This window comes from SAR202 cluster bacterium, from assembly GCA_016872355.1.
Lineage (GTDB): Bacteria > Chloroflexota > Dehalococcoidia > Lucifugimonadales > VGZY01 > VGZY01.
Genome location: VGZY01000003.1, coordinates 1 through 95,228, shown reverse-complemented (window position 1 = coordinate 95,228; position 95,228 = coordinate 1). Strand labels below are relative to the sequence as shown.

The window sequence follows — 95,228 nt, the reverse complement described above, 5'->3', positions numbered from 1 at the left end:
CAAGACTTGCTTTTGAGACATCGATACCGATAAATGTACTCTGACTGGCCATGATGTCCCTTTCTGTCCCTACCTTGCGGAAGCGAGCTGTCACTAATGACGCTCAGGCAACTGTTCGGGATCTGTAAGGTGATTTGCGCGGCGGCCTCGCTGAAGGACGGTCTCGACAATGTCGGACCAAGGCCTGATCGGCCTGCCGCGCTATCTCACATTTTATACATCAGCCAGTCTCTTTTTATCTTACAAGGGCTCTAAATCTATTCGGTCCGGTGACCCAGGGCGTCGCCCTCAACGCAGAGCCTACGTGGGCTCCACCCTGGGCTAAGTTATCCCGCGCCTTCAGCGCTCCCCAAATCAACTCCGCACCTTGGGCGTCCAGTAACGCCCGGCGATGCCGCGTTCGAGGCACCCTTACGCTATCTCGGGCGGCGAAATTGACAAGAGACGATTAGTTGGAATGAGTGACCAGGTAGACGAGCCGAAATGGGGTTTCCCAATGTAGCCTGCGCGATTCATCGCGCCCGTGTCGCCGACATGCTATCTTGGCGAGCGAGGCAGGCGCGATGAATCGCGCAGGCTACACAAAATAGGACCGGAAGCCAAATGGCTGCCGGTCCTATTTTGTGCGGTCCGAATGGTCCTGAGGCTATGCGGACTTCTGCTCGGCCTTCTCGCGGGTAGGCATGTAGGCGAGGTCGCCGTTGTCCTTCACGAGGCGGACAGGCACCTTGCCGCCGACGGCCTGGGCTTCGACGACGCAGCGGTTGACGCCCTTGAGGGACGGCAGCTCGTACATAACGTCCAGCAGCGTCTTTTCCAGGATGGAGCGCAGGCCGCGAGCGCCGGTGCCCTGCTTGAGCGCCGCCTCGGCGGCCACATCGAGAGCGTCGGGCGTGAACTCCAGCTCCACGTTATCCATCTGGAAGAGGCACTGGTACTGTTTGACGAAGGCGTTCTTGGGCTCCGTGAGCACCTTGATGAGAGCGCGCTTGTCCAGGCTCTTGAGGCCAACCGTTATGGGCAGCCTGCCGATGAGCTCGGGGATAAAGCCGTACTTCAGCAGGTCATCCGCTATGACCATCTCGTACGGGTTGAAGCCGGTGTCTTCCACGCTCGCCCGTGTCGTCCTCGCATTAAAGCCGAGGGACACCCTGTCCCTGGACATGCGGTGGACCACCGTCTCATCAATCCCCTCGAACGCGCCGCCGCACATGAAGAGGATGTTGTCCGTCTTGATCTGCAGGAATTCCTGGTGCGGGTGCTTGCGTCCGCCCTGGGGCGGCACGTTGGCAACACACCCTTCGATGATCTTGAGGAGGGCCTGCTGAACACCTTCGCCGGAAACGTCGCGGGTGATCGAAGGGTTCGGGCTCTTGCGGGCGATCTTGTCTACCTCGTCGATGTAGACGATGCCCTGCTCGGCTCGGGCGATGTCGTAGTCGGCGGCCTGGATCAGGCGGAGAAGGATATTCTCCACGTCCTCGCCCACGTAGCCCGCCTCTGTCAGCGAGGTTGCGTCGGCGATAGCGAAGGGGACGTCGAGAATCTTGGCGAGGGTCTGGGCAAGGAGGGTCTTCCCTGAGCCGGCCGGACCGACCATGAGGATGTTCGACTTCTGGAGCTCCACGTCGTTGGCGGACTTCTGGTTGGACCAGACGCGCTTGTAGTGGTTGTAGACCGCTACGCTCAGGACTTTCTTCGCTTGCTCCTGGCCGACAACGTACTCATCGAGTTTCTGGTAGAGCCTCTTCGGGTTAACACCCTTTGACATGAGGCCCGGTGATTCACGGGGAGGAGCGGGGCTCTCCTCGGTGATAATCTGCCCGCACAGTCCGACACACTCATCGCAGATGAAGACCCTGTCCGGACCCGCTATGAGGCGCTTGACCTGCCCCTGGGCCTTGCCGCAAAACGAGCACTGGTAGTTATTCTGGGCATTTCTTGTCGGAGGCATACCTTTCCTTAACCTGCTGGACTACCCGGACCTAACAGGTCCCGGCCCGATGTTTCGCTTAGTGTAGAACTAAATTCAACTTAGCCGGTATTAACGCTTTGCCTTCCTGGCCGAATCGGATGCCTTGCTGGAAGCGAGGATCTCGTCGATAAGGCCGTACTCCTTTGCCTCTTCCGGGTTCAGGAAGAAGTCGCGGTCGGAGTCGCGCGCGATCTTGTCGTAGGGCTGCCCTGTCTGCTCCACGAAGATGGTGCGAATTGTGTCCTGGAGGCGGAGCGCCTCGCGGGCGTGGATCTCAATGTCGGATGCCTGGCCCTGGACGCCGCCGAGGACCTGGTGCATGTGTATGGTGGAGTTGGGCAGCGCATTGCGCTTGCCCTTGGTGCCGGAGGCGAGGAGCACGGTGGCCATGCTGGCGGCGGTGCCCACGCAGATGGTGGAAACGTCCGGCCGGATAAGGCGCATCGTGTCCAGGATGGCCAGGCCGGCGTAAACGCTGCCGCCCGGGGAGTTGATGTAGAGGTGAATATCGCGCTCCGGGTCCTCGCGGTCCAGGAACAGGAGCTGAGCGATTATTGCGTTGGCCACCTGGTCGTTGATGGGCGTTCCAAGGAATACGATCCGCTCCTTGAGCAGGAGCGAGTAGATGTCGTATGCCCTCTCCCCGCGCGCGCCCGTCTCAACCACCATTGGGATAATGCTCTGTATTTCGTTGTTCAAAAGTCCCCTCCCCAATTCGTTGGTGCCTGTCTCGGTCCTATCAGCGATCTAACTCAGGCGCTACTGCGCGGGCGCAGCGCCGTTCTGGCCCTTTGCTATCTCAATCAGCCGCTTCATCGTCTTGTCCATGCGAAGCGACTCTCGGATCTGGCCCCGGATTCGCTCGGACTTGAGCTGTTTCCTGGTGACCTTGTGGCCGTGCTCGTCCTCAACGTTCTCAAGCTCCGCCAGCTTGGCGTCCAGCTCATCATCCGCTACGTCTATCTTTTCCACGTCCCCAAGCTTCGCCAGCGCGTATGAGCGGGTGAGCTGGTCGGAAGCGTCCTTCTTCATCTCCTCCTGCACCTGCTCCTCGGTCTTGCCCAGGTAGCGCAGGTAGTCGTCGAGCCGGACCTTCATGCGATCGATGAGCTGGTTGCGTCGGTCTACCATATGCTCGACTTCGTGCTCAACTAGTAGCGGGGGCAGCTCAACTCTGGCAAGCTTCACAAGCTCAACCAGGGCGGCCTCCCGGTACTGGGACTCGCTCGCCTTCTTGGCATCGGCCTCGATGCCGGAGCGGATCTCGTCCTTCAGCGCCTGCAGGCCGTCATACTTCTCGCCGATCTCCTTCGCAAAATCGTCGTTCAGCTCGGGGAACTTGCGCTCCTTGACGCCGCTGACACTCACCTTGAAATTGGCTTCCTTGCCCTTGATCTCTGCGTCCGCATAGTCATCGGGGACCTTGAGGACGAAATCCTTCGTCCCACCTATCTCTATGCCCTCAAGCTGCTCGGCGAAGCCGGGGAACGGGACGCCCCTGTCCTTGTCCGCCAGGAACACGGCGTCACGCTCGTTGAGTATCTCGTTAGTCTCCACAGATCCCTGGACGTCCAGCGTCACCATGTCGCCCAGCTTCACCGGGCGCTCGGCCGGCTCCCAGGTGGCGTAGTGCTTTTGCAGCTCGGCCAGCCGCTCGTCAATGTCGGACTCATTGACCTCGGACGGCTTCTCCTCCACCCGGATAGACTCATAGCCGGTGATGTCCACCCCAGGCTCGAGCGGGACCGTGGCCTTTACGGTCACCGGATCAAGGTCCACCACCTCTAGCTTGGGCGTGCCCGAGGCCTCGAGCGACTGGGCGTCGATAGCCTTCTGGGTCATATCGGAGACCATATAGTCGAGGGCTTCATTCAAAAGCCCTTCCTTACCCAGGTACCGTTCGACGATTGAGAGTGGGGCCTTACCCTTGCGAAAGCCCGGAATGTTCAGGCGGTTTACGACTTTCCTGTAACCGGCGTCTATGTATGGGGGTAAATCGGGCTCCTCTAGCTCAATGCTCAAGACCGTCTGCCGGTCTATGACCTCGGACTGGGTAATTTTCAACGCGCTACTCCTAATGACACACTATTTTCATTATAGCATTGTACCTATTGCTGTAAACCAACCAGCCGAGGCGTGGATAAGCCTTTTGAGGGCGCGGCGTAGTCTTCGAAACCTAGTGTGCCATAATGTGTCATGCGGGCGCTTCGCCCGCTCAATTATGCGAACCGGGCGAGGAGGCTCGAGTCTCCTCGCCCGGTCCATCTGAACAGCCTGCCCTACCCCGCGGCGATCTGCGAGGCCACTGGGGTCTTCTCGAATGTCAGCCCCTCGTCGGTGGCGTCTATCCGGACGTTGTCGCCCTTGGCGAACCTGCCAGCCAGTATCGCCTTGGACATCGGGTTCTCAACGTACCGCTGCACCGCTCTCCTGAGCGGCCTGGCGCCGAAGACGGGGTCGAACCCCTCCTTGCCGAGCCACTCCTTGGCCGCGGACGTAAGCCTAACCGTTACCTTGTGCTCCGCCAGCCGCTTCTCCACCTCGCGCACGGCCAGGTCCACGATCTGTTTGATCTGGTCCATGCTCAGCGGCTCGAAGATGATGATCTCGTCTATCCTGTTCAGGAACTCCGGCCGGAACGTGCGCCGCAGCGCGTCCTCTACAGCCACGCGCCTGCGAGCGCCGTCCGCATGCCCATCGCCCCCCAGGAATCCTATCGGCGCGTGGGCCGCCTCGCTCGTCCCCAGGTTGCTGGTCATGACGATCAGTGTGTTCCGGAAGTCCACGGTCCGGCCCTGGCCGTCCGTGAGCCGTCCATCCTCGAGTATCTGGAGGAGGATGTTGAACACGTCGGGGTGCGCTTTCTCTATTTCGTCGAACAGCACCACCCTGAACGGCCTGCGGCGCACGGCCTCGGTAAGCTGGCCGCCCTCGTCGTACCCCACGTAGCCCGGAGGCGCGCCGATGAGCCTGGACACGGCGTGCTTCTCCATGTACTCGGACATGTCTATGCGCACCATGTTCTGCTCGTCATCGAACAGGTACTGGGCCAGCGCGCGCGCCAGCTCCGTTTTGCCCACGCCGGTGGGGCCAAGGAAGATGAAGCTGCCGAGCGGCCTCTTTGGATCGCTCAGTCCAGCCCGCGCGCGGCGCACGGCGTCGGACACAGCGGTTATCGCCGTCTCCTGGCCGATAATGCGCTCGTGCAGGCGCTCCTCCATGTGCAGGAGCTTCTCCGCCTCGCTCTCCAGCAGCCTGTCCACGGGGATGCCTGTCCATGCGGCGATCAGCTTGCCGATGTCTTCGGAGTTGACCGTCATGTCCATCTTCTTGCCGCCGAGAGCCTTCTCTTTCTCTTCCTCGTACTGGCCCTTGAGGCGCGCTCCGTCCACCTTCATCTCAGCGGCCTTCTGGTAGTCGCCGCGCTGGGCCGCCGCCTCCTCTTCGTTCTCGATCTGCTTGATCTTCTTCTCGATCTCCTTGACGCCGTCCGGCAGCGCCTGAAGCTCGATTCGCTTCTTGGATGCCGCCTCGTCGATCAGGTCCACGGCCTTGTCAGGCAGCAGCCTGCCGGTGATGTAGCGCTTGCTCAGGCTCGCCGCGGCATCCAACGCGTCGTCGGTGATTTTGACTTTGTGGTGCGACTCGTAGCGAGGCCGCAGGGCCCTCAGCATCAGGACGGCGGTCTCGACGTCCGGCTCCTCTACCAGTATCGGCTGGAACCGGCGCTCCAGCGCGGCGTCTTTTTCAATGTGCTTGCGGTACTCCGCCTCGGTCGTCGCGCCCAGGCACTGGAGCTCACCGCGGGCCAGCGCCGGTTTCATCATGTTGCTGGCGTCGATCGCCCCTTCGGCCGCTCCTGCGCCCACGACGGTGTGTATCTCATCGATGAAGAGGATGATCTCCCCCTTCGCCTGGCGTATCTCGTCCATGACCGCTTTGAGGCGCTCCTCGAACTCGCCGCGGAACTTGGAGCCCGCCACCATCGCGCCCATGTCGAGCGCCAGCACGCGACGGTGCGCAAGCTCCTCCGGCACGTCGCCGGAGACGATGCGCTGGGCGAGTCCTTCCGCGATCGCGGTCTTGCCCACGCCGGCGCCACCGATGAGCACCGGGTTGTTCTTGGTGCGCCGGATGAGGACCTGCATGACGCGCGCGACCTCGTTATCGCGCCCGATGACCGGGTCCACCTTGCCGCTGCGGGCAAGCTGGGTGAGGTCTATGCTGTACCTTTCGAGGGAGCGATAGCGGTTCTCGGCCCTCTGGTCGGTCACGCGGTGCCCTCCTCTGATCTTCTGAAGGGCCTGGTAGACGCTCTCCAGGGTGATCTTGAACTCCTTCACCACCTTTGCGGTATCGCCCTTTTCCTCCTGGACGATAGCGATGAGCAGGTGCTCCGTGCTGATGAAGTCGTCATTAAGGCGCTTCGCCTCTTCCTTTGCGCGCTCTATTGCCTGAGAAGCCCTGGGCGCAACGTACAGCTGGGACGTCGCGTCTCCGCTGACCTTTGGCGCGGCGTCAAGGAGCTGGCCCATTCGCGCGCGCATTGCGGGAACGGACATGCCGATCTGCTTCAGAATCTCAAAAGGCACGCCCTCTTCCTTTTCCAGGATCGTCATGAGGATGTGCTCAACATCCCACTGGGTGTGCTTGTAGCGCCGGACAATCTCCTGTGACTGGCCGATGATCTCCTGCGCCTGCTCTGTGAAGTCGTCTGGTCTGAGAACCAATTTCCACCTCGTGCGGAGCAATTTGGGTGAGTCAGTTGAAAGTTGTGAATTGGGAGCCGGAGGGGTCACGCAAGAAAGGTGGTCTTACTCCAAGGGTACCACTTGCGCTCAATCCCGGGTCGTAACCCTGTTGCCCAAAAACCTTGAGTTAAAGTGTATCAATTTGTCTCATGCAATATCCAGCGCCGGGATTCATTGAGAGCGAAAAATCACAGAGCACTGTGATGCGCGCCTCTCACTACCGGCGTATCGTAATGTTGAAATGTTGACAAGATACGCACCCTGGGAAGCTCCACAAGCATGCTGTGGTGATGCAGACTTGCCAAAATTGAATCATGGCGCCACTCGCGCCGCCGTTAGGCGCCCGCCTTTCTCGATTGAAAGGCGGGCCAGAAGAAAGGAGTTAGAAATGAGGGGGTACAAGGACAACTTAGCGATTCTCGCTGTCTCACTGTTACTGTTGGCTGGAGCCGTAGCCTGTGACCGCACGCCTGCGTCGCAAACGACGCCGACGCCGGCGCCGACGGCAACAGCGACCGCGCACGTGCCGGGTCAGAGCCAGATACCCGTGCCCCTCGGCGCGCAGCTCACCGGCGCGGACCTGGCGAAGTTCAACGCACTGCCGCAGGAGTACCGCGACGCGCTGTCCGCCGAGGGGGTCGCGGTCGGTTTCGACTTCACGCTCGGCTACCTGCGGCGGCTCCCGGACCAGGTTCAGCCGCCCGAGGCGCTGCTTTCGCCGGAGGCGCTGGCAACGCTGCGCTCGTTCACCCGGGAGGAGCAGTACGTAACGCTGCTCGGCGGGTACCTTTATGCACGCGACTATAGCGAGTACGTGTACCCCGACTCCGAGTTCGACCCTGTCGGTTCAATGGGCGTGTTCGTCACCGCCATCCAGCGGGAGCGCGGCGATAAGGGTGGACATCTGCCGCCGATGGGCCAGGCCCTTTCCTCGAGGGCGATGGCGAAGTTCGACTCGCAGGCGCCGGAGCTCCAGAGGGCGTTCACCCTGCAATGGGAGGACCAGCTCGCCCGAGACCTTTAAATGGAAGACACCATCGCCGAGTTGGAAGCCTCGCTTTTGGCCGCTCCGGCGGCCATGCCGTCGTACGAGGCTGTCGGCATCACCGCAGAACAGCTCACAAGGATCAGGGGCGTTCCCCACGGTGAGGACTTCATCCGGCAGGCTATCGCGGGCAGGATAATGGCCGACGGCAAGTGGGAGGACCGTGAGACGGAGTCACTGCAGTACGATGTCGCACGTTTTGAGACCGAAGAGTCGCGCTCGTTCTTCGCCCAGGGCCTGCGGCAGGAAGGGTTCGAGCAGCCATTCACGTGCTGGAATCCACAGATGCAGGGCACATGGCACGAGTGGCTTCTGCCGCCGGCGATCCGCACGGCGCGGCCACAGCACCTCTTTGCGCGCTGGCCGGACCCCGACCAGGTGCTCTCCCCAGACGCACTCGCGAAACTTGCGCTACTGGGGCCGAAGATGCGCGACGAGCTGACGCGCACCTGGTACGGCACCGGTCCGATTCCCATGACAACTGACCGAGTGGCCTGCCAGGCCTCAAGAATCCAGAAACAGCTTGCTGACCTGTGGCTGCTGGAGCTCCCTCCAATGAACACTCTGCTCACGCCGGAGGGGCTGACGGCTTACAACGGACTTAGCGAATACTATCGGGGCGTGTTTGAAAGGGAAGTATCGCGCTCAATAAGGGAGGGGCGCTTAGCGGTCTCTTCCCACATTACAGGCGGCATCTATTACCCAACCAAAACGACGTTCGCGTACGAAGTGAGTCGGGAGGAGTTCACGAACGCGCTGCGCGAGTACGCCGAACATCAGGTCAAGCAGTGGGCGCTGCATGCGAGATGAGAGGCGCGTTGTAGCCAAAAAACAGGGACGCATTGCAGGAGTTCGACGGCGCATCTACCGTCGGTAGGCCGGATACCCGCCCTGCCCGCGCGGAGTAGCGCCGCCTGATGGGCGGGAGGCTACCTCGGCGATCAGGACGTCCAGGACGAGCTCCTCGTCTACTCCCGTGCTCTTCATCGCCAGGTCCGCCTCTACCAGCGCGCGGTGGATCTCCGCGAGGCGCTCGGCGCTGAAGCGCTCCTGCTGCTCCATCGTCTTCCGTAGCGGGTAGCCAGTGACCCCGAGCCGCTGCGACTGCTCTTCTTGCGAAAGGTTTAGCGGCCTTATGTCCTTGGCCACGATGAGCAGGCGCACCTGCCGCGCGACCATGCTGAGAATTTGATGTGCGGACTGACCGCCTTCGAGCAGGTGATGAACGTTGTTTACCGCCTCGTCTACCCTGCCCTCAAACATACCGTCCACTGCTTTGAATATGTTTCCCGTGTGGGCCCCGGCCACCATCGCCTCCACATCTTCCTGGCGGATGGGGCGGTCCGCGCAGTAGAGCGCAAGCTTGTCCATCTCGGTGGACATCGCCCGGAGGTCCGGCCCCACCGATTCGGCGAGCGTCTCGATGGCGCGAGGCTCGATCTCGGCCCTGAGCTCCCAGGCGCGTGTCTTGATCCACTGGCGCAGCTCGGCCGGCCCCGGCGGGGAGAATGTCTTCACCGTCGCGAGTGGTCGGACAACCTTGAGTAGAGGGTTGGTCGCGGCCAGCTTCCCGTCCACGAAGACCACGTCTGTGGTAGGTGGGAGTCTGGGCAGCAGCTCGGACAGGGCCTTCCACTGGCCAATATCCGGCGCATTCTCCGCCTCGGCTGCGTCTTTGCCCTTGGCCCCCTTGCGCTCGAAGCGCGACAGCAAACCTTGAACGATGACGAGGCGCTTGTCTGCCAGGAAAGGCACCGTGCTCGCCATGGCGGCCAGCATGTCCACGGTGACCTGCGGGCCCTCCAGCACAGTGATGTTGACGTCGCGCACGTCAGGCGCGCCGACGCTCTCCTTGAGGTCGCGAACGGCTGCTTCGATGCTGTAGGAATCCTCACCGTAGAGGAGGTGGACCAAGTGTTTCACCCGCGCGATTTGTAACGGCTATAATAACTTATTAATTGTGGGAGGTGGCGCTGTGTTGTGGACGTTGATTCGCACATTCGGCCTGTGGCGACTGGCGCGCCTGGCGTTCAGGCTGCTGTTCGACAAGCGCGTGCCTGGGGGCGTAAAGCTGATCCTGCCGGCGGTGCTGGCGTACCTTATTTCGCCCATAGACCCCATACCGGACTTCTTGCTCGGCATCGGTCAAGTGGATGACATCCTGGTGACGCTGGGCGCGCTCGCGGCGTTCCTGCTCATGACGCCTCGGGACGTCCTCTTCGACCATATCCGCGGCAGGAAAGCGCGCGGACAGGGGGGCGATTCGGTCATTGAGGGCAAATATCGCGTAGAATAGTACCCGGCGGACCGTTGGCATCATTGAAGAGTCCCGGTGCGGCATGCCGCACCGGGACTCTTTACGCAACACACAGCCGACCCTCTTACCTCAATCTAGACAACTTTTTTTCTCAGGCGGGAATCAATGGAAATCGGAATCGTCGGGCTCCCCAGAAGCGGCAAGACCACAGTATTCAACGCCGTCACGCGCGGCAAGGCGCAGGTCGCCACCTACGGCAGCGCCCAGGCCAAGCCCAACGTCGGCGTCGCAAAGGTGCCCGACGAGCGCCTGGACGTCATGGTCAAGATGTTCAACCCGCGCAAGACCGTTCACGCCGAGGTCAGCTATGTGGACATCCCGGCGCCGCCCGAAGGGTTCGGCAAGACGAAGGGAATCTCCGGCGAGTTCCTGAATTTCCTGCAGCGCACGGACGCGCTCATGGTGGTCACCCGCGGCTTCGAGGACCCCTCGGTGACGCACGTTGCCGACACCGTCGACCCTTTCCGGGACATCGATACGATGATGTTCGAGCTAACCTTCTCGGACCTGGAGATGATCGAGCGCAGGCTCCTGCGCATGGCGGACCGCTTCAAGAGCGCGAAGCAGGCTGAGCGCGACCAGCTTAACAAGGAGAAGGTCCTTATCGAGCGCCTCAAGGAAGGCCTCGAGGCAGGCAAGCCCATCCGCGGCCAGGAAATGACGAAGGACGAGGAGAAGACTATCGAAGGGTTCCGGTTCCTTACCCAGAAGGCCGTCATCGTCGTCCTGAACGCCGGAGAGGAGCAGGCCGGCAAAGTGGCCGAGATGGAACAGAAACTGGCGGAGCACGTCAAGGGCGAGGGAGTCCGCGGCGCGGTGCTGCTCGGCAAGCTGGAGATGGAGCTTGCGCAGATGGACCCGGCGGACGAGGAGGTGTTCCGCAAGGAGATGGGAGTGGGAGAGTCCGGCCTCGGCCGCATGGTGAAGCTGTCCTACGAGGTGATCGGCCTGAACAACTTCCTCACCGTCGGCGAGGACGAGTGCCGCGCCTGGGAGATACCCGCAGGCATCAGCGCGCAGAAGGCGGCCGGACGCATCCATTCAGACATCGAGCGCGGCTTCATCCGGGCGGAGGTAGTGGCCTACAAGGACCTGGTGGAGTGCGGAAGCCTGGTAGAGGCCAAGAAGCGCGGCGTGTTGCGGATGGAAGGCAAGGAGTACATCGTGAAGGACGGGGATATCATCAACTTCCTGTTCAACGTGTAGAGACTCGATCTATTTTCTACCGCTCCAGTAATAAGGCTCTCGGCGGGAGTGTGCGACGGCAAGAATGCGGATTCGGTCTTCACGGGCTCGATTGCCAAGTCAAACTCCTCGCGGGCAAGCTTGTGAAATGTGAAGCTCATTTCTTCAGCCGTGACCGCGCCTGGCTGAACACCTCGTCGGCAGGGACGGCAAGGTCGGGGTTCTTGTCCATTTCAATATCCCGCCTCAATGCCTCGGCCGCCCACAACTGCTCTATTTCGACGTCCGACAGCTCGTCCAGGCTGACAAGCAGGCGCTCAGCCAGCCTTGCGCGAGAGCCCATGTCCAGCTTCAGGAGCTGGGCCTCCAGGTCCTCGATCTTCATGTCCTGGATCACTGGCGCTTGCTTCTTCGACTGGGCTCTAACCATGTCCCTACCTCCGCATCGTCTCTCTTTGCCCGAGTTTAACACTCGGTGTCATTCACCTTCAATCGCTCCGTAGTGTTATCCTTTTCCTATGCCCGCAACCCCTCCAATCGCACTGTACATACACATCCCCTTCTGCGAGACGAAGTGCCCGTACTGCGACTTCAACACCTACGCCAGGATAGAGTCGCTCATGCCTGCATACGTGGCCGCGCTGCAAAAGGAGATAGCTGTCTGGGGCGCGCTTCTCGGCGGGCCGGAGATCGTGACGGTCTTCTTCGGCGGCGGAACGCCCTCGTACCTCCCGGGGGAGGATATCAAGGCGGTCATGGACTCGGTCCGCCGGTCGTTCCCTATCCGCAGCGACGCCGAGGTCACAATCGAGTGCAACCCGGGCGATTTCAACGAGCGCAAGCTGCAGACCTACCTGGAGTCCGGCGTCAACCGGCTCAGCATGGGCGTACAGACGCTGGACGACGGCCTGCTGAAGCTACTCGGCAGGCGCCACTCCGTGGACGGCGCTCTCAAGGCATACCGCATGGCGAAGGACGCCGGTTTCGACAACGCCAGCTTTGATCTCATGTTCGGCCTGCCGTACCAGACCCTGGCGCAATGGGCGAGCACGCTGGAGCAGTCCATAGATATCGCGCCGAAGCATATCTCCATGTACTGCCTGACGCTTGAGGGCGGCACGCCGATGGAGCACCAGGTCAAGACCGGCCTGCTGCCCGAGCCCGACTCGGATCTCGCCGCCGATATGTACCTGATGGCGATGGACCGGATGGAGGGGCGCGGGTACCGCCACTACGAGATTTCCAACTGGTCGTTTCCGGGCTACGAGAGCCGCCACAACCTGGTCTACTGGCGCAACCAGCCCTATCTGGGCGTCGGGCCGGGCGCCCATTCCTACATCGCCGGATGCCGCTTCAACAACATCAAGCCGCCCCGCGAGTATGTGAAGCGGCTTGAATCAGCGGCGGCCCCCTCGTCCTCTGCCGGCGGTCCGGACGCAACGGCCATCGGGAAAGTGGCGGTTGTAGAGAACGTGGAGAAGATCGAGCGGCGGCTGGAGATTGCTGAGACCCTGATGATGGGGCTGCGGCTGGACGTTGGCATAAGCGAAGCAGATTTCAGGGTCCGCTTCGGAAGGAGTCCCCTGGAGGAGTTCCCGGACACCTTCGAGGACCTGCGCCGGCTCGGCCTGGTGGAAGTGGCCGGCGGCGCAGTCCGGCTCACACGACAAGGCAGACCGCTCGGCAACGAAGTCTTCCGCCGATTCTTCGAATAACCCTCCGCAGACCGACTCCAGTCGAACACGCCCCTTACAAATGACCTATTGACTTCACGCCGCCCGTCATCCCAACGAGCTACGCGCCATGTGCGAAGCCCTGAACCCCCGTGCTGTGTATATTGGACTGGTGGGGCGGTCAAACCGCCCTGCTCACTTGCCCGTATCTCTCGCGGCAAGCGTCCACCAGGACAAAAATATGTTGAACGATGTTAGGAGGAGGAGGATGGCGAATATCAATCCGGTCCAGATCCAGAAGTACCTGAAGGGTGTTGATTACCCTTGCTCCAAGGACGATTTGATCGCCCATGCGGAGCAGCAGGGCGCCGACGATTCAGTAATTCAGGCCTTGCAGCAGCTCCAGTCCAACAAGTTCAACAGCGCCAACGAGATCACCGAGGCCCTGACCCGCGCGCAGACGACAGCAGGGGCGCGAATGGGGACCGGGACTATGTCCGGCCAGGGCAGCCAGGGTTCCATGGGCGGCACCCAGGGCACGGAAGGGTCTTTCGGCTCTCAGGGCCAGGGATCCATGGGCTCCCGCGGCACTCAGGGTCACCAGGGGCTGGGGCAGCAGGGCGCCAGCCAGGGCCAGGGCGGAATGACCGGGGGTCGCGCGGGGGCTCGTTCAGCCAGGGCGGACAGGGCGGTCAGAGTGGCTCGCAGGGCCAGCAGAACCGGCAGGGCCAGCAGCAGGGCCAGCAGAACCGCCAGGCTGGTTCCGAGGACGATCAGGACACGTCCCGGAGCCAGTCGGACCGATAGTGTGAGACCGGGTGGCGGGCAGCAAGACTTACCTGCCCTTCCAACTGGTGGACGGCGCTGATGTCTCCCTGACACGCAGCGTTTCGAAGGGCCTGTCCGCCACCTGCTCCGGCAACGATCGCACGGCCTCTTGCGTCCTTCTACCTCACTCAAGCACGCCCCTCGACAGCCCGCAGAATTATCACCAGAATCGCGCCACACGCACACTTGTGCTGCATTTCCGCCCGTAATAGAATTGGGCGGTCGGCGCCCGCCTGGAGCGGGACCGCGGAGGGACTGCCGGTTGAGCACAGGGTCACTAGATGCGGGCCTGGTGGTTGGGCTGCTCATCGGCGGCCTCATCGGCTGGCTGATTTCCAGGATTCAAGAGACCCCTCAGCGCGCAGCGCTGCAATGCAGGCTGGCGGCCGCCGAAGAGCTCGCGCGCCAGTCGAGGCTTGCCGGCGCCGAGTCCAGGGCACAGATGGCAGACACCTTTAAGGCCCTGGCCACCGACGCGCTGCGCGAAAGCAACGAGGCATTCCTCCAGGTCTCCCGGACCGTCCTCGAAAAACACCACGGCATCGCGCAGAACGATCTCGATAAGCGCCGCCTCGCCATCGAAGAGATGCTGAAGCCTCTCGCCTCGGCAACGATAGAGCTTGAGCGTCAGAGGCAAGACGCCTATTCCTCAATCCGTGACCTCGTGAAGAGCCTCTCCACCGGGCAGGACGCCCTTTCCCGAGAGGCTCGCGCCCTTTCACAAGCCCTTCGCACGCCCAACGTGCGCGGCAGGTGGGGCGAGGCGACGCTCAAACGCGTCGCCGAGTTGGCCGGCATGGTGGAGTATTGCGACTTCACGGAACAGGAGTCTAATGACGGCCCGGCCGGGAAGCTCAGGCCAGACATGGTCGTCCACCTTCCGAACAAGAGAAGAGTGGTTGTTGACGCAAAGACGTCTCTCGATGCGTACCTGCGCTCCATCGAAGCGGACACCGACGAGATGCGTGACAACGCTCTCCGCCGCCACGCCCGCCAGGTGGCCGCGCGGGTCGACGAGCTCTCAGCCAAAGCGTACTGGTCTTCCCTCGACTTCACACCGGAGTTCGTTGTCCTATTTCTCCCGGGAGAGCCGTTCCTCGCGGCGGCCCTCCAGCACGACCCCGCCCTCCTGGACAAGGCGCTTGCCAGCAGGGTGGTGCCGGCCACGCCCAGCACTCTCATCGCTCTCCTCCACGCTGTAGCTTACGGCTGGAAGCAGGAGCAGATGGCCGAGAACGCAATGCGGGTTTCCGCAATCGGCAAAGAGCTGTACGAGCGCCTTGCGATATGGACCGCCAATCTCGACAAGGTGGGCAAGTCGCTCGGCCAGGCGGTGCAGGCGTACAACGACAGCGTTGGTGGCCTGGAGCACCGAGTCCTGGTGAGCGCCCGCCGGATGAAGGAGATGGGAATTTCCACGGACAGGGAAATCCCCGTCCTTGAGCCGAAGGACATCCAGCCGAGGCATGTCACGGTGCTGGCGGCCTCAATGGAGGTCTCCTCCCTCGGCGAGGCGCTGGGCATGGCCGAGCCCCTGGACGGCCGCGCACGCGAAGAGGCCCAGCATGTCGCTCGACCTGCATAGCACCGCGCGGCAGATCACGGACATGGCATCGGAGCTCCTGGCGAGGCAGCGGGAGCGGGCCGCGCGCTTCGACAGCGCCGTGGAATCCGCAAAGTCATTCACTATGGAGGCATACCGGGACGCGCTCTCGCGGAACCCAGACCTGTTCCGCAACCTGCCTGTCTTCTCCGAGCCGCCATCCGCCCGGTACGCCGCGCCCCCCGCTCCGGAGGCGTTCACAGTTATCGCCTCGGACGGCTCCAGCATCGATATTGACCGCCACCTCCCGGTCAGGTGTTTCCTGATCAACACCGGGATAGCCCATATCACGTACGGGCCTTCACCGGATGCAGCGCTTTCCAGCAGCGCCCGCCTGTACGCCACGCGGGAAGAGCTTGTCATCCGCGATATCGAAACCGGTCGCGAGCACCCTATCGATTCCACGATCCTCGTTGCCAAGCGCGCCGTAGAAGAGATGACCGCCCTGGTGCAGGCGTCGCGCGCGCTGCCGGACGACACGCCGGCGCTCGCCCTCGTGGACGGGACGCTGTTCGTCCACGGCGTCGTGGGGCAGAGCATACCGGACTTCGTTCCGCGCGAGCTCATAGACAACGGGTTCGCGAAGGCGGTCGAGGAGATGAAAGACCTGGCCGACGGGCGCAACCTGGCCTTGGCCAGCTATATCTCAATGCCGGGCAGCCCCGATGTTGTTCGAACCCTTCGCGCCATGTCTTGCCCATTCGCCTCAAGTGACTCCGAATACAGGTGCAACCTCAGCCCGGGGGCCTCTGGGCCGTGCGAAGGCTGCATGGGCGGCATCGCCGACCGGGACCTATTCGCCGAAATGCTGGCGCCCGGGGAGCGCACGGCCATCTTCCACATGTCCAGCCAGATCATCGACCGCCACTACAGGGGCACAGGCCTGAGCTTCTTCTACCTGAACGCGGGAGAGGAGATCGGTAGAGTGGAGGTGCCGTCCTGGGTTGCCTGCGACCCGGCGCTGGTAGGCCTGGTCCATTCTCTCGTCCTGGACCAGTGCAATCGCGGCATCGGGTATCCCGTGGCGCTGATGGAGGCGCACGAGCAGGCGGTGGTGAACGGCGCAGACCGAACGCTCTTCAGGGAGCTTATCGAGCGCGAGCTCTACAGACAGGGCATGCCGGTGTTCACATCCGAGAAGAACCGGTCCAAGAGGCTGCGCTGGACTTAGGGCAATGGAGGTTGGAATGGACAGCCCGCTGAGAGTGACCGTCTGGAACGAGTACCGTCATGAGCGTAAGGACGGCCCGATCAAGCAGATCTATCCAGACGGCATGCACGCGCCGATCGCTCGCTACCTCGAGAGCAACGGCTGCCGGGTGAGGATAGCCACCCTCGATGATCCGGAGCATGGCCTTTCGCAGGATGTCCTGGACTCAACAGATGTGCTGACTTGGTGGGGCCACAACTTCCACGAGGCCGTGCAGGACCACGTCGTTGATCGCGTGCACAAGCGGGTGCTTTCCGGCATGGGCCTGATCGCCCTTCACTCCAGCCACATGTCAAAGATTTTCAGAAGGCTCATGGGCACAACCGGCCTGCTGCGCTGGCGCAAGGCGGCCGAGCGCGAGCGCCTGTGGACGATAGAGCCCGGGCACCCAATAGCGGATGGCATTGGGGACTACATTGAGCTGCCGGCGAGCGAGATGTACGGCGAGCGTTTTGACATCCCTGCACCGGAAAAGATCATATTCATCTCGTGGTTCCAGGGCGGCGACGTGTTCCGGAGCGGCTGCACATGGGAGCGCGGGCATGGCCGCGTCTTCTACTTCAGCCCAGGCGACGAGTCCTATCCGATCTACCACAACGAGCAGGTACTGCACGTGATACTAAACGCCGCACCCTGGGCCAGGCCCAGAGTGAACAGCCTACCGAAGTTAATCAAGGCAGCCGACCCGCTGGAGAAGATAAGTTGAGGCATCGCTAATGGCCTACAGGATGGTGCAGGTAGGGACCGGGGGCATGGGCCTCTCATGGTGCCGCGGTTTCCTGCCTCCGAACATCAAGGATGGCCTGATAGAGGTTGTCGCCGCCGTGGACATCAACCCTGCCTCGCTTGAAAACGCCCGGCAACACCTGGGCCTGGCCGCCGAGAAGTGTTACACAGACCTCGAGCGCGCACTGGATGAAAACGCCGCTGACTTCTGCACCGTGGTGGTGCCGCCGTCCGTTCACGAGCGCGTGATAGACGCGGCGCTAGCCCATGATATGCACATCCTCTCCGAGAAGCCGATAGCCGACACACTCGTGGCCTCCATCCGCGTTGTTGACAAGGTCCGGCGCTCCGGCAAGAAGATGGGCATCACGATGAACCACCGGTGCGACCAGGATAAGACGACGCTCCGCCAGCAGCTCTGCTCCGGCGACTATGGGCGCCTTGACTACCTGGTGTGGCGATACATCGGGGACTTCCGCCGGTACGGGAGTTGGGGCGGCTTCCGGCACGATATCCCGGACCCGCAGATGGTGGACGCCGCCGTTCACCATCTGGACATCCTGGCCGACCTTGCCGGCGCAAGATGCGATACGATATACGCCCAGACTCGGAACCCGCCGTGGGGCGAGTTCGCGGGGGACTCCCAGTCCCTGGTGATGATGACCTTCGAAAACGGCGTAAGGGCCACCTACGAAGGTGTGAACACGAACGCAGTTGCGCTGAATAACTGGAACCGGGAGTACATCCGCGCGGAGTGCGAGAAGGCCACGCTCGTCCTCGACAGGAGAGACCTCACGCGCTACCGGTACGGAGGAGGTCTGGCCCCAGAGGGCCTCCCGCTTCTCCAGCAGCTGAAGTGGAAGCACACGTGGCTAATTGAAAAATTCGTCCGGTGGCTGGATGGGGGAGATCCGATGGAGACCCGTGTGGAAGACAACCTGCACTCCCTTGCGATGTGCTTCGCCGGCATTGAAAGCAGCCGCACAGGCCGCCCGATCAAGGTGAAGGAATTCCTGGAGGCCGCGAAGCATGACCGCTGAACAGACTGTGAAAACACCCGCCCGGCTCGGCGAAGTGGTCCAGTCTTCCACCGCCCAATTCGTCGCCTCCTGTCACAGGCTCTACGAGGCGCCCGCCCTTGGCACGCTCGTCAAGTGCGGCAACGGCACTATCGTCTACGGTGTCGTCGCGGATGTGCGCACCCAGAGCATAGACCCCGGGCGCAAGCCAATCGCGATGGGCGGGAACGACGAGAGCGAGGAGGCGGTGTACCGTCGCAACCCGCAGATCAGCCGCCTGCTTACCACGGAGTTCACCGCCGTGAGCGCCGGCTACAAGGCGGGTGGCCGCGTGCGGCGTTACCTCCCTCCGCTGCCGCCACGCATCCATTCATTCGTCCTCCAGTGCTCCATGGAAGAGCTTGCGGAGTTCACGGCGTCGATGGACTTCCTCCCGGCCATGCTCTCCGCGCCGGTGGGGCACCCGGACGACATGGTAGCCTCCTTCCTCCGCCTTGCGAGCGAGGCCCATCCCGACCCGGACGCCTTCCTGGTAACGGCCGGCAAAGAGCTTTCACGGCAGCTCAACGGCCAGTGGCAGCGGCTCAACGGCATCCTGAAGAGGCTCTCATCATGACAACGAACGGCAATGCCGCCTTCGACGCGCTGGGCCGCAAACGGCTCGGCATCGTAGTGGCCGGCTCATTGACAGATGGAGTCGATGTGAGGCTGGACGACGACACATCCGTGGAGGATATAAAGGTCGGCACCCTGGTTGCAATCGAGGGGGAGCGACGGCGCTTCTTCGGCCAGATAACGGACGTGCTGCTGGGCACGACAGACCTCGGAATGCAGTCCACGCCGCCGGACGTTTCAAACAGCTTCATCGCCCGCGTCATCGCGGGCACCACAGCCTACGGCGCTATCAAGGTGGAGCCGACCCTGTCCATCGGTGGGGACAGCCGGTCGCTGGCGAACGACGGGCCGCTGCCGGCAAAGACGGTGCCGGCACATTTTTCGAGTGTCTCACCGGCGAGCGACGCCGACATTGAGCTCGTATTCGGCAAGGAGGACGAGCGCCACTTCTGGATCGGCTCGCCGCTGGACATGGAGACGAAGCTCTGCCTCAACGTAGAGGAGCTCGCGAAGCGCAGCAACGGCGTCTTCGGCAAGAGCGGCACGGGCAAAACGTTTCTCACCAGGTTGCTGCTCATCGGCATTCTGCAGCGCAGCAAGGCAGTCAACCTTGTGTTCGACATGCACAGCGAGTACGGGTGGCAGGGAACCAGTGAAAAGAGTAGCTCTGTGAAGGGGCTCAAGCAGCTTTTTGGCTCTAAGGTTGCCGTCTTCACCCTGGATGTTGACAGCTCCAGGCGGCGGTCTTTGTTGCCGGATTACGTGGTCCGCATTGGCTACGACGAGGTTGAGCCGGAGGACATCACCTTGCTGAGGGAAGTTATGGACCTCTCGTCCATCGCTGCTGATGCGGCCTACAACCTGCAGCGGCATTTCGGGAAGGGCAAGTGGCTCAAGTCGTTTCTTGCTCATGGCGGACGAGACTCTATAAAAGAGCTTGCAGATGCCATAGATGTGAATGCCAACTCGCTGGGCGCGCTGCACAACCGCCTCTCCCGCTTCGAGCGCTTCGGCTTCATGGATGACCAGGCGGGCCACGACTCGGTCAACGAAATCATCCGGTACCTGGACCGCGGCATGCACGTGGTGCTTGAGTTCGGGCGCTACGGCAACGACCTGGCAGCCTACATTCTGGTGGCCAACCTCCTTACGCGCCGGATCTACAAGCGATACATGGAGCGCAAGGAGGCCGCGGCTGGCGACAAGGCCAAGGAGCCGCGCCCACTGGTCATCTCAATCGAGGAGGCGCACAAATTCCTTACCAAAGAGCTTGCAGGCCAGACGATTTTCGGCACAATCGCGCGGGAGTTGCGGAAGTACAATGTCACTCTGCTCGTGGTGGACCAGCGCCCAAGCGGTATCGATGACGAGGTGATGAGCCAGCTTGGCACGAAGATCGTATGCCTGCTCGACAGTGAGAAGGACGTCACCGCGGTCCTGGCGGGCGTCTCCGGCAGCAGCAAGCTGCGCGCGGTGCTCTCCCGGCTGGAGTCCAGGCAGCAGGCCCTTGCATTCGGCCACGCCCTGCCGATGCCCGTTGTGGTCCAGACCCGCGAATATGGCACCCCCGAGTTCTACAAGTCCATCGGCCATCGCGACGGCGCGGAGGCACAGGAGAAAAGCGCCAAAGACGTGGAGGACCTGTTCGGCCCTGGAAGTTGAAGGTGATCTGGCACCTGCGATGTCAACAACGAGGGCCCCGATTCCATCGGGGCCCCTACCGAAAAGTGCTGTTAAAGTGTTTCCCGTCCGCCAGTGGCTACACTGCCCTACTTTACCCCGAGCTCTTCCAGGCGCCTGTCGCTTATGCCGAAGTGATGTGCCACCTCGTGCACTACCGTAAGCCGGACCTCTTCCACTATCTCCTTGGGGCCGTCGCAAATTGACTCGATCGACTTCTGGAAGATGGTTATTTTGTCCGGCAGCACCATTCCATAGTCTCGGCGCTCCGTCAGGGGTACGCCTTCGTACAACCCCAGCAGGAAATCGCCGTTGTCGACTGTCCTCCCAGCCAGCATCTCCTTCGTGGGCCAGTCCTCAACGACTATGTCAACATTGTCCAGGTAGGCGGCGAACTTCTCCGGCAGATTGCTCAGGGCCTGGTGCACGAGCCTCTCAAACTGTTTTCGTTCCATACGCCGGGGTATCCAATGGGCTGTCTCGGAGCGGCTCTACGCCACATCCCGTTCTATTCATAATAAGATTTTCATACCGAAAACTCTATGCCCGCTATAATGCTGACATAGTGAACAAACGTCATATCAGCCTGATACGCCCCAACCTGGGGCGCTAATAGCGTAGTTAAATCTTACAAATACCACTTTACACTCTGCACTCCTCATGCAAGTGGGTATATTTACCAATTTCCGAGGAGCTGGCCGAAACAACGCTGGAAAAGCGGGGGGCTTTGTGATAAATTGCACACATGTCTCAAAGCAGCCCAGCGACCACCATCGACGCAGTCCCCCGGGGGCGCTTTAGCCCGGTCAGGGACGGCTTGTTCATCGCCTCCGCGGTCTGTATGGCGGTGCTGCTGTATCTCGTGTTTTTCGTTGTGCCCACAGACGCCAACCTTGGCGTATCCCAACGCATCCTCTACTTCCACGCCCCCGTCGCCATTTTGTCCATGGTCTCGATTGTGGTCGTGGCGGTGGCCAGCGGCGCACACCTGATCACCAGGAGTGCGAAGTGGGACAGCTTCGCGTATGCCTCAGCCGAGATCGGCATCATCCTTGCGTCCCTGACAATCATTGTCGGCGCAATCTGGGCAAAACCGGTCTGGGGCGTATGGTGGACGTGGGACGCCAAGCTCACCCTGACCCTGGTGATGTGGTTCATCTATGCCAGCTACCTCATGCTCCGGGCATACGGGCCCAAGGGCTCCCAGGGGGCCCGGTACGGCGCGGTCCTGGCGCTGATCGGCGCGCTTGACGCGCCGATCATTTACTTCGCGGCGGAGTTATGGCGGACAGCCCACCCGGAGCTGGTAGTCGGCCCTGCCGCAGACTCGGGCGCCATGGACCCGACAATGCGCACGGCGCTGCTAGTGGGGTTCCTGGCCTTCACGGTCCTGTACGTGTACATGTTGATCGAACGCTACGCGCTCAAGCGCACGGAAGCCGGAATCGATGACCTTTACCAGCACATCTCCTAGGAAGTATCGAATGGCTCTCGCGGTCGCCGCGGCCGTGGCCCTGTGCGCATTGGCAACGATCGCGTACGCCGGCGCGGCAAACGCATACCAGGGCGGCGCGTCCGGCGTGGCCTCCAGCGCATTGCCGCAGGAATCCGGCGGCTCAACCCCCGAGGCGAACCTGCCGTACCTGTTCGCGGTGTATGCCACCACCTGGGCGGCGTTCTTCGTTTATATCTTTTTGATGTCCAGAAAGCAGCGCGATATGGAAAAAGAATTGACTGCCCTGCGGGCGGCGCTGCAAGATAAGAATAAGGTCCAGAAGTAGTACCGGTCATAGCTCAGAAGGACAGTGAAATGTCGCAGGCAGAACCCTCAGTCCCACAACAGTTCGCCGAAGTAACGGCACCATCGAACAATGCCCGGCGCATAAAGATCTTCGTCAGCATTGCTGCCATTGCGTCGGCTATGGTCTACTTCGGCTTCATGACCTTCCAGAGCGCCACGGTCTATTACTACACGGTTGACGAGCTGATGGCGCTCACCAATGTGGAGTCCGGAAAAACGGTGAAAGTGGCCGGGAAGCTGGTCCCCGAGACGTTCTCCCGGGATGACGGCTCCACGGTCGCCAGTTTCACGCTTCGAAACGAGAATGGCGAGCGACTGCTGTCCGCCCGCCACAACGGCGTAGTGCCTGACCTGTTCTTCAACGAGCATGCCGAGATCATCCTGGAAGGGACATACACACCGGGCGGTGTGTTCAATAGCACGAATGTAATCGTCAAGTGTCCTTCCAAGTACGTCGCTGCGGCCGGCTGAGGCTACCTGACACTGCAATAGAAACAGGAAGGCCCCCGGCGTACCGGGGGCCTTAACTTTTTTCGAGTTACTGCGGGCCTCTGGCCTGCGCAAGCCGGACCCGCAACCGCGCCAGGGCTGAGGGCGGCATCTTCCTTTGGGAGCGGGAAGCTCCTATGAGGCGGACGGTGTGTCTGAGAGTGTTGAAGAAGGCTGTACATGGGGGGCAAACGTCCAGGTGACTGGAAAGGCGGCCGGTGGTGTTGGGGTCGAGGTCTCCGTCGATGAGGTCGGAAGAGAGGTCGTGCACCTCGGTACAGTTATCTTTGTGCTCTCGCATTTTCCCAGTGCGGGTTACCATAGCGCCTGCAGCCTCCGCGGATCCTCGAATCAGGTGGCAAACAATAATCTAGTCCAACGCCGGGCGGCGGTCAATCATCCGCGCGGGCTAATTCCCCGGTATTGGACAATCGTGCTTCGTCTATTACAATTGGATGCACGACCAGCGCGGAGGATTCCACCACGCGCATCGAAGGGATTCTCGCCATGACATTGGATGCGGAAAAGGGCGGCACGGAAGCCGAGGCGCTGGATTTCGACACGCTGGTTGCCAGGCACTCCGATTTTGTCTACAACGTCGCCTTCCGTATCATGGGCAACCCCGAGGACTCCGAGGACGTTGCCCAGGAGGCCCTGCTTTCTGCGTTCAGGGCGTTTGACAGCTTCCGCGGCCAGTCACGAGTCACCACCTGGGTCTACCGGATCACGATGAACGCCGCGCTCATGAAGCTCCGCAAGACGAAGGCGGCCCGGGCCACTCCGCACACAAGCCTCGACGACGTGGACCTGCCCGACTGGACGCGCGCGCCGGATAAAGAGGGTATCAATTCGGAGCTACGGACCCACATCCAGGAAGCGATAGAAAGCCTAGACCCCGACCTCCGCGCCGCGCTTGTGCTGCGCGACGTTGAGAGTCTTTCGAACACCGAGGCGGCTGAAATCCTGGGCATTTCCGTCGCGGCGCTCAAGTCACGACTTCACAGGGCGCGCGTCCTCGTCCGTGAGTACCTGGCGGGCTACGTCGAGGCGCTGTCAGCCTGACCGGCCGAGCTATTGCACGTCCTTCTTCACAGCGTCCAGCCTTCGCTTCGCCTCCACGTAGACGCTGGGCTCCAGCGGCCCCTTTTTCGCCGTGCGCACATTCTCGCGAAGATGGTCCGGGTTCTGCGTCCCCACGATGATCGTATTCACGTCCGGGTGAGACATCGTGAACCGGAGCATGAAAGCGGTGGGCGTCTCTCCCGGGGCTTCCAGCTCGCCCAGCCCGGCGTCGCTGAAGAGCTTCCACGCATCCTCTTTTCCAAGTCCCGCGCCGGGCGCTCCCTTTGCGACTCCCCCGCGGATCACCGTTCCCATCCCCGCCTTCGCGGCCACGGAAATAGTCCCTTCGGTGGCCCTGTAAAAGGCCGAATAGGGAATTTGGAACTCGTCGAAAACGCCCCACCCTGCAAAGACTTCTATGTTCGGGGTTGTAGTTGACGCGCCGATCCAGCGGACCTTCCCCTGCGCCTTCATCTCGTTGAGAGCGTCCACCAGCCCGCCCTCTTCGCATTGCTGGGGATTGGCGCCGTGTAGCTGCATGACGTCGATGTGGTCAGCGTTCAGACGCTTCAGGCTCCTATGCAGGCCCACAAACAGGTTGTCCCTGGTCCAGAGCTTGGGACCTTCCGGCGTGCAGCCGCACTTGGTAGCAAGCGTGAACTCAGACCTCCTGCGGGACAGGAATCTGCCAATGAACTCTTCGCTCCTGCCATAACAGTCCGCAGTGTCAATGAAGTTGACGCCCTCGTCCAGCAGGGTATTCAGCACCTTCTCCGCGCGCTCTTCAGTCACGGTCCTGCCGCGCGACATATCGCCTCGAAGCTCCATCGCACCGTAGCCCAGCCGCGTAACCTTCACGCCAGTTCGTCCCAGGACCGCTGTCGGTAAAGTGTTTGCCATTGGCCTCCCCTTCAGTCTGCTTATCCGTATTTTTGTACTGCCGATGTGCGGTGTCAACCTCGTCCACATAGCCCTTTGTACCCATCCGAAAAGCGGGGGCCGGTAGCTATAGACCCGCATGTATAATGGAACTACAGGGACCCGAATGGATGCTCCAAACATTCGTACGGGACCCGTCACCACCACCGCCACCGCCCGCACCCCAGGACACTTTCCCACGAAACCCGCCCGGCCAACATTCGAATTTGTGGAGGTAGTGCATGACGCTGTTGACGCCGACTTCAGCCCCCAGGACCACACTGACACACAGCGCCTTCGAGGAGGTCAACGTCTTCTTCGACAAGGCTGCAGAGAGATTGGGAATGGAAGACGGCCTGAGAGAGCTCCCGCGGCAGCCATGGCGGGAGTTAAAGGTCTCTGTGCCGGTCCGAATGGATGACGGCAGGATCGAGGTCTACACTGGGTACCGGGTACAACACAACGGCGCCCGCGGGCCGTATAAAGGCGGAACGCGCTACCACCCCACGGCGGACCTGGACGAGGTGCGCGCTCTCGCGTCGCTCATGACGTGGAAGAACGCAGTGGTCGACATCCCCTTCGGCGGTGCGAAGGGAGGTATCCAGTGCGACCCTCGCACTATGAGCCAGGGCGAACTTAACCGCATGACCCGCCGGTACGTGGCCAACATCGAGCATTTCCTCGGCGTACAGCGGGACATACCCGCGCCGGACCTGGGAACGAACGCCCAGACGATGGCCTGGATGATGGACGCCTACGGCCTGATTCACGGCTACACGCCCGGCATCGTCACCGGAAAGCCGGTGGAGCTTGGCGGCTCCGTGGGACGCGACGCCGCTCCGGGCCGCGGTGCAGTGTACGTGATGGTCGAGGCCGCGAAGGACCTCAAGATCCCTATTGAGGGCGCCCGCGTCGTTGTGCAGGGCTTCGGCCAGGTCGCCATGTGGATCGCGAAGTTGCTGGACGAGATCGGTTGCAAGGTGGTGGCGGTGAGCGACGTCAAAGGCGGCGTGATACGCAACAGCGGGATAGAAATTGAGAAACTGATCATCTACCAGAAGGAGACCGGCTCAGTCGCCGGCTTCAGGGGCGCCGATCCGATAGACAACGAACGAATTCTCGAGGTCAGCTGCGACTACCTCATTCCGGCAGCCATCAACGGCGTTATCCACGAGGGCAATTCGGACCGGATCAAGGCGAAGGACGTGGTGGAGGCTGCCAACCACCCGGTCACCCCCGAGGCGGATCGCGCGCTGAACGAGATGGGCGTGAAGATCCTGCCGGACATCCTGGTCAATGCCGGCGGCGTTGTAGTCTCATACTTCGAATGGACCCAGAACCTCTACCAGCACAAGTGGGAGGAGCAGGAGGTCAACGACGAGTTCCGCAAGATCTTGACCCGCGCCTACAGGGGCGTATGGGAAGTGGCGGAGAGGGAGGGAATCCCCTTCCGGGAGGCGGCGTTCATGATAGGCGTCGGCCGAGTGGCCCACGTCGCGAAGATCCGAGGCTTCATCTAGCCGGTCTGAAACCGCAAATACGATAGGGTCCTCACCGTGTGAGGGCCCTGTTCTTTTGCCCGCCGTAGCTGGTGATATAATTCAACGCGGACGCGATGCCGCTCACAACAGGCCGCGCCGGAGTCCCAGGAAAATGCTCCTGACGATCGACATCGGCAATACTAACGTCACCATAGGCGTCTTTGAGAGGGACGCCTCCGGCGCTTACCCATACGCGCCGAAGGCGACGTGGCGGGTCTCCACCGACCACGACCGCATGCCCGACGAGTACGGCGTGACGCTGATGTCGCTGCTGCCGTTGAAGGGCATCGACCCTCAGGGCATCGGCGCCGCCGCGCTGTGCAGCGTTGTGCCTCCGCTGACTTCGCGATTCGTAGAGATGTGCCGCACCTATTTCAAGGTTGAGCCCCTGATTGTGTCCGCCGGCGTCAAGACGGGCATCAAGGTGCTGTACGACACTCCGCGGGACGTGGGCGCCGACAGGATCGCGGACGCCGCGGCGGCCATCAGGCTGTACGGCGGCCCGTGCATCGTTGTGGACTGCGGCACAACCACCGTCTTCAACGCCATCACAAAGCAGGCGGAATACCTGGGCGGCGCGATCGCGCCGGGCCTTGCGATGTCCGCCGAGACGCTCTTCCACCGGACGTCCCAGCTCCGGCGCGTGGAGCTGGAGCGCCCGCCGGCCGCAATCGGCAAGAACACCGTTCACGCCATCCAGTCCGGCCTGGTGCTTGGCACTGCCGAGCTGATCAAGGGGATGGTTGCCAGGTTCGACAAGGAGCTCGGAGGCGGCTGCAAGGTCATCGCCACCGGCGGCCTCTCCGCCCTGCTCGCCAGGGAATCCGGCGTGTTCCACGATGTGAATATCGACCTGACCCTCGCCGGGCTGCGCATCATCCACGAACTCAATTCGTAGGAGTAGCTCCGTCTGCTCAATTCGTAATTTGTAATTCGTAATTCTCCATCGGCCTTTACCGGAAAGGAAGGGACCGCACATTGACTCACCCGCTACAGAACAAGTCCATCGTTCTCGGTGTCACCGGCAGCATAGCCTGCTACAAGGCTGCTGACCTGGCCAGCAAGCTCGTCCAGGCGGGCGCGCTGGTGGACGTGATTATGACCGAGTCCGCGACCCGCTTCGTTACGCCGCTCACGTTCCACAGTATCACGCACCGGCCGGTAGTGACCGATCTGTTCAACCCCCAGACCGGCACCGTTGAGCACATCGAAATGGCGCGACGCGCGGATATCATCGTCGTGGCGCCTGCCACGGCAAACACGATCGCAAAGCTCGCCCACGGGTTTGCTGACGATGCCCTTGCCGCCACCGTGCTCGCCACCACCGCGCCCGTCCTGCTGTGCCCGGCAATGGACGGCAACATGTACGCCAACGCAGCCACACAGGATAATATCGAGCGGCTGAAGGCGCGCGGGTTCACCTTTGCTGGCCCTGCGTCCGGCCACCTCGCGTCCGGCATGACAGGCGCGGGCCGTCTGGTGGAGACGTCCGAGATCACCGGCTGGATACGCCTCGCTCTCGGCCGCAAAGGCGACCTCGCCGGGCGCAAGGTGGTCGTAAGCGCCGGCGGCACGCAGGAGGCCATCGACCCCGTCCGGTACATCACCAACCGCTCCTCCGGAAAGATGGGATACGCAATCGCCGACGCTGCACGCGACCGCGGCGCGAATGCGGTGCTGGTAGCAGCGCCGACCGCCCTGCCGGACCCCACCGGAATACGGGTGGCCCGAGTGCAGAACGTCCGGGAGATGCAGGCCGCCCTTACGGCCGAGTGCAAGGACGCGGACGCGATAATCATGGCGGCGGCGGTCTCGGACTGGCGGCCCGCGACCAAAGCAGCGCAGAAGGTCAAGAAGGGCGCGGCGGCCACGTGGTCGATAGACCTGGTCAAAAACCCGGATGTGATTGCCGGCCTTGAAGGGTCGCGCCTCATCAAGGTGGGGTTCGCGGCCGAGACGGAGGACCTCGAAGAACACGCAAGGGAAAAGATCGCCTCCAAGGGACTCCACTTCATCGTCGCCAACGATATTACCGCCCACGACGCCGGATTTGCCGTGGACGACAACCGCGTAACGATCATTGACCGCGATGGCGGCGCTGAGCATCTTGAGCTGATGAGCAAATACGAGGTGGGACTTCGCATCCTGGACCGCGTCGCAGCACTCCTCAAGTAGGCCGCTCCCGCCTGGTTGCCCGCCGGCAAATCGGCTTGCCTAATACACGCCACAGTCGTATGGTAAAGATATGGCGAATCATTGATGGTGTGGCAGGCAGGCTACGGCAGGAGGACAACATGGTCGCAGTACAGGATATGCTTCGGCAAGTGTCGGACCGCATCGAGACAAGCTCGTCGGCGCGGGCGATCTTTGGAGAGCCGGTGACCCAGGGCGGCAAGACCGTGATACCGGTGGCCCGGCTCAAGTACACCTACGGCGCCGGCGGCGGGTCCGGGGAAGCGCCGGACATGCGCATGCCCGCGGCGGAGCGCGTCAGCGGCCTCGCGGCCGTCGCGTCGGGCAGTGGTGGTGGTGGCGGCGCAATGGTGAGTGTCGTGCCCGTAGGGTACATCGAGATCACGCCGGAATCCACGCGGTTCGTCTCCGTGGAAGAGAATCAAAAAATGGTTCGAATGGCCTTCTGGGGCGGCATCATAGCCTGGTTTCTGCTGATGCGGCAGGTGGGGAAGGTGGCGAAGCGGCGGCGCTAAGGAAATAAACGCCGAGTGGGAGTTCGCAACCCTTGAAAACTGGCCGGACTAAAATCAGACCATAGGAGTTCCGCGTGCACGCCGCCAAGCAAGTCTCGTTCCCAAGGCGCGGTGATGTGTGGTGGGGCCGCCCTGATCCGGTAGTGGGCAGCAAAATCGGGAAGACCAGGCCCGTGCTGGTCATGTCCAATGATCAGAATAACGAATTCTCAGACACCATCAATGTCCTTCCGATCACTTCAAGTCCTCCCAAACGGCGGTACCACTACGAGGTCATCCTGCCCGAGGGAGTCGCCGGGCTCGAAACCGTAAGCAGAGTAAAGGCTAATATGGTGCGCACCATCGACAAGGCCCGACTGGTCCGCTTCATCGGCGTACTGCCGGGAGACTTCATGCCGGACGTTGAACAGTCCTTGAGAGTGCATTTCGGGATGTATTGACAGTTCAGTGTTTGACGGCGGCGGCATAGCTCCACTAGAATCCCCTTATCAATGTATCTGGATTGGCCAAACATGCGACACAACATTGCAGTCGTAGTACGCAAACGCTGGCTTTAGGACCAACTGAGCCGGACGGCTCGCGTTGGCACTGAGGCCCGAATACACCTGATATTCGGGCCTCAGTCGTTTTATGGCGGCGCATCATCGACGCACGGCGCATACTTGTTTAGAATTGTCTGGTTTTTGAAACCTGTAGAGGACCAAGGAACGACACCCATGACACAGCCCACGCAGCGGCGAGAGATACCCAAGGCATACGACTTCGCTTCGGCGGAGCAGCGCATCTACAAGCTCTGGATGGAGAGCGGCCACTTCACGCCGAAGATCGACTGGTCGAAGAAGCCCTTCGTAATCATCATGCCGCCTCCGAACGTCACAGGCCAGCTCCACATGGGCCACGCCCTCACAATCGCGCTCGAAGACCTCATGACGCGCTGGCACCGCATGAAGGGCGACCCCACTCTCTACCTCCCGGGGACAGACCACGCGGGCATCGCGACGCAGGTGGTCGTGGAGCGGGAGATCAAGAAGGACGGCCTTACCCGCCACGACCTTGGCCGCGAGAAGTTCGTCAAACGGGTCTGGGAGTGGGTGGACCAGTACGGCGGCCGCATCTACGAGCAGACGAAGCGCCTCGCCGCCTCCTGCGACTGGAGCCGCGCGGCCTTCACCCTGGACGAAGGGCCGAGCAAGGCGGTCCGCACCACGTTCGTCAACCTCTACAACAAGGGGCTCATCTACCGCGGCGAGCGCATCGTCAACTGGTGCCCCAAGTGCATGACCGCCCTGTCCGACCTTGAGGTAGAACACAAGGAAGAAGACGGCAAGCTCTACCAGATCCGTTACAAGATGGAGGACGGCAGCGGCGAGATAATCGTCGCAACGACCCGCCCAGAGACGCTGCTGGGAGATACCGCCGTTGCGGTGAACCCCAACGACGAGCGGTTCACGAAGTTCATCGGTAAGAATGCCGTCCTGCCCGTCCTTGGCCGTCTCATTCCGGTCATCGCGGATGAGGCCGTGGACATGGCGTTCGGCACCGGCGGCCTCAAGGTCACACCCGCGCACGACCCCAACGACTTCCTGATAGGCGAGCGCCACAAGCTGCCCATCGTCAATGTCATGAACCTCGACGGGACGATGAACGAGAACGCCGGCCCGTACAGGGGCAAGGACCGCTTCGTCACTCGCAAGGAGATCGTCGAGCAGCTGGAGCGCGAGGAGCTGCTGGTCAAGATCGAGCCGCACAGGCACGCCGTCGGCCATTGCGGCAGATCGGGCGATGTCCTGGAGCCGCTGATCAGCAAGCAGTGGTACATGAGGATGAAGCCGCTCGCGAAGCCGGCCATCGAGGCTGTGCGCGACGGTCGCGTGACTATCGTCCCCGACCGCTTCTCGAAGGTCTACTTCAACTGGATGGATAATATCCAGGACTGGTGCGTCAGCCGCCAGCTCTGGTGGGGCCACCGCATTCCCGTCTGGTACTGCGCGAAGTGCGGCGGGGAGACGGTGTCCGTAACCGACCCCACGATGTGCTCCAAATGCGGCTCCAGCCAGATCGAGCGCGACCCGGACGTGCTGGACACCTGGTTCAGCTCCGCCCTGTGGCCGCACTCGACGCTTGGCTGGCCGGAGAAGACAGACGACCTGAAGTACTTCTACCCATCCACGGTCATGGAGACGGGATGGGACATCCTCTTTTTCTGGGTCGCCCGAATGATGATGATGGGCATCGAGAACGCCGGCGACATCCCGTTCCGGACGATCTACCTGCACGGCCTGGTGCTGGACCCCGAAGGCGCGAAGATGAGCAAGTCAAAGGGCAACGCCCACGACCCGCTGGAGATCATCGACCTTTACGGCGCGGACGCCCTGCGGTTCGCGCTCACGACGGGCAACTCGCCGGGCAACAACATGCGCCTCAACGAGTCGAAGATCGAGTCCAGCCGCAACTTCGCTAACAAGCTCTGGAACGCATCGCGCTACGTCATGACCAACCTGGAGAAGGGCGGCTCGCCGGACAACTGGCAGTGGCCTCCCACGCCGTCGCACCTGGAAGACCGCTGGATCATGAGCCGCCTGAACCGCGTGACCCTGCAGGTCGAGAAGTGCATGGCGGAGTTCCAGTTCGGCGAGGCGCAGCGCGAGCTGTACGACTTCATGTGGAGCGAGTACTGCGACTGGTACCTTGAGATGTCCAAGGTGCGCCTGCGCGCCGGGGACAACGCCCCCCTGCCCTTCCTGGCCTACGTGCTGGAAAAGATTCTCCGCCTGCTCCACCCGTTTATGCCGTTCATCACTGAGGAGGTGTGGCAGAGCGTCGTCACGTACATGCCGCGCAGCTTCGAAAAGCCGGAGCTCCTGATGGTGGCGGAGTACCCGATCGCGGACACGTCGCTTCTCGACGACAGGGCTGAGGCGGAGATCGGGGCGATCATCGACCTTGTCCGCGCGATACGCAACCTCCGGGCAGAGTTCCGCATCCAGCAGACCCAGCCCGTCGAGGCCATTGTGGCCGCGCCGGACCTTCGGCAGGTCATCGAGGCAGAGGCTGACGCGATAAAGACGCTGGCGACATCGGACCCGGTCCGCACGGTCGATGGCGCGGCCCCGTCGACGAAGGACAGCGTAGTCCTTGTCCTGCCGAAGGGCACGGTTACGATACCGCTCGGCGGACTCGTGGACATCGCGAAGGAGATACAGCGCTTGCTGAAGGAGTTGGAGCAACTGGACAAGCTCTCTGCCGGCCTGTCGGCCAGGCTCAATAATCCGGAGTTCACGTCCAAAGCGCCGGAAGATGTGATCGAAAGGGAGCGTGAACGCCTGGCAACGATGGAGGACCGGCGGGCGCGCGTGAAGGAGACGCTGGAGAGGTTGGGGTAACGAGAGGGAAGTCGACTCGGAAAAGCGGGAATGACCAGGACAGTGCCTTATCAATTGCTACCCTGAGCGCCAGCGAAGGGTCTAAGGGCGAGCCTGCAAGTGAGGACCATTATCGCTGGGCCGGTCTTTAGACCCTTCGTCCCGATGGAACCGGGACTCAGGGTGGCAATGCGCCAGCTCGGGGAGGCGACACCGGGGACCCCGCTCACGCCTCCACCGGCACCTGCACCAAGCCACGGACGCGCTTACCTGCGCTTTCCATGCGTGAGAGCATCTCCATTCCCTTGCGCGTGTCGCTGGCGATCTTCGCCTTGTCGCTGTACTTCCAGCGGTACTTGAAGAGCCAGTACGTAAACTCGTTAAGCTCTGAGAATTCGATCTCTTCGCTCTGCGGCGTCCCATTAGCCTCCCTGAACATCTCCAGAAGCTCTTCCTGCGACTTGTGGTAGATCTTCGCGAATGCCTGCTCCGAGTAGTCACGCACGTAGAGAATTCCGTTGCTTATGCACCGCTTCTCCACTTCCATCTCGACGGCCAGTTGCAGGGCCGCCTCGACTGTCACCCCATAGTAGAAGTTCAGGTACCCGCGGTACTTCTCGACGCCCAGCAGGTCCTTGAACTTCTGCGAATCGAACGCCTTGGGGAAGCGGCCGGCAAAGAACAGCTCCTCGGCCTCCCCTGCCGGAACGAGCCCCTCAACCTCGCCTAGAAGCCGCTCTGCAAGTAGAAGGCCGTCGAACGCCTCGCCGCCAATAAAGTAACGGTAATCCCTGCCGTCGATAGTCTCGGATGGAGGGGTCCACAGCGCCATGGCCTCCAGGAGCGCTGAAGGCCAGTCGCGGCCTTCAGACAGAGCCTGCCTGAGGTGAAGTATAGACACTTGAGGTGACGAGGCGTTAAGCAACGCCTCCGCAATTTGCTGTTCAAGCATGTGACCCAACGCCCCTCGCGCGTTGTGATTTGGGTATCTTGAGAAAGCTTTTGAAGTCGTCAACGGGCAAAGTATTCAGAATATCTTTTGCCTCGCACCAGCCGCGCCGCGCAATGCCGATCCCGTAGCGCTGGTTGTCCAGCCTTTCGGTCGTGTGCGCGTCGCTGCTGATAACCATCCTCACGCCGAGATCCCGGCACCGGTAGATATGAGCGTCCTTGATGTCCAGCCTCTCCGGGCTCGCGTTGATCTCCATTGCAGTGCCCGTCTCTGCAGCCGCCCGGAAGATCGCTTCATAGTCGGCATTTAACGGCCTGCGCTCGCCGATGAGCCTCGTGGAAAGGTGGCCAATGACGGTCACATACGGGTTGTGCATCGCGCGGATGACACGGGCCGTGACGGTCTCCGAATCCCGCCCCATCGCGGAATGCACGGAGCCGATTACCCAGTCCAGCTCGGCTAGCACTTCGTCCGGGTAGTCCATGGTCCCATCCGCCCGGATATCCACCTCGGAGCCGCAGAGCACCTTGATGCCGCCTATCTCGGCCTCGAGCCGTCTCAGCTCCGCGATGTGCTCCTTGAGGCGCTCCAGCGTCAGCCCGTTCGCCACTCCCCGGCCCACCGAGTGGTCCGTGATGGCCACGTACTGGTAGCTCCTGGCCTTCGCCGCCCGAATCATCATCTCTGACGAGTCGCGCGGCCATCGCTCCAATTGGTATGGACGTGCAGGTCCCCTTTCAGGTCGCGAAGCTCGACAAGTTGGGGGATGGTCCTGGACCCCGCGGCGTCAAGCTCGATGCTCCCCTGCCTCAGCTCCGGCGGAAGATGCTGGAGCCCCAGCCGGCTGTAGAAATCTTCTTCTGCGGCAAACCGTTGCGCATCACCCGTTTGGGTGTTTGTTACTTCGTGTTCACTGACAGATAGTCCCAGCTTGCCGGCATACTCGCGCAGACGCTCGTTATGATGCTCGCCTCCGGTGAAGTACTGGACCGCTGTCCCGAAGCTACTTTCATCTACGATGCGCAGGTCAACCTGGATTCCTTCACTGAGGACAACTGAAGCCTTCGCATCGCCCTGCTCCGGAATGCCCGTCACGTTCGGCAACTTCACCAGGGCGTCGATCACTTCGCCCGGGTTTGGGGTGGCGCATACGAGATCAATGTTGCCGATCGTTTCCTCGTACCGCCGGAGGCTTCCGGCTATTTCCAGCCGCAGGATGCCCGGGCATTGCGCCTTCAACGCGGCTACGACGCGCTCCGCCGCGGGCATCGCCCGGGCAATCGGGATGCGCGTCTCCTTCACGCTTGTGGAGTGGATCTCCTTGAGAATGTTTTCGGCCTTCTTGACGCCCATCCTCTCCATCGCCGCCACGCGACCGTCAGTCGCCGCCGCCTCCAGCTCCGCCACGGTCGTCACGCCCAGCTCCTTCCACAGCCGCCTCGTCGTCTTTGGGCCAACTCCGGGAACGTGCATTATCTCGAGAATACCTTCCGGGAACTCCGCCTTCAGGTTCTCATAGAAGGGCATTTTACCGGTTGTCACAAGCTGGGTAATCTTCTCTGCGATCGCCTTCCCGATGCCCGGAATTTCCTGGAGGCTCTTCCCGTCGCGCACCATCTGCGCCACCTCGCTCGGCAGGTGGCCGATCGCCCGGGCGACCCGCTGGTACGCGCGCACCTTGAAAAGCTGCTCGTCCTTCATCTCGAGCAGGCCGGCAATATTATCGAATATCTCGGAAATCTCAGCGTTGTTCATTGACCAGCGCTACGCCCCGTGGCACTTCTTGTACTTCATCCCGCTGCCGCAGGGGCATGGGTCGTTCCTGCCGACCTTCGCGACGCCTGAGACCGCCGACGCACCCTTCGCTACCGGCGCAGTGCCCATGACCTTGGCCATTACGCTTTTGCTGTGGTCCTCGGCGGGCACGGCCCTCGGCGCGGTGGCAGGAGACGGCGCGGCGGCCTGCGCAGGCTCCGCCGTCTGTTGCGATGCCGCAGGCTGGGCCGACTGAGGGGCCGGTTGCCTGACCGCCTGGACCGATTGCTGCCGCTGCTGCGGCTGCTCCTGCCGGACCCTGACGTTGAAGATCATATGCACGATGTCGTACTGGATGCGGTCAAGTAGTCCCTGGAACTGCTCATGGCCTTCCTTCTTGTAAGCCACCAGAGGGTCGCGCTGACCGACTGCCTGCAGGCCGATTCCCTGGCGCAGGTTCTCCATTGCAGTCAGGTGCTGGACCCAGTGGTTGTCGATCACGCGGAGCATCAACTCCCGCTCAACTGACCGCAGGACTTCCGGCGTGAGCCTTTCCTCAAGCTCCTCGTACCGCTGCTCCGCCAGGTCAAGAACGAACTCCTCAACCTCTTCGGGGGCCATCTGCCCAACTGCGTCCGGGTCGGAAAGCTCTTCGTCCAGAGGGATCACCGTCTGGAGCTCAGCAATCAGGGCCTCAACGTCCCAGGACTCCTGCGGCACTCCCTTGATATGCCTGTTGATGATTTCCCGGAGCTCCTTCTCAACCAGGTCCTGTATGTTGGCCCTGAGGTCCGACCCGCCGAGGATCTTCTCCCGCTCTCCGTAGATGACGGTGCGGTGCGTGTTCACGATATCGTCGTAGTCCACCAGGTGCTTGCGTATGTCGAAGTGGTGCGCCTCCACCTTGATCTGGGCGTTCTCGACGGACTTCGCCATCAGCTTGTGTTCGATAGGCTGGTCCTCTTCCATGCCCGCCCAGTCCATGACGGCCCGAATCCGGTCGCCACCGAACCGCTTCATCAGATCATCATCGAGCGCGACGAAGAAACGGCTTTCGCCCGGGTCGCCCTGGCGTCCGGCGCGACCTCGGAGCTGATTGTCGATGCGGCGGGCCTCATGCTTTTCAGAGCCTATGATGCAGAGACCGCCCAACTCCACGACCTTCTTGTGGTTGGACTCCCACTGCTCTTTAGGGATATTCAGCATGCCGGGGTTGCCGCCGAGGATGATGTCCGTCCCGCGGCCCGCCATGTTCGTCGCCACCGTCACCGCGCCCGGGCGGCCCGCCTGCGCGACGATCGCCGCCTCGCGCTCGTGCTGCTTGGCGTTGAGCACCTCGTGCGTTATGCCGCGCTTCCGAAGCATATCGCTCAACATCTCCGATTTTGCGATGTCGGTCGTGCCGACAAGGACCGGCTGGCCCTTCTTGCTGCGTTCCTCAATCTCCTTGACGATGTTGTTGTACTTCGCCTTCTGGTCGCGGAAGATGAAGTCCGCATTGTCCTGGCGGACCATTGCCTTGTTGGTAGGCACACTGACCACGTCAAGCTTGTAAATCTTCCAGAACTCCTCAGACTCGGTTGCCGCCGTACCTGTCATACCCGATAACTTCTTGTACAGGCGGAAGTAGTTCTGCAGGGTGATGGTCGCATACGTAATCGTCTCACGCTGGACCGGGACGCCTTCCTTGGCCTCCAGTGCCTGGTGCAGGCCGTCGGAATAGCGCCTGCCAGGCATGAGACGGCCCGTGAACTCGTCCACTATTATGATCTCGCCGTCTTTCACAACGTATTCACGGTCACGCTGAAAGATTGCGTGGGCCTTCAAGGCGTTCTCGGCGAAGTGGACCAGTTTCACGTTTTCGGGCGCGTATAGGTTCTGGACGTTGACCAACTTCTCCAGCCGGTCGATGCCTTCCGGCGTAAGCGAGGCGGTGCGATGCTTCTGGTCTATGGTGTAGTCATCCTCCTCACGCAGGCTCGTGGCGAGCCGGGCAAAGCGGATGTAGTCCTTGGCGGACTCCTCCGCCGGGCCGCTGATGATTAGAGGCGTTCGCGCCTCGTCGACCAGAATGTTGTCCACCTCGTCGACGATGGCGAAAACGAGCGGCCGCTGCACGCGCTGGCGCAGGTCGATGACCATGTTGTCGCGCAGGTAGTCGAAGCCGAACTCGTTGTTGGTGCCGTAGGTTATATCTGCCGCGTACGCGTCCCTTCGCAGCACCGGCCGCAGGTGCTCCGCTCCCTTTGGCCCGCCGTCGGTAGAAGTGTCGTAGAAATAAGAAGACTCATGCTGAAGCACGCCGACGCTCAGGCCCAGGAGATTGTAGATGGCGCCCATCCAGTGCGCGTCGCGCCTGGCCAGATAATCGTTGACTGTAACAACGTGCACACCAGTGCCGGTCAGGGCGTTCAAATAGGCCGGCAACGTGGCCACGAGGGTCTTGCCCTCACCCGTCCTCATCTCGGCGATCTTGCCGTCGTGAAGGGCCATGCCGCCGATAAGCTGGACGTCGAAATGCCGTTGGCCCAGCGTGCGCTTGGCCGCCTCCCTTACGAGAGCGAAGGCCTCCGCCATCAGGTCGTCCAGCGATGCGCCGTCTTTCAAGCCCTGCCTGAGCTCATCAGTCTTCGCACGGAGCTGCTCGTTCGTAAGCGCCTGCATCTCCGGCTCGATCCGGTTAATCTCCGCGACATCCTTCATGTACTCCGCGATGACCTTCTCAGAAGACGCACCGCCAAGGATGTTCTTCAAACCCTTAAACATCAGGTTCACTCTTCCTTAGTTTCTAACTGCACGCTCCCCGCCCTCCACCACCTGAGTATACCAATCCTGATTGACACTCTCCAACAAACGCAGCCACCCATCCGATAACAGATGGGTGGCAGGTTATCACATATTCGGCTTTCAGACTTCCTACCCGCGGCGCGTCGTTCCCTTCCCGTCAAACATGGCACCGACGGAAAGGCCGCTGTGGATGCGGTGTATCGCTTCGCCAAGGAGCGAAGCCACCGAGACCACCTGCAGCTTGTCAAACCGCTTCTCCTGCCCAACGGGCAGGCTGTCCGTCACGATGAACTCTTTGATGTGGCTCGCAGAAAGCTTGTCCGACGACTTTCCTGCCAGCACCGGATGCACAACCGTGCAGTAGATGTCGCCGGCTCCGTGCTGCTTCAGTATCTCGGCCGCCGCGATTACCGACCCGCCGCTGTTGATCACATCGTCCACAATCAACGCGGTCCTGCCTTCAACTTTGCCGATCACATTGGCGGCGGCCACCTTCTCGGAGTTCCCGAGCCGCATCTTCTCAACGATGGCGATTGAGGAGTCCGGCAGGTAGTCTGCCATTTTTCTCGCACGCTTGGCCGCCCCCACGTCCGTCGCGACGACGACGAGGTCCTTGAGCCCCTTCTCGCGTATCTGCTGGGCCAGCAGTGGAATTGCGTCCAACTCGTCCAAGGGGATGTTGAAGAACCCCTGGATTTGCCCGGTGTGCAGGTTCATCGTGAGGATGCGGTTCGCGCCGGCTACCGTGAGGAAGTCCGCCACCAGCCGCGCTGTAATTGCCACCCTGGGCTGGTCCTTTTTGTCCGTCTGACCGTACGCGTAGTACGGGATGACAACCGTTATCCTGCCCGCCGACGCTCGCCTGGCGGCGTCGATCATGATCCAGAGCTCCATAAGATGGTCGTTCACCGGCTTGGAGATCGGCTGGACAATGAAGACATCCTTCTCCCGCACGTTCTCCTTGATCTGCACGAATGTCTCATCATTGCCGAACTTGAACACGTCCGCCGGGCTCAAGGCTATTCCCAGGTAGGCGCAGATGTCCCTGGCAAGGGCGGGGTGAGAGTTGCCGGTAAATACCTTAAGGTCCTCGAATAGGGGCATGACGGTGGGGAGCTCTCCGTATGGAATCTGCGGGCCTACCGGCGAAACCACGCGCCGCAACCCGCAGGCCGTAAGCACTGCGCATTATAGCACAGAGAACCTTGAATGACGGTATTCGTAGCGCGTAAAAAAGAAAGGGCCCCAACCGGCTGGGGCCCTCATTCGAATCGCCCTAATGGGTTACGGAGGCTTTGCTCCCCGCGTTAAGCAGGAACCCCTTCTCCACCAGGTAATCAACCACCCTGAGTGCGTTCTCCTCGGCCGAAAACCGCACAGTATCCAAAGTAAGCTCTGGGCTCTCCGGCGCCTCGTAGGGGTCGTCTATCCCCGTGAAGCCCTTTATCTCCCCCCGGCGGGCCTTGGCGTACATCCCTTTGACGTCCCGTCCTTCGCACACGTCGAGAGAAGTGTCCACGAAGATCTCGACGAAATTCTCAGCGCCGACCATCGCTCGCACGTCGTTCCGGTGCGCCCGGTACGGGCTGACGGCGGCGCATATCACCAGGCCTCCGTGGCGAACTATCTCAGTGGCAACGTAGCCGATGCGCCGGATATTGGTATCGCGGTCCTCTTTTGAGAAGCCGAGACCCTTGGAGAGGTGGGTGCGGACGACATCTCCGTCGAGTTCGGTTACCTGCCGGCCAACCTCCATGAGCCTGGCCGTTACGATCTCTGCGGTGGTGGACTTGCCGGAGCCGCTCAGGCCTGTGAACCACAAGCACACGCCCTGCTTGTGCCTGGGGGGGTATGTGTCCTGCAGGACGACGGCCACCTCGGGCCGGGTGAACCACGCCGGCAGCAGCCGCCCCTTGGCCAGGTAGTCGGTCCTCACCTGCGTCCCGGAGATATTGGCTGTCTTCGTCCCCGGCGCGATCCGGTCCACCTCCTCATACCGGTCTTCATCAGGTATGTACAGCAGCTCCTTGAACGGCACCATCTTCACGCCGATCTCGGATTCGAATTTGGATACCAGCTGATGGGCGTCGTATGGGCCGTAGAAGGGCTTGCCGGAGGAGTCGTTGCCGGGGCCTGCGTGGTCGCGGCCGACGATAAAGTTGTTGGCGCCGTAGTTGCGGCGGATTATCGCGTGCCAGAGCGCCTCGCGAGGGCCTCCCATCCGCATCGCGAGCGGGAGGAGCGAGAGGAGGACGGAGCCGGGTACGTAGTAGTTTTCTGTAAGGGCTTTATAACTACGTACTCGCGTAATATGGTCCACATCCCCGGGTTTCGTCATGCCCACGCTGGGGTGAAGGAGCAGAGCGCCGTTCACCTCGCGCGCCGCTCGCTTGGTAAGCTCTTCGTGGACGCGATGGAGGGGGTTGCGTGTCTGGAACGCCACGACGTTCTGCACGCCGAAGCCTGATATCCGCTCCCTGACCTGGGCGGGTGTGAGGCGCAGCTCCTGGAAGTCGATACGACGAGGGAGCTGGACCACCCGGAGGCGCCCGGAGATGTTAACGCTGCCCCAGCGGGCCATTTCGGCAACGATCGGGTGTTTCGGGTCCGTGGTGCCGTAGACCTTCTGGGCAAGCTCGCTCCGGTCCCATTCGTAGGCCTCTTCGATGGTCATCACCGCCAGGAGGTTGTTCTTGCTATCCCGCAGTGCAATGTCCTGACCGGGAACGATGGCGGGGCCGGGCTCCACCGGCAGAGTTACGGGAATGGGAAAGACGACCCCGCCGGCCAGACGCATCTCGTCCATTACCCTCTGGAGGTCTGCCTTGCCCATGAAACGGTCCAGCGGGGAGAAGCCGCCTGTCGCCAGCAGCTCCAGGTCACAAACCGCCGTGTCCGAAATCTGCACCGAGGGTAGCGTCGCCGCGTGGCGCTTCAGGTCGGCGGCGCCGTCCTCCTTCGCCAGCAGGTCCACGAGGCTTCCGCCGTAGGGCGCAATCAGCTTATTCACAAATTTCGTCGTCAAGTCGTTTTCCTTTCCAGTTTTGTTCGGTGTATTTGCGCGGTCTCACCGCGCTGCGCTCCAACTCATCAACTCACTACTCCCAACTCACAACTCTTAACTCTTGACGTGCAACCCACACTCCTTCGGCTGGTCTGTCTCCCACCACCACCTGCCCGCCCGGGAGTCCTCCCCTGCCCGCACCGGCCGGGTGCAGGGGGCGCAGCCGATGCTGGGATACCCCGCGTCGTAGAGCGCGTTGTACGGGATGCCGTGCTCCCGGATGTAACCCCACACCTGGTCGTTGCTCCAGTCTGCCAGCGGGTTCACCTTGATAATGTCGTCATGGGCCAGGTCGATCTCGATTTTGGGTGTACTGGCGCGCCCCTCGCTCTGTCCCCGGGTGAGACCCGTGACCCAGGCCTGAGAGCCGGCGAGGGCGCGATTGAGAGGGCTGACCTTGCGGAAGTAGCAGCACATCCGTCGCATCTCCACGCTCCTGTAGAAGGCGTTCACCCCGTGCAAGGTCACGAAGCTCGTCAGCTCGGAATGGTCTGGATGGACAACTTCCACCTCAACGCCGTACCGTTCGCGGACGCGGTCTATGAGCTCATAGGTCTCAGGGGGCAGGCGGCCCGTATCGATTGTGAGCACGCGCGCAGTCCTGTCCAGGGAGAGCGCGATGTCCAGGATGACCATCCCCTCCGCCTGGAAGCTGGTGACGAAGGCGGCCTTCCTCCCGTACCGCCCGAGCGTCCATTCGATCACCCGGCGGGCTGTCCAGCCTTCGCTCTCCGTCACCAGCGACGCTATTTCGGCGTCCACTGCACCCCGAGACTTGCTTCCAGATACCTGTTCAGTCATTCGGCTACTCTTTTCTGGGACAAAATAAAAAGCCCCTCGAACACAAAGTGCGCTCGAGGGGCTTGAAAGTTACCGGCTAATAGAAGCTAGATGTGCCTGCCTTGCGACACACGTGGTCCACCAGCCGCTCGATTCCCCCGAGCGGACTCACAACAGGCACACGCACAGGCGTTGTAGTTGTTTGTGGACATTTTCACAATCATTGCCTGACTAGTGTATTGCCAGCCGGCGGCCATTGTCAACGACTTCCGGTCTCTTCAGGAACTCATTACTCTCTACTCACCACTCACTACTTCCAGAACTGGTCCCAGTCCTTCGGGGATATGTGGAACTGGTTGAGGACGTCACGAGGCACTTCCGCCTTTATGCCCGTCTGCATCTCTACCTTCATGACCTGGCGGCGGATAATCATGACCGTGACCTTCCGGTGCTCCACGCTCATGCGGACGGTGCCGTGCTGCTCCGTTCGAGCCGGCTGTCCCTGCGTCGGGTGGGCATCGCGCACGCCGAAGGAAAGGTTGGCGCCGAAAGGCGTTAGGGTAATGGTGAACTGGTCTGTGTAGACATCGAACGTGTCTTTGCGGCCTTCGTCTTGTGAACGCTGAGAGCCGGTCGGCTCGCGCCTTCTCGCTTCATCCGCCATACGATTTTCGCTCCGAGGGAAAGGGTCGCTTTCAGGTTACGTATCGCTTTCGATTCGCCGAGTATAGCGCCCATTCGGCACTGATGCAATGTGGCGGCGGGCAACCCGCCCGGCTACAATGCGAGCTGAGCTATACCGTCCGGTCCGGAGGGGCAAATGGCCGATTTCGACATGTTAATAAGGGCTGAGCGCGTCTTTTGCGCCGCCACAGGCATCGACGGCCCGGGTGAGATAGCCGTTGCCGGGGGCCGCATCGCGACGGCGGGGAAGAAAGTGGGCGGCCGGGCCGGTCGGGTGCTGGAGTTCCCGGACGGCATCGCTGTGCCGGGACTGATAGACCTGCACACGCACCCTGCGCCTGATGATTGGAAATACGGCATCGGACCCGATCGGCTGGTCCTTCCGCGGGGAACGACGACGATCATGTCACAGGGGGACCCCGGCGCCGCCAACTGGAACCGGTACATGGAACACGTTATCCGCCCATCGAAGACGCGGGTTTTGGTCGCGCTGAGTGTGTCAAGAAACGGCGAGGAGCCGCCCGGGTATTGCTTCGAAAATCCGGAAGACCTGGATGTTGAGGCAGCGGTATCGGCCATCAATTCCAACCCCGGGAGTATCTGGGGGGTATCCGTCAACGTTTCCAGCGCCGCGACGGGGAAGGCAGACCCAGGAATGGTAATGGAACACGCGCTGGAAATCGCGGAGAGCACCGGGCGGCCGATCATGTTCGGCAACCGCTGGGAGCCGTACGACTGGCCAATAGCGGAGCAGATGGCCTTGCTCCGGCCCGGCGACGTGATTACATACTGCTTCCACAAAGGGCCGAACAATATCCTGGACGCGAATGGGCGCATACTCAATGCCGTGCGGGATGCGCGGGACCGCGGCGTGCTATTCGACATCGGCCACGGAATGGCCTCCTTCGATTTCGCTGTCGCGGAGGCAGCCATTGCGCAGGGGTTCCTCCCCGACACAATTTCCACCGACCAGTACAAACGGCACACGGGCCTCCGGCCCAGGCACGATCTGCCCCGAACGATCTCGAAGCTCGTAGCCGCAGGCATGGCGCTAGAAGAGGCGCTCACGCGCACCACGCTGCGACCCGCGAAGGTCCTTGGGATGGAAGGAGAGATCGGCGTCCTGGCCCCGGGCGCATGCGCCGATATTGCGGTGCTCCGGTGGAACCATGCCGCGCAGGCGCTGGCCGACGTTTCCGGCGCCGTCCGCCCAGGGCCGGTGCTGGAGGCCGTGGCGACCATTCGAGAGGGTCAGGTCGTGGGGGGTGGATAGAAAACAACTGCGCCCCGACAAGTCGGGGCGCAGTTCAAATCATCAATGTTCGCCGGCCGGGAGACTACTTCTTGGTATTTTCTTTCGGCGGCTGGGCGGCGGGCGCTGCAGGCTTCGCAGCGGACGAAGCGGCGGGCTTGGCGGAAGGCGCGGCGCCGAGCTTCGACTGCTTGTTGATGCCGACCTTCGTGATGCCCGGGAGTTGGAGCTCCTCTGCCCTGTGGCAGCTCACGTAGTGGCCCTTGTCCTTAACCTCGCGCAGCGGCGGGTTTTCCACGCGGCACCGTTCAACGGCGAACTGGCAGCGCGGGTGGAAGTAGCAGCCGGATGGCGGGTTCGCCGGGCTGGCGACCTCGCCCTGAAGGACGAAGCGGGCCTTGCGCAGGCGCGGATCAGGTATAGGCACCGACTGCAGCAGCGCGGACGTGTACGGGTGCAGCGGGTTCTCGAAGAGCATCTCCGTGGGCGCGAGCTCCGCGACCTTGCCGACGTACATGACCGCGACGCGGTCGGAGATGTGGCGGACGATCGAGAGGTCGTGGGCCACGAACAGGTACGTCAGGTGCAGCTGCTGCTGGAGGTCCGAGAGCAGGTTGATGACCTGGGCCTGGACGGATACGTCCAGCGCGGACACAGGCTCGTCGGCGACCACCAGCCTGGGGTTCAGGGCAAGGGCGCGCGCAATACCGATACGCTGGCGCTCGCCGCCGGAGAAGGCGTGCGGGAAGCGGCGCATGTACTCCGGCCGGAGGCCCACGAGCCTCAGCAGCTCCGCTACGCGGTCCCGCCTGGCCTTGGAGCTCTTCTCCCCGTGCACCAGGAGAGGCTCGCCCACGATGTCCAGGAGCGACATGCGCGGGTTAAGCGAAGTGAACGGGTCCTGGAAAATCATCTGCATGTCCTTGCGCAGCTCGCGCAACGGCTCCTTATCGATGGTGGAAACATCCACCACCTCCCCGGTCTCCGTCTTGAACAGAATATCGCCGGAGGAAGGATCGATGGCCCTCATGATACAGCGGGAGGTTGTGGTCTTGCCGCATCCGCTCTCGCCCACCAGGCCGAGGGTCTCGCCCTGCTTGATCTCGAAGCTGACGTCGTCGACGGCCCTGACCGCGCCGACCTGCCTTTTCATGAAGCCCTTCATGATCGGGAAGTACTTCTTGAGACTTCGGACCTCAAGCAGCGAGTCCGGGTGGGACATCGTCAGAGTTTCGTTGGAAGTCTTGGCCTCAACCACGTGTTGTCACCTCTTTGGGCTGTTCCGCCTCTTTCGGCGGGTGATGCAGGAAGCATCGTACCTGCTGGTTGGTGCCCTTGATGGCCTGGAAGGTGGGCACGTGCACGTCGCATACGCCCTGCATGAATGACGGGCACCGCGGCCGGAAGGTGCAACCCGAAGGCCGGTTGAAGGGGTGAGGAATGCTACCCGGAATAGAGGGCAGCTTGCCGTGGCCCCTGGTGTAGATGCTGGGAATCGACCGCAGCAGGCCCTGAGTGTATGGGTGCTGCGGGTTATGGAACACATCGTCCACTGGGCCGGTCTCAACGGCCTTGCCCAGGTACATGACTGCGATCTTGTCCGACATTTCCGCCACCACGCCCAGGTTGTGGGTGATGAGGACGATGCCCATGCCGTTCCGCTGCTGGAGCTGGCGCATCAGGTCTAGAATCTGTGCCTGTGTCGTCACGTCGAGAGCCGTTGTCGGCTCGTCGGCGATGAGCAGCCTGGGCTCGCAGGAGAGGGCCATTGCGATCATCGCGCGCTGGCGAAGACCGCCGGAGAGCTGCCAGGCGTACTCCTTCAGGCGCTGTTCCGCGTTCGGGATGCCGACCATCTTGAGCAGCTCCTTGGAGCGCTCTTCAATCTGCATCTCTGTCAGGTCCGTGTGAAGGCGAATCGCCTCCGCCATCTGGTTGCCGATGGTGTGCAAGGGGCTGAACGATGTCATCGGCTCCTGGAAGATCAGCGCGATTCCCGCGCCGCGGATCCCGCGCATCAGGCGCCCGTTCGGCGCCTCCTTGGAGATGTCCACTATGTCGGAGTCCGGGCCGGGAGACATCTTCCACTCGATAGTGCCGTCCTCGATCTTGCCGGGCTTCTCGACGATGTTCAGAATCGCCCTGCCGACGGTGCTCTTGCCGCACCCGCTCTCGCCCACGACGCCGAGCGTCTCGCCGGGCTTGAGCTCGAAGTTGACGCCGTCCACGGCCTTCACCACGCCCTCATCGGTGGCATAGTGGACCTTCAGGTCTCTGACTCGAATAAGAAAGTCGTTGTTATTCTCGGTCATTATTCCTCCTAGTGATTATTTGCCGTATGGGTCGGACGCGTCGCGGAGACCGTCACCCAGGAAGTTGAAGGCCAGGACGATGATGATTACCGGCAGCGCCACGAACATGAGCCACGGATACAGGGCCACCGTAACCGGGTTCTGCGCCTCGATCAGCATGATGCCGTAGCTGACCGCCGGGGGCCGGAGGCCCAGCCCAAGGAAGCTCAAGCTCGTCTCTCCGATGATCATGCCGGGGATGGACAAGCTTATGGAAGCGATGATGTGGCTGTAGAAGCCCGGCAGCATGTGCCGGAACATTATGCGGCCCTCGGGCGCGCCGGCGATGCGCGCGGCCATTACGTAGTCCTCCTCGCGGAGGGCCAAGAATTTGCCGCGCACGGTGCGCGCCATACCGGTCCAAGCGAATATGGAGAGCACCAGCGTAATACCGAAGTACACTTGCAAGACTGTCCAGTCGCGAGGCACGGCGGCGGACAGGCCCATCCACAGCGGAAGGGTTGGGATACCGCCCTTGATTTCAATGATACGCTGGATGATCGTGTCTACCACGCCGCCGTAGTAGCCGGATATGCCTCCCATCACGATTCCACCGACGAGGCTGATGGCCACGCCGATCATGCCGATGGAGAGCGAAATGCGGTTGGATAGGACAAGGCGGGACCAGCTATCACGCCCGAGCGAGTCGCTGCCGAGCAGGAAGAGCGACGGACGGCTGGGCAGCACCGTGCCGTCAGGCATTGTGGTGTCCTGAGTAAGCACGTTAGGGTCTGAGAACCCAAGAATGTGCTTGTTTGTATTGATGAAGCCAAACATCTTGTATTCGTAGCCGGAAGCAAAGAGGCGGACCGGGTACTTCAGGTTGGGAAGGGTCTGGTACTTCTTCTGGAAAGTCTTGAGGTCACGGTAAGGTCTGAGTCCGTTGACGTGGGGGCTAAAGCTACCATTATCGAAAAAGCGGATGACCTGAGGCCGAAGGTAGTGATACGGCTCGGTGATTCGTCCCGGCTCACCGATTCCGAGGAACTCGGAAAACGGGAAGGCCAGATAGCAAATGCCCAGAATAACTGCCGAGATCATTGCGGCCTTGTGCTTCCTGAAGCGCCACCACATCAGCTTCCACTGAGAAGCAACGTTGTACTCCTCGTGTTGCTGGTCCTGAACGGTGGGGTTGGGTTGCTGCGAGGCCTGGTCTGCCATTAACCGCACTCCTTTAGAGCTGCCAAGAGTCTACAACAAAGGGATCCGCACTACACACGCCGACTTGGGATTGGCCGACCACAAAAGAGGGGCTGGCACCGAGCAGCCCGGGTACTGCGTGCAAGCGTTCACTCTTCGCCGCTCGCAGTATTTCACCATAACTGCTTGAGGGTGTGCTCACCCATTTTAATCGCGAGTACCGTAATCTATTTGCGGCTTCCGTGTCAAGACAACACCCCTCCTGCGGCAAGTGGTGCGCCTAGTCCGGTGAGACGCGAAAACGACGGTACCTTTCGATAGCAGACAATTATATATGGTGCGCTGCTTCAGTCAAGATTATAGTACATGCACTCGAACTTTTCATCAATCCACATCTTCGGCGACGATTACGTATTCGGCTTGTAGGGCCACCTGAACGCAGGTATACTTCAGCCGCTGCCCTCCTTAGTAATAGTCATAATTCCATTGTGAGGTCAATTTCGAATGGCATATCGAGTCGGAATCGTCGGCGGAACATGGATTGCGGCGAGCGCTCCCAAAGCGCCGCCCCCCTACCCTCTCAAGAACCAGATAATAGTCTCTCACGCTTCCTGCCTTGCCCTGAATCCACGGGCGGAAGTTGCGGCCCTGTGTGACCTCAAGCCGGAGCTACTGGAAGATTTCAAAAAGACGTGGGGCGCCAAGTGGCCGAAAGCGAATGTGTACACCTCGTACAAAGAGATGCTCGCGAAGGAGAAGCTGGACGCCCTCACGGTAGTAACCCCGGACAACCTCCACGCCAACATAACGGTAGACGCCGCCAATGCAGGTGTCAGGGCGATCTTTTGCGAGAAGCCAATAGCAACCAGCCTGGAAGACGCGGACCGGATGATCGATGCGTGCCTCAAGAACGGGACACTGCTGGTAGTAGGCCACACACGGCGATGGGCGCCCCTTTACCACAAGGTGCGCGACACTATTCGCGCTGGCAGCATAGGCCAGCTCAGCAGCATCGTCGCGACGCTTGGCGGCCCGAGGGCGATGCTCTTCCGCAACGGTACGCACATGCTCGACGCGGTGAGCTTTTTTGCGGACTCCGAACCGGTGCAGGTCTTTGCCAGGCTGGAGGACGGCTTCGACCATTGGGACAGGTACAAGGGGGACGGTGGGCGGGAGCCGGCGAACGACCCGGGCGTGAGCGGCTTCATTATTTTCAAGAACGGTGTCCGGACCCACTACGCCGGAATGAAAAACACTCTGGCGACGTACACGGTACAGCTAAGCGGCCCAAACGGGCAGATCAATTTTGGACTGGAGGACCGAACGGCGGAGCTTCAGACTGCGGGGCCGGGTCCCGGCGACCTGCTCAGGCTCACACTCAGACCTGACTTCTTCCAGGTCCACGGCCTCGTTGCGGCCTACGAGGAGATGTTCGACATCCTTGAGAAGGGCGGGCAGAGCATCTCCTCCGCCACGGAAGGCAGGAAGGTGCTACAGATCATGCTCGGCTTCCTGAAGTCCCACCAGGAGGGCGGTAGGCTGGTAACTGTGCCAAATTAAGGCCCGGACATAGCCCCTGTCTGAAGATAAAAGAAGGAGGATGTGGTCGGCGGGCAAGCCCGCCGACCACATCCTCCTTCTATATTTGTCGATTGACCTGTGGCCTATCCCAGCTTGGAAAGGAGGGACTCGGAAGAGAACGCGAAAAGCAGCAGCGGTATGATGCTGAATACTGCCACGACAGCCCATGTCCCGTATTCGGCCGTCTTCTTGTCTGCCGAGGTGTTGAACTTGTCTATGACCCACGCGCCTGGCCCGAAGAACGCACCGGCAACGAGGCACGTGTACACAATTTTAAAGCTGTTGAGAATGCCCAGCGTATACCAGTCCGCGGTAGCGAGGTCGATGAACTTGACTACCAGGTTTGGAACGCCGTAAAGGCTGGACAGGAAAAGTACCATGTACTGGCCTATTGGGAGGAAGACGCCTCCGGCCAGAAGGGAGTAAAAGAAGGCGTAAGTGAAGCCGAGGGTGATCCACGCTATCAGGCTGCGCGGCTCACGTTTGCCCTTCCGAAAGACGGGCTTGACGCCGTACATAAGGTAGGCCGCAGGGGCGACCATCAGGAAGCCGGGCAGTGCCCCGCACACACCGAAGAGGAGAGTGTGGCTGAGCGGGAGTCTTTCCGGCACCTGGAAGAACTCGGCCTGTGTGAGGAAGTTAATAAGGAGTGTGACCGCGCCCAGGGCCGCCGCAAATACACCCATGGCAAGGGCGAAACGTAACCTTGGCCAGTCCATTCCGGCCTCTGTTCGTTGCGCCGGGACGGCCTTCGCCTTCGGCTTGCTAACCGTAGCTTCCATTTCGTCTGGCATGACCTTTCTCTGTATTCCTCTCGTCCCTGGGACTTGCCTAAAATGCTCATGCCCGGCAACAGGTCAAACGGAAACGCTCCCTGTGTCGGTCCGGGGAGTCATTTCAAGGCTACAGCAAATCGCAAGAGCAAAGACTGCAATCTGAATAATACCACAGTCGTTTCCTCCTAGCTATCTGTAAACCATTCGATTACTCAACGCAACCCGCCGGAATGTGGGTTGCGTTGACTGCCCCATAGGTAAGTGTTACATTCAGTCTCTAATTCAGACGCCTGATGAGGGCATATGGCGCCGTTGAACCCCAGGTCCCCGAAGTCGCGCATGTCGGAAACCCGCCTTTCTCCAGCGGCTGAGAACTACCTTCTCTCCATACTCCAGCTGGAGGAGCAGGGTGTGCGCGTAACTTCGACTCAACTGGCGGAGCAGCTCAAGCGGCTGCCGGTAGGTGAAGGGCTGGGGACTTCGCTGCCTAGCGTCAGCGGCATGTTGGGCCGGCTATTCCGGGAGGGACTGGTAGAGTCCACTGCGAACAACAAAGATATTGTCCTCACCCCATCCGGGCGCAAGGCGGCGGAGAGCATGGTCCGCAGGCACCGCCTGGCGGAGCGGATGGTGGTGGACCTGCTGGGGCTGGAGATGCACAAGGCCCATGTTGAGGCCCACAGGCTCGAGCACGCCATTTCCCCTGAGCTTGCGCACAAGATAGTCAACCGCCTGGGCAACCCCGGCACATGCCCTTTCGGCCATCCCATACCGGGAAGCGGCTACATCCCTCCGAAAGACTCTTTTCGCCTCAGCGCGGTCAAGCAGGGCCAGAACCTGGTCATTGACCGTGTGCCGGAAGACGACCAGACGCTACTGGAGTACTTCGTCACCAACGGCCTCATCCCCGGCCAGAAATTTACCGTGACCGAAGCCGCCCCGTACCGCGGAGTGATCCGGTTATCGTCCGGAAGCGCCAGTGAAGTGGTTGTGGGGTATGTTGTTGCCGAGCGAATCTGGGTCTGCCTCAACAAGGCCAAGTAGCGAGGGGGCCCCGTGAGCAACGACGCCTCCGCCCCGGCCAGGAAAGTACCCGAAGAGAGCCTGTTCAGGCGGGCGTGGGACCGGTGGCTCAAGATTGCCCATATCCTGGGCACGGTCCAGATGGCGATCATTCTCACGCTTGTGTACTGGTTCTTTATGACATTGCTCTTCCTACCTTTCGGCCTTATTGCCGACCCCCTCAGACTACGGCCCGGCAAGAGCGGATGGGTGCGCCGCGCGCCGGTAGGCGATCCACAGACCTATCTGCGCAGCCAGGGGTAGAAGGCCCGAAATGCGGATCCTGGGCATATCCTGTTACTTCCACGACGCTTCAGCAGCCCTTATTGAAGACGGCGAATTGATAGCTGCGGCGGAGGAAGAGCGCTTCACCCGCAAGAAGCACGACTACAGTTTCCCTCAGAATGCGATCGACTTTTGCCTGCTCCGAGCAGGGGTTGCCGGGAGCGACCTGGACTACGTTGTCTTCTTCGAGAAGCCGTTCATGAAGTTCGAGCGGCTGATCAAGACCGCAATCGCCGGGTATCCGCGCTCTTACTGGATGTTCGTCCAGAGCATGCGGACGTGGATGTTCGACAAGCTCTGGATTGCAGGGCATATCCAGGGTGCCCTGGGGATAGACCGCAATCGCGTGCTCTTCTCCGACCACCACCTATCCCACGCTGCCAGCGCTTACCTGTGCTCTCCGTTCGAGGAAGCGGCCATCCTGACGTTTGACGGGGTTGGGGAATGGGCGACCACGACGATTGGGAGGGCGAGCGGGCCGGCGGTGCAAATAGAGCAGGAGCTCCGTTTCCCGCACTCTCTCGGCCTGCTTTACAGCGCCTTCACGGCATTCCTCGGCTTCGAGGTGAATGAAGGCGAGTACAAGGTTATGGGGATGGCGCCGTACGGCTCGCCTTTATACCTTGACCGGGTGCGGGAAATTGCAAGGCGAGGACCGGACGGTGCGCTGTGGCTGGACCCGCGATACTTCTCTTTCCACCACACGACTCGCAGGCCGTATACCCGCAAGTTCACTCAACTTTTCGGCCCGGCACGAAACCCGGAAGCGCCGTTCTTCACGCGTGACACCGGTTACCCGGCCTATTTCGGAGAGCGACCGCCGGACTACGCGGGGATGCTGGAGCAGAACCAGCGCTACGCGGACATCGCCGCCAGTGTGCAGGCGTTCGTCGAGGAGGCGGTGGTGGACCTGGCGAGCATCGCGCACAGGGAGACGGGCCTGGACACTCTATGCCTTGCCGGCGGGGTTGCGCTGAACTCCGTAGCGAACGCCCGTATCCTGCGTGATTCGCCGATGAAGCGGTTGTACGTGCAGCCTTCGGCAGGCGACGGAGGCGGGTCGCTCGGGGCGGCTCTATACGCGGCGCAGGCCTTTGGGCCTGCAAAGAGGTTCGTGATGGACCACGCGTACTGGGGGGAAGAGTTCGGTGAGGTGGAAGCGGAAGCGGCGCTGCGCAGCGCTGGGGTGGCGTGGCGCAAGGCGGAAAGCGAGGAGAAGCTGCTGGACGATGTGGTCGCTCGCCTTGTCGCCGGCAAGGTGGTGGGCTGGCACCAGGGGCGGGCCGAGTGGGGGCCGCGCGCGCTGGGCAACCGGAGCATCCTGGCGGACCCCCGCAGGGCCGAGATGAAAGACATCGTCAACGCCAAGGTCAAGTTCCGCGAGCCCTTCCGTCCGTTCGCGCCGTCGGTGACCTCGGAGGCGGCAAGGGGGTACTTCAGGCTGCCGGAAGGCGATTGCGGAATGGCGGACCGGTTCATGCTGCTCGTGGTGGATGTGCAAGGCGCGCGCGCAGGGGATGTGCCGGCTGTGAGCCACATGGGCACGGCGCGGGTGCAAACGGTTTACAGGGAAACCAGCCCTCTATATCATGAGCTTATCCGCAGGTTCGGCGAAGTTACGGGAGTGCCGGTTCTGCTGAATACCTCATTCAATGTGCGCGGCGAACCGATCGTGAACTCCCCGGCCGACGCGGTGAGGACCTTCGCGAACAGCGGACTGGACACACTCATAATAGGCCGCTACATCGTGGACAAGTCCTAAACGCATCGACAAGGGTACAGGACGGCAAGGATGTCGGTGATCCGGGACATAGGCGGGAAGCTAGGGATCGCAGGGGAGCTGCTGGCGTTCCTCTGGTCGCGCAAGCTGTGGTGGATGATACCCATGGTATCGGTGCTGCTCGTCTTTGGTATCATCATCGTGGTGGGCAGCGCGACGGGTGTGGGGCCTTTCCTTTATACGCTCTTCTAGGTACCGGCGGCGGCCTTACGAAGGCCGGCCTCGTTGATGTGGCGCAGGATGGCGTCCGCTATGACGGAGTGGCCGTACTGGTTGAGGTGGGTGTCTTCAACCAAGTTGAACCGCTTACCGTTACGCGCGTAGTCTTCCTTGAAGACGGGCTGCATGTCCAGGAAAGGAATGCCCAGCTTGTCCGCCTCCGCCTTCACGTCCCGGACCAGCACCGTCATGGCTGTGGGCGAATCGTCGCCGGAGTATATCTGCCTGCGCTCTCCGTCCATCACCAGCAGCAGCCTGACCCCCTTCCCTCAACTTCCTCCTGTATTTTGCCGAACAGGTATCGCGCTGCGACTATGTTGCGCGGGTCGGTCTTCGGGGCCGTGATGGCCACGGGCACGGTGGTAGTTTCGCGCTCCGGCAGGCGGAGGTCCCTCGCGCCGAGGATGATGTCTTTGACCGCCTGGAAGTCGTTTTTCTCGCGATGGCGGAGGTAGCGCCACGTAGCTGAGGTGGCGGTGATCCCGGCGTACCAGGGGTCGGTATAGGGTTTCGGGGCCACCTCGCCGGTTACCTCGCCTCCATCAATATTGATCTTCATGTAACTGCCGGTGTAAGAGCCCTGGGCCGGGCGGTACGACTCCTGGAGGTCGTTTGGCACCATGAAGATCACGACCAGGTCGGGCTGATAGTCCAGTACCTCCTCGCGCAAAAAGTGCAGGTACTGCGCCAAGGACGCGCCCGAGATTCCCAAGCGGTAGACCTCAGCCTTCGTAGCGCCAAGACGCTGCTCGATCAGCTCCGCCATATTCTCGTCCGGCTCGATGTGCAGCCCCTCAATGTAGGAGTCGCCTATCACGGCGACACGGTACTCGCCTGGCGGCTTCACTTCCACGTAGTCGTCGTGTGACGACATCCAGCCGTCGGCATTCACGTGGTAATGCGCCTTGATCTCGTTCTTAACACGGTCGACGCCGTCCTGGTTGGGGGCGTTTTTGAGCACGCCGTCGGTGAACGCCACTCTTGGCAGGTCCGGGGCGGGGATGATGAAGCGAAGCACGACGAGCCCCAACGAGGCTAGCGCCACAGCGGCGCTCACGACGGCGATAATGGACAGGAGAAGGAGTTTGCGAACGAGGGGAGCTACGACGGAGAGCATCGACATGGTCCCTTCTGACTACTATCCACCAAGTGACAACGTCCACATTCTCGGTCTTTCCAAGCAAACAATCCAGTACGGAGGCTCTGGGAAAAACGGTACGGGGTGCAGAATGTCCATTCTGCACCCCGTGAAATTCAGGCTAGGCAATCGTCGCTCAGTGTTCCAGGACGTAACGGGCCAAAGCCCACCGGTCCGCCTCGGAGAGGAGGTGCTGGAAGTGTGGCATTGGGGAGGTGGTCTGGCGGTCGCGGGAGTAGGCTGCGAAGCCCTGGCGGCCGCCGAACGTAATGAAGGCGTATATGTCGCCGATCGTCGAGTTTTGCGTGATGTCGGCGGTCAGGTCGGACGGGAAGGGTCCGCGGTTCATGGCCAGGCCATCGCCGGTGGCGGAATCTATCGTGCGAATAAGGCCGTTGCCCTTCAGGTCGGCTCCGTGACACACGAGGCAGTTCCGATCATACAGGAATACCGCATGGGCGGCGTCGTACTGGTCCGCCCCGGCCGGTGCGGCCGACATCTCCCTGTACGGCTCGATCGTCTTGAAGGTAATCTCCTTACCTGTCACAGGTACCGAGTCTACCGGCGGGAGAAGCCTGGGTACTTCCTGAGCGCGATACGATGGTGCGAAGTGCATTTCCGAAAAGAGCACGAAGGCGTGCGAGCCGGTCTCAGGAAACACCGGCGATTGAAACTTCGCAAGTCCATGGATCTCGGTATCGCCTGTCTTCGAGTCGTAGCTGCAGGCCATCGCGGCAAACGCCAGACCGGACAACGCCAGTAGCCCGGCAGGGCGTCGGACGGCTGATACTATTCTCCTGGCGCCGAACAGCGAAAATCGCATTACTCTATGCACTCTCCCAACCGCGCTTTACCTCGAGCGCGCCTGCGCGCTTCAGTACGGACTCGGCGTTCGATATCCTCTTCTCATCCGCGGTTACGGTTATGCCGATGTAGCCCTCGGTGATGCGCGTGTCATAGGCGCCCATGAAAAGCCTGGGCAATCTGGACTCGAAGACGATGCCGACGACCGTGAAAAGGATCGCTCCGAGCATCGTGCCTTCGTACATGATGATCGCCATCGCCGGGATGGAGAGAAGCGGCTTGCCGCCCACCACCAGGGGAAAGGCCAGCTGAGTCCCTGCCGTGAGCAGCAGGCCCACGATAAAACCGCAGGACGCGCCGATCAGGGGGAACCTGTACAGCTTGTGCTTCGGTTCGTGCTCGCCGAACGTCCCTTCCGGGTACGGAGTGCCCGTCAGGATCTCGTACTCGTTTTCCTTAAAGCCGGCCGCGTGGACCGCGTCCATCGCGTCGGCGGCGGAATCTTCGTTTGTGAAGAGACCGATTACGCTTCGTAGTGCCACGCCTGCACTCCTTACTCTCGAATTGACGCAGGCACTACTCGCCTGCCGATCTTGATCTCGTCCCTACCGACCATTCCTTCCTTCATGTCGAAGAGAGGAATGAGCGGGAAAATCTTCGTGAACACGAGCAGGCCGAGGGCGACCCACGCAAACGTGGCCATAACCATCAGCAGCTCGATCGGGCTGGGATGGTAAGAGCCCCAGTTAAAGGTCATCTCCTGCCTGCGCATCAGGCCAGGCACGATGATGAGCAAGCGCTCGAGCCACATGCCGATATTCACCAGGATGGTCGTGATGAACATACCCATCAGGCTGCGGCGGACTCTCTTAAAGAGCCAGAGAGGCACCGGTATGAAAAACGCCGTAAGCAGGAACGTGATGAATAGCCAGCTCCACGGCGACTCGAACACCTGCAAATGCCTCATCGCGAGCTCGGGTCGCTCATTGGGGTACAGACCCATGACCCACTCAACGAAGAAGAAGAAGAACCACGTCACCGCAACGACAATCAGCAGCCTGCCGATGGCGTCAAGGTGGTCCGGCTTCAGGTACTTGTCCCACTTCCAGACCCAGACCATCACCACCATGAATGTGGCAACGGCAGACACGCCGGAGTGGATTGCGCCGATGATGAAATACGGCGCGAAGATCGTGCTGTGCCACGCCTCGGGGCCGATCTGGACCGCGAAGTCCCACGACACGATCGAGTGAACGGATACGAATACCGGCAGCACCAGGGCTGAGAGCAGGATGCCCGCCACGGTCTGGAGATTCCACTGGCGGGGCGTGCCGCGCCAGCCCAGCGAAAGGAACGAATAGATCCAGTGGACGGCGCCCTTCGTCTTGTCGCGAATGACCGCCAGGTCAGGAATGAGCGCGATGAAGACGAACAGCGAGCTGGCGGTCAGGTATGTCATAACCGCGCTGGGGTCCCAGATGAACGGCGACCTGGCGTTGATCCAGACGCCGCGGGCAAAGTCATACGGGAACACCCAGAGGTCCGCGCGCCACGGCCGGCCAACGTGCACCAGCGGCGCCGCCATGAGGGCGGACATCAAGGAGAAGACCGTGAGCACCTCTGCCGCGCGGGTCAGCGGGCGGCGCCACTCTGCCTGAGTCAGGCGAAGAATGGCGGACACCATGATACCGGCGTGGCTGATACCGATGAAGAAGACGAAGTTGACCATGTAGACGCCCCACATGACGGGACGGTTCAGGCCAGCTACGCCAACGCCCTTGTTCAACATATAGCCGAACGCGCACGCGCCGATGAGGAAGAGCGTGAGGAAGAAAAGCGTCGCCGGCGGCCACCACTTGGGCGTCTTGAGGACCGAGCTCAGCAGGTCCTCATTTATCTGTTTCTGTGTTAACTGAACGTGCTCTTGCATGTAGACTTCCTACACAGGTATGCGGCCAGAACTCTAATCGGGCTTGCCCAGCACCTGGACCTCGGTCCTGTGGAACTTCTTGTGGATCTGGTACAGCACCAGCTCCTTTTGCTCCCAGATATTGATGACCGGGATGACCCTGGAGACAAGCAGGAAGATGAAGGCGGCGCCGCCGATGCCGCCCACCCAGATAAGGATGTCCGATAGCGCCGGCAGTATCGCGTCCGGGATAGCGTGAAGCTCATGCTTCACCACGGCCGGGTCGCCGATGCCAGGTACTGAGTACGACGCGACGTATACCCTGATCCTGTCCAGCGCCGTGCCTGCCAGCACGCCGATAGCGATCAGCGTCGGACCCAGCACGCTCTTGCGCACCGGGTTCCAGACAAGCACCCAGAGAGGAATCAGGAATACGAGCGCAAACTCAATGTACATGATCGGCAGGTACGGCCCGACGGTGAGCAGCTCCAGCACCGCCTGCTCGGCCGGCTTTGCGCCATACCAGAAGATGATGAAGCTGGAGAACCAGAACCATATCCACAAAAGCGAGAGCGCAAACAGGAGCTTGCCCAGGCCCCAGAACTGGGTCAGGGTAATGTACTCCCGGTAGCCGCCCCACCTGTGCAGGACGTACATCGTCACCAGCACCGTGGCGGCCGCAGCCTGCAGGGCATTCTGTGCCTGCGTGAGCGGGTACAGGGCATCGATCCATCCCGGCACGAGCGTCATCGAAAAGTCGACGCTGATGAAGAAGAAGGTAATTACAAGTGTCATGAAGTAGAACGCGCCGACCACGCCCATGCGGTGCTTCTGGAAGAACCACTGCTGGCTGGTGCCCGACCAGCCGTTGGCCAGGCGAGCGAACATCTTCTGGCGGCTGCCGGTCGAGCGGTCGCGGAGAATAGCCAGGTCCGGCAGGGCCGAGAGCCACAGCAGGGCAAGGCCCAGGGCTACGAGGCTGACAAGCGACAGCGTGGCCATGATGTGAGGCATCGTCGCCGGCATCTGGATGTCGTTGAAGAACCACAGCGACCGCCGGTTATCGTCCAGGCCCGGTAGGACCCACAGGACGGGTATGAACAGGATAAGGGTCAGCACACCAACCGCGCCGTAAATCTCGCCGATACGGGATATCGGGCGGCGCCAGTGCGCCTTGGCCATGCGGGGCGCAATGGCCACCATGGGGGCCGCTCCGGCGGTGCTCATCAGGAAGACAACCAGGCCGACGTGATAACCCCATTTTGACGGGTCACTGAAGCCGTCGACGATCTTCAGAACGACACCGACTATGCCGAGGAGAAGAAGATATCCCCCGACCAGAATGGCCATCTTGAAAGAGCCTCGGCCGTGCTCGTGCTTTTCGACCAGGTCTTTCGTTACTCCGGCCTGAGTCTTGACCACGTGCTGGCCATGGTGGGCCCCGTTATCCGCCCCATTATGCACTGGGCTATGCATGGGTTACTTCCTCGGCGGTCTCGTCGATTTTCTTCAGGTAGACAACATTGGCCACGGTGCCAAGGTGCTCCAGCATCTTGTATCCCCGTCCGCCCTCGTGGAGCTCTTTTTCTGCAAGCTTCGCCATCTTGCCTTCGTGGTCATTCCAGTCGCCGAACACCAGGGCATCCGTCGGGCATGCATTCACGCAGGCCGGCTGCAGCGCGCGCTCGCCGTCTTCTACCGTCGTCCCTTCGCGCTTGGCATCTCGCGTGACGCGCTGGATGCGCTGCACGCAAAAGGTGCACTTTTCCATGATGCCGCGGCTGCGGACTGTAACGTTCGGGTTGAGCTGGTTCTTGAGGCTCTCCGGCCAGCTCGGCTCCCAGAAGTTGAAGAACCTTACATGGTAAGGACAGTTGCTCGCGCAGAATCGCGTGCCTATGCAGCGGTTATAGACCTGTACGTTGATTCCCTGCTCGCTATGGTACGTGGCAAAGACCGGGCATACAGGCTCGCAAGGGGCGTCCGAGCAATGCATGCACAGTACGGGGATGAACCGCGCCTTCACGTTTGGAAACTCGCCCTCCCAGTACCGCTCAACGCGGATCCACTCGATCGCGCGGCGCTGGTTGAAAAGGGGCTCAGTGTTAATGGGAATGTTGTTCTCGGACTGGCAAGCCACTACACAGGCCTGGCAGCCCGTGCACTTGTCCACGTCGATGACCATTCCCCACTTTCGGTCTTTATCCGCCATCTGCTTCTCTCCTGCGGGCGCCCGACATATGTCCCGACGCTATTCCGCATTCAGCTCCAGGGTTTTGGGGCCAGCTCCGGCCTATGTGTCGTGACTGGTGACCTTGATGATCGCCTGGTTCGGATCGATCGAAAGGTCTGGCTTCGTATTCTCGAACTTGGAGAGGCGCTTCCAGTTCCCCGTCTTCTCAATGCGGACCTTCGTAGCGGCCCACGCAAGCGCGCCGGTGTCCTTATCGGCCACCGGGCTCAGGATGGACAGCACGTTCGAGCCCCGGTTCTCCGAGTAGCGCCCGCCAGCCGTATGGCCCTGTCCTATCGGCACGCCAAGGGCGTCCGGCGCCGCTGCAGGGCTCGGCCATGCCAGCGCCTCGATGGAGCCCTGGGGCGACGTGATGCGAATGATATCCCCCTCGCGGATGTCGAGCTCCTCAGCTTTCCTGATGTTGATCTCAACCCACGTGTGCCAGACAGCCGTCGAAACGGGGTCCGGCAGGGCCTGCAGCCATGGTAGGCGCGCGCCGGAGCCATCGCCCAGCGCGTTGGACTCGAAAGGCACCAGATAGAAGTTGTACGAGGCGTCCGCGTTGCCGAAGCTCGGCGCGTCCACAGACGCCGCAATGGCTTTCGGCGCCGGGGCCGCGCCAGTAAAGCGGGACTCCGTGTCCCACCAACCGCCGCGCTGCAGCACGCCATTCCAGAACGCCTCGAACGTCGGCGCTCTCACCGAGCCGCGGCCCGAGTTGAACAGGTTCTGTGCGGCGTCCTGAAGCACGTCTCGATATGTTGTGCCGGGCAGCCCCAGGTCCGCGCCAATTACCTGCGCAAGCGCCCGGAGGGCGTCACCGAAGTTCTTGGTGCCCAGGTGTACGCTGCGGTCCTGGAAGAACGGGCGTACAACAGGCTGCTGGAAGCCGACGACCTGGTAGCCTGGGCCGGGGTTCGGGATATCGGCGCCCCAGTCCTCAAGGCCCTCATTCTCCGGCAGGATGATGTCCGCCATCGCCGCCGTATCGTCGATGTAGCTGGAGAAGGACACAATAAGAGGCACGTTGAAAGACGCCCTCTTGAAGCCGGCGCCGTCAGGCAGGCCGTAAACAGGGTTGGCGCCGCGCACCATCAAGAGCTGCACCTGACCGGCGTTCATCTGACCTGTCAGCGCCTGGAAATCGGCAAAAGATCCGACCGTGGCGGCAACCGGCACGCCGGGCAACGCAGGGGGCGGATTGAAAATCACGCCCCCGGGCTGACCTACGCTGCCGAGCAGGTAGTTCAGAGAAAAGATCGCGACCAGGTTCGCAAACCCGTTGGAGGATGCGCCGGCGGGTCCGCCGCCGATAACCAGCGCGGGCTTGTGTGCCGCCATGTCGTGGGCGATCTTCTTGATAGTCTCGGCAGGCACGCCTGTGGTCGCCGAAACCGCGTCCGGCGCAAACTGGGCCAGGTTCAGAGAGCCTGTGACCGTGGCCGCCGCGCCGGCATCCGCCAGCCCGTCCGCCACCAGCACCTGCGCGATGCTGAGCGCCACCATGCCTTCACGGCCCGGGTTTACGTGCACCCACTGGTCAGCGCTTGCCGCCGTCGAGGAGAGTCGCGGCTCGATCTGGACGAACTTCCCGCGAGTCCTGTCGCCCTGGCGGAACTTGCCGTAGCCGATGTTGTATCGCGTCGGCGATACCCAGGTGCTCAGGAAATCCGCGCCGAAGGAAAGAATGTACTGGGACCGCTCGAGGTCGAAATCGGGCATCCGGTCCTGGTCGAAGACCTGCTTGATAGCCCGGCGAAGGTTCGTCTGCTCAATCGTTTCGAAACCCATGTGACGCGCGCCGGTGGACTGGGCGAAGCGCTGCACCACAAGGCCCATTGGCCCGTTGACCGGGTTGGTCACAAGCACGGCCTGCGACTTGTCCGCCAGCTTGTTGAAGCTATCTGCGATCCTGGCAGTAGCGTCCGACCAGCTTATCTCGTTCCAGCGTCCGGAGCCGCGGTCGCCCGAGCGAACGAGCGGGGCGCTGATCCTGTCCGGGTGGTAGAGGGCCTGCAGGCTGGCCTCGCACCGGGCGCCATGCTTACCGCGATTTAGAGGGTAGTCGACGTTGCCTTCAACCTTCTTGGCGCGTCCCTCAAGGACTCTAACAACGATCCCCTCGTGGGCCGGGCACTGCGTGCAGAGGGTTGCATACCAGTTGTAGAAACCCTCCACCAGGTCCTCGGGCATTTCCACGGAGGACTGGACGAGGAGCTCCTTCTCAGGCACGCCGCAGGCCTGAAAGACCACGGCTGTGGCTGCTGAGCCTCCCATTAATTTAAGAAACTGTCTTCTCGTTACGGCCATGAGTTTATTCAGTCCCTAATAGTGGCAGGTTACGCACTCAGCAGGTGCATAAAGACGATTCGTTATTGGGTCCACGAAGCTGTTGTCCCTGTGGCAGTCTACGCAGTCGGCCATCTTGAGCGACCGGACCTGCTTGACCTTGACCATGCTCGCCACGTCGCCGTGGCAGATGGCGCACGTGCTGGACTGTTCAAAATCGAGAGTCTGCCCCGCCTGGGCATTGGCGTCCATAGCCTGGGCCTGCTCTATCCGCACTTGCCCGGGGGCCGTTGGCGCGCCGTCCACTACGGTCCTCGTCCCGGAGAAGAACTGCACGTGCGGCGAATGCTCGAACTTAACGTGGTCCGGCACCCGGTGTACCCTGACCCAATCGATGGGCAGGCTGTTTGTGTGGTAGTCCCTCAGCTTTTCAATCTCCGGCAGATTGTCGCCGACCGTCTTGTGACACGTCATGCAGAGCCCCTCGGCGGGCACGGAGGCGTTCGGCGCGTAGGCGGCAGTCCTGTGGCAGAAGAGGCAGTCCATACCGAGCGTGTCGGCGTGGGTTGTGTGCGGGAAAGCAATCGGCTGGTCCGGCCCGTCCCTGAAACCGGCAACCGTCGGCGGTATGCCGAACCATGCGGTGACCACCCAGAAGCCCACCGCCGCTGTTACCGCAAAGCAGAATAGAGCGCCAATTCCCAGCACCCCAAACAGGAGTGCCTGCTTGCGCGATGGTTTGCGTAGTTGAAAATCCCCTGGCAGCACGTTCTAAACCGTCCGCTCTTTAATGTTCAACGCCGCCGTTGAGAGGGGCAGGATTGCCCTTGATCCAGTACGTGTCGTAGATCCGATGAATTACGGCCGCGTCGTTGATTACGCCAACAAGGGTAATGAACACCGCGATCATTCCGAGAATCGCCAGTACATAGAAAACTATGCGGGTCTTCTCTATTCCGGCGGGTATGTGGTGAGATGCGACAAGCGATGGGATGAAGATATGGCCGATGAGCATGTTTGTGGCAAAGAAGACCACAAACCCCACCATAATCCAGAGGCCCGTAAGCAGCGAGCCCAGCTGGCTCCACTCGGCATTGGTAACTGCAGATGGGTCCATTAATCACCTTTCCGAGAGGTGGCGTGGGAAACTAACTGAGGACGTTCTCAGAAGCTTAGTGAAAATTATCACACCCATAGCGGGGTGTCAAGGGAGTTGTACCTACTTTGTGAAAAAAAGAACATTCCGAGGGATGGCCTCATCGGGCCGCTCGGCCGCCGCGTATCGCGGGCCGACCACGGCGCGCCCGCGACCCTTTGGGAAGGGCACGCTGTGATATAATCGCGCAACTATTCAGAGGAGTTTTTCCAGCTATGACCAGAGTAGGTTTCATTGGCCTGGGCCTGATGGGCAACCCAATGAGCAAGAACCTTGTAAAGGGCGGCCACGAGGTCTACGTGTGGAACCGCACCCCGTCCCGAGCCGACGAGGCGGTCGCCGCGGGGGCGAAAAGGGCCTCCTCGCCGAAGGACGCAGCCTCCCGCGCAGACGTGATCGTCACGATGGTCGCCGACTCGAAGGACGTGGAGGCGGTCATACTGGGCCCCGGGGGTATCGTAGAAGGCGCGAGGCCTGACTCCGTGGTAATTGATATGAGCACGATCTCTCCTACCGTAACCAAGGAGATCGCCGCGAGGCTGAAGGAGAAGGGGATCCAAATGCTGGACGCCCCCGTCAGCGGCGGCGTAATCGGCGCAACCAACGGCACCCTTTCGATCATGATCGGCGGCGACAAGGCGGTGATCGAACGCTGCCGCCCCATCCTGGAGGCCATGGGCAAGCGAATAACCCACTGCGGCCCCAACGGCATGGGCCAGGTCATAAAGCTCGCCAACCAGATCGTCGGCAACGGCACTCTTGCTGCCGTGTGCGAGGGCATGGTATACGCCGCGAAGGCAGGCGCAGACCCGGACGCCCTTCTCAGCGCGCTCGGCGGAGGCGCAGCCAACTCCTGGATGCTGGAGAACCTTGCCCCCAGGATGTACAACGGGAATTTCGCGCCCGGCTTCATGATAGACATGGCCCAGAAGGACATGAGGCTCGTCCTTGAGTCCGCAGAAGACCTCAATGTGCCCATATTCCTCTCGGCCGTCATAACCCAGCTCTTCCGCACAGCCCAGCAGATGGGCATGGGACGCGAGGGCACGCAGGCGCTTATCAAGGTCATGGAAAACATGGCCGGCGTCGAGGCCCGGCGGGCAAAATAGGCGTATGGCGGACACACGCCACGTAGAGACGACCCTCTGGGGGTCTCGGTGGAGGGTAGTACATTGAGCGATACCGCATTCAGGGCGATCTTGTACGCATGAGACGCCCCGGTGGATCGTCTCTACGATAGATCGAAGATAGAGGTCATGTCAGATGCGAGATGCAGTCATCGTCAGCGGCGCTCGGACGCCGCTCGGCAGCTTCGGCGGGGCGTTCAAGGACGTGTCTGCCACCGACCTGGGCGCTGTGGCCATCAAGGCCGCGCTGGAGCGCGCCGGCATACGGCCGGCCCAGGTGGACGAGGTGATTTTCGGCAACGTCCTGCAGGCCGCAGAGGCGGGCTACGCGCCTCGCCTGGCGGCACTGCGGGCCGGCATCCCGGCGGAAGTCCCGGCAATAAACGTCAACCGCGTCTGCTCTTCGGGCCTCGAGGCAATTAACATCGCCGCGCAGATGGTCCGCACAGGCGAGTTGGACATCGCCGTCGCCGGGGGGACGGAGAGCATGAGCGAGGCGCCCTTTCTGCTCGACAACCGCGCTCGCTTCGACGGCTTCAAAATGGGCGAGTTCAAGATGCGCGACTCGATGGTCGAGGGCCTCACCTGCCCTGTGAACCGCTACCACATGGGCGTGGGCGCGGAGAACATCACAGAGCGCTACGAGATTAGCCGCGCCGACCAGGACGCACTCGCGCTCGCCAGCCACCAGCGCGCCGTCTCCGCCGCGAAGGAAGGCCGCTTCAAGTCGCAGATCGCCCCGGTTTCCGTGCCCCAGCGCAAGGGCGACCCCATTGTGGTGTCCGCGGATGAAGGCCCACGGCCCGACACTTCGATGGACAAGCTCTCGAAGCTCAAGCCCGTATTCAAGCCGAACGGGACCGTAACGGCCGGCAACGCAGCAAGCATAAACGACGGCGCGGCGGCGGTGGTGGTCATGTCCGCCGAGAAGGCAGCGTCACTGGGCATCAAGCCGCGCCTGCGCTGGCATACGCGGGGCGTGGCCGGCGTGGACCCCGCCATGTTCGGCACCGGCCCCGTGCCGGCGGTGCGCAGCGCCCTCAAAAAGGCCGGCATGACCATGAAGAACATCGACCTTATAGAGCTCAACGAGGCGTTCGCGGTGCAGGCCCTCTACTGCATTCGCGAGCTTGGCATGGACCAGGACAGGACGAACACCGTCGGCAGCGGCATCAGCCTGGGCCACCCCCTGGGCGCCACAGGCGCCATCATGACCGTGAAGCTGATGGAGGAGCTCTCCTCGCGCGACGGCTCGCTCGGCCTGGTGACGATGTGCGTCGGCGGAGGCCAGGGCGTGGCCACCATCTTCGAGCGGGTCGGATGATCTACCGCGAGTCCTTCGACTCCGGCCCAGGGGGCTGGGTAGGCCGCAAGCGCGCGTTGTACATCGAGGACGGCGCGGCGGTCACACGCAGCCCGTGGCACATCGATGCCACGCACGCTCCGCCCGGCGCGGGCTACCTCTCGATCCTCTACTGCCTGTTCACCCGCGTGAACCACCGCATCCCCGAGGCCTACCTGAAGCCCGGCGGACGGAAGCGGTTCGCCGAGGAGCACTACCCGACCGACTTCACGAACGCGCGGATCAAGGTGCGACTGCGGGGTGAGTTGCGGAACGCGCACGGCGCGCAGATGGTGCTCGACATACAGGCCGTGTCCGGCGGGCGGGCCGACAATTACGCGCTCACCGGCCAGCCGCTTCGCATCACGCCGGAGTGGTCTGAGCAGACCCTGACCCTCGCGCCTGACCCTTCGCAATGGACCTGCCTTGGCGCACGACACGACATGCGCGACCAGTACGGATGCGGTAACCTGGAGGGCGCGCTGGGCGACGTGAATCTGGACATCATCTTCATCCTGTTCCCTCTCGATGTCCGGCCGGCGGAGCCGCTGCATGGCGACCCTCACCGGCTGTGGGCCGGGCGAGAGTACCCTATCGACCCGGCGCGTATCCCGGAGGGCTGGATAGCGATGGACGAAATCGAGATCGAATTCGCGGAACCGCGGGGCTGAATGGGCCGCACATACGTCGAGACATTTGACAACGGTCCCGGCGGGTGGGCGACTTACGAGCGCCACACCGTGCTGCGTGCCCTGGAGCATCGCAATGGCGTCGTGACCAACCGCAGCCCATTCATGCTGGACTCAAACCACGCCTACCCCGGCGGCGGCTACTTCCTGATCGTGGCATTCCTGATGACCCTACCCTCCCCGGGCTTCGATTCCGAGATCGAGGCTGTCGCCGGAACGAACGCGTTCCTGGAAGGCGGCTATCCGGCCGATTTCACGAACGCGCGGGTCACGGTCCGGCTCAAAGGCGAGGGCGATACGAAGGGCGCGCGGCTGGTGCTGCACACCGCGGCGGAAGTCGGCGACCTTATCGTGCCCGCCCAGCTTGTCGGTCAGCCCATCGAGATCACACGAACGTGGTCCGAGCAGACCGTCACAATGGCGCCGGAGCAGTCCCAATGGAATATGATGGGCGGCAACTGGAGCAAGGGAAAGAGGTACCGATTCGGGACTATAAATGAGGTGCTTCCGCAGGTGAAGAACCTCATTTTCGTGCTATCCGATATCGACGTCGTACCGGCGGCGCCTATGAAGGTGGACTCGGCAAAAATCACCTTCGGCGAGCCGGCGCAGATACCGCCGGGGCTGGAGCCGCGGTATATCCTGCGCGCAGGAAGGGACTACCCTGTGGACTGGACGCTCCTTCCATCCGGCTCGATCGCAATAGACACCGTCAAAATCGAGTTCCCATAGCGCTATCGGGAGTATCCACATGTCCGGAAAGATGTACCTGGAGACGTTCGACTCGGGCCCGCGCGGGTGGTGCGGATACGAGCGGCACACCGTCATGAGGGCGCTGGAGCACAAGAAAGGTACGGTCACCGCGCGCAGCCCATTTATGCTGGATTCCAACCACGCGCCGCCGGGCGGCGGCTACTTCCAGATTATTGCGTTTCTCATGACAGGCCTGGTGGCGCAGACCGAGGCGATGGTGGAGCCACTCGCGGGCAAGAACGCATTCCTTGCGGGCGGGTACCCCAACGACTTCACAAATGCCAGGATCACGGTCCGGCTGCGAGGCGAAGGCGATATGAAAGGTGCGAAGCTCGTTGTCCTTGTCCAGCGGGATACGGAGGACAGGAACATTCCTGCCCTTCTGACGGCCCAGCCCATGAAGATTTCGGAGCGATGGTCGGAGCACACCGTTACTCTTTCGCCCGACGAGAGCCTGTGGCTAATGCTGGGAGCAAGCTGGAACAAGACCCACCTCTACAAGCGAGGCCCCATTTCTCGTGCGCTACGGCGCGTGAAGAACATCATCTTTGTCCTTTACCCGCTGGACGTAGTCCCGCTGGGCCAGGTTGAGGCGCGGCCGGAGCTGATTACTTTCGCGAATCCTGAGATGGCCCCGAAGGACCTTGAGGCCCGGTACATCCTCCGCGCGGGCCGCGACTACCACTTGGATTCCTCGCGATTACCGTCCGGCTGCATTTCCTTCGACACTGTCAAAATCGAGTATCCCGAATAATCGAGGTGCCCTTTGCCAAAGCAGGTATACGTAGAAACATTCGACAGCGGCCTCGGCGGATGGACCGGATACGAGAAGCACGGCGTGCTTCGAAAGCTGGAGATAAAGGACGGTGTGGTCACCGCGCGCAGCCCGTTCATGCTGGACGCCAACCATGCGCCGCCCGGGGCAGGCTACCTCAACATCCTCGCGTTCCTGCTGACCACCGAAAACCCGGAGGCGACGGCCTTCGTGACGCCGTATGGAGGGAAGAACAACTTCGTGGCGGGCGGCTACCCAACCGATTTCACCAACGCCAGGATCACCTTCCGGATGAAGGGAGAGATCGACTTCAAGGGGTCGCAGCTTGTCCTGCTGGCGCAATCGAAGCTGGCGGACACCACAGCAAATGCCGTTCTCACGGGGCAGCCCATCAAGGTGACGAAGGAGTGGTCCGACCAGACGATCACGCTCGTGCCGGACGAGAAGCAGTGGACGCCGCTCGGGGGCCGGTGGAACAAGGTCAAGCACTACGGCTACGGGCCTATCAAGGATATTCTTCGGGACCTCAACCACGACATCATTCTCGTCCTCTTCCCCGTCAACGTTGTGCCCGTTCCCCCAATCGAGGACATGCACAATGGCGTGCCGGGCCGCGACTACGACTACGACCGGACGAAGATGCCGACCGGGTACCTGTCCATCGATACGGTTACGGTCGAGTTTGCCTAGCGCGGCGACCTGCCCGAGCAGCTACCTGCCCAATAGAAATTCTAGGCAATAATTCTTGCCTATATGCCTTTCCGCTCTCCACAATGATCCTAGTGCGCATAAGTTAGGCCATTGGTTGTGGGGAGGGAAGATGCCGGACCGTAGGAATGCAGCTTACCTGGATGCCCGCAGGCGCCCTCGGGCTGTTGCCGTTGCGCGAAGAAGGCCGCGTACCGCCGGTTGGGTTCTGGCGTTCGGCTTCGCCCTCGGCCTGTACGTCGCCCTGACATCCGCGCTTGCAGACGCAGCTTCCGTGGAGCACCGGCGCGTCGTCTTCGTCGACGGCATGTGCAGCGAGGCCGCGACGCCCGGCGACTTCACCGGCGGGATGATCGACGGCGCAGTGGGGCCGTACGAGCCGTCGTTCGCACAGGTCCGCAGGTGGCTGATCGAGGAGCGCGGCTACCGTGACCTGCCGGACAGGGTGGACGGTGCGCCGCAGGTCGGCGACGACATCGTCTACTTCTCCTACGCCTCCGACCGGCAGAAGAAGTACCCCTACACGTACCTCGATACATTGATCTCGATCGACGGCGACGACTTCACCTTCAACCCGCCGGGCTCCCCCCAGACTGCTTCAGCGCCGCGGAGCTCCGGGCTGATGCTCCGCGAATACATCCGCTCGCTGACGGCCAACGGCGAAACGGTGGACCTGGTCGGATTCAGCCAGGGTGGCGTGGTGTCGCTCTGGGCTGCGCTGGACGATGACATTTCGCGCCGCGTGAACAGTATCACGACTATCGAGAGCCCGGTGCGCGGGACCTCCAACATGGCTGCCCAGCTTGCCGGCACCTACACGTGCAGCTCCAATTACTCCCAGGCCGTGCTGGATATGGGGGCCTCCCGGCCGTTACTCGGAATCACCTCGGCTATGGTGCAGGGCATCCTCGATCAGGACTGGAACGAGCCGGGGCGGCCGCGTGTGGTCAACGTATCGAGCGTTTCCGACCCCATCGTTGCAGGCTCTATCTTCGCCACAGGCGGAGAGCGCGGGCTGCTGGACGCAGGGAAGGTGCACAGGCTGTGCCACATCGACGCCGGCGGCACGGTGTACGAGTCGCACAGCGCGCCGTTGCGCGTGTACACGAACCCGGTCGCAATGGTTAGCACAAGGGAGGCAATCCTGGCCGCCACCTGCGGAGAGGGGGACGAGAAAGCGGAAGAGCCTGTAGCGCAGCCCTCTGTCCCGGTCGTCGTGACGCCGCCGCCGCCGCCACAGCCCATCGTGGCCGTCGGGCCGCTCCAGGCGGCGCTAAGCTGGCTGCTGCGGTTGCTGGGCCGGTAGCCGGCGTCAGGAATGATGAGGACTAACAGTATTGGCCGGCAGGCGAACCTGACGGCCAATACATGTTTACAGAAGCTCCAGGCTCTTCAGGCCGCTTCCGGTGTTCAGCAGTAGAATCTTCTCGTCCGGTGAAATTGTGCCGTCCGCGATGAGCTTGCGCGCACCTGCGGCCGTTGCAGCGCCCTCCGGGCATACGAAGACGCCCTCCGTCCGCGCCACGAGGCGCATGTGCTCGATTATCTCCTGGTCGGACACGGTCACTCCCCCGCCCTTGCTCTCCCTCAGGACTCGGAGGATCAGGTAGTCGGCGATTGCCGAAGGGACGCGCATGCCGTGCGCTATGGTGTGCGGGGTCGGCCAAGGCTCGGCGAACTCTGCTCCCTTTTTGAAGGCGTTCACTATCGGCTGGCAGTTCTCGGACTGGACCGCGAAGATCCGGGGCCGCTTGCCGTCCGTCCAGCCAAGAGCCTCCATCTCGAAGACCGCCTTCCAGATGCCCACGATGCCCGTCCCGCCGCCGGTGGGGTACATGATCACATCCGGGAACGTCCATCGCATCTGCTCGGCAATCTCGTACCCCATCGTCTTCTTGCCCTCGGCCCGGTACGGCTCCTGGAGGGTGGAGAGATCGAAGAAACCGGAATCGGCCGCCAGCTTGCGCGCCTGCTTGCCCGCCTCGCCTATCAGCCCGTCCACCAGCGTCAGCTTCGCGCCCGCATGCACGACCTCTTTCTGGTTCGCCTCCGGCGCGTCCTTGGGCATGAAGACGTATGCCCCCATGCCGGCGCGGGCTGCGTAAAATGAGCACGCGCCGCCCGCGTTGCCTGCGGTGGGCATTGTGACGCTCTTGATGCCGAGCTCGTTGGCCTTGGAAATCGCCGCTGAGATCCCACGCACCTTGAACGTCCCGGTCGGGTTTATTCCCTCGTCCTTGATGACCACGGACTGGGACCCAATCGCCTTCGCCAGCTTCGGCGCCGGGATTATTGGGGTCCACCCTTCCTGCAGCGTGACCACGTTCGCTTCGTTGTGCACGGGCAGCATCTCAAAGTAGCGCCACATGCTCGCCGGCCTGTCCTTGATGGCCTCGCGCTTCACGGCTTTCTTCGCCGCCGACGCGTCGTACCGGGCGTAAAGGACCTTGCCGCACGCCTCGCACAGGCGGATGGGCTTGTTCTCGGGATACGTCTTCCCGCAATAGGTACATTCCAAATGGTCGATAAAGCTCTTCATGAGGCTCCTCGTGAGGCCCATGTTGTCATATTTCGAAACACGGCGTATAGTAGACGGAGGACTGGCCCCCGGGCCAGTCCTGTCACGTTGCCTGCCCGCCGAGCGTAATCATAATCCAATACAGTTCCGCCCGGATAGGCTCTAAAGTCCCGTTCCAAGCCAGCACCCAGAACCCAGCACCCTTTTGAGGAGTCCCATGCCTACCCCGATTGAGAAGCGATACATCGACCTTCATCCCAAGTCTGCCGCGCTCCACGCGCAGTCGCAGAAGATCTTCCCTAACGGCGTCACGCACGAGACGCGCAGGCTGTCGCCATTCCCCTACTTCATCACGCACGCCGAAGGGGCCTACAAGTGGGACGTGGACGGCCACAAGATCATCGACTTCCGCACGGGCCACGGCTCTATGATCCTGGGCCACTCGCACCCGGATGTGGTCAAGGCCGTCACCGAGCAGATGATGAAGGGCACGCACTACAGCGGCTCGACCGACCTGGAGATCCGGTGGGGCCAGCTCGTCAAGGACCTCGTCCCCTGCGCGGAGAAGGTGCGCTTCACCAACTCCGGCACCGAAGCGACGATGATGGCGTTCCGCATCTGCCGCGCCTTCACCGGCAAGTCCAAGATCATCAAGTTCAACGAGCACTTCCACGGCTGGCACGACTACGCCGTTGCCGATACGAAGAACCTAACGGGCATCCCCAAGGGGACGCTCGCATCCATGGTTGTACTTGAGGCGAATGACATCGCTCTCGTGGAGAAGACGCTCAGGGAAGACAAGGACATCGCCGCGATCATCCTCGAGCCCACGGGCGCGCACATGGGCGAGGAGCCGATCATCCCGAGCTTCCTCAAGGAGCTCCGCGACGTAACGAAGAAGTACGGCGTCATCCTGATTTTCGATGAGGTCGTCACCGGCTTCCGCATCTCCAGGGGCGGCGCTTCGGCCCACTACGGCGTCACGCCGGACATGACCACCCTGGCCAAGATTCTCGGCGGCGGCCTCCCCGGCGGCGCGGTGGCGGGCAAGGCGGAGATCCTGGAAATGATCGAAGCGAAGGGCAACCCAGACCACGACCGCAACAGGATGCTCCACACCGGCACGTTCAATGGCAACCCTCTCTCCGCCGCCGCCGGCGTGACCGCGCTCAACCTGGTCAAGACCACGCCGGTCAATGAAAAGGCCAACGCGGCCGCGGCGCGCTGGAAGAAGGGCGTCAACGAAATCCTCCGCAAGATGGAGATCCCGGGCTGCGCCAACGGCGTCGCTTCCACCGCCTTTGTGCGGTACGGCGTCGCCCACGAGTGCGACCACGAGATCTGCGTCCTGACGCACGAGCAGATGGCTGCGGCCAAGAACCCTGCGCGAAACTCGCAGATCGGCCTGGCGCTGTTCAACAACGGCGTGGACACATCGTCCCGCTACCTGTTCAGCCAGGCGCACACCGACGAGGTGATCGACAAGTCGCTGGAGATCTTCGAGAAGTCACTCCGCGAGGTGCGCGCCCAGGGGCTGGTGTAAGCGGGTCAGGGACCGGCACAACGGCTCAAACCAGAGGGCGCCGAGTGTTCGGCGCCCTCTGGTTTTCAAGTGACACGGTTCAAGGCGAGCGCCAAAGCGTTACCCGAAACCGTCGCCGCCTTCGAGGCCGCGAGGGGCGTTCGGGCGGGCGCGGCGGTAGCCACGCCTGTCCGCCGTCATCAGACCTATCGCCGTCTTGATGTTCCCCAGGGCAGTGCGCAGCCTCTCTATGACGCTTTCGCTGCTGGGCTGGTTTCCGTAGTGCGCCTTGTTGAACGCCTCCGTCAGGTTCGTCACAAAGCTGCCCGGGAAGAGCTTCGTCAACTTCCCAGCGTATTCCGTCGGCGTCTCCGCATCCTCCCGATTGATCCCCTTCTCCTCCGCCACAGTCAGCAAGTCGTAGTAGATTCTGTACACCTCGACGATGCCGTCCGGCCCTTCCGGCACGTTGTACCCCTTTTTGTTGGCCTTCTTCAGGCCCCCCGGGATCAGGCCGGATAGCAGCCGTGCAAAGTCGCCCAGCACGCTCGCGTCTTCCTTGACCGACTCGCGGTTCCCCTTTGTCGCCGAGGGCTTGCCGAATAGCCAGCGCTTGAGCGCCATGGCGATGAGGACGAGAATCAGTACTGCCACGAGGGTCACGAAGACCCATTCCACGACCTGGATCACGTTAACGAGCGACTGGGAAATCTCCTCTTCCTGGTTCTGCAGGTCCTCGAAGGCCTGCTGGGCCTCCTGCCCCAGACTGCGGCGCTGCTCCTCCGGCACGCTGGGGTCGAAGGCGGCATCGAAGAAGTTAATTACGCCAGTCGTAAAGAGGTTGAACAGGAACGCGATTGGGGCCACGACGCCCCAGAAGAGTATCTTGACGACGACGTCGAGGGCGATCTGCGAAGGCTTCGATACCGTCCTGAGAAAGCCTTCCTGAAACAGCCCTATGCCGACGCCGACGGCCAGGATGGCGGCCACCATGCCGGCGATGACCTTGGGCCACGTGCGGCTCTCCGCCGCCTTTTCCGTCTCCGGAAGCAGATGCCCTATCGCGAGGCCGCCCAGCGCGGTTGCGAAGAACACGAACACTACCCAGAAGGTGTTCAGGTCAACCGGCAGCGTCAGATCGATAATGGCGCCGGTTACAAGAATGAGCAGCCCGAGGCGGAAGCTGAAGGCAAGGGACTCCGTGGGGAACTCCACAGTCGCTATGCGGCCGCCGCGCCACCAGAGATACAGGCCCATGAGCGTCCCCGCTGCCGCACGATAGGGATAGCCCATCGGCGCAGTGTCCCTGGACATCTTGACCGGCCACGTCAGGTCGATTGAACCGGGGGCGACCTGCGTGCTGATCACCAGGTAGATGACTCCGAACCCGGCCAGGGTCGCCAGCAGATAGGCAGTCTCTATGGCTTTGGACTTGACCACCGCCAACTTGCTGATCAAAAGCGACGCGCCGAGAATGAGAACGACTGCAAAGTAGTTCAGCGGGCTGGTGGCGTCCAGGTTGAAGAGGACCGTGGCACCGCCGATAAGCGCAAATAGCCAGCAGCTCTCCGCTAGCACGAGAGCCACCAGCACCAGCCTGTCTTGCGTTCTATCCAGCGACATGCTGGCCCGCCTCTTCGAGGGTAATCATGTGCTCCCTGACGCTGTGGAAGACCACCCCGTCGGGTATCGGCGGCGGCTCCTTCTCGCCCAGGTAGAAGACCACCACCTTGTAGCCCCTGTGCTTCAGGTCGTCCAGCGCGGCAGCGAATTCCTTGTTGAGCAATGCGGTGAATACCGCCAGCGTGGACCCGAGCGGGAATCGCCCCGCGTTCTGCGAGAGCTGCGCGGACATGGGCCCGATTGCGTACGCCCTGACGTTCGCCAGCGCCCCCAGTATTACGCTTAGCTGCTCCAGGCCGTAGCTGGGCATCACCGTCATGGGCCTGCCGGGGACTGCAGGCATGTCGTTCGCGAACAGCCCCACGCTGAAGTGGCGCTCTACTCCATAGTGGGCTACGGAGGCCGCTGTGGAGATAACGCGCTCCAGGTCCTCGGGTACATAAGCGCCCCAGAACGGCTCCACGGTGTCTACCGCTACTATCAATATAACGGTGTACGTGGTGCTTGGTTCGTAAGTGCATACCTGCAGCCTCTGTTGCCGGGCGGTCGCCTTCCAGTCAACGGTCTTGAGGGGGTCGCCGACCCTGTAGTCGCGTATTCCTGCCGGCCTGGCGGGGTCCGGGAAGATTGCGAGGCCGCCCTTTACGTCTCCGAGGGGCCGTGCGGAAGGTATGCCGAGGTCCTCGAGGGGGTAGACACGGGGGTAAATGACCAGGTAGTCCTGCTTCGGCTCGTGCTTGCGGCTACGCAAGAATCCGAAGGGGTCCCCGCTCTCCAGTCGGGCCGGGCCGATGCGGTACATGCCGCGCTTGACACAGCGCAGCCTGTAGTCCCACTTGACCCGCTCGTACCACGACATCGAAGTGAGGTGCCTGAGCGTCTGGACGTCGGGCATTATATTGGCAGCGATGTCCCCTTCCACGACCTCGAGAGCATCAGGCACTTCGTCTTCGACCGACACCCACAGCAATGGCACAGGCTTCTTGTTGGTCAGGGTGACACGCAGGCTGATCACTTCGCCCAGGAAGACGCGCTGCAGGGGGAGATGGCGCACGTACGAGACATCCGCGAGGGACATCCTGTTCCATGCCCATGAGATACCCATGGCCAGGAGTCCCATCACGCCGAACGCAATGATGAGCCCCTGGCCCATGAAGAAACCCGTGGCGGTGATTATGACAAAAAAGGCGACCCAGAAGTCGTGCCACAGGCTCCCGGAGATTGTCCGTCTTAGGGGCGCCGCCTTTATCGACTTGACTATGATTTCACCTTTCGATTGGCACGGGAACGGAGCCGAGAACGTCCTTCACCAGCTGTTCAGCGGAGCTGCCGCGCAGCCTGGACGTCGAGCTCAAAATCATCCTGTGAGGAAGGACGGAATGGGACAGCTTCTTAACATCATCCGGGGTGACGTAGTCCCTGCCGTTGATGGCGGCCCACGCCTGGGATGACTTGTAGAGCGACAGACCCGCGCGGGGGCTGGCCCCGAGTGAGAACCCCTGGTGCTCGCGCGTGGCCAGGATAAGGCTGACGATGTATTTCCTGACGGACTCATCCACACGTACCATAGGCGGGATCTTCATCAGGTTGATCAGTTCCTGAGAGCTAGTGACGGATTTCAGGCTGGGAAGAACGGCATCGCGCTCGAAGCGGAGGTAGATGTCGCCCTCTTCCTTTGCGTTCGGATACCCCATGACAATGCGGACCATGAAGCGGTCCAGCTGCGCTTCCGGCAGAGGGAACGTGCCTTCCATCTCGACCGGGTTCTGGGTAGCCATCACCAGAAACGGTGACGGGAGGGGCGTCGTCACGCCGTCAATCGTGACCTGCCGCTCCTGCATGGCCTCAAGGAGCGCCGACTGGGTCCTGGGCGTAGCTCGGTTAATCTCGTCGGTGAGCAGGATCTGCGTAAAGATCGGACCCTTTCGAAACTCAAACTCCGCCGACTTCTGGTTGAAGAAGTTCACGCCCACAACGTCGGTGGGCATCAGGTCCGGGGTACACTGCACGCGATGGAAGTCGCACCCAAGGGAGATGGCAAGGGCCTTGGCCATCGTCGTCTTGCCGGTGCCCGGCACGTCCTCCATAAGCACATGGCCGCCGCACAACAAGGCCACCATGGCGAGGTTGATGGGCTCATCCTTGCCGACGATGACTTTCTGCACGTTCTGTCGGATCTTGGTTGTTATCTCGCTTATCTGCATGACGCTGCCTGCGGCCTGTTGCATTATTCCTCCGGTTAAATGACGAACACTGTTAAATTGTTAGAGCGTTCGAAGATTGTACCCTGTTAACCTGGGACTAGTATACGTGTTTCGCCAGAGACGCGCCAAATCTTTCGTCAGTCATCCCGCGCAATCTGCCTTATAATGGGATTGTACAGAGTTGCACGGCACGCGGCTGGACTGGTAGGTATCTGTGTCTTCGGATATATTAGATGCGGACGCGCGGTGTACAGGGTCCTAGTAGAAAGGGAGGGCGTCTATGAAGCTAATCAATGCCAGGACGATAGTGGCCGGTTTTACGATTGCGGCGGCGATCTACGCGTACAGAACGCGTCAGCCGTCCGGCAGGCTAATGAGGGTCCCGTATGACTTCAGGAAGCCCTCGGTAGATCGGCTCCGCGAGCGGTTCTGGAACCCCGCGGACCCCCGGCTCTTTACGCCGGCTGCATTCGGAGTGGGCTGGTCAGTGAATGCTTACCATGTCTTCAAGCACTTCCAGGAAGAAGTCATAGACGACGTAGTTGCCAGCGAGAGCGAAAGAGTCGCGATACCGTCCTGATTGCCAGCCTGTATCTTCTCGGGGAGACGCCTATCCGCAGCGGGCGTCCCCCATGTCCAGCCGGTGCCCGGTGGTGCAGTGGTAGCACAGAAGACTTTGGATCTTTTGACCCAGGTTCGAATCCTGGCCGGGCAGCCATTCTCCAGCCTGCTATTTGGATCTCTCAAAACGGCCCTGTTACCCGTTAGACCCAGGTGACCCCAGACTCTCGGCACCGGCAAATCCGCGAATAATCAGTACCCCGCGCCGGATGGCTGCTGCTACAATTTGTTCAGGCTGGCGCAAACCCACCGGACGCGGTGCATGGAACACGATATGTCCCTACTCCAGGACTTTGCCTTCATCATGATGGTCGCCGCCATCGTGGGAGTCTTGTTTCGCAAGCTGAACCAGCCCGTAGTTCTCGGCTACCTCATCGCCGGATACATCGTCGGACCCCACAGCCCACCCTGGGTTATCGTTGAGAACGAGAGTGTGATCCGGGAATTCGCGGACTTCGGCATCGTTCTCTTGATGTTCGGCCTCGGCCTCGAGTTTAGCATCGATCGCCTGCGGCGTGTTGGCATGGTCGCGGTAATCGGCGCCGGGACCGAGATCGCCATCATGATCGCGATCGGCTACTTCCTGGGGCGCGCCTTCGGCTGGAGCCCCATGGACGCCATCTTCCTGGGCGCGGCGCTATCCATCAGCAGCACTGCGATCATCGTCAAAGTGCTCCATGAGATGGGGCGCATGCACGAAGAGTCGTCCCGTGTCATGTTCGGGATCCTGGTGGTTGAGGACTTCTTCGCCGTGGGTATGATGACGGTGATGGCGGGCGTGGGGAGATCGGGCGAGATTAATGTCGCCGATGTGGGACAACTCGTCTTCAGCCTCGTCCTGTTCACGATAGTCAGCCTGGCGCTGGGACTGCGCCTGTTCGCCCGCTTCGTGGACTTTGTCGCCCGTATGGGTTCCAAAGAAGTGCTGACGGTGCTGATCATCGGCTCCGCCTTCGGCATGGCCCTTTTCGCGGAACAGCTCGGCCTGTCGATCGCCGCCGGAGCGTTTATTATCGGCGCCATCACCGCGGAGTCCATGAGCGCCAAGAAGATCCACCTGCTATCGGAGCCCATCCGCGATATCTTCGGCGCTATCTTCTTCGTTACAATGGGTATGCTCATCGATGTGCGCGTCCTGGCTGAATATGTGCTTCCGGTTATTGCCATCGTCGCCGCGGTGATTCTCGGCAAGATAGCCGCGTGCTACATAGGCGTTTTCCTGAGCGGATACGGACCCAAGACCGCCTTCCGCGTCGGCGTCGGCATGTCGCAGGTGGGTGAGTTCTCCCTTGTAATCTCCAAAATCGGCACGGAGACAGGGGCGGCGAGCGCCTTCATGCAGCCTCTTATGGCAGTTGTTTCGGGGGTTACGGCCCTGACGACTCCCTATCTGATCCGCAGCGGGGACGCAGTGGCCGCCATGGTGACCCGCAGGATTCCAGGGGTTATACGGCGGAGGAGCGACGACGTTGAATTCTGGTCAAAGCGCATTCACGCGTTGATCGCCGAGGAGAGTGACGTTGGCCGACGCGCACGGACCAACCTGGCGCTCATGGGCGTGAACGTAATGATAATCAGTGCGTTCCTCCTGACCGGCAACCTGCTGGTGGGGGAGGTGCGGGACCTCACAGTATCGTGGCCAAGGCATGGTTCAACTGTCCTGTTCCTCATTGGTTTCGGGACCATTGTCCTGTGCGCTCCTCCCTTCTTTGCGCTATGGAGGTCGATGCGGAACTTCTTCGACGCCGTACTTCAGCGGATCACTCAGCAGGGGAACGACGGTAACGCTCTGCGGCAGAAGCGCATCGTCAATACACTGCCGATCGCAACGGCGACCGTGATAATGCTGATAATCCTCGTGGTGGCCACTCCGCTGGTGGCGCAGTTGATGGGAGAGGTGCGGCCGCTGTACAGGCTGGCGCTGGTCGTTGGACTGCCGGTGCTTTTCTGGTTCGCGTGGGACCGCCTTGAGCGGTTCCACCAGCGGGTGGAGGGCTTCCTGTCGCTCCGCAACGTCACGCTGCAGCAGGTCGCCGAGCACGATGCAGATGAAGACCGGCCCGCCCCCACTCTGAAATCATAGGTCCGGCGCATGCGATTCCCGATCTGGATTATCGTCGTGTCCGCGGCCTTCACAATGGCCGCGTGCGGGACTAACGTTGCCCCGCTCGGGACGCCCCTGCCCTCGGTAGCCCCTCCCCTGACCGGCACGCCGCCGTCGCCCGTCGCGACCGCTGCTCCCCAGCAGCCCGGCCCTCCCCAGGGCATGTTGGCCGCCAGGGTGGTCCGCGTAATCGACGGCGACACCATCGAGGTTGAGCTCGATGGAAAGACCGTGGACGTGCGTTACATCGGAATCGACACCCCTGAGACCAGGTCGCCGAGAGTCAGCGTGGAGTACTTCGGCAAGGAGGCGGACGCGCGGAACAGGAGCATGGTAGAGGGGAAGATAGTGTTCCTTGAGAAGGACGTGTCGGAGACGGACCAGTTCGGGAGGCTGCTGCGGTACGTGTACGTGGGCGACGTGATGATCAACGCCGCGCTCGTCATGGAGGGCTTTGCGCAGGCGTCCACGTACCCGCCGGATGTGAAGTACTCCGACTGGTTCCGCGAGCTACAGCGCGATGCGATGGAGAGCGGGCGCGGACTCTGGGCAAGCACTGAGGAGCCGGAGACGACGCCTGTGCCGTTCGTCACGCCCACGCCGACCCGCGGCCCGGACTGCGATGCGGCCTACCCGACGGTTTGCCTGCCCTCTCCCCCACCCGACGTGGACTGCGGCGACATCGTGTACCGGCGCTTCGAAGCGCTCAAGCCGGACCCCCACCGCCTGGATGCCGACGGGAACGGCATCGCGTGCGAGGGGTAGGCTGATTACTGCCTGGCGTCATGGCGCATAAGGTTACCTGGCCAAGCAAGGATCGTTCTGTAGGCGGTGATGAGCACCGCCTCATGTTCCAACGCCGTTGCCGTGATCATCCGATCTGCGGGGTCGGCGTGGAAATCGATGAGTTGTGCTGCCCCTATGGCAATGCTGCCGGATAGAGGAATTTCCCTGATGCTGAGGCCGAGTACGCGCCGTCTCCAGTCGGAAACAGGCTCATGCATTTTCAGCCGTCCCTTCATCGACAGCGCCGCAACTTCCCAAAAAGAGATGGCTGAAACGAAAAGGGAATCGCTGCGCATAGCGTCGTCAGCCATATTCACTGACTGCCTCCCGAGGCTATGGTCAGCTCTCATCAACCAGAGAAGGGCGTTTGTGTCCAGCACGTAGCTCTTCACTTCATTGCTTCCCATTCAACGTCGATCGGCGATACGATATCTCCAGTTATCTCCAACGAACCCTTGAGGGCGCCAAAAAGCGTCTTCGGCTTCACGCGGACCGGCCCTATCTCAGACACTGGGACGCCGTTTTTCGTGATAATGATGGTCTCACCCGTCTCTGCCACCTCGTCCATTATCTGAAGGCACTTCGCTTTGAACTCGGATGCCTTGATAGTCCGCACTGCCAACCTCCCGAAATGACTATAGTCATGACCATAGTAACATTTTGGAGTCCTGCCGTGCTACCGCTCCACCATTCCCTCCGGCGTGACGCGCTTGACCCGCTCTGCGCCCAAGTAGGCCACGGCGCGCAGGGAGGCGTGGAAGGTCTCGCCGGCTTTGAGCCTCAGCGCTGTGCCGTTCTTTACCATGCTGGCAAGGCCGCCGACGCCGTAGCTAGTAAAGGGCTCCAGGCCGATGTTGTAAGTGCGCCCCCACCAGGGGTAGCCGAAGCCGCCCCCCATCTCCTGCCAGAACCACAGGTACTTGAACAGATCCACCGGATAGGAAATGCCGAAGCCGACACCCAGGCGCTGGTTTGTAACCGCGTACCAGCCCTCGGGCATCTGGGTAATGTAAGACATGTCGTGCACGCGCTGGCTCTTTGGCGGAATGCGACTGAGATCGATCATCGCGCCGTACTTGCCCTCTACCATCGGCCAGGGACCCTTCGCGCCGCCCTTGAGCCGGTTGTGCGGGTGAGAGTCCGTCTCCTGGTTGCATAGCAGGCCGCCCGCGATGTCTATGACGCAGTCTTCGCTAAGGAACGGCGGGCCGAGGGCGATGTGCTCGCCCCAGGAGGCGTGTACCTCCTCCTCGCCCTCGTTGGTCAGCGACTGCTCGATCTCCAGCACCGGCGCGCCGCTCCTGACCGTGAGCGTCTTCTCGAAGTAGAAGGGAGTGCGGGCAGTTCGTATCCAGAACTTGATGCTCGCCTTCTCCGGCGTGTCCTCCAGCACCTGGCAGTCCCACGGCGCCAGGTTCGCCTCCGCGTGGATGCCAAGGTCCGCGCCATTGTAGACGCTGTAATAGCCGCCTCCGGGGAACACGGACTGCCACCCGCCTTCATACTGGTCCAGCCAGAGGCCATTCGGCGCGCCTGAGGTTGGGACGAACTTGCGGGGGTCGCGGACACCCCACGGAGAGCGCCACATGAAATCGACGTCCGATGGCTTGTGCACAAACTGGTAGATGTCCGCGCCCTTGTCCACCAGCACAACGACGCGGATAAGCTCGTTCTCGATGACGGCCGTCTTGAGGCCGCGGAACTCCCACGCGTCCGAGACGCGGCAGCCGTAGTTACGCTCCATCTGGTAGTGCATCAGACCCTCACCTCGCGATTTTGGGATAGTTTAGCGGCAGACCTTTCACGCCCAGGTCGTACCGCGTGATATGCCACCGGCCAAGGTTGGCGCCGAGCAGGATGTCCAACTTCGGCCCGCAGAAAGCGATATTTGTTGGGCAGGCAATGAGCGTTCCCTCCCAGTCCTCGGCGACGATGTCCAGCTTGCCGCCGGGCGTCAGCCTGTATATGCGGTCCGGCCGGTAGCACGACATATAAAGATTGCCATCGACGTCGAAAGCCAGGCCGTCCGGCACGGTGCCCGGGAACTCGCGCACCGTCTCCGGCGCGCCCGCGCTGCCGTCCCGGTTGATGCGCAACCGAATCACCCGCGGCGGGTCCACGCTCATGGCTACATACAGGTAGTCGCCGCCCGGGCCCAGGCAGAGGCCGTTGGGAAAGGTGGTCGCCGCCGTGCTCCAGACCTCGGTCGCTCCGCCGGGACGAATCCGATAGATGAGCCCATCGTCCGCCTTCCAGTGGCCGGAGTCGCAGACGTAGAGGTTGCCCTCCCGGTCGAAGCCGGGATAGTTCGGCGCGAACATAGGGCGTTCTCTCGTGCCTGTGGAGTAGACCGATACCGTCCCATCGGGCGAGACCCTCTGGACGCAGCGCTTGCCGAGGTCGCAGGCATACAGGTTGCCGTCGCCGTCGAACGCCAAGCCGAGGATAAAGCCGCCCGTGCTCGCGAGCTGGCTGACCGTCCGCTTTTCGATGTCGATCCTGTAAATCTGGCCGGCCTCGCCGCCGGCGTATGCGTAGCCGTCCGGCCCCCAGGCGATCCCTTCGGGGTGGTCCAGCCCCTCCACAAGCACCGAGATCTGCCTGGAGTTATCGAGCAAAGTCATGGCGTGACCTCCCAACGACGAATGCCGGCATTCTACAGACCTTCCTCCGGCAGGAAGGCCGCATGGGTGAAGCCGCCGTCGATCATCATTGCGGCGCCGGTGATGTAGGTGGACTTGTCGCTGCACAAGAAGAGGACGAGGTCCGCGACCTCCTGCGGGTTAACCTCGCGGCCCATCGGTGTGCGCTTGAGGCGCTGGGCGCGGAGCTGCGGCTCGCGCTTGTAGACCATGTCCGTCATTGGCGTGAGTACGACTCCGGGGCAGACCGCGTTGACGTTGATCCGGTGCTTCGCCCACTCGAGTGAGAGCTGTTTTGCCAGTGCGATAAGACCGGCCTTGGCGGGGCTATACGCGCCGCGCTCGGGGACCGGCGTGACCGCCGCGATCGACGACATGAGGACGACGCGGCCGCCGTTGCCCTGCTTCACAAGCTCTCGGCCCACGGCCTGGCAGAACAGGAACGCGCCGGTCAGGTGAGTGGCCAGGCTGCTGTTCCAGGCATCCAGGCTGAGGTCCAGGACGGGGCCCTTGATGTTGTTGCCTGCGCAATGTACAAGGTAGTCCATCCGCCCGAAGTGCTCGACGCCGCGCTCAACGGAGGCGAAGACGTCGTCCTTCGAGGTCACGTCCACCTTCACCGCGAGCGCGCGGCCGCCCTTGTCCGCCACGTCCGCCGCGACTTGCTTTGCGCGGGTGAGGTCCATATCGGTGATGACGACCGCCGCCCCCTCCCGCGCGAAGGAGTGCGCGACGGTTGAACCGATGCCGCCGGCGCCTCCGGTGATAATGGCTACCTTGCCGTCGAATGAAGGCATATAGGTTTTCTCCGGTCAGACGGATAATACGTGCAACTGTGGCTATTGCCGCCACTTGTAGGGGCGCACAGCAGTGCGCCCGTCCTCGTTGACGGCCACTGCAATCGTTGGCAGGCAACGGGCGCACTGCTGTGCGCCCCTACGAAGATAGGGAATCTGGTTCTACCGGACATGGCGGTGTTGCGTCGTCACCGCCACAACATCCGGATGTTTCGACGGATTGTATGCGCGCTATTCGCACCCGTCAAGGCGGCGTCTAGCGCCGTCCGGCGCGGGCTGTGCTACAATGCCCAACGAAATCTAAGACCTCGCTCGGCAAGCCGATGCGGAACAACGAAGGAGTCATCATGAAGCTCGGTTTCTATAACGACTACGTCCCCGGCGTCGTAAAGGGAGAGAACATCGTCGATATCTCCAGCGTCATCAAGGACATTCCGCACATCAACGCCCAGACGTGGATGGCCGGCCTGATCGAAAACTTCGACAAGTATCGCGCAAAAATCGAGGCGCACGTCGCCAAGACCGAGGGCACCCCCCTCAAGCAGGTCAAGATGCGCGCGCCCCTGCCGGAGCCGGGCCGCATCGTCTGCATGGCGGGCAACTTCATGGAGAACGGCACCCGCAAGCTCGTCGCCGACCGCGACGCGTTCCTGAAGTCCCCCAGCTCCGTGATCGGCGACAAGGATACTGTTGTCCTTCCGGACTGCCCTGCGCCCCATTTCCACCACGAGGCGGAGACGGGCGTTGTAATCGGCAAGACCGCGAAGGCCGTCTCGCCCGAAAAGGCGATGGACCACGTCTTCGGGTTCGTCAACTTCATGGACGTGTCCGCGCGCGGCATCAAGCCGAACGATAACAACAGCTTCTTCTGGGGCAAGTCATGGGATACCTTCGGCCCGATGGGTCCGTTCATCGTGACGAAGGACGAGGCCGGCGACCCGCAGAAGTTCGACGTGCTCCTGACGGTGAACAAGGAAGTGCGCCAGAAGCTGAACAACAGCGACATGGGCCGCCCCGTGACGGAGGTAGTCGAATTCGCCTCCTGGGTCACGACGCTGAAGCCCGGCGACTTGGTCTCCTGCGGCACCAACCACGTGGGCCTGAGCAACATCCAGGACGGCGACGTCATCGAAATGGAGATCACCGGCCTTGGCAAGCTGACTGTCAACGTCAAGGACGAGTGGAAGCGCACGTGGCCGCGCAAGACCCTCGCCCAGATGACCGCGTTCGAGTCCACGGTCCGGTCGAAGATAGGGAAGAAGTAGCAGTGGGCAGTTAGCAGTCGGCGAAGAAACTAGCAGGGGTTGCGAATTGTCGCAACCCCTGCTCTTTGTCCTCGTACGCCGGCTTCTGGCCGACTACCAACTACTAACTTCCAACTACCGGCTGCTACTCGTACGAAATCACGCCCCTGGCGACTTCGCCACGGCCGAGAGCGGCGAACGCCTCGTTGACCTCGGATAGCTTGAACTTGCAGGAGATTAGCTCGTCCAACTTCAGCTTGCCCGCCTTGTAGAGGCTGACGTAGCGGGGGATGTCCACATGAGGCTGGGCGCTGCCCAGGTAGCAGCCCATGATGACGCGCTCGTAGAAGAGCGCCCGCGCGTCCAGCGTGAGCGAGAGGTTCAGCGGCGCAGCGCCCACCCAGACGGTGGTGCCCCGGCGGCGGGTGCACATGACGCTCTGCTCGTAAGGCTTCGGAACGAGGCCGATGGCCTCGAAGGCGTAGTGCGCGCCCAGGCCGCCTGTAAGATCGATGATCTTCTTGACCGGGTCCTCTTCGCGCGCGTTGATCGTGTGGGTAGCGCCGAAGGTATTTGCGTATTGCAGCTTGTTGTCCAGCAGGTCGACGGCAATGATCTTTGCCGCGTTGGCGATGGCCGCGCCCTGGATGACGTTCAGCCCTACTCCGCCGCAGCCGAAGACGGCGACCGTTGTGCCGGCCTTTACTTTGGCCGTGTTAATGACCGCGCCGACGCCGGTGGCGACGGAGCAGCCAAGCATCGCGGCCTGCGGGAACGGCACGTCCTTGTCGATGGCGATGGCCGCCGACACTGGTACGACCGTCTTGGTGCCGAAGCCGCCGAGTCCGACCATCTGGGCCACGGTGGCGCCGGTCTTGCGGTTGGTGGGCTTCTGCGAGCCGTTCGGCATCGTTTCGCACACCTGCGGCCACCCCTGCTGGCAGTACTCGCAAGTGCCGCAGCCCGGCTTCCATGTGAGGACAACGTGGTCGCCCACCTTCAGCTTGGTAACGCCCTGCCCTACCTCTTCGACAATACCGGCGGACTCGTGGCCGAGGATGATCGGCCGGGGCATGTGCGACCATTCGCCCTTGACCACGTGCCAGTCCGAGTGGCAGACGCCGGTGGCCATCACCTTGGCTTTGACCTCTCCCGGCCCGGGGCCGGAGATTCCCAGGTCTTCAATCACCAGCGGCGTATTCCAGTCGTAAAGCACAGCGGCCTTCATGCGCGAACCCTCCGGCATTCAATGGCGTCCACAGAGGCGGACAGCACGCATTGTGGCACAAGAGGTGGAGCGGCGCCAGTCGGTCTATCGAGGCGTCAATTTCGCACCGCGCCCGCCGCTCTTCCTCCCGGTCTCCAGCTTTTTCTTTACTTCGCGTTTGACCCTGGGTGCGAGCACGGCGTCGTGGCGGGCGAGGAACACTTCGACTTCTCGCGCCATATTCATCTGAGGCGACCCTGCTAAAGCTTCTGCAGTTCGGCCTGCGGCGTTGAGACGCGACACACCTGGTTAGACCTGGCAAGAACTTCGTTATCCCACGTCACCAGTGTGTATCCGATGGCCTTCGCCAGAGCGACATAGACGGCTTCAGCGCCCCTTATGCCAAGCGAGGAAGCAATACCAGCGGCGGCGCGGGCGAACGACGCGTCCATTGATACGAGCTGAATGCCGGGCATGGCTTGAATCAGGGACGATGCCTGCATTCCCGCCTTCGGGCTTCTTGACCGGCGGGCCACGGCGCCCGATATCTCGGGCAGGATGAGCACGGGTGCCGCAAAGGGGGTCCGATCTTCGACGAGACTGAACAGCCATTTGTAGCTGGGTTCGTGGAATTCGTCCGCCTTCAGCCACCTGCTCACCCATACGTTGGCATCTATTACGTACACGTGAACGCTACTCCCTCTCATCACGCATGGCGGCCACGGCCGTAACGCCTTCCGGCCACCGGCTGCCGATTTCTTCCGAGAGCTTGTCCATCTCTGCCCACACTTCCAGCGCCAGCTCTTTCCTTGCTTCCAGGTCGGCGATGGGCTCGATTCGCGCCACGGCCTTGCCTCGGTACGTGATGATGACCGTCTCCCCTTCTTCTCTCACCCTGCGAACGATGTCGCTGGCATGCTCCCTGAGCTCTCTGACTCCGATCTCCATTGCACATCCTCCAACGGCGTTGTGACTACAAATGTAGCCACATTATACCGCATAACAAGCACCGGTTACATTGACGCTGTATAGCCGCCCTGCTACACTCGCCCCTATCCGGGTACCCCAGGGTCCAGAATGATCTGCAATGCGTGAGGCCAGAAGAACACCGTCGACGCCAGCTTCTGCAACGCGTGCGGCGCAAGGCTGGAGGCCGGACGGTCCGCCGGCCAGCCCGCTTCCAGTGAAGTGTCCTCCGCCGCCCCCGCGACCTCCGCGCAGAGGACGGCGCAGCGCTCCCCAATGCAGGCGCCGTTCGTTGGTCGGGAGCGCGAGATTGCGATGCTAACCACAGCCGTGGACGACACGGTCGAGGGCCGCGGGAGACTGGTGATGCTGGTGGGGGAGCCGGGCATCGGCAAGACGCGGACTGCGACGGAGCTGGCGCGGTATGCGGAGCGTCGCGGCGCGGCGGTCTACTGGGGCAGGAGCTACGAGGGCGAGGGCGCGCCGCCGTACTGGATCTGGGTGCAGCCGCTCAGGGCGATCATCCTGCAGTCCACGCCGGAGCAGCTCGCGAACGAATTGGGACGGGGCGCCGCAGAGGTGACCCAGATCGTGCCCGAACTGCGCGACAAGCTGCCGGGCATCCCGGCGCCGTCCGTCGTCGACAGCCCTGAGCAGGCCCAGTTCCGCCTTTTCGACGCCGTTTCGACGTTCCTCCGCCAGGCAAGCGCGAGGAGGCCGGTGCTCCTTGTGCTCGACAACCTCCACGCTGCGCCGGCGTCTTCCCTGCTGCTACTGGAGTTCCTCTCGCCGGAGCTTTCGGCCAGCAGCCTGATGCTGCTGGGTACCTACCTGGACGTTGAGCTTACGCGTCGCCACCCACTCACACTCACTCTCGGCGAGCTGAACCGCCAGCAGCTCTTCCAGCGCATCGCGCTGCGCAGGCTGCCGCGTGCGGAGGTTGCGGCGTACGTAGAGGCGGTCGTCGGCGCGCCGCCCTCTTCCGGACTGGTGGATACGCTCTTTGCGCAGACGGAGGGCAACCCGTTCTTCGTCTCTGAGCTCGTGCGGCTTCTCGGGCAGGAAGGAGCGCTCGGTGGCGCGGATGGCGAGGTTGCCGTGGACTGGCAGTCGCGCATCCCGGAAGGAATAGTCGAAGTGATCGGGAGGAGGCTGGACCGCCTCTCACGGGACGCCAACCGGGTCCTCTCGCTCGCGTCCGTGATCGGCCGCGAGTTCTCTTTTCGCCAGCTGGATATGTTCATCGACGACATGGCAGTCGACCGCCTGCTGGACACGATCGACGAGGCGCTGGCAGCGCGCCTTATCGAAGAGGCGGAAGACGCGTCCGATCGCTACCGGTTCACCCACCACCTGATTCAGCAGACTCTGCTGAACGAGCTTTCTACGACGCGGCGTGTAAGGACGCACGGGCGCATCGCCGAGGGGCTCAATAAGCTCTACGCGGGCGATATCGAGTCGCACTCCGCGGAGCTTGCGTTCCACTTCCGGGAGGCGGAAGCCGCGCTTGGCGCTGAAAAGGTAGTGAAGTACTCACTAATCGCAGGCGAGCGCGCAATTGCCAGGCTGGCCTACAGGGACGCGCTGACGTACTTCCAGCGGGCGCTTGCCTCGAAGCTGGGCCGCACGGGCATGGAGCACGGCGCAGTAGTCGCGCATGATGCAGAGATGGCCGCCATCCTCTTCGGGCTGGGCCGCGCGCAGGCCGCCACGGCGCAGCGGCACCAGATGCAAGAGGCCGTGGCATCGCTGGTGCACGCCTTCGACTACTATGTGAAGGCCGGCGATATCGAGCACGCGGTCAGGGTGGCCCAGTACCCTGTCATTCCAATAACCGGCGTGACAGGCCTTTCCAGCCTCATAGAGCGGGTCCTTGGGCTGGTCCCGCCGGACTCGCACGAGTCGGGTCGGCTCCGGAGTCGCCAGGTGCGCGTATTGGGCCTGGAAATGGGGGACTACGCCGGGGCCATGGAGTCGTTCGACAGGGCAATCGCGATCGCCCGGCGAGAGAACGACACGGCCCTGCAAATCCAGGCTCTTGCCGAGGCCGCGAGCGTAGACGGCTACCATCTGCGGCTGCACGACGCCCTGCAAAAAAGCATGGCGGCGATGGAGCCGGCGCGCGACGCGGACGAGCCGCACGCCATGTTCGTCGCCCATAACTGGGCGGCATCCGTGCTGATGGCGATGGGGGAAGTGGACCGCGCCCGGTCATACGCGCAGGAGAGCCTCGCGATCGCCGGCAGGCTGCACGACAGCCACCGCATCTCCGGCTCGCTGGATACCCTGGCGTGCCTTGCGCGGCTGGAAGGCAAGCTGGACATCGCCCGCGCATACAACGACCGAGGCCTGTCCGAGACGCCGACGGACGCCCGACTCCTGGCTTTCAGGGCGATGGTTGAGTTCGAGACCGGCAACACGCAGGCAGCGGAGCCGTACCTGGGAAAGCTGCTCAGCTCAGCTCGGGCCTCGAGGCCGGGCCCCATCTTTTTGAACGCTTACGTGGCAATGGTCGCTCCGCTCGTCGCTCGCAAAGCGCCGGAGCGCTCCTCACAGCTCGCAGGGGTCGCTCGGACGGCAATAGACGCCGTGCTCTCGTCACACGTCGCGACTCCGAGCGTGCTCCTCTTTGCCCACATTGGTAAAGGGCTGCTTGCCGTTGAAGCTGGGGACGCCGTTGAGGCACGCCGACAGTACTCGGCCATTGAGCCGCACAAGGGGACGTTCGTGTACGGCGGCCTGACGACGGTCGACCGCATACTCGGACTGCTCGCCGCGGCGGGCGGCAACACGCAGCTCGCGCTTCGGCACTTCAACGACTCCGCCGCGCTGTGCGTGAGGGCGGGTCACTTCGCTGGCAAGGCTCGGGCCCTCGTGGACACCGCAGAGGCTGAACTTGCGATGGGCCGGTCGGGCGAAAGGGCCGATGCCGCATCAACGTTGGAGGAGGCCCTCGACCTCGCCGGGCGGCTGGGCCTGCGTCCCATGCAGGACCGCATCTCCGCCCTTAAGGAGCGTTACGGAGTCCGCCGGCCGGCGCCGAGCGAATTCCCGAACGGACTGACGGCCCGAGAGGTGGAGGTCCTGCGCTGCGTTGCCGAGGGCAAGAGCAACCCCGAAATAGCCCGTGAGTTATACATTAGCCTCAATACTGTGACCCGCCACGTAAGCCACATTTTCCAGAAGACCGGCGCGACAAACCGCGCCGAGGCCGCCGTTTACGCCACCGGGCACAACTTCGCCTGATTTCGCCCGACTGAACAACACTGTTATTTGCCGGACCCCCAGCCTCGAGCCAGGAATCACAGAGTTATGTGATTCCAACCGGCGCGCTCCCCTGTAGATTACATATCGCGGTCAGGAATACTGTTGCTGCGAATCGAGGGAGAAAGATGCTGCTCAAAGAAAAGAAGCTGGTTGCAAAGCTAAGCCTCGCGAACGACTCGTACTGGCTCGGGGAAACGATGGACCTGGCGGTGACGCTGGACTCCTACGAAGACCTGGACATCCGCGAAGGGCGCATTGACCTGATCTGCCAGGAGGAGTCCACGGACGGCTCGTTCGAGTCCGGCGAGCCGAGGAAGGTGTATGTGCACTCCACGATTGTGTTCCTCAGAAACGAGAGGCTGGCGGCGGGAGACACGCGCGTCTACACCCCTCGCCTGCCCATCAAGCGCACGCCGCCCGTAAACTACCGCCCCACCCGTGGCATAGACGGCCGCAGGGCGTGGTCGTTCCGGTGGAAAGTCGTAGCCCTCTTCGACGTCTCGACCGGACGCGACATCCGCACACAGAAGACTGTGCAGGTATTCGTCTAGACTTCGCATTGCGGCGGGCTGTTATTGTAAGATTCACTTGTTGAGGCCGATACTCCACACGGGAGGCACCAATGGCTATCATCAATTTCCTGAAAGACTACGAGCGCATGGCCCGCTTCAAGTGGGGCAAGTTCGAGGGCATGAAAGGCCCCGGCCCGGTGCTTGTAATACCACTCATCCACTCCAGCGCCAAGCTGGACCTTCGCACGGAAGTGATCGACGTCCCGCGCCAGACGAACATCACAAAGGACAACGCGCCGATAGACATCGACTTCCTGATCTACATGCGCGTTATGGCGGATCACTCCGAGCGGGCCGTCCTTGAGGTAGAAAACTACCGCGCGGCCGTAATTGGCCTTGCCACTACCACACTGCGCGCGGTAGTGGGCGACATAGACCTGGACGGCGTGCTGTCCCAGCGTGAGGCCATCAACAACCAGCTACGCGAGAAGCTGGACGCGGAGACGGAGCGGTGGGGCATCAAGGTCACGAACGTGGAAATCCGGGAGATTGAGCCGCCCAAGGACATTCAGGCCTCCATGAACAGGCAGATGTCTGCGGAGCGCCTGCGGCGCGCGGTGGTGCGCGAGGCAGAGGGCACGCGCGAGGCGGCGGTAACGGTCGCGGAAGGCGACAAGCAAGCGGCAATCCTCAAGGCAGAGGGCCGGCGGCAGGCGGAAATCCTCGCCGCCGAAGGCGACCGGCAGGCCGCGATCCTGCGCGCTGAGGGTTTCAGCTCTGCGCTGGACAAGATATATGGCGTTGCCATGGGGCTAGACTCAAACACCATGAGTCTGCAATACTTCGAAACATTGAAGCAACTAGGCGAGAGTGAATCGACCAAGTTCATATTTCCGATGGAATTCACTAACCTTCTGAAGCCTTTTGCTTCGACAGCCGGCGACGGCAAGCCCGAGAACAAGAAATAGCCAAACGCTTCACCTGAGGTGGACCGATCCTGAACTCAACAACCGGCAACACTCTTCGCAAGACGGTCATCTCAGGCCGCACGTGGCTCATCTTCTGGCTGGTCTTCTCGTTCATCCTCCTGTTAACAGGCATCATCCTGCTGAACGGGCTGGTGATCGCGTTCGGCTTCATGGGAGTTGCGGCGGCGGGTATCTCCTGGGCGTGGAACCGCTCCGCGCTGTACGGCCTTATCTACGAGCGCAAGTTCTCCGACCCGCGCATTTTCCTGGGCGACACGCTGGAGATGGACCTGCTCCTGACGAACAAGAAGATCGTCCCGCTCTCGTGGGTGAAGATCGAGGACATAGTGCCCGAGGGCGTAAAGATAGTGGAAGCGAGCAAGATTAACGACGCTCCCGCCTGGGACCTCCGTTACCTGCGTCACACTACCGCCGTCGCCTGGTACGAGCGCATCCGGTGGCGGTACAAACTCAAATTCCGCAGGCGCGGCATCTACTCCATCGGGCCGGCCAACATCGAAAGCGGCGACCCCTTCGGGTTCCTCAAGAGCAAAAACCTCACATCCCCCCCTGTTGAGGTGGTCGTTTACCCGCGCGTCTACCCTCTTATCGAGCTCGGTATCCCGCCGGCGCGGCCTCTGGGGGAGATCAAGGGCGGCAACAGGATCTTCCCCGACCCTTCCAGGCTGGCCGGTATCCGCGACTACGTGATCGGAGACCCGATCAAGACCATAGACTGGAAGGCGACCTCCAAGCTTAGCAAGCTCATGGTCCGCACCTACGAGCCCAGCTCCACCTATACGGTCGTGATATGCCTCCAGACCGACATGGTGAAGCCGCACTGGCAGAGTTACGACGCCGTGCAGCTTGAGCGTGTAATCTCCGCCGCCGCTTCCGTTGCGAAGTACTCCGCAGAGAAGCAGTACAGCGTAGGACTGTTCTGCAACGACATGCCGATCGTCGCGGGCAAGCCGATGACCGTCTCGCCCACAAACGACCCGGAAAACCTCACACAGGTGCTGAGCGCGCTTGCGGTGATTCGCACGTTCTCAATCGGCCCCATGTACGAGGTGTTGATCGACTATTCCCGGCGATTCCCCTTCGGCGCAACGATCGTGCTGGTTTCCGCCTTCCTGCCGGAGGAGATGGCGCTGACTCTGACCGATCTAAAGGCGCGCGACTACAAGCCGGTAGTTGTCTATGTGGGCAATGAGCCCTGCCCGCCCCTGCCGAACGGCATTATCCTGCACGACATAGCGGCCTATTTCAAGCAGCGGGAGGCGGCGGATGCGGCTGACCAAGCGTAACCTGCTCATCGGGGCGATCGTTCTCTCCGAGAGCGCGTGGATCTACGCCCTTCTAAACGCCTATGCGGCGGCCGGCTCATACCACGGCCCGCCGCTCACCTTCCCGGCAATCGCGGGACTGATCATTGCCGGCATGTTCTTCCGCAAGTGGACGAAGGAGTGGAAGGCTCTCGAGGTTACCTTCCTGCTCGAAGCGGCGATATTCGTGACGCTGCTGTACCTGCTGATCAGCGTGCACGTGACGGCCGACAGGGTGGACCTCACGTGGATCACCCGCCTGTTCGCGTACGGCACGCCGGAGAGCTTCCGCCCGCTGGCCATCTCCGCCATAATCGCCGGCGTGCTGCTCTGGTGGCGAGGGCGCCGGCTGGCCGTCGGCAACAACCCGGCCATGGCGCTTTCAATCGGATTCCGTGTGGGTATCGTCGTGCTGGGCGCGGTCACGATCGTCGACCTCATCAACCCGCGCGACCTGAACACGCTGCCGATGATCGTGCTGTTCTTCGCGGCGGGCCTGGGCGGCCTCAATACGGGCTTCCTGGTGACGGAGAGCAAGGAGTCGGCGAAGGCTAAGACATGGCCGAAGATGACTGCCATCGCTGTCCTGTCAGTGCTCGTCATAGGTCTGATATTCGGGACCTTCAACCAGACGCTGCTCGCCTTCCTGGCGCGGCCGGTGACGACGACGGTGTCAACCATCGCGAAGGCGATTGCGGTGGTGCTCTTCGCGCCCTTCTTCTTCGTCTACGACCTGGCCAACCGGGCCCTGGAGGCGTTCTTCAGCCGGCCGTTCAACCCGGAGCCGGCGGCCGTGGCGACGAGCACGGACGGCTTCATAACCGTCACGACAACGTTTGCGACGACGACGTCCCAGACGGGCGGCGGTAGCACGAATGCGGACTGGGTTACGACGCTGGTGTGGATAGCCATAGGTACGCTTGCGGTCGCGCTGTTTGCCTTCGTGTGTTACCTGATCTACAAGGTCGTCCAGGTGATGTTCAACAAGGAGGCCCCTCCTTCCGACGAAGGAGAGAAGGAGTCGGTCCGCGACGACGCCGACCTTGGGACGGATCTCGGAGGCCTCCTGCGGAACCTCCTGCCCAACTTCTCGTTCGGCAGGAAGAAGAAGGGCTTCAACATCCCTGACGGCCCGCCGGGCATCGTTGAGATTCTGCGGCTGTACTACCAGATGATCACCTCCGCGGAGGAGAACGAGGTCAAGCGCAGGCCGCACGACACGCCTAACGAATTCCAGCCCGCGCTGGGCCAGGTCTTCCCGCCCGATCTCGTGCGAGAGGCCACGGCCGCGTTCAACCAGGCGATGTACGGCCACACGCCTTCGGCAGACGACCGCGTCTCCCATCTGAAGTCCACCTACAAGACCGCGGAGTCCACCAAGCCCAAGCCGCCAAAGAAGGAGCCGCCAACCCAAGGCGGCGGAAAGATACGCTCCTCCGTGCCGTAGGGCGGGGTAGCGGCCGGCGATAAGTGTGAATGTAGTCTCGAGGCGAGACCAAAAGAGGCGCTCCCACCGTCAGTAAGAGCGCCTCTTGCACACTCGATACCCTCCCTTGACCTAGCAGCTCTCTTCATACGCCTTCTGGAGCCACTCGAGCACCTGTGCGTCAACCTCTGAGAGGGACCTGAGGCTGATCTGGACCGGCATTGTCTCGTGGACCCTTGACGGGACGAGGCGGCCGGACGGCTTCCCTCCGTCCAGGCGGAGCGCCAGGTCCACACGGTCGCGCGTTGTGGGGGCTATGCGTGCGAAGGTGCGCCGGGGAGTCATGAGGGAGACGTACATCTTGCGCGCCTGCACGACCACCTGACCCAGGCCTGCCGCTGCGTCGATCACTGCGTCGAAGATTGGCCGCAGCGCCGGCCTGTCCGCGTACTGCCCGTCGATCAGCTCATCTGCGGACGCCACGAGGAACGCTGGGTAGCCGACCCGCTTCATCACCAACAGCGTCTGCGCGTAGCCCGTCACGCCCTGACCGCTGAGCCATTTCCGTAGCGCTGCCTCATCGACAAACCCCTGCGCCTCCACGCGCCTGTTCCATGCGTCGAGCCCCTCGCCTGTCCTCTCCGTGAGCAGGCGAATGGACATCTCTCGCATAGCTCCCCAATCGCGCGTTTCGGGCATAGGCAGGCTCCATTTGCGGAATTTCCGGCAACGGATAAAGAGGATACAGTGAAGGGGTCAATGGCGCAAAGCCGGTCTGAAACGTTGCGTTGGCGTATCCCTTGGGATACACTAGTCCCGTGACCGAAATTCGCCAGACAGATGTCTACGCAGATTGGTTTGAGGGGTTAAGGGACCGACATGCGAGTTGTAAGTGGGAAATAATGGGATCGACTAAGACCCGGCCATGGGACGCGGCGGACCATCTGGAAACGGCCGAAGATATGGCGGAATACCTCGAGGCAGCGCTGGAGGACGGCGATCCTCAGCTTGTAGCCGCGGCTCTGGGCGACATCGCGCGGGCAAAGGGCATGGCCACGATTGCCCGTGAGGCGGGGCTGGGCCGCGAGAGTCTCTACAAGGCTTTATCGTCCGACGGCAATCCTGAGCTCGCTACCGTACTCAAAGTAGTGCGAGCGCTTGGGCTCAGGCTACACGCCGTGCCAGCGCAGAACACGACGAATTGAAGTTATTGAGGACTCGACTTTTGACTGCCGATGGACTGGCTTCGCAGGTTGTTGACTGTGAACGCGACGCGTGGACGTTAAGAAAGTGTGGCTCCGCAGATAGGACTCGAACCTATGACCAATCGGTTAACAGCCGACCGCTCTACCACTGAGCTACTGCGGAGTATGGACCTACGCTTGTGCGGGGTTGACTGGCAGAAGAACAACAGCTTTAGTATTCTAACATCCAGCTAGACTTGCTACAAGAGTTTCAGTTGGCAAGTGTCTTTGCTCAGTGATATTGTCAGTAGGTAACTGCTCAGTGAATATGTCAGTCCATGAGAGGACTACATTTGACCGAGCGAGAAGCGAAGAGAGCACAGATACTGAACCTTGTTCTGGAGGGGCGT

At 61.8% G+C, this 95,228-nt stretch carries 90 protein-coding genes and 2 tRNA genes; 47 read left to right on the top strand and 45 right to left on the bottom strand.

Features of this window, described 5'->3' with window-relative positions:
- Positions 1-646 precede the first annotated feature (646 nt).
- The 4 genes from clpX to FJ319_01545 all read right to left on the bottom strand — a co-directional run bounded on the left by clpX (position 647) and on the right by FJ319_01545 (position 6,705).
- Positions 647-1,954 (bottom strand): ATP-dependent Clp protease ATP-binding subunit ClpX, encoded by a 1,308-nt coding sequence (clpX, locus tag FJ319_01560; GenBank protein ID MBM3932985.1) that lies wholly within the window; start codon positions 1,952-1,954, stop codon positions 647-649.
- Positions 1,955-2,044: 90 nt separating this feature from the next.
- A complete protein-coding gene (locus tag FJ319_01555) occupies positions 2,045-2,644 on the bottom strand; it encodes an ATP-dependent Clp protease proteolytic subunit (GenBank protein ID MBM3932984.1) in 600 nt (199 codons plus the stop codon).
- A 90-nt stretch (positions 2,645-2,734) separates the two neighbouring features.
- Positions 2,735-4,054 carry a trigger factor gene (gene tig / locus FJ319_01550; protein MBM3932983.1) on the bottom strand — a complete coding sequence of 440 codons (1,320 nt, stop codon included), beginning with the start codon at positions 4,052-4,054 and terminating at the stop codon, positions 2,735-2,737.
- Positions 4,055-4,254: 200 nt separating this feature from the next.
- Positions 4,255-6,705 (bottom strand): AAA family ATPase, encoded by a 2,451-nt coding sequence (locus FJ319_01545; protein MBM3932982.1) that lies wholly within the window; start codon positions 6,703-6,705, stop codon positions 4,255-4,257.
- A 460-nt stretch (positions 6,706-7,165) separates the two neighbouring features.
- On the opposite strand from FJ319_01545, the gene FJ319_01540 reads away from it, so the two are divergent.
- Positions 7,166-7,750, top strand: coding sequence for a hypothetical protein (locus tag FJ319_01540; protein MBM3932981.1), 585 nt, complete (start codon positions 7,166-7,168; stop codon positions 7,748-7,750).
- Positions 7,751-8,581, top strand: a complete 831-nt coding sequence (locus FJ319_01535; GenBank protein MBM3932980.1) for a hypothetical protein — start codon at positions 7,751-7,753, stop codon at positions 8,579-8,581. It abuts the gene before it with no gap.
- A gap of 54 nt (positions 8,582-8,635) precedes the next feature.
- Here FJ319_01535 and holA read toward each other — a convergent pair whose 3' ends face one another.
- Positions 8,636-9,703 carry a DNA polymerase III subunit delta gene (gene holA / locus FJ319_01530; protein MBM3932979.1) on the bottom strand — a complete coding sequence of 356 codons (1,068 nt, stop codon included), beginning with the start codon at positions 9,701-9,703 and terminating at the stop codon, positions 8,636-8,638.
- On the opposite strand from holA, the gene FJ319_01525 reads away from it, so the two are divergent.
- Positions 9,702-10,067, top strand: coding sequence for a DUF1232 domain-containing protein (locus FJ319_01525; GenBank protein MBM3932978.1), 366 nt, complete (start codon positions 9,702-9,704; stop codon positions 10,065-10,067). The genes holA and FJ319_01525 overlap by 2 nt on opposite strands.
- 126 nt (positions 10,068-10,193) lie before the next feature.
- Positions 10,194-11,294 (top strand): redox-regulated ATPase YchF, encoded by a 1,101-nt coding sequence (gene ychF, locus FJ319_01520; protein MBM3932977.1) that lies wholly within the window; start codon positions 10,194-10,196, stop codon positions 11,292-11,294.
- 136 nt (positions 11,295-11,430) lie between these two features.
- Here ychF and FJ319_01515 read toward each other — a convergent pair whose 3' ends face one another.
- Entirely contained in the window at positions 11,431-11,658 is a 228-nt protein-coding gene (locus FJ319_01515; protein ID MBM3932976.1) for an addiction module protein, read from the bottom strand.
- A 133-nt stretch (positions 11,659-11,791) separates the two neighbouring features.
- Here FJ319_01515 and hemW point away from each other — a divergent pair, with 133 nt between their 5' ends.
- The 8 genes from hemW (at position 11,792) to FJ319_01475 (ending at position 20,609) form a co-directional block, all read left to right on the top strand.
- Entirely contained in the window at positions 11,792-12,988 is a 1,197-nt protein-coding gene (gene hemW / locus FJ319_01510; GenBank protein ID MBM3932975.1) for a radical SAM family heme chaperone HemW, read from the top strand.
- A 226-nt stretch (positions 12,989-13,214) separates the two neighbouring features.
- Positions 13,215-13,814 carry a DUF2795 domain-containing protein gene (locus FJ319_01505; GenBank protein ID MBM3932974.1) on the top strand — a complete coding sequence of 200 codons (600 nt, stop codon included), beginning with the start codon at positions 13,215-13,217 and terminating at the stop codon, positions 13,812-13,814.
- A gap of 222 nt (positions 13,815-14,036) precedes the next feature.
- On the top strand, positions 14,037-15,359 hold the full coding sequence (locus FJ319_01500) for a DNA recombination protein RmuC (GenBank protein ID MBM3932973.1): 1,323 nt from the start codon (positions 14,037-14,039) through the stop codon (positions 15,357-15,359).
- Complete coding sequence (locus FJ319_01495) at positions 15,241-16,548, top strand: DNA double-strand break repair nuclease NurA (protein ID MBM3932972.1); 1,308 nt, start codon at positions 15,241-15,243, stop codon at positions 16,546-16,548. Before FJ319_01500 ends, FJ319_01495 begins: the two co-directional genes overlap by 119 nt.
- Before the next feature lie 16 nt (positions 16,549-16,564).
- On the top strand, positions 16,565-17,293 hold the full coding sequence (locus FJ319_01490) for a trehalose utilization protein ThuA (protein ID MBM3932971.1): 729 nt from the start codon (positions 16,565-16,567) through the stop codon (positions 17,291-17,293).
- Positions 17,294-17,303: 10 nt separating this feature from the next.
- On the top strand, positions 17,304-18,353 hold the full coding sequence (locus FJ319_01485) for a Gfo/Idh/MocA family oxidoreductase (protein ID MBM3932970.1): 1,050 nt from the start codon (positions 17,304-17,306) through the stop codon (positions 18,351-18,353).
- The gene (locus FJ319_01480; protein MBM3932969.1) at positions 18,343-18,948 is read left to right on the top strand and encodes a hypothetical protein; all 606 of its coding nucleotides are present in this window, start codon (positions 18,343-18,345) and stop codon (positions 18,946-18,948) included. Before FJ319_01485 ends, FJ319_01480 begins: the two co-directional genes overlap by 11 nt.
- A complete protein-coding gene (locus FJ319_01475) occupies positions 18,945-20,609 on the top strand; it encodes an ATP-binding protein (protein MBM3932968.1) in 1,665 nt (554 codons plus the stop codon). The genes FJ319_01480 and FJ319_01475 overlap by 4 nt, the downstream gene beginning before the upstream one ends.
- A 107-nt stretch (positions 20,610-20,716) precedes the next feature.
- On the opposite strand, the gene FJ319_01470 is transcribed toward FJ319_01475, so the two are convergent.
- On the bottom strand, positions 20,717-21,094 hold the full coding sequence (locus FJ319_01470) for a metallopeptidase family protein (protein MBM3932967.1): 378 nt from the start codon (positions 21,092-21,094) through the stop codon (positions 20,717-20,719).
- A gap of 278 nt (positions 21,095-21,372) precedes the next feature.
- On the opposite strand from FJ319_01470, the gene FJ319_01465 reads away from it, so the two are divergent.
- The 3 genes from FJ319_01465 to FJ319_01455 are packed head-to-tail and all read left to right on the top strand — an operon-like array spanning position 21,373 to position 22,899.
- Positions 21,373-22,101: a cytochrome C assembly protein gene (locus FJ319_01465; GenBank protein MBM3932966.1), complete on the top strand. Its 729-nt coding sequence runs from the start codon at positions 21,373-21,375 to the stop codon at positions 22,099-22,101.
- Positions 22,076-22,408: a CcmD family protein gene (locus FJ319_01460; GenBank protein MBM3932965.1), complete on the top strand. Its 333-nt coding sequence runs from the start codon at positions 22,076-22,078 to the stop codon at positions 22,406-22,408. The genes FJ319_01465 and FJ319_01460 overlap by 26 nt, the downstream gene beginning before the upstream one ends.
- Before the next feature lie 29 nt (positions 22,409-22,437).
- Positions 22,438-22,899, top strand: coding sequence for a cytochrome c maturation protein CcmE (locus FJ319_01455; protein MBM3932964.1), 462 nt, complete (start codon positions 22,438-22,440; stop codon positions 22,897-22,899).
- 67 nt (positions 22,900-22,966) lie between these two features.
- Here FJ319_01455 and FJ319_01450 read toward each other — a convergent pair whose 3' ends face one another.
- Positions 22,967-23,239 (bottom strand): hypothetical protein, encoded by a 273-nt coding sequence (locus FJ319_01450; protein ID MBM3932963.1) that lies wholly within the window; start codon positions 23,237-23,239, stop codon positions 22,967-22,969.
- Between the two features lie 185 nt (positions 23,240-23,424).
- Between FJ319_01450 and FJ319_01445 the strand changes: the two genes are divergently transcribed.
- Complete coding sequence (locus FJ319_01445) at positions 23,425-23,979, top strand: RNA polymerase sigma factor (protein ID MBM3932962.1); 555 nt, start codon at positions 23,425-23,427, stop codon at positions 23,977-23,979.
- Between the two features lie 9 nt (positions 23,980-23,988).
- Here the strand turns inward: FJ319_01445 and FJ319_01440 are convergent, their stop codons facing one another.
- The gene (locus tag FJ319_01440; GenBank protein MBM3932961.1) at positions 23,989-24,879 is read right to left on the bottom strand and encodes an aldo/keto reductase; all 891 of its coding nucleotides are present in this window, start codon (positions 24,877-24,879) and stop codon (positions 23,989-23,991) included.
- A 260-nt stretch (positions 24,880-25,139) separates the two neighbouring features.
- Between FJ319_01440 and FJ319_01435 the strand changes: the two genes are divergently transcribed.
- From FJ319_01435 to FJ319_01410, 6 genes are all read left to right on the top strand, one after another.
- Positions 25,140-26,417, top strand: coding sequence for a glutamate dehydrogenase (locus tag FJ319_01435; GenBank protein MBM3932960.1), 1,278 nt, complete (start codon positions 25,140-25,142; stop codon positions 26,415-26,417).
- A 133-nt stretch (positions 26,418-26,550) separates the two neighbouring features.
- A complete protein-coding gene (locus FJ319_01430; GenBank protein ID MBM3932959.1) occupies positions 26,551-27,336 on the top strand; it encodes a type III pantothenate kinase in 786 nt (261 codons plus the stop codon).
- Positions 27,337-27,416: 80 nt separating this feature from the next.
- Positions 27,417-28,613: a bifunctional phosphopantothenoylcysteine decarboxylase/phosphopantothenate--cysteine ligase CoaBC gene (coaBC, locus tag FJ319_01425; GenBank protein MBM3932958.1), complete on the top strand. Its 1,197-nt coding sequence runs from the start codon at positions 27,417-27,419 to the stop codon at positions 28,611-28,613.
- 59 nt (positions 28,614-28,672) lie between these two features.
- On the top strand, positions 28,673-29,146 hold the full coding sequence (locus FJ319_01420) for a hypothetical protein (GenBank protein MBM3932957.1): 474 nt from the start codon (positions 28,673-28,675) through the stop codon (positions 29,144-29,146).
- 74 nt (positions 29,147-29,220) lie between these two features.
- On the top strand, positions 29,221-29,586 hold the full coding sequence (locus FJ319_01415; protein MBM3932956.1) for a type II toxin-antitoxin system PemK/MazF family toxin: 366 nt from the start codon (positions 29,221-29,223) through the stop codon (positions 29,584-29,586).
- Positions 29,587-29,862: 276 nt separating this feature from the next.
- A complete protein-coding gene (locus FJ319_01410) occupies positions 29,863-32,529 on the top strand; it encodes a valine--tRNA ligase (protein MBM3932955.1) in 2,667 nt (888 codons plus the stop codon).
- Positions 32,530-32,734: 205 nt separating this feature from the next.
- Here the strand turns inward: FJ319_01410 and FJ319_01405 are convergent, their stop codons facing one another.
- The 8 genes from FJ319_01405 to FJ319_01370 all read right to left on the bottom strand — a co-directional run bounded on the left by FJ319_01405 (position 32,735) and on the right by FJ319_01370 (position 42,510).
- Entirely contained in the window at positions 32,735-33,340 is a 606-nt protein-coding gene (locus FJ319_01405; GenBank protein ID MBM3932954.1) for a hypothetical protein, read from the bottom strand.
- A 112-nt stretch (positions 33,341-33,452) separates the two neighbouring features.
- Positions 33,453-34,142, bottom strand: a complete 690-nt coding sequence (locus tag FJ319_01400; protein ID MBM3932953.1) for a PHP domain-containing protein — start codon at positions 34,140-34,142, stop codon at positions 33,453-33,455.
- Positions 34,139-35,215, bottom strand: a complete 1,077-nt coding sequence (locus tag FJ319_01395; GenBank protein ID MBM3932952.1) for a hypothetical protein — start codon at positions 35,213-35,215, stop codon at positions 34,139-34,141. The genes FJ319_01400 and FJ319_01395 overlap by 4 nt, the downstream gene beginning before the upstream one ends.
- Before the next feature lie 9 nt (positions 35,216-35,224).
- Positions 35,225-37,981, bottom strand: coding sequence for a preprotein translocase subunit SecA (secA, locus tag FJ319_01390; GenBank protein ID MBM3932951.1), 2,757 nt, complete (start codon positions 37,979-37,981; stop codon positions 35,225-35,227).
- A gap of 150 nt (positions 37,982-38,131) precedes the next feature.
- Positions 38,132-39,106 carry a ribose-phosphate pyrophosphokinase gene (locus tag FJ319_01385; protein ID MBM3932950.1) on the bottom strand — a complete coding sequence of 325 codons (975 nt, stop codon included), beginning with the start codon at positions 39,104-39,106 and terminating at the stop codon, positions 38,132-38,134.
- Between the two features lie 172 nt (positions 39,107-39,278).
- Complete coding sequence (locus FJ319_01380; GenBank protein MBM3932949.1) at positions 39,279-41,003, bottom strand: bifunctional sulfate adenylyltransferase/adenylylsulfate kinase; 1,725 nt, start codon at positions 41,001-41,003, stop codon at positions 39,279-39,281.
- A 117-nt stretch (positions 41,004-41,120) separates the two neighbouring features.
- Positions 41,121-41,867: a phosphoadenylyl-sulfate reductase gene (locus FJ319_01375; GenBank protein ID MBM3932948.1), complete on the bottom strand. Its 747-nt coding sequence runs from the start codon at positions 41,865-41,867 to the stop codon at positions 41,121-41,123.
- Positions 41,868-42,156: 289 nt separating this feature from the next.
- Complete coding sequence (locus FJ319_01370) at positions 42,157-42,510, bottom strand: hypothetical protein (GenBank protein MBM3932947.1); 354 nt, start codon at positions 42,508-42,510, stop codon at positions 42,157-42,159.
- Positions 42,511-42,666: 156 nt separating this feature from the next.
- Here FJ319_01370 and FJ319_01365 point away from each other — a divergent pair, with 156 nt between their 5' ends.
- Entirely contained in the window at positions 42,667-43,803 is a 1,137-nt protein-coding gene (locus FJ319_01365; GenBank protein ID MBM3932946.1) for an amidohydrolase family protein, read from the top strand.
- A gap of 64 nt (positions 43,804-43,867) precedes the next feature.
- On the opposite strand, the gene FJ319_01360 is transcribed toward FJ319_01365, so the two are convergent.
- From FJ319_01360 to FJ319_01350, 3 genes are read right to left on the bottom strand one after another with little or no spacing between them, the layout of a single operon-like run.
- Positions 43,868-45,004, bottom strand: coding sequence for an ATP-binding cassette domain-containing protein (locus FJ319_01360; GenBank protein ID MBM3932945.1), 1,137 nt, complete (start codon positions 45,002-45,004; stop codon positions 43,868-43,870).
- Positions 45,005-45,032: 28 nt separating this feature from the next.
- Positions 45,033-46,094 (bottom strand): ABC transporter ATP-binding protein, encoded by a 1,062-nt coding sequence (locus tag FJ319_01355; GenBank protein ID MBM3932944.1) that lies wholly within the window; start codon positions 46,092-46,094, stop codon positions 45,033-45,035.
- 15 nt (positions 46,095-46,109) lie between these two features.
- Positions 46,110-47,294, bottom strand: a complete 1,185-nt coding sequence (locus FJ319_01350) for an ABC transporter permease (GenBank protein ID MBM3932943.1) — start codon at positions 47,292-47,294, stop codon at positions 46,110-46,112.
- A gap of 483 nt (positions 47,295-47,777) precedes the next feature.
- Here FJ319_01350 and FJ319_01345 point away from each other — a divergent pair, with 483 nt between their 5' ends.
- Positions 47,778-48,833, top strand: coding sequence for a Gfo/Idh/MocA family oxidoreductase (locus FJ319_01345; GenBank protein MBM3932942.1), 1,056 nt, complete (start codon positions 47,778-47,780; stop codon positions 48,831-48,833).
- Positions 48,834-48,937: 104 nt separating this feature from the next.
- On the opposite strand, the gene FJ319_01340 is transcribed toward FJ319_01345, so the two are convergent.
- Positions 48,938-49,648 carry a hypothetical protein gene (locus FJ319_01340; GenBank protein ID MBM3932941.1) on the bottom strand — a complete coding sequence of 237 codons (711 nt, stop codon included), beginning with the start codon at positions 49,646-49,648 and terminating at the stop codon, positions 48,938-48,940.
- A 285-nt stretch (positions 49,649-49,933) separates the two neighbouring features.
- Between FJ319_01340 and FJ319_01335 the strand changes: the two genes are divergently transcribed.
- From FJ319_01335 to FJ319_01320, 4 genes are read left to right on the top strand one after another with little or no spacing between them, the layout of a single operon-like run.
- Positions 49,934-50,674 carry a metal-dependent transcriptional regulator gene (locus FJ319_01335; GenBank protein ID MBM3932940.1) on the top strand — a complete coding sequence of 247 codons (741 nt, stop codon included), beginning with the start codon at positions 49,934-49,936 and terminating at the stop codon, positions 50,672-50,674.
- Positions 50,675-50,686: 12 nt separating this feature from the next.
- A complete protein-coding gene (locus FJ319_01330; protein ID MBM3932939.1) occupies positions 50,687-50,956 on the top strand; it encodes a hypothetical protein in 270 nt (89 codons plus the stop codon).
- Between the two features lie 10 nt (positions 50,957-50,966).
- Positions 50,967-52,739: a hypothetical protein gene (locus FJ319_01325; protein MBM3932938.1), complete on the top strand. Its 1,773-nt coding sequence runs from the start codon at positions 50,967-50,969 to the stop codon at positions 52,737-52,739.
- 30 nt (positions 52,740-52,769) lie between these two features.
- Positions 52,770-52,949 carry a hypothetical protein gene (locus FJ319_01320; protein ID MBM3932937.1) on the top strand — a complete coding sequence of 60 codons (180 nt, stop codon included), beginning with the start codon at positions 52,770-52,772 and terminating at the stop codon, positions 52,947-52,949.
- Here the strand turns inward: FJ319_01320 and FJ319_01315 are convergent.
- The 10 genes from FJ319_01315 to FJ319_01270 form a co-directional block, all read right to left on the bottom strand.
- Complete coding sequence (locus FJ319_01315) at positions 52,946-53,221, bottom strand: hypothetical protein (GenBank protein ID MBM3932936.1); 276 nt, start codon at positions 53,219-53,221, stop codon at positions 52,946-52,948. The two genes, FJ319_01320 and FJ319_01315, sit on opposite strands and share 4 nt — an antisense overlap.
- Positions 53,218-54,099, bottom strand: coding sequence for an SGNH/GDSL hydrolase family protein (locus tag FJ319_01310; protein MBM3932935.1), 882 nt, complete (start codon positions 54,097-54,099; stop codon positions 53,218-53,220). Before FJ319_01310 ends, FJ319_01315 begins: the two co-directional genes overlap by 4 nt.
- 151 nt (positions 54,100-54,250) lie before the next feature.
- Positions 54,251-54,937, bottom strand: a complete 687-nt coding sequence (locus FJ319_01305) for a cytochrome c (protein ID MBM3932934.1) — start codon at positions 54,935-54,937, stop codon at positions 54,251-54,253.
- Positions 54,938-54,941: 4 nt separating this feature from the next.
- Positions 54,942-55,460, bottom strand: coding sequence for a DUF3341 domain-containing protein (locus FJ319_01300; GenBank protein MBM3932933.1), 519 nt, complete (start codon positions 55,458-55,460; stop codon positions 54,942-54,944).
- Positions 55,461-55,471: 11 nt separating this feature from the next.
- A complete protein-coding gene (locus FJ319_01295; protein ID MBM3932932.1) occupies positions 55,472-56,848 on the bottom strand; it encodes a molybdopterin oxidoreductase in 1,377 nt (458 codons plus the stop codon).
- Positions 56,849-56,881: 33 nt separating this feature from the next.
- Complete coding sequence (locus FJ319_01290) at positions 56,882-58,249, bottom strand: hypothetical protein (GenBank protein ID MBM3932931.1); 1,368 nt, start codon at positions 58,247-58,249, stop codon at positions 56,882-56,884.
- A 46-nt stretch (positions 58,250-58,295) separates the two neighbouring features.
- Entirely contained in the window at positions 58,296-59,039 is a 744-nt protein-coding gene (locus FJ319_01285; protein ID MBM3932930.1) for a 4Fe-4S dicluster domain-containing protein, read from the bottom strand.
- A gap of 81 nt (positions 59,040-59,120) precedes the next feature.
- Positions 59,121-61,373, bottom strand: a complete 2,253-nt coding sequence (locus tag FJ319_01280; protein MBM3932929.1) for a 4Fe-4S ferredoxin — start codon at positions 61,371-61,373, stop codon at positions 59,121-59,123.
- 15 nt (positions 61,374-61,388) lie between these two features.
- Positions 61,389-61,898, bottom strand: a complete 510-nt coding sequence (locus tag FJ319_01275; GenBank protein MBM3932928.1) for a hypothetical protein — start codon at positions 61,896-61,898, stop codon at positions 61,389-61,391.
- A gap of 241 nt (positions 61,899-62,139) precedes the next feature.
- A complete protein-coding gene (locus tag FJ319_01270; protein MBM3932927.1) occupies positions 62,140-62,469 on the bottom strand; it encodes a hypothetical protein in 330 nt (109 codons plus the stop codon).
- A 254-nt stretch (positions 62,470-62,723) separates the two neighbouring features.
- Between FJ319_01270 and FJ319_01265 the strand changes: the two genes are divergently transcribed.
- The 7 genes from FJ319_01265 (at position 62,724) to FJ319_01235 (ending at position 69,208) form a co-directional block, all read left to right on the top strand.
- Positions 62,724-63,617: an NAD(P)-dependent oxidoreductase gene (locus tag FJ319_01265; protein ID MBM3932926.1), complete on the top strand. Its 894-nt coding sequence runs from the start codon at positions 62,724-62,726 to the stop codon at positions 63,615-63,617.
- Between the two features lie 154 nt (positions 63,618-63,771).
- Positions 63,772-64,959 (top strand): acetyl-CoA C-acetyltransferase, encoded by a 1,188-nt coding sequence (locus FJ319_01260; protein MBM3932925.1) that lies wholly within the window; start codon positions 63,772-63,774, stop codon positions 64,957-64,959.
- Positions 64,956-65,648 carry a hypothetical protein gene (locus FJ319_01255; GenBank protein MBM3932924.1) on the top strand — a complete coding sequence of 231 codons (693 nt, stop codon included), beginning with the start codon at positions 64,956-64,958 and terminating at the stop codon, positions 65,646-65,648. The genes FJ319_01260 and FJ319_01255 overlap by 4 nt, the downstream gene beginning before the upstream one ends.
- Positions 65,649-66,398 carry a hypothetical protein gene (locus FJ319_01250; protein ID MBM3932923.1) on the top strand — a complete coding sequence of 250 codons (750 nt, stop codon included), beginning with the start codon at positions 65,649-65,651 and terminating at the stop codon, positions 66,396-66,398. It abuts the gene before it with no gap.
- Positions 66,399-66,417: 19 nt separating this feature from the next.
- The gene (locus FJ319_01245) at positions 66,418-67,173 is read left to right on the top strand and encodes a hypothetical protein (protein ID MBM3932922.1); all 756 of its coding nucleotides are present in this window, start codon (positions 66,418-66,420) and stop codon (positions 67,171-67,173) included.
- A 12-nt stretch (positions 67,174-67,185) separates the two neighbouring features.
- A complete protein-coding gene (locus FJ319_01240) occupies positions 67,186-67,884 on the top strand; it encodes a hypothetical protein (GenBank protein ID MBM3932921.1) in 699 nt (232 codons plus the stop codon).
- 130 nt (positions 67,885-68,014) lie between these two features.
- Entirely contained in the window at positions 68,015-69,208 is a 1,194-nt protein-coding gene (locus FJ319_01235) for a hypothetical protein (protein MBM3932920.1), read from the top strand.
- A 66-nt stretch (positions 69,209-69,274) separates the two neighbouring features.
- On the opposite strand, the gene FJ319_01230 is transcribed toward FJ319_01235, so the two are convergent.
- Complete coding sequence (locus tag FJ319_01230) at positions 69,275-70,462, bottom strand: threonine synthase (GenBank protein ID MBM3932919.1); 1,188 nt, start codon at positions 70,460-70,462, stop codon at positions 69,275-69,277.
- A 175-nt stretch (positions 70,463-70,637) separates the two neighbouring features.
- On the opposite strand from FJ319_01230, the gene FJ319_01225 reads away from it, so the two are divergent.
- A complete protein-coding gene (locus FJ319_01225; protein ID MBM3932918.1) occupies positions 70,638-71,963 on the top strand; it encodes an aspartate aminotransferase family protein in 1,326 nt (441 codons plus the stop codon).
- Positions 71,964-72,062: 99 nt separating this feature from the next.
- On the opposite strand, the gene FJ319_01220 is transcribed toward FJ319_01225, so the two are convergent.
- The 3 genes from FJ319_01220 to FJ319_01210 form a co-directional block, all read right to left on the bottom strand.
- Positions 72,063-73,565: a DUF4129 domain-containing protein gene (locus FJ319_01220; protein MBM3932917.1), complete on the bottom strand. Its 1,503-nt coding sequence runs from the start codon at positions 73,563-73,565 to the stop codon at positions 72,063-72,065.
- Complete coding sequence (locus FJ319_01215; GenBank protein MBM3932916.1) at positions 73,552-74,718, bottom strand: DUF58 domain-containing protein; 1,167 nt, start codon at positions 74,716-74,718, stop codon at positions 73,552-73,554. Before FJ319_01215 ends, FJ319_01220 begins: the two co-directional genes overlap by 14 nt.
- Positions 74,719-74,830: 112 nt before the next feature.
- Complete coding sequence (locus tag FJ319_01210) at positions 74,831-75,769, bottom strand: MoxR family ATPase (GenBank protein MBM3932915.1); 939 nt, start codon at positions 75,767-75,769, stop codon at positions 74,831-74,833.
- A gap of 280 nt (positions 75,770-76,049) precedes the next feature.
- On the opposite strand from FJ319_01210, the gene FJ319_01205 reads away from it, so the two are divergent.
- From FJ319_01205 to FJ319_01190, 4 genes are all read left to right on the top strand, one after another.
- Positions 76,050-76,349 (top strand): hypothetical protein, encoded by a 300-nt coding sequence (locus FJ319_01205; GenBank protein ID MBM3932914.1) that lies wholly within the window; start codon positions 76,050-76,052, stop codon positions 76,347-76,349.
- Between the two features lie 64 nt (positions 76,350-76,413).
- Positions 76,414-76,487 (top strand) — tRNA-Gln (locus tag FJ319_01200).
- Between the two features lie 165 nt (positions 76,488-76,652).
- A complete protein-coding gene (locus FJ319_01195; GenBank protein ID MBM3932913.1) occupies positions 76,653-78,473 on the top strand; it encodes a cation:proton antiporter in 1,821 nt (606 codons plus the stop codon).
- Between the two features lie 9 nt (positions 78,474-78,482).
- Positions 78,483-79,259 (top strand): nuclease, encoded by a 777-nt coding sequence (locus tag FJ319_01190; protein MBM3932912.1) that lies wholly within the window; start codon positions 78,483-78,485, stop codon positions 79,257-79,259.
- Positions 79,260-79,264: 5 nt separating this feature from the next.
- On the opposite strand, the gene FJ319_01185 is transcribed toward FJ319_01190, so the two are convergent.
- From FJ319_01185 to FJ319_01165, 5 genes are read right to left on the bottom strand one after another with little or no spacing between them, the layout of a single operon-like run.
- Positions 79,265-79,687, bottom strand: a complete 423-nt coding sequence (locus FJ319_01185) for a type II toxin-antitoxin system VapC family toxin (GenBank protein MBM3932911.1) — start codon at positions 79,685-79,687, stop codon at positions 79,265-79,267.
- Positions 79,669-79,902 carry a type II toxin-antitoxin system Phd/YefM family antitoxin gene (locus tag FJ319_01180; GenBank protein MBM3932910.1) on the bottom strand — a complete coding sequence of 78 codons (234 nt, stop codon included), beginning with the start codon at positions 79,900-79,902 and terminating at the stop codon, positions 79,669-79,671. Before FJ319_01180 ends, FJ319_01185 begins: the two co-directional genes overlap by 19 nt.
- Before the next feature lie 54 nt (positions 79,903-79,956).
- Entirely contained in the window at positions 79,957-81,036 is a 1,080-nt protein-coding gene (locus FJ319_01175; GenBank protein MBM3932909.1) for a DUF4432 family protein, read from the bottom strand.
- Between the two features lie 7 nt (positions 81,037-81,043).
- Positions 81,044-81,904, bottom strand: a complete 861-nt coding sequence (locus tag FJ319_01170) for an SMP-30/gluconolactonase/LRE family protein (protein MBM3932908.1) — start codon at positions 81,902-81,904, stop codon at positions 81,044-81,046.
- A gap of 32 nt (positions 81,905-81,936) precedes the next feature.
- Complete coding sequence (locus FJ319_01165; protein ID MBM3932907.1) at positions 81,937-82,719, bottom strand: SDR family oxidoreductase; 783 nt, start codon at positions 82,717-82,719, stop codon at positions 81,937-81,939.
- 323 nt (positions 82,720-83,042) lie between these two features.
- Here FJ319_01165 and FJ319_01160 point away from each other — a divergent pair, with 323 nt between their 5' ends.
- The gene (locus FJ319_01160; protein ID MBM3932906.1) at positions 83,043-83,984 is read left to right on the top strand and encodes a fumarylacetoacetate hydrolase family protein; all 942 of its coding nucleotides are present in this window, start codon (positions 83,043-83,045) and stop codon (positions 83,982-83,984) included.
- A 124-nt stretch (positions 83,985-84,108) separates the two neighbouring features.
- Here the strand turns inward: FJ319_01160 and FJ319_01155 are convergent, their stop codons facing one another.
- The 3 genes from FJ319_01155 to FJ319_01145 all read right to left on the bottom strand — a co-directional run bounded on the left by FJ319_01155 (position 84,109) and on the right by FJ319_01145 (position 86,118).
- Positions 84,109-85,191 (bottom strand): Zn-dependent alcohol dehydrogenase, encoded by a 1,083-nt coding sequence (locus FJ319_01155; GenBank protein ID MBM3932905.1) that lies wholly within the window; start codon positions 85,189-85,191, stop codon positions 84,109-84,111.
- Between the two features lie 239 nt (positions 85,192-85,430).
- Complete coding sequence (locus FJ319_01150; GenBank protein MBM3932904.1) at positions 85,431-85,880, bottom strand: type II toxin-antitoxin system VapC family toxin; 450 nt, start codon at positions 85,878-85,880, stop codon at positions 85,431-85,433.
- Complete coding sequence (locus FJ319_01145; GenBank protein MBM3932903.1) at positions 85,864-86,118, bottom strand: type II toxin-antitoxin system Phd/YefM family antitoxin; 255 nt, start codon at positions 86,116-86,118, stop codon at positions 85,864-85,866. Before FJ319_01145 ends, FJ319_01150 begins: the two co-directional genes overlap by 17 nt.
- A 240-nt stretch (positions 86,119-86,358) precedes the next feature.
- Here FJ319_01145 and FJ319_01140 point away from each other — a divergent pair, with 240 nt between their 5' ends.
- The 5 genes from FJ319_01140 (at position 86,359) to FJ319_01120 (ending at position 93,655) form a co-directional block, all read left to right on the top strand.
- On the top strand, positions 86,359-89,382 hold the full coding sequence (locus tag FJ319_01140; GenBank protein MBM3932902.1) for a hypothetical protein: 3,024 nt from the start codon (positions 86,359-86,361) through the stop codon (positions 89,380-89,382).
- Positions 89,383-89,528: 146 nt separating this feature from the next.
- Positions 89,529-89,954, top strand: coding sequence for a hypothetical protein (locus FJ319_01135; protein MBM3932901.1), 426 nt, complete (start codon positions 89,529-89,531; stop codon positions 89,952-89,954).
- Between the two features lie 71 nt (positions 89,955-90,025).
- On the top strand, positions 90,026-90,883 hold the full coding sequence (locus FJ319_01130; protein MBM3932900.1) for an SPFH/Band 7/PHB domain protein: 858 nt from the start codon (positions 90,026-90,028) through the stop codon (positions 90,881-90,883).
- Positions 90,884-91,035: 152 nt separating this feature from the next.
- Positions 91,036-92,190 carry a DUF58 domain-containing protein gene (locus FJ319_01125; GenBank protein MBM3932899.1) on the top strand — a complete coding sequence of 385 codons (1,155 nt, stop codon included), beginning with the start codon at positions 91,036-91,038 and terminating at the stop codon, positions 92,188-92,190.
- On the top strand, positions 92,171-93,655 hold the full coding sequence (locus FJ319_01120; GenBank protein ID MBM3932898.1) for a DUF4129 domain-containing protein: 1,485 nt from the start codon (positions 92,171-92,173) through the stop codon (positions 93,653-93,655). The genes FJ319_01125 and FJ319_01120 overlap by 20 nt, the downstream gene beginning before the upstream one ends.
- A 111-nt stretch (positions 93,656-93,766) precedes the next feature.
- Here the strand turns inward: FJ319_01120 and FJ319_01115 are convergent, their stop codons facing one another.
- Entirely contained in the window at positions 93,767-94,333 is a 567-nt protein-coding gene (locus tag FJ319_01115) for a hypothetical protein (protein ID MBM3932897.1), read from the bottom strand.
- Positions 94,334-94,536: 203 nt separating this feature from the next.
- Between FJ319_01115 and FJ319_01110 the strand changes: the two genes are divergently transcribed.
- A complete protein-coding gene (locus FJ319_01110) occupies positions 94,537-94,839 on the top strand; it encodes a putative addiction module antidote protein (protein ID MBM3932896.1) in 303 nt (100 codons plus the stop codon).
- A gap of 88 nt (positions 94,840-94,927) precedes the next feature.
- On the opposite strand, the gene FJ319_01105 is transcribed toward FJ319_01110, so the two are convergent.
- A tRNA-Asn gene (locus FJ319_01105) sits at positions 94,928-95,002 on the bottom strand.
- Between the last annotated feature and the right edge of the window lie 226 nt (positions 95,003-95,228).

What these genes read in the sequence shown, in the direction of transcription:
- clpX (MBM3932985.1), bottom strand. Translation starts at nt 1,954, where the DNA reads ATGCCTCCGACAAGAAATGCCCAGAATAACTACCAGTGCTCGTTTTGC.
- FJ319_01555 (MBM3932984.1), bottom strand. Translation starts at nt 2,644, where the DNA reads ATGGTGGTTGAGACGGGCGCGCGCGGGGAGAGGGCATACGACATCTAC.
- FJ319_01535 (MBM3932980.1), top strand. Translation starts at nt 7,751, where the DNA reads ATGGAAGACACCATCGCCGAGTTGGAAGCCTCGCTTTTGGCCGCTCCG.
- ychF (MBM3932977.1), top strand. Translation starts at nt 10,194, where the DNA reads ATGGAAATCGGAATCGTCGGGCTCCCCAGAAGCGGCAAGACCACAGTA.
- FJ319_01515 (MBM3932976.1), bottom strand. Translation starts at nt 11,658, where the DNA reads ATGAAGATCGAGGACCTGGAGGCCCAGCTCCTGAAGCTGGACATGGGC.
- hemW (MBM3932975.1), top strand. Translation starts at nt 11,792, where the DNA reads ATGCCCGCAACCCCTCCAATCGCACTGTACATACACATCCCCTTCTGC.
- FJ319_01505 (MBM3932974.1), top strand. Translation starts at nt 13,215, where the DNA reads ATGGCGAATATCAATCCGGTCCAGATCCAGAAGTACCTGAAGGGTGTT.
- FJ319_01495 (MBM3932972.1), top strand. Translation starts at nt 15,241, where the DNA reads ATGTCACGGTGCTGGCGGCCTCAATGGAGGTCTCCTCCCTCGGCGAGG.
- FJ319_01490 (MBM3932971.1), top strand. Translation starts at nt 16,565, where the DNA reads ATGGACAGCCCGCTGAGAGTGACCGTCTGGAACGAGTACCGTCATGAG.
- FJ319_01485 (MBM3932970.1), top strand. Translation starts at nt 17,304, where the DNA reads ATGGCCTACAGGATGGTGCAGGTAGGGACCGGGGGCATGGGCCTCTCA.
- FJ319_01480 (MBM3932969.1), top strand. Translation starts at nt 18,343, where the DNA reads ATGACCGCTGAACAGACTGTGAAAACACCCGCCCGGCTCGGCGAAGTG.
- FJ319_01475 (MBM3932968.1), top strand. Translation starts at nt 18,945, where the DNA reads ATGACAACGAACGGCAATGCCGCCTTCGACGCGCTGGGCCGCAAACGG.
- FJ319_01465 (MBM3932966.1), top strand. Translation starts at nt 21,373, where the DNA reads ATGTCTCAAAGCAGCCCAGCGACCACCATCGACGCAGTCCCCCGGGGG.
- FJ319_01460 (MBM3932965.1), top strand. Translation starts at nt 22,076, where the DNA reads ATGACCTTTACCAGCACATCTCCTAGGAAGTATCGAATGGCTCTCGCG.
- FJ319_01455 (MBM3932964.1), top strand. Translation starts at nt 22,438, where the DNA reads ATGTCGCAGGCAGAACCCTCAGTCCCACAACAGTTCGCCGAAGTAACG.
- FJ319_01450 (MBM3932963.1), bottom strand. Translation starts at nt 23,239, where the DNA reads ATGGTAACCCGCACTGGGAAAATGCGAGAGCACAAAGATAACTGTACC.
- FJ319_01445 (MBM3932962.1), top strand. Translation starts at nt 23,425, where the DNA reads ATGACATTGGATGCGGAAAAGGGCGGCACGGAAGCCGAGGCGCTGGAT.
- FJ319_01440 (MBM3932961.1), bottom strand. Translation starts at nt 24,879, where the DNA reads ATGGCAAACACTTTACCGACAGCGGTCCTGGGACGAACTGGCGTGAAG.
- FJ319_01435 (MBM3932960.1), top strand. Translation starts at nt 25,140, where the DNA reads ATGACGCTGTTGACGCCGACTTCAGCCCCCAGGACCACACTGACACAC.
- FJ319_01430 (MBM3932959.1), top strand. Translation starts at nt 26,551, where the DNA reads ATGCTCCTGACGATCGACATCGGCAATACTAACGTCACCATAGGCGTC.
- FJ319_01420 (MBM3932957.1), top strand. Translation starts at nt 28,673, where the DNA reads ATGGTAAAGATATGGCGAATCATTGATGGTGTGGCAGGCAGGCTACGG.
- FJ319_01410 (MBM3932955.1), top strand. Translation starts at nt 29,863, where the DNA reads ATGACACAGCCCACGCAGCGGCGAGAGATACCCAAGGCATACGACTTC.
- FJ319_01405 (MBM3932954.1), bottom strand. Translation starts at nt 33,340, where the DNA reads ATGGCGCTGTGGACCCCTCCATCCGAGACTATCGACGGCAGGGATTAC.
- FJ319_01400 (MBM3932953.1), bottom strand. Translation starts at nt 34,142, where the DNA reads ATGATGATTCGGGCGGCGAAGGCCAGGAGCTACCAGTACGTGGCCATC.
- FJ319_01395 (MBM3932952.1), bottom strand. Translation starts at nt 35,215, where the DNA reads ATGAACAACGCTGAGATTTCCGAGATATTCGATAATATTGCCGGCCTG.
- secA (MBM3932951.1), bottom strand. Translation starts at nt 37,981, where the DNA reads ATGTTTAAGGGTTTGAAGAACATCCTTGGCGGTGCGTCTTCTGAGAAG.
- FJ319_01385 (MBM3932950.1), bottom strand. Translation starts at nt 39,106, where the DNA reads ATGCCCCTATTCGAGGACCTTAAGGTATTTACCGGCAACTCTCACCCC.
- FJ319_01375 (MBM3932948.1), bottom strand. Translation starts at nt 41,867, where the DNA reads ATGACTGAACAGGTATCTGGAAGCAAGTCTCGGGGTGCAGTGGACGCC.
- FJ319_01370 (MBM3932947.1), bottom strand. Translation starts at nt 42,510, where the DNA reads ATGGCGGATGAAGCGAGAAGGCGCGAGCCGACCGGCTCTCAGCGTTCA.
- FJ319_01365 (MBM3932946.1), top strand. Translation starts at nt 42,667, where the DNA reads ATGGCCGATTTCGACATGTTAATAAGGGCTGAGCGCGTCTTTTGCGCC.
- FJ319_01360 (MBM3932945.1), bottom strand. Translation starts at nt 45,004, where the DNA reads ATGTCCCACCCGGACTCGCTGCTTGAGGTCCGAAGTCTCAAGAAGTAC.
- FJ319_01355 (MBM3932944.1), bottom strand. Translation starts at nt 46,094, where the DNA reads ATGACCGAGAATAACAACGACTTTCTTATTCGAGTCAGAGACCTGAAG.
- FJ319_01350 (MBM3932943.1), bottom strand. Translation starts at nt 47,294, where the DNA reads ATGGCAGACCAGGCCTCGCAGCAACCCAACCCCACCGTTCAGGACCAG.
- FJ319_01345 (MBM3932942.1), top strand. Translation starts at nt 47,778, where the DNA reads ATGGCATATCGAGTCGGAATCGTCGGCGGAACATGGATTGCGGCGAGC.
- FJ319_01340 (MBM3932941.1), bottom strand. Translation starts at nt 49,648, where the DNA reads ATGCCAGACGAAATGGAAGCTACGGTTAGCAAGCCGAAGGCGAAGGCC.
- FJ319_01335 (MBM3932940.1), top strand. Translation starts at nt 49,934, where the DNA reads ATGGCGCCGTTGAACCCCAGGTCCCCGAAGTCGCGCATGTCGGAAACC.
- FJ319_01325 (MBM3932938.1), top strand. Translation starts at nt 50,967, where the DNA reads ATGCGGATCCTGGGCATATCCTGTTACTTCCACGACGCTTCAGCAGCC.
- FJ319_01320 (MBM3932937.1), top strand. Translation starts at nt 52,770, where the DNA reads ATGTCGGTGATCCGGGACATAGGCGGGAAGCTAGGGATCGCAGGGGAG.
- FJ319_01310 (MBM3932935.1), bottom strand. Translation starts at nt 54,099, where the DNA reads ATGTCGATGCTCTCCGTCGTAGCTCCCCTCGTTCGCAAACTCCTTCTC.
- FJ319_01305 (MBM3932934.1), bottom strand. Translation starts at nt 54,937, where the DNA reads ATGCGATTTTCGCTGTTCGGCGCCAGGAGAATAGTATCAGCCGTCCGA.
- FJ319_01295 (MBM3932932.1), bottom strand. Translation starts at nt 56,848, where the DNA reads ATGCAAGAGCACGTTCAGTTAACACAGAAACAGATAAATGAGGACCTG.
- FJ319_01285 (MBM3932930.1), bottom strand. Translation starts at nt 59,039, where the DNA reads ATGGCGGATAAAGACCGAAAGTGGGGAATGGTCATCGACGTGGACAAG.
- FJ319_01280 (MBM3932929.1), bottom strand. Translation starts at nt 61,373, where the DNA reads ATGGCCGTAACGAGAAGACAGTTTCTTAAATTAATGGGAGGCTCAGCA.
- FJ319_01275 (MBM3932928.1), bottom strand. Translation starts at nt 61,898, where the DNA reads ATGGACTGCCTCTTCTGCCACAGGACTGCCGCCTACGCGCCGAACGCC.
- FJ319_01270 (MBM3932927.1), bottom strand. Translation starts at nt 62,469, where the DNA reads ATGGACCCATCTGCAGTTACCAATGCCGAGTGGAGCCAGCTGGGCTCG.
- FJ319_01265 (MBM3932926.1), top strand. Translation starts at nt 62,724, where the DNA reads ATGACCAGAGTAGGTTTCATTGGCCTGGGCCTGATGGGCAACCCAATG.
- FJ319_01260 (MBM3932925.1), top strand. Translation starts at nt 63,772, where the DNA reads ATGCGAGATGCAGTCATCGTCAGCGGCGCTCGGACGCCGCTCGGCAGC.
- FJ319_01255 (MBM3932924.1), top strand. Translation starts at nt 64,956, where the DNA reads ATGATCTACCGCGAGTCCTTCGACTCCGGCCCAGGGGGCTGGGTAGGC.
- FJ319_01250 (MBM3932923.1), top strand. Translation starts at nt 65,649, where the DNA reads ATGGGCCGCACATACGTCGAGACATTTGACAACGGTCCCGGCGGGTGG.
- FJ319_01245 (MBM3932922.1), top strand. Translation starts at nt 66,418, where the DNA reads ATGTCCGGAAAGATGTACCTGGAGACGTTCGACTCGGGCCCGCGCGGG.
- FJ319_01235 (MBM3932920.1), top strand. Translation starts at nt 68,015, where the DNA reads ATGCCGGACCGTAGGAATGCAGCTTACCTGGATGCCCGCAGGCGCCCT.
- FJ319_01230 (MBM3932919.1), bottom strand. Translation starts at nt 70,462, where the DNA reads ATGGGCCTCACGAGGAGCCTCATGAAGAGCTTTATCGACCATTTGGAA.
- FJ319_01225 (MBM3932918.1), top strand. Translation starts at nt 70,638, where the DNA reads ATGCCTACCCCGATTGAGAAGCGATACATCGACCTTCATCCCAAGTCT.
- FJ319_01220 (MBM3932917.1), bottom strand. Translation starts at nt 73,565, where the DNA reads ATGTCGCTGGATAGAACGCAAGACAGGCTGGTGCTGGTGGCTCTCGTG.
- FJ319_01215 (MBM3932916.1), bottom strand. Translation starts at nt 74,718, where the DNA reads ATGGGCCAGGGGCTCATCATTGCGTTCGGCGTGATGGGACTCCTGGCC.
- FJ319_01210 (MBM3932915.1), bottom strand. Translation starts at nt 75,769, where the DNA reads ATGCAGATAAGCGAGATAACAACCAAGATCCGACAGAACGTGCAGAAA.
- FJ319_01205 (MBM3932914.1), top strand. Translation starts at nt 76,050, where the DNA reads ATGAAGCTAATCAATGCCAGGACGATAGTGGCCGGTTTTACGATTGCG.
- FJ319_01195 (MBM3932913.1), top strand. Translation starts at nt 76,653, where the DNA reads ATGGAACACGATATGTCCCTACTCCAGGACTTTGCCTTCATCATGATG.
- FJ319_01190 (MBM3932912.1), top strand. Translation starts at nt 78,483, where the DNA reads ATGCGATTCCCGATCTGGATTATCGTCGTGTCCGCGGCCTTCACAATG.
- FJ319_01185 (MBM3932911.1), bottom strand. Translation starts at nt 79,687, where the DNA reads ATGGGAAGCAATGAAGTGAAGAGCTACGTGCTGGACACAAACGCCCTT.
- FJ319_01175 (MBM3932909.1), bottom strand. Translation starts at nt 81,036, where the DNA reads ATGCACTACCAGATGGAGCGTAACTACGGCTGCCGCGTCTCGGACGCG.
- FJ319_01170 (MBM3932908.1), bottom strand. Translation starts at nt 81,904, where the DNA reads ATGACTTTGCTCGATAACTCCAGGCAGATCTCGGTGCTTGTGGAGGGG.
- FJ319_01165 (MBM3932907.1), bottom strand. Translation starts at nt 82,719, where the DNA reads ATGCCTTCATTCGACGGCAAGGTAGCCATTATCACCGGAGGCGCCGGC.
- FJ319_01160 (MBM3932906.1), top strand. Translation starts at nt 83,043, where the DNA reads ATGCGGAACAACGAAGGAGTCATCATGAAGCTCGGTTTCTATAACGAC.
- FJ319_01155 (MBM3932905.1), bottom strand. Translation starts at nt 85,191, where the DNA reads ATGAAGGCCGCTGTGCTTTACGACTGGAATACGCCGCTGGTGATTGAA.
- FJ319_01145 (MBM3932903.1), bottom strand. Translation starts at nt 86,118, where the DNA reads ATGGAGATCGGAGTCAGAGAGCTCAGGGAGCATGCCAGCGACATCGTT.
- FJ319_01135 (MBM3932901.1), top strand. Translation starts at nt 89,529, where the DNA reads ATGCTGCTCAAAGAAAAGAAGCTGGTTGCAAAGCTAAGCCTCGCGAAC.
- FJ319_01130 (MBM3932900.1), top strand. Translation starts at nt 90,026, where the DNA reads ATGGCTATCATCAATTTCCTGAAAGACTACGAGCGCATGGCCCGCTTC.
- FJ319_01120 (MBM3932898.1), top strand. Translation starts at nt 92,171, where the DNA reads ATGCGGCTGACCAAGCGTAACCTGCTCATCGGGGCGATCGTTCTCTCC.
- FJ319_01115 (MBM3932897.1), bottom strand. Translation starts at nt 94,333, where the DNA reads ATGCCCGAAACGCGCGATTGGGGAGCTATGCGAGAGATGTCCATTCGC.
- FJ319_01110 (MBM3932896.1), top strand. Translation starts at nt 94,537, where the DNA reads ATGGGATCGACTAAGACCCGGCCATGGGACGCGGCGGACCATCTGGAA.